This window comes from Dorea sp. 210702-DFI.3.125 (assembly GCF_020560945.1).
Taxonomy (GTDB): domain Bacteria; phylum Bacillota; class Clostridia; order Lachnospirales; family Lachnospiraceae; genus Dorea; species Dorea formicigenerans.
Genome location: NZ_JAJCNF010000013.1, coordinates 1 through 85,961, shown reverse-complemented (window position 1 = coordinate 85,961; position 85,961 = coordinate 1). Strand labels below are relative to the sequence as shown.

The 85,961-nt window shown below is 40.2% G+C and carries 86 protein-coding genes, 1 tRNA gene and 1 pseudogene; 32 read left to right on the top strand and 56 right to left on the bottom strand.

What is annotated here, in order from left to right:
- Nucleotides 1-647, bottom strand: a 647-nt coding sequence (locus tag LI164_RS08175) for a hypothetical protein (RefSeq protein WP_227086983.1), incomplete at its 3' end; no start/stop codon positions are given.
- 29 nt (nucleotides 648-676) lie between these two features.
- Nucleotides 677-1,126 carry a MarR family winged helix-turn-helix transcriptional regulator gene (locus LI164_RS08170; protein ID WP_168934055.1) on the bottom strand — a complete coding sequence of 150 codons (450 nt, stop codon included), beginning with the start codon at nucleotides 1,124-1,126 and terminating at the stop codon, nucleotides 677-679.
- A 234-nt stretch (nucleotides 1,127-1,360) separates the two neighbouring features.
- On the opposite strand from LI164_RS08170, the gene LI164_RS08165 reads away from it, so the two are divergent.
- Together LI164_RS08165 and LI164_RS08160 are read left to right on the top strand one after the other, a co-directional pair.
- Nucleotides 1,361-1,603 (top strand): hypothetical protein, encoded by a 243-nt coding sequence (locus tag LI164_RS08165; RefSeq protein WP_040015651.1) that lies wholly within the window; start codon nucleotides 1,361-1,363, stop codon nucleotides 1,601-1,603.
- Nucleotides 1,604-1,632: 29 nt separating this feature from the next.
- Nucleotides 1,633-2,097, top strand: a complete 465-nt coding sequence (locus tag LI164_RS08160) for a DUF2716 domain-containing protein (protein WP_173793975.1) — start codon at nucleotides 1,633-1,635, stop codon at nucleotides 2,095-2,097.
- A 329-nt stretch (nucleotides 2,098-2,426) separates the two neighbouring features.
- Here LI164_RS08160 and LI164_RS08155 read toward each other — a convergent pair whose 3' ends face one another.
- The 10 genes and pseudogenes from LI164_RS08155 to LI164_RS08110 form a co-directional block, all read right to left on the bottom strand.
- Complete coding sequence (locus LI164_RS08155; RefSeq protein ID WP_005335453.1) at nucleotides 2,427-2,681, bottom strand: UPF0175 family protein; 255 nt, start codon at nucleotides 2,679-2,681, stop codon at nucleotides 2,427-2,429.
- 76 nt (nucleotides 2,682-2,757) lie between these two features.
- Nucleotides 2,758-3,672, bottom strand: a complete 915-nt coding sequence (locus tag LI164_RS08150) for a winged helix-turn-helix transcriptional regulator (protein ID WP_227086982.1) — start codon at nucleotides 3,670-3,672, stop codon at nucleotides 2,758-2,760.
- Between the two features lie 6 nt (nucleotides 3,673-3,678).
- Nucleotides 3,679-3,927, bottom strand: coding sequence for a hypothetical protein (locus LI164_RS08145; RefSeq protein WP_227086981.1), 249 nt, complete (start codon nucleotides 3,925-3,927; stop codon nucleotides 3,679-3,681).
- A gap of 251 nt (nucleotides 3,928-4,178) precedes the next feature.
- Nucleotides 4,179-4,751, bottom strand: coding sequence for a CDP-alcohol phosphatidyltransferase family protein (locus LI164_RS08140; protein ID WP_227086980.1), 573 nt, complete (start codon nucleotides 4,749-4,751; stop codon nucleotides 4,179-4,181).
- Nucleotides 4,741-5,805, bottom strand: a complete 1,065-nt coding sequence (locus LI164_RS08135; RefSeq protein ID WP_227086979.1) for an FUSC family protein — start codon at nucleotides 5,803-5,805, stop codon at nucleotides 4,741-4,743. The genes LI164_RS08140 and LI164_RS08135 overlap by 11 nt, the downstream gene beginning before the upstream one ends.
- 31 nt (nucleotides 5,806-5,836) lie before the next feature.
- Nucleotides 5,837-6,880, bottom strand: coding sequence for a HAMP domain-containing sensor histidine kinase (locus LI164_RS08130; RefSeq protein ID WP_015559634.1), 1,044 nt, complete (start codon nucleotides 6,878-6,880; stop codon nucleotides 5,837-5,839).
- Nucleotides 6,880-7,590 carry a response regulator transcription factor gene (locus LI164_RS08125; RefSeq protein ID WP_003693048.1) on the bottom strand — a complete coding sequence of 237 codons (711 nt, stop codon included), beginning with the start codon at nucleotides 7,588-7,590 and terminating at the stop codon, nucleotides 6,880-6,882. The genes LI164_RS08130 and LI164_RS08125 overlap by 1 nt, the downstream gene beginning before the upstream one ends.
- Entirely contained in the window at nucleotides 7,569-9,002 is a 1,434-nt protein-coding gene (locus tag LI164_RS08120; protein WP_117605994.1) for a phospholipase D family protein, read from the bottom strand. Before LI164_RS08120 ends, LI164_RS08125 begins: the two co-directional genes overlap by 22 nt.
- Before the next feature lie 198 nt (nucleotides 9,003-9,200).
- Nucleotides 9,201-10,760, bottom strand: a complete 1,560-nt coding sequence (gene cls, locus LI164_RS08115) for a cardiolipin synthase (RefSeq protein ID WP_215683865.1) — start codon at nucleotides 10,758-10,760, stop codon at nucleotides 9,201-9,203.
- Nucleotides 10,761-10,795: 35 nt separating this feature from the next.
- A pseudogene (locus LI164_RS08110) lies at nucleotides 10,796-11,238 on the bottom strand (GTP pyrophosphokinase family protein); the annotation flags it as partial.
- Between the two features lie 829 nt (nucleotides 11,239-12,067).
- On the opposite strand from LI164_RS08110, the gene LI164_RS08105 reads away from it, so the two are divergent.
- From LI164_RS08105 to LI164_RS08025, 17 genes are all read left to right on the top strand, one after another.
- Nucleotides 12,068-13,135, top strand: coding sequence for a DNA cytosine methyltransferase (locus LI164_RS08105; protein WP_058965970.1), 1,068 nt, complete (start codon nucleotides 12,068-12,070; stop codon nucleotides 13,133-13,135).
- Between the two features lie 112 nt (nucleotides 13,136-13,247).
- Nucleotides 13,248-13,562, top strand: coding sequence for a YdcP family protein (locus LI164_RS08100; RefSeq protein WP_002578441.1), 315 nt, complete (start codon nucleotides 13,248-13,250; stop codon nucleotides 13,560-13,562).
- Nucleotides 13,563-13,583: 21 nt separating this feature from the next.
- Entirely contained in the window at nucleotides 13,584-13,961 is a 378-nt protein-coding gene (locus LI164_RS08095; RefSeq protein ID WP_058965470.1) for a YdcP family protein, read from the top strand.
- 38 nt (nucleotides 13,962-13,999) lie between these two features.
- Nucleotides 14,000-15,397, top strand: coding sequence for an FtsK/SpoIIIE domain-containing protein (locus LI164_RS08090; RefSeq protein ID WP_058965469.1), 1,398 nt, complete (start codon nucleotides 14,000-14,002; stop codon nucleotides 15,395-15,397).
- A 152-nt stretch (nucleotides 15,398-15,549) separates the two neighbouring features.
- Complete coding sequence (gene mobT / locus LI164_RS08085) at nucleotides 15,550-16,773, top strand: MobT family relaxase (RefSeq protein WP_058965968.1); 1,224 nt, start codon at nucleotides 15,550-15,552, stop codon at nucleotides 16,771-16,773.
- 51 nt (nucleotides 16,774-16,824) lie between these two features.
- The gene (locus LI164_RS08080) at nucleotides 16,825-17,046 is read left to right on the top strand and encodes a hypothetical protein (RefSeq protein WP_002570387.1); all 222 of its coding nucleotides are present in this window, start codon (nucleotides 16,825-16,827) and stop codon (nucleotides 17,044-17,046) included.
- A 120-nt stretch (nucleotides 17,047-17,166) separates the two neighbouring features.
- Nucleotides 17,167-17,664: an antirestriction protein ArdA gene (locus LI164_RS08075; protein ID WP_117555914.1), complete on the top strand. Its 498-nt coding sequence runs from the start codon at nucleotides 17,167-17,169 to the stop codon at nucleotides 17,662-17,664.
- A 90-nt stretch (nucleotides 17,665-17,754) separates the two neighbouring features.
- The gene (locus LI164_RS08070; RefSeq protein WP_005427021.1) at nucleotides 17,755-18,147 is read left to right on the top strand and encodes a conjugal transfer protein; all 393 of its coding nucleotides are present in this window, start codon (nucleotides 17,755-17,757) and stop codon (nucleotides 18,145-18,147) included.
- Nucleotides 18,131-20,584 (top strand): ATP-binding protein, encoded by a 2,454-nt coding sequence (locus tag LI164_RS08065; protein WP_227086985.1) that lies wholly within the window; start codon nucleotides 18,131-18,133, stop codon nucleotides 20,582-20,584. Before LI164_RS08070 ends, LI164_RS08065 begins: the two co-directional genes overlap by 17 nt.
- Entirely contained in the window at nucleotides 20,581-22,911 is a 2,331-nt protein-coding gene (locus LI164_RS08060; protein WP_227086978.1) for a CD3337/EF1877 family mobilome membrane protein, read from the top strand. Before LI164_RS08065 ends, LI164_RS08060 begins: the two co-directional genes overlap by 4 nt.
- The gene (locus LI164_RS08055; RefSeq protein ID WP_227086977.1) at nucleotides 22,908-23,912 is read left to right on the top strand and encodes a lysozyme family protein; all 1,005 of its coding nucleotides are present in this window, start codon (nucleotides 22,908-22,910) and stop codon (nucleotides 23,910-23,912) included. Before LI164_RS08060 ends, LI164_RS08055 begins: the two co-directional genes overlap by 4 nt.
- Before the next feature lie 16 nt (nucleotides 23,913-23,928).
- Nucleotides 23,929-24,837, top strand: a complete 909-nt coding sequence (locus tag LI164_RS08050) for a conjugal transfer protein (protein ID WP_227086976.1) — start codon at nucleotides 23,929-23,931, stop codon at nucleotides 24,835-24,837.
- 201 nt (nucleotides 24,838-25,038) lie between these two features.
- Complete coding sequence (locus tag LI164_RS08045) at nucleotides 25,039-25,860, top strand: MerR family transcriptional regulator (RefSeq protein WP_077715691.1); 822 nt, start codon at nucleotides 25,039-25,041, stop codon at nucleotides 25,858-25,860.
- A 77-nt stretch (nucleotides 25,861-25,937) separates the two neighbouring features.
- Entirely contained in the window at nucleotides 25,938-26,915 is a 978-nt protein-coding gene (locus tag LI164_RS08040) for a serine hydrolase (RefSeq protein ID WP_077715693.1), read from the top strand.
- Nucleotides 26,916-27,065: 150 nt separating this feature from the next.
- A complete protein-coding gene (locus LI164_RS08035) occupies nucleotides 27,066-27,977 on the top strand; it encodes a DUF2268 domain-containing protein (RefSeq protein WP_077715695.1) in 912 nt (303 codons plus the stop codon).
- Nucleotides 27,970-28,737, top strand: a complete 768-nt coding sequence (locus LI164_RS08030; protein ID WP_077715697.1) for a MerR family transcriptional regulator — start codon at nucleotides 27,970-27,972, stop codon at nucleotides 28,735-28,737. Before LI164_RS08035 ends, LI164_RS08030 begins: the two co-directional genes overlap by 8 nt.
- The gene (locus LI164_RS08025; RefSeq protein ID WP_055058897.1) at nucleotides 28,734-28,907 is read left to right on the top strand and encodes a cysteine-rich KTR domain-containing protein; all 174 of its coding nucleotides are present in this window, start codon (nucleotides 28,734-28,736) and stop codon (nucleotides 28,905-28,907) included. The genes LI164_RS08030 and LI164_RS08025 overlap by 4 nt, the downstream gene beginning before the upstream one ends.
- Before the next feature lie 87 nt (nucleotides 28,908-28,994).
- Here LI164_RS08025 and LI164_RS08020 read toward each other — a convergent pair whose 3' ends face one another.
- Nucleotides 28,995-29,351 (bottom strand): helix-turn-helix domain-containing protein, encoded by a 357-nt coding sequence (locus LI164_RS08020; protein ID WP_032547022.1) that lies wholly within the window; start codon nucleotides 29,349-29,351, stop codon nucleotides 28,995-28,997.
- A 597-nt stretch (nucleotides 29,352-29,948) separates the two neighbouring features.
- Here LI164_RS08020 and LI164_RS08015 point away from each other — a divergent pair.
- The 4 genes from LI164_RS08015 to LI164_RS08000 all read left to right on the top strand — a co-directional run bounded on the left by LI164_RS08015 (nucleotide 29,949) and on the right by LI164_RS08000 (nucleotide 32,985).
- On the top strand, nucleotides 29,949-30,368 hold the full coding sequence (locus LI164_RS08015; RefSeq protein WP_227086984.1) for an RNA polymerase sigma factor: 420 nt from the start codon (nucleotides 29,949-29,951) through the stop codon (nucleotides 30,366-30,368).
- On the top strand, nucleotides 30,365-30,604 hold the full coding sequence (locus LI164_RS08010) for a helix-turn-helix domain-containing protein (RefSeq protein ID WP_227086975.1): 240 nt from the start codon (nucleotides 30,365-30,367) through the stop codon (nucleotides 30,602-30,604). The genes LI164_RS08015 and LI164_RS08010 overlap by 4 nt, the downstream gene beginning before the upstream one ends.
- 457 nt (nucleotides 30,605-31,061) lie before the next feature.
- Entirely contained in the window at nucleotides 31,062-31,214 is a 153-nt protein-coding gene (locus LI164_RS08005) for a transposon-encoded TnpW family protein (RefSeq protein ID WP_077715702.1), read from the top strand.
- 94 nt (nucleotides 31,215-31,308) lie between these two features.
- The gene (locus LI164_RS08000) at nucleotides 31,309-32,985 is read left to right on the top strand and encodes a recombinase family protein (protein WP_117467745.1); all 1,677 of its coding nucleotides are present in this window, start codon (nucleotides 31,309-31,311) and stop codon (nucleotides 32,983-32,985) included.
- A 90-nt stretch (nucleotides 32,986-33,075) separates the two neighbouring features.
- Here the strand turns inward: LI164_RS08000 and LI164_RS07995 are convergent.
- Both LI164_RS07995 and LI164_RS07990 read right to left on the bottom strand, forming a co-directional pair.
- Nucleotides 33,076-33,146: transfer RNA gene (locus tag LI164_RS07995), tRNA-Trp, on the bottom strand.
- A gap of 205 nt (nucleotides 33,147-33,351) precedes the next feature.
- Complete coding sequence (locus tag LI164_RS07990) at nucleotides 33,352-34,470, bottom strand: 5-methyltetrahydropteroyltriglutamate--homocysteine S-methyltransferase (RefSeq protein ID WP_005340783.1); 1,119 nt, start codon at nucleotides 34,468-34,470, stop codon at nucleotides 33,352-33,354.
- A 273-nt stretch (nucleotides 34,471-34,743) separates the two neighbouring features.
- On the opposite strand from LI164_RS07990, the gene LI164_RS07985 reads away from it, so the two are divergent.
- Together LI164_RS07985 and LI164_RS07980 are read left to right on the top strand one after the other, a co-directional pair.
- Nucleotides 34,744-34,992, top strand: coding sequence for a hypothetical protein (locus LI164_RS07985; protein WP_005335401.1), 249 nt, complete (start codon nucleotides 34,744-34,746; stop codon nucleotides 34,990-34,992).
- Between the two features lie 28 nt (nucleotides 34,993-35,020).
- Nucleotides 35,021-35,344, top strand: a complete 324-nt coding sequence (locus tag LI164_RS07980; protein ID WP_005335398.1) for a branched-chain amino acid transporter permease — start codon at nucleotides 35,021-35,023, stop codon at nucleotides 35,342-35,344.
- Between the two features lie 5 nt (nucleotides 35,345-35,349).
- On the opposite strand, the gene LI164_RS07975 is transcribed toward LI164_RS07980, so the two are convergent.
- The 3 genes from LI164_RS07975 to LI164_RS07965 form a co-directional block, all read right to left on the bottom strand.
- Nucleotides 35,350-35,607 (bottom strand): hypothetical protein, encoded by a 258-nt coding sequence (locus LI164_RS07975; RefSeq protein ID WP_005335397.1) that lies wholly within the window; start codon nucleotides 35,605-35,607, stop codon nucleotides 35,350-35,352.
- 81 nt (nucleotides 35,608-35,688) lie between these two features.
- Nucleotides 35,689-36,309, bottom strand: a complete 621-nt coding sequence (locus tag LI164_RS07970) for a DUF4317 family protein (RefSeq protein WP_005335392.1) — start codon at nucleotides 36,307-36,309, stop codon at nucleotides 35,689-35,691.
- A 155-nt stretch (nucleotides 36,310-36,464) separates the two neighbouring features.
- Nucleotides 36,465-37,352: a LysR family transcriptional regulator gene (locus LI164_RS07965; RefSeq protein WP_005335390.1), complete on the bottom strand. Its 888-nt coding sequence runs from the start codon at nucleotides 37,350-37,352 to the stop codon at nucleotides 36,465-36,467.
- Nucleotides 37,353-37,499: 147 nt separating this feature from the next.
- On the opposite strand from LI164_RS07965, the gene LI164_RS07960 reads away from it, so the two are divergent.
- Nucleotides 37,500-38,537 carry a YeiH family protein gene (locus tag LI164_RS07960; RefSeq protein WP_005335388.1) on the top strand — a complete coding sequence of 346 codons (1,038 nt, stop codon included), beginning with the start codon at nucleotides 37,500-37,502 and terminating at the stop codon, nucleotides 38,535-38,537.
- A 6-nt stretch (nucleotides 38,538-38,543) separates the two neighbouring features.
- Here the strand turns inward: LI164_RS07960 and LI164_RS07955 are convergent, their stop codons facing one another.
- The 22 genes from LI164_RS07955 to LI164_RS07850 form a co-directional block, all read right to left on the bottom strand.
- Nucleotides 38,544-39,215 carry a TVP38/TMEM64 family protein gene (locus tag LI164_RS07955; RefSeq protein WP_117606008.1) on the bottom strand — a complete coding sequence of 224 codons (672 nt, stop codon included), beginning with the start codon at nucleotides 39,213-39,215 and terminating at the stop codon, nucleotides 38,544-38,546.
- Between the two features lie 169 nt (nucleotides 39,216-39,384).
- The gene (locus LI164_RS07950; protein WP_040015647.1) at nucleotides 39,385-40,386 is read right to left on the bottom strand and encodes an aldo/keto reductase; all 1,002 of its coding nucleotides are present in this window, start codon (nucleotides 40,384-40,386) and stop codon (nucleotides 39,385-39,387) included.
- A gap of 135 nt (nucleotides 40,387-40,521) precedes the next feature.
- Entirely contained in the window at nucleotides 40,522-41,637 is a 1,116-nt protein-coding gene (locus tag LI164_RS07945) for a 5-methyltetrahydropteroyltriglutamate--homocysteine S-methyltransferase (RefSeq protein WP_005335383.1), read from the bottom strand.
- Between the two features lie 94 nt (nucleotides 41,638-41,731).
- On the bottom strand, nucleotides 41,732-42,796 hold the full coding sequence (locus LI164_RS07940; protein WP_005335381.1) for a helix-turn-helix domain-containing protein: 1,065 nt from the start codon (nucleotides 42,794-42,796) through the stop codon (nucleotides 41,732-41,734).
- Nucleotides 42,797-42,967: 171 nt separating this feature from the next.
- Complete coding sequence (locus tag LI164_RS07935) at nucleotides 42,968-43,291, bottom strand: hypothetical protein (protein ID WP_005335380.1); 324 nt, start codon at nucleotides 43,289-43,291, stop codon at nucleotides 42,968-42,970.
- 92 nt (nucleotides 43,292-43,383) lie between these two features.
- Nucleotides 43,384-44,553 carry an AAA family ATPase gene (locus tag LI164_RS07930; RefSeq protein WP_227086974.1) on the bottom strand — a complete coding sequence of 390 codons (1,170 nt, stop codon included), beginning with the start codon at nucleotides 44,551-44,553 and terminating at the stop codon, nucleotides 43,384-43,386.
- Between the two features lie 97 nt (nucleotides 44,554-44,650).
- Complete coding sequence (locus LI164_RS07925; protein ID WP_117606009.1) at nucleotides 44,651-45,157, bottom strand: nitroreductase family protein; 507 nt, start codon at nucleotides 45,155-45,157, stop codon at nucleotides 44,651-44,653.
- A 44-nt stretch (nucleotides 45,158-45,201) separates the two neighbouring features.
- Nucleotides 45,202-46,794, bottom strand: a complete 1,593-nt coding sequence (locus tag LI164_RS07920) for a hypothetical protein (protein ID WP_117682953.1) — start codon at nucleotides 46,792-46,794, stop codon at nucleotides 45,202-45,204.
- Between the two features lie 229 nt (nucleotides 46,795-47,023).
- The gene (locus LI164_RS07915) at nucleotides 47,024-47,998 is read right to left on the bottom strand and encodes a calcium/sodium antiporter (protein WP_117657840.1); all 975 of its coding nucleotides are present in this window, start codon (nucleotides 47,996-47,998) and stop codon (nucleotides 47,024-47,026) included.
- A gap of 71 nt (nucleotides 47,999-48,069) precedes the next feature.
- Complete coding sequence (gene cobA / locus LI164_RS07910) at nucleotides 48,070-49,551, bottom strand: uroporphyrinogen-III C-methyltransferase (protein ID WP_227086973.1); 1,482 nt, start codon at nucleotides 49,549-49,551, stop codon at nucleotides 48,070-48,072.
- A gap of 1 nt (nucleotide 49,552) precedes the next feature.
- Nucleotides 49,553-50,485 (bottom strand): hydroxymethylbilane synthase, encoded by a 933-nt coding sequence (gene hemC / locus LI164_RS07905; RefSeq protein ID WP_117606013.1) that lies wholly within the window; start codon nucleotides 50,483-50,485, stop codon nucleotides 49,553-49,555.
- Nucleotides 50,486-50,487: 2 nt separating this feature from the next.
- Nucleotides 50,488-51,111 carry a bifunctional precorrin-2 dehydrogenase/sirohydrochlorin ferrochelatase gene (locus LI164_RS07900; RefSeq protein WP_227086972.1) on the bottom strand — a complete coding sequence of 208 codons (624 nt, stop codon included), beginning with the start codon at nucleotides 51,109-51,111 and terminating at the stop codon, nucleotides 50,488-50,490.
- The gene (locus LI164_RS07895; RefSeq protein WP_117606014.1) at nucleotides 51,080-51,670 is read right to left on the bottom strand and encodes a biotin transporter BioY; all 591 of its coding nucleotides are present in this window, start codon (nucleotides 51,668-51,670) and stop codon (nucleotides 51,080-51,082) included. The genes LI164_RS07900 and LI164_RS07895 overlap by 32 nt, the downstream gene beginning before the upstream one ends.
- 22 nt (nucleotides 51,671-51,692) lie before the next feature.
- Nucleotides 51,693-52,124, bottom strand: coding sequence for a M67 family metallopeptidase (locus LI164_RS07890; protein ID WP_005335368.1), 432 nt, complete (start codon nucleotides 52,122-52,124; stop codon nucleotides 51,693-51,695).
- A gap of 26 nt (nucleotides 52,125-52,150) precedes the next feature.
- Entirely contained in the window at nucleotides 52,151-52,990 is an 840-nt protein-coding gene (locus LI164_RS07885; RefSeq protein WP_040015646.1) for a molybdopterin-synthase adenylyltransferase MoeB, read from the bottom strand.
- Nucleotides 52,990-53,196, bottom strand: coding sequence for a sulfur carrier protein ThiS (gene thiS, locus LI164_RS07880; RefSeq protein ID WP_040015645.1), 207 nt, complete (start codon nucleotides 53,194-53,196; stop codon nucleotides 52,990-52,992). Before thiS ends, LI164_RS07885 begins: the two co-directional genes overlap by 1 nt.
- A 25-nt stretch (nucleotides 53,197-53,221) precedes the next feature.
- Complete coding sequence (locus LI164_RS07875; RefSeq protein ID WP_117650493.1) at nucleotides 53,222-53,539, bottom strand: co-chaperone YbbN; 318 nt, start codon at nucleotides 53,537-53,539, stop codon at nucleotides 53,222-53,224.
- Between the two features lies 1 nt (nucleotide 53,540).
- Nucleotides 53,541-53,786 carry a sulfurtransferase TusA family protein gene (locus tag LI164_RS07870; RefSeq protein ID WP_005340819.1) on the bottom strand — a complete coding sequence of 82 codons (246 nt, stop codon included), beginning with the start codon at nucleotides 53,784-53,786 and terminating at the stop codon, nucleotides 53,541-53,543.
- Between the two features lie 50 nt (nucleotides 53,787-53,836).
- On the bottom strand, nucleotides 53,837-54,706 hold the full coding sequence (locus LI164_RS07865) for a 4Fe-4S binding protein (protein WP_147567451.1): 870 nt from the start codon (nucleotides 54,704-54,706) through the stop codon (nucleotides 53,837-53,839).
- Nucleotides 54,690-55,109 (bottom strand): PLP-dependent transferase, encoded by a 420-nt coding sequence (locus LI164_RS07860; RefSeq protein ID WP_173790390.1) that lies wholly within the window; start codon nucleotides 55,107-55,109, stop codon nucleotides 54,690-54,692. Before LI164_RS07860 ends, LI164_RS07865 begins: the two co-directional genes overlap by 17 nt.
- Nucleotides 55,110-55,298: 189 nt before the next feature.
- Complete coding sequence (locus LI164_RS07855; protein ID WP_005335357.1) at nucleotides 55,299-55,955, bottom strand: ECF transporter S component; 657 nt, start codon at nucleotides 55,953-55,955, stop codon at nucleotides 55,299-55,301.
- A 125-nt stretch (nucleotides 55,956-56,080) separates the two neighbouring features.
- Nucleotides 56,081-56,713 (bottom strand): hypothetical protein, encoded by a 633-nt coding sequence (locus LI164_RS07850; RefSeq protein ID WP_227086971.1) that lies wholly within the window; start codon nucleotides 56,711-56,713, stop codon nucleotides 56,081-56,083.
- Between the two features lie 374 nt (nucleotides 56,714-57,087).
- Between LI164_RS07850 and coaBC the strand changes: the two genes are divergently transcribed.
- Nucleotides 57,088-58,293: a bifunctional phosphopantothenoylcysteine decarboxylase/phosphopantothenate--cysteine ligase CoaBC gene (gene coaBC / locus LI164_RS07845; protein WP_147567453.1), complete on the top strand. Its 1,206-nt coding sequence runs from the start codon at nucleotides 57,088-57,090 to the stop codon at nucleotides 58,291-58,293.
- Between the two features lie 305 nt (nucleotides 58,294-58,598).
- A complete protein-coding gene (locus tag LI164_RS07840; protein ID WP_147567454.1) occupies nucleotides 58,599-59,360 on the top strand; it encodes an IclR family transcriptional regulator in 762 nt (253 codons plus the stop codon).
- Nucleotides 59,361-59,524: 164 nt separating this feature from the next.
- Here LI164_RS07840 and LI164_RS07835 read toward each other — a convergent pair whose 3' ends face one another.
- Entirely contained in the window at nucleotides 59,525-60,535 is a 1,011-nt protein-coding gene (locus LI164_RS07835) for a LacI family DNA-binding transcriptional regulator (protein ID WP_118000999.1), read from the bottom strand.
- A 30-nt stretch (nucleotides 60,536-60,565) separates the two neighbouring features.
- Nucleotides 60,566-61,972 carry a glucuronate isomerase gene (uxaC, locus tag LI164_RS07830; RefSeq protein WP_022278571.1) on the bottom strand — a complete coding sequence of 469 codons (1,407 nt, stop codon included), beginning with the start codon at nucleotides 61,970-61,972 and terminating at the stop codon, nucleotides 60,566-60,568.
- Between the two features lie 363 nt (nucleotides 61,973-62,335).
- Between uxaC and LI164_RS07825 the strand changes: the two genes are divergently transcribed.
- Together LI164_RS07825 and LI164_RS07820 are read left to right on the top strand one after the other, a co-directional pair.
- Entirely contained in the window at nucleotides 62,336-63,817 is a 1,482-nt protein-coding gene (locus LI164_RS07825; RefSeq protein ID WP_147567455.1) for a UxaA family hydrolase, read from the top strand.
- Nucleotides 63,818-63,858: 41 nt separating this feature from the next.
- On the top strand, nucleotides 63,859-65,346 hold the full coding sequence (locus tag LI164_RS07820) for a tagaturonate reductase (protein WP_005335347.1): 1,488 nt from the start codon (nucleotides 63,859-63,861) through the stop codon (nucleotides 65,344-65,346).
- Nucleotides 65,347-65,945: 599 nt separating this feature from the next.
- Here LI164_RS07820 and LI164_RS07815 read toward each other — a convergent pair.
- From LI164_RS07815 to LI164_RS07755, 13 genes are all read right to left on the bottom strand, one after another.
- Nucleotides 65,946-67,700 carry an IS1182 family transposase gene (locus LI164_RS07815; RefSeq protein WP_005335343.1) on the bottom strand — a complete coding sequence of 585 codons (1,755 nt, stop codon included), beginning with the start codon at nucleotides 67,698-67,700 and terminating at the stop codon, nucleotides 65,946-65,948.
- 302 nt (nucleotides 67,701-68,002) lie between these two features.
- Nucleotides 68,003-68,425, bottom strand: coding sequence for an HIT family protein (locus LI164_RS07810; protein WP_040015641.1), 423 nt, complete (start codon nucleotides 68,423-68,425; stop codon nucleotides 68,003-68,005).
- 144 nt (nucleotides 68,426-68,569) lie between these two features.
- Nucleotides 68,570-69,514, bottom strand: a complete 945-nt coding sequence (locus LI164_RS07805) for an AEC family transporter (RefSeq protein WP_005335329.1) — start codon at nucleotides 69,512-69,514, stop codon at nucleotides 68,570-68,572.
- Nucleotides 69,515-69,601: 87 nt separating this feature from the next.
- Nucleotides 69,602-70,426: an alpha/beta fold hydrolase gene (locus tag LI164_RS07800; protein WP_005335327.1), complete on the bottom strand. Its 825-nt coding sequence runs from the start codon at nucleotides 70,424-70,426 to the stop codon at nucleotides 69,602-69,604.
- A 61-nt stretch (nucleotides 70,427-70,487) separates the two neighbouring features.
- A complete protein-coding gene (locus LI164_RS07795; protein ID WP_040015710.1) occupies nucleotides 70,488-71,600 on the bottom strand; it encodes a Gfo/Idh/MocA family protein in 1,113 nt (370 codons plus the stop codon).
- A gap of 86 nt (nucleotides 71,601-71,686) precedes the next feature.
- Entirely contained in the window at nucleotides 71,687-72,502 is an 816-nt protein-coding gene (locus tag LI164_RS07790; protein WP_040015640.1) for a sugar phosphate isomerase/epimerase, read from the bottom strand.
- Between the two features lie 205 nt (nucleotides 72,503-72,707).
- Complete coding sequence (locus LI164_RS07785) at nucleotides 72,708-73,103, bottom strand: hypothetical protein (RefSeq protein WP_005335321.1); 396 nt, start codon at nucleotides 73,101-73,103, stop codon at nucleotides 72,708-72,710.
- A gap of 46 nt (nucleotides 73,104-73,149) precedes the next feature.
- Nucleotides 73,150-74,076: a transketolase family protein gene (locus LI164_RS07780; protein ID WP_005335320.1), complete on the bottom strand. Its 927-nt coding sequence runs from the start codon at nucleotides 74,074-74,076 to the stop codon at nucleotides 73,150-73,152.
- 4 nt (nucleotides 74,077-74,080) lie between these two features.
- Nucleotides 74,081-74,881, bottom strand: coding sequence for a transketolase (locus LI164_RS07775; RefSeq protein WP_005335319.1), 801 nt, complete (start codon nucleotides 74,879-74,881; stop codon nucleotides 74,081-74,083).
- A gap of 17 nt (nucleotides 74,882-74,898) precedes the next feature.
- Nucleotides 74,899-75,732: a carbohydrate ABC transporter permease gene (locus LI164_RS07770; RefSeq protein ID WP_005335318.1), complete on the bottom strand. Its 834-nt coding sequence runs from the start codon at nucleotides 75,730-75,732 to the stop codon at nucleotides 74,899-74,901.
- 1 nt (nucleotide 75,733) lies between these two features.
- Nucleotides 75,734-76,609, bottom strand: a complete 876-nt coding sequence (locus tag LI164_RS07765) for a carbohydrate ABC transporter permease (protein ID WP_005335317.1) — start codon at nucleotides 76,607-76,609, stop codon at nucleotides 75,734-75,736.
- A gap of 95 nt (nucleotides 76,610-76,704) precedes the next feature.
- Nucleotides 76,705-77,994: a sugar ABC transporter substrate-binding protein gene (locus tag LI164_RS07760; RefSeq protein WP_005335315.1), complete on the bottom strand. Its 1,290-nt coding sequence runs from the start codon at nucleotides 77,992-77,994 to the stop codon at nucleotides 76,705-76,707.
- 305 nt (nucleotides 77,995-78,299) lie between these two features.
- Complete coding sequence (locus LI164_RS07755) at nucleotides 78,300-78,887, bottom strand: TetR/AcrR family transcriptional regulator (protein WP_005335314.1); 588 nt, start codon at nucleotides 78,885-78,887, stop codon at nucleotides 78,300-78,302.
- Between the two features lie 213 nt (nucleotides 78,888-79,100).
- On the opposite strand from LI164_RS07755, the gene LI164_RS07750 reads away from it, so the two are divergent.
- Together LI164_RS07750 and LI164_RS07745 are read left to right on the top strand one after the other, a co-directional pair.
- A complete protein-coding gene (locus LI164_RS07750) occupies nucleotides 79,101-81,635 on the top strand; it encodes a YhgE/Pip domain-containing protein (RefSeq protein WP_040015639.1) in 2,535 nt (844 codons plus the stop codon).
- Between the two features lie 2 nt (nucleotides 81,636-81,637).
- Nucleotides 81,638-83,821, top strand: a complete 2,184-nt coding sequence (locus LI164_RS07745) for a YhgE/Pip domain-containing protein (RefSeq protein ID WP_005335301.1) — start codon at nucleotides 81,638-81,640, stop codon at nucleotides 83,819-83,821.
- Nucleotides 83,822-83,936: 115 nt separating this feature from the next.
- Here LI164_RS07745 and LI164_RS07740 read toward each other — a convergent pair whose 3' ends face one another.
- The gene (locus tag LI164_RS07740) at nucleotides 83,937-85,796 is read right to left on the bottom strand and encodes a glycoside hydrolase family 2 protein (protein ID WP_005335295.1); all 1,860 of its coding nucleotides are present in this window, start codon (nucleotides 85,794-85,796) and stop codon (nucleotides 83,937-83,939) included.
- Nucleotides 85,797-85,961 lie beyond the last annotated feature (165 nt).

The window sequence follows — 85,961 nt, the reverse complement described above, 5'->3', positions numbered from 1 at the left end:
TGAAATATAGAGTTTTCAAGGTACAAGTCCCATTTTGGGTATGGGAAGTCTTTATTACTAAATAAAGTTACCGGAAGATAACAGCCAAAAGAAATAATGATAGCTGCAACCATTCTTGTCATATGATATCCATAAGTATTTCCCGATATGATATACAGGATAATTACTCCTACGCCAGTCACTGCAAAGACTGCATTTCTAATAATAGATAATTTCATATTACCTTCATCCGTACACCAGTTATTCTGTGGAAATATGCATATCACAATTCTGACGATTGCCGATATCCATATGATAGCTTCAATGATGACTGGCATTTTTAATTCTGGGAATGTTAATTTCCAGATATACATCAACATAATATAAAATACTGTCATTGTGATAGACGATACCTGCAATCCAATCCCTAACTGTCTCTTTATTTTATCATTACTTCCATGCACTGCCCGGATAATTCTTGGTACCAGATGAAAAGCATCTCCTCCACAAAGTGTCAATGTCAATATTCCATAAAGAATAAACAACACATTTCCCTTTGAAAATATAAAAAATAAAATTGCTGCAACCAGATCAAAAAGCAAATACGCTGCATCAAATATTGCTTCCATCACATCTGGCATCTGTGGTTTGTAACTGTTCTCTTTCATTATAAATCCTGCTCCTTTTTAATTAAAACTTAGTTTTCATTTGCCTTCTCCTTATGCTCCCTTAAACATTTTTCTGCATTATTACAGATTTTATCAAATACCTTCATACACATATGCTTCTCTTCATCTGTCATTCCACTTAAAACATTTTTCGCAAACTCTTTTTGTGCATTTAATCCTGCTTCCACAATTAGCTCTGCCTTATCCAGCAAAAAAATCTCAATATGCTTTTTATTCTCTTTACTTTGTTTCCTTTCAACAAGCCCTTTGTTTTCCAAGGTTTTCAACGAAGTGGACACATGAGATTTTGTTGATTTTCTAATCTTTACGATTTCTGCTGCAGTATTATTCTGCGGATTATTATGCAAGAACATAAGTATGTCATATTCCATCTGTGTTAACTCATACCGATCACATACCGCGCCTGAAAGCAACTCATAATAACTTATTATTGTTTTATGCTTATCCCAAAAATACATTTTCTCCTCCATATCGTTCTTTTTAGAACGATTATAGAGTGGTATTTATTATTTGTCAACTATTTTTATAAAGTTAGAAAAACCTAAAATGATTTAGATTTTCAAATGACTTGAATATCGTTTCATGATACAATGGTTACAGAAAATGGAATTGTATTAAAAAGAGGGTACATAGATGGATTTTGTCGACAAAGCTTTATCAGAGATTTGCAAATAAAGGAAGAATACGATACGATGAAAAATAACATCAAAAGAAAAGATAATATTAAATCTGTAACATTAGTAATAGATGCCTATGACGATAGGAAATTGGAAATCCCACTTGAGGTGTGGCAAGTTGACATTATCTGCAGAATGCTTGGTCTAAGCGTAGATACAACCAACTTAGACACTTATAGTATGCGAAGTAAAGAACAAGTAGATTCGGATATGAAAATATATTATCATACCTTAAGAAATATACATAATAAAGAATAGAATACTATAACCGTAGGGGGAATGTACTATTGAAAATTATTCCACAAAATACAGAAAATCTCTTATGGAACAAATTATATAATGAATATAAATTCACCCCCAAGATACACGGACAATTTGAATGGATAAAAATTCCTAATGAGAATAAGACATATCACAAAGACACTCCTTGGACAGATGAACAGGAATATCTAATTAATTCTTTTTTGGAAGAGTTGGTAAGCGATGAAGTGTATGCCTTTGATTGGCAACATGACTGTTTTTTATTTTCTCCAAAAGAATATATCCCTTTTGATTATGAATATTATGACACTAACAGAAAATGTAACGTGTATTTTCCTACCTACTATCCGAATGGTGATTATCATTTATTTTTTGACCCCGACTGGAACTATGGAATATTTGGGAATCCTTGGAAAAAAGAAATTATTATAATGGGGAAAATTTTAATAGAAAAATTTGAAAGCAATAAAACGAATTTAAATATTAATTGATTTTTCATTTTAAGAACGATTCCTGTTTGACTACATTGGAATTACCCGGAAAATGAAAAAGCCAGAAGCCTTGAAAATCAAGGTTTCTGACTCTTCAGTCAACAGGGGATGAGAGAATCGAACTCTTTCCCCAGGGTGCTGTAACCCCTGATTTATGGGGCTATACGGCATTCGTTTACTGATTACTACTGATTACTATTTTTTATACCCAAACAACCATGGAAAGGAGGCAGCTTTCCAGATCTCTCTATAAATCCTCAAGATACGAAGTACCAAAATATCTAATCTGCCTGCACAGAATAATCAACGGTGTTGAATTCCCAATTACTTTACGCATTATTCAACTCCTCCAAGAATTCTTTTTCATTATCAAACCGAAAGATCGATATATGATTTCGACCTAAATATTTGATAAATTCTTCTTCTGTCATTCCTGCTATCTGAGAACAATAACCTATGTTGACGCCACTTTGAGTATAATATCTAAGAGCCACCGCTTGTCTTGCAAACTGATTCACCTGCTCATGGCTCATTTTTGTATCATAAAGAACTTCATCCGGTATACTTAATACTATCTGACACATAAATCAGCCCTCCTGCTCTATAAAATTTTCTCTTTTAGTTTATCACAGTTTTTTAACAACTAGCAAAAGCTATATTTTATTTTATAATCCATCTGCCAAAACGTTTACCGCCCTCTCTAACAAGAATTCCTTTCTTCTGTAGTTTAGGTAAAATTCTTTTTACTGTTCCTAATGAAATACCTGTCCTTTGTTGAATTTCTTTTTGTGTGATAGATGGATTTTCTTTTATCAGTTGAACAATCTCCAACTCCTCTTTTGTTTCAAAGTCGCAATCCAAAGTCTCAATTTTATTTTTTGTTCTTTTTAAGTCGCTCTCTAAAGTTGCAATTTTATCATCCAAAGTTTCACTCACTGATTTATTATTAACTCCAAAGTCAAAAGAATACTCCTCATCCAATGGCACAATAATCCGGAACACATCTCCTTCAACAAATTCCGGCTCTTTACCTGAATAGAATTTGCAATACTTAAATAGTTTACGTACCCCAGATCCAAGCTGATCAGCATAACCGATATTTCTAAAAAATGCTGCTATAATCGGATTCTTTGGATTGGGTTCCAGATTATCTACTGTTATAAAACCTTCCTTGGTTGCACGGTTTGCATTTTCCACATACATTCGATCTTTTTCAATCACGAATTTTGCCGTATAGCTGCTTGTAAATTCCCGATGCATCAAGGTATTGCTTACCATTTCTCTTACAATCGTGTTTCTAAGGCTCTTATTTACAGCTCCTTCCAAAAAGAACTTATCCGGCAAATTCTTTCTTCCGAAATCCAGAAGCTGACTATAACTTTCGATTAGATTTGTCTTAATAATTTCCCGATCGTCATAACGATCTACATTGACTTTCCTTACAAGTGCATCTGTCACATAAGTCGGTGCAACATTTAAAATCACATCATCTTTTCCAAGAAGCATAAGTGCTGCAAGATTGAATCCCTCTTCTCCTGTAACAACATCTCTGCCATACAGTCCTGCACTTTTCAATAGTTCCTAATCATCCATTGCTGTCCATGGATGTTGCCCACCCGCATGATTCTGGGCCATAACCCTGATTTTAGGTAACAAATCTAATCTCAAGTCTTCCATTTTGGCATAAGGAAATATCTTCTTCTCCGTGAAAATATTCTGTTTACGTATATACATCTGAGCAATCGCACTTGTTGATGTCACTTTTACATCAGCATCATCTACACGATCATAAATTATTTTCTTAAACCTAAAATGATTTGAACTCATCATACACCTGCTTTCTACGCATTAGTGCACCTAAAAAATACAGCATTTCTTAACTGAACAGTATTTTCAATGCATGAACGCATATGATATACTGTTTTCATCATAAAAAACCTTATCTAAATGACATTGAATGATTTATTTTCTATCTAAAATTTTATTAAACCGACTAAAGACTCCATAGTTTGTGTGTTTGACTTACTGTTTATATCTATCTTCTCCTAAATATTTTTCTAGTCATTGCAATATAAAATTGCTTATACAGTCTCTCCCTTAAGAGTCCTGGTATTCTGGATAATATACAGAGCAACCGATATGACCATCATTATAACGCACAAACCAATCAACAGATCTGATACCATCGGTGTAATGTGGAACCATATAATATGCACCGCTGCAGTTCCATATAATAAAAAGGTTACTATCTTTCCATGCCAGTCTGCACCATGTACTTTTCCTGTCTTTCGTATCACAAGACATCCACTGACTGCCATATACAGCTCCTTACCTGCCATTATTACGATTAAAAGAAGCATATGCGGAAACCGAGTAAACAGACAGATTAACATCGCTGCCTGTGTCAGCTTATCGGCCACCGGATCAAGTATTTTTCCCAAATTACTAATCCTATGGAATCTTCTTGCGATATATCCATCAGCAAGATCCGTAAGACCAGACAGCAATAAGATTTCTCCAGCTAACAGAGGATTTTTCTTTACACAATAGCTCCATATAATTACCGGAATCAAGCAAAGCCGAAAAAAAGAAAGAAGATTAGGAACCGTAATAATTCTATTCAAATTTTCTTCCTGATTCACTTCACTCTGCATGTACGGTCGCCTCACTTTCCTTTTTTTTTGACATAAACCAATAAAATATAACACAAAATGCTAATGCAAACACAACACCAAAAACATTTTGAATCACTCTAAGACTAACCGCTCCTTGTAGTCCATAAGTCTCTGCAGCAATGGCTAAAGCACCAAATGTGTTAAATACTGCCTGCCAGCCATATTGTGCTGAAAGTCCTACACCGATTCCACCAAGAATTCCTATATATGCATAGATTGACGAAGGAAGCAGAAAATATAATACTGTAAAACATATAACACCTGCAATATTTCCGACAATCCTTTTACGGACTCTGTAGTGCATATCTTCCATAAATGGCAAAATCGCGGACATGGCCGCAATACCAGCCCACATTGCACGTGGCATATTACAAAGTTCTGCAATGCAAAGGACAATCGGTACGCATAAAATCTGACATATCTGCCATTTTGTTCTGGAAGAAGTGATATCAAATTCTTGTATCAGATCTTTCAGATTTCTTTTATAAGTTCTGTTTTTATGATTTCGATAAAATACGAAGCAGGTAAGTGCTGCACCTAAAGCCATTCCGACTAATCGCATCTGATAGCTTTTTCCCGTAACATCATAACCATATAGCAGCAGATACCCAAGAACCAATGTAGATTGATTAAACATGAATGGATTATGGCATCCGAACAGAATCAACACAGCCAGTGCCGCAATATTTAACAGCATTCCCAATACCGGTGAAAACTGATTTGCTAAATGCGGACATACAGTCATAATTACAAAGAACAAAGCCAAAAGCATCGTAGATTGTCCGGTGTGGATCCCCAGATCCGCATTCCGAAATACCATAAGGCATAATAAAACTACTACACCCACAATACTATTCTCATTTCCAAATAAGATACTGAAAATAGTAACAAATAAAAAACAAAATGCCATTGTAGCAGCTATCTTCACCAGATATACCCACATATGATATAATTTTTCTTTTAGTGTTTCACTCTTTTTCAACAGGTTTTTAGAACCTGCCTGATTTAACTGCAATTCCTGATAAAATGTCATGTAATTCCTCCTCTATCTGTTTTTCTTAAACTTATATGGCCTCATCTTTCTGTATTGGAAGCTCTACAACAAATCTGCATCCACCATATTCACGGTTTTCTGCTTTGATTGTTCCTCCGGCACTATCTACAATCCGTTTTACAAGTGCAAGACCTAGGCCATTTCCTTCTGCTTTATGAGATCCATCTACCTGATAGAACTTGTCAAATATTCTGGATTTTACATCATCCTCTATTCCTGGTCCTTCATCTTCCAGAATGAACTTAACAGAATCCTGTTCTTGTTTCAGAAACATCGTAATTGTCCCCTTTGAAGGGCTGAACTTAATCGCATTATCCAAAAGATTTATCCAGATATGCATAAAAAGTCCTTCATTCCCAGTATATTTAACTTCCTCCAATTCTACCTGAAAACCAATTTCTTTTTCTGTCCATTTTGTTTCCAATGAAAGAAATGCCTGGCGGATCTGTTCATCCAGACGATATTCTGTTTTTTTCATTGGTATATTCTGATTCTCTAACTTGGATAACAGCAAAATATTACCAACCAATCCGGAAAGTCTTTGGGTGTTAAATAAGATTTTTTCTACATATTCCTCTTGATCCGGAGACAGTTCTTCTCCCTGAAGCAGCATTGTATATCCTTCAATGGCATTAATCGGGGTCTTAAACTCATGAGAAACATTAGATACAAAATCCATCTGCAGCACCTCTGTTGCACGAAGTTCTTTTGTCATAACGTTAAAACTTTGATAAGATTCTCCAACTTCTGCTATACGGCTATTCGTTTCCAAATGCTGTTCAAAATCTCCCCGAGAAACTTCCTTCATTGCTTTACTAAGTCTGGTAATTGGTTCCAGTAACTTTGCATTAATAAAGGAAGTGATCAGCCCTGCAATCAATGTATTGAAAATCAAAAGCCAGCCAAGCACAGGTATGCTGCCCGGCAGATTAAAAAAATGATTCAAAAAAGCAAATAATAAAGCAGATATGACTGTTGAAAATACAAGTGCCAGCCAGATTGCACCAGTCAGACAGGATCGGATCCGCAATCCTTTTTCTTTCTTTTGTTCCATTATTTTTTCACCACCTTGTATCCAATTCCACGCATTGTTACGATTTCAAAATCAGGGTTATCTTTAAAACGCTCTCTGATTCTTCCTATATGTACCTCTATCGTATGTGGGTCTGCCTCCGTCTCGTATCCCCATACTTCATCCATCAACTGTTGTTTTGTAAATGTTCTGCCTGGCGAAGCTGCAAGCTTATATAAAAGCAGGAATTCTTTTTTAGGCAAAACAAGACTTTCCTTATCAGTTGTAACCGTCATTGCATCATAATCAAACTCTGTTGAACCGATCACAATTTTGTGTTCATTCAGTATCTGTGCACGGCGAAGCAGTGCTCCGACTCTTAAAACCATTTCATTCACATTTACCGGTTTTACCATATAATCGTCACTTCCCGAAAGAAATCCCTGGCGCATATCATCAAAGGAACCTTTCGCAGTGATCATAAGCACTGGTATCTGATATCCTGCTGAACGAAGTTCTGACACCAGTTCATAGCCATCCATAACCGGCATCATAATATCAGAAATGATCAGATCAATATATTCCTTATCCAATACTTCTAATGCCTGTGCTCCATCCGATGCACTTTTGACCTGATATCCATTCTTCTCAAGCACTTTTTGGAATAGCTGGCTTAATTCTTTATCATCTTCTACAATCAATATTTGAAACACGTTTTCCTTCCTCCTTATTAAAACAGATACCTTGCCCATCCAAGCAGATGCTGTACCAAAAATATTTTTCTCTGACGTTTCTTTGTTAATTCGATTGGCTCTACATGATATGGATCATTATAAGTTCCGCCTTCTAATATCTGGCGGGACACTTTTTCATATTCCATCATGCCCTCTTCCAACTGTTTATTAATATCTTTACTGCGTATTACAAGCATCAGTTCCGTATCCAGATATGCACTTCTCATGTCCATATTAAAGGAACCGATTACAGACAGATCATCGTCAATCAGAATACTTTTTCCGTGGTAAGAATAGCCGCCTTCATACTCCCAGATATCAATTCCTGTATTTAAAATTCTGTTTCTGTTTCTCGCATAATCAGCAGAACCAAACGGATTTCCATTGTTGGCAACCGAATTGGTCATGATAGAAAAATCCGGAACTCTCTCCGCAATCTCTTTCCATGTATTATACATCATATCATTGCAGATAATATATGGTGTATGAATTTTCACGCGCTCTTTTGCATTTTTCATTAGTTCTCCCAGTTGATACCAGACTACTGGTTCCTTGGGACCTGTGTGGATAGGATTTGACACTAATGCAATCTTTTCTGTCTCAAAAGTTTCGTCCGTGTAATCGGTATCGCAGATTCTTTCCTTATTCTCTTCAAAATATTTCTGATAGCCGTTCTGCAGCTCTAAAACTGCATTCTTTACAGATTTTCTATTTGCCAGTTTTTTATTGTCATGAAAATAACCACTGTCTTCTTGTTCCCATATCGTTTCAAAATACTCTAACAACTGGTTAACTGAATTTTCTTTCTCAGGTTCATCGCAAACCACTAACACGTCTCTGTCATAGTTTTTATGTCCCGGAAAATCACCCAGGAAATAATTGTATGTATTTCTTCCCCCAAGAATATATCTCTTTCCATCTGCAATCAAATATTTATCATGCATTCTACCCATCATTTTCCACGGTTTCAACGGATTGGCCTTATTATACAGTTTAATTTCAACATTCTCATGGGAAGATAATCCATAGAAATACGGATTTCCTTCCATATCAATCCAGCTCTCCATTCCATCTACTAACAGACGAATATGTACACCTCTGTCTGCCGCATCATGCAGTGCTCCTAAAATCAATTTTCCACTTTCATCGGATTGAAATGCAAAAGTAGAAAGAATAATTTCCTTTTTTGCATTCTTGATCAAACGCACTCTTTGTAAAAGCGCTTCTGGATTCTTTTCTATAATTACTGCCCGTTCTGTATTTTCACTGCATTCGTTCCATGACCCATTTTTTGTTTCTTTTTTGGTTGTATTGGACACTTCCGGCTGCTTTTTATATGCAACGCAGATTCCGAGCAATTCATAAAAAGCCACACATAAAAAAATTGCCAGTATAACAAGAAGGATTTTACATATTTTATGCTTTTTCATTGTACATCACCTGATTCCTTTTTATTTCATACTTATACAATACAAAGTCAATCTCAATTTAACCTCAACAAAATTTATTTTTTTCATCCATGCAAAATCTTCTTTGTACAACAGACTGTTAGATATAGCAAAAACGGCCTTTCAAAAACAGTTAACTTCTAAATCAACTGTTTTTTGAAAGGTCGTTTCATCAGATTCTTATAGCAATCCAGCAAATAATCTCATAAATAATTGTCCCAGTCGCAAATATGCACTTCGTCCGGTTTGATATTGGTCTGTCACATCACGACATTCTCCCATCGTTCTTATCAGATCATTTTTTATTTCCACAACTGCCTGACAATCTGCCATAAAACAGCCGTTTTCAAAATGGTGATATAAACTTCGATAATCCAGATTAATTGTTCCACAAGTTGCCATACAGTCATCTGCCACACTCATTTTTGCATGACAGAAACCAGGAGTCCACTCATAAACACGAACACCATGTTTAACTAATCCATGATAAAAAGAACGAGTTATATTATAAATGAATTTTTTATCAGGGATACCAGGTGTGATAATTCTTACGTCTACCCCTCGCTTAGCAGCCAGACATAACGCATGCGTCATTTCATCTGTTATGATTAGATATGGAGTCATAAACCAACAATATTTTTCAGCTTTATTTATCATACTGATATAAACTTCTTCTCCTACTTGCTCATTATCCATAGGGCTGTCTGCATAAGGTTGAACAAACCCAGTTTGCTGTGCCGCATAATCATAGTAGAAAAGGTATTTACTAAAATCAGAATCATTAGCATCCTTATCACTTACTGCATTCCACATTTCCAAAAATGTCACCGTAAGCGACTGAACAGCATCTCCTTCTAAACGAATACCTGTATCTTTCCACTGTCCATACGGGTGTGTGTAATTAAAATATTCGTTTGCTAGATTATATCCACCTGTAAATCCGACTTTTCCATCAATAACTGTTATTTTTCTATGATCACGATTGTTCAAAAACAGATTTAAACCTGGCACAAACGGATTGAATACACGGCAATGAATTCCTATTGCCTCCATCTTTTTCACAAAATCTGTGTTAATAAAGCCAATAGAACCCATATCATCGTAGAATACTCTAACTTCCACACCTGCTTTTACTCGCTCTTCCAGAACATCTTGAATCTTATGCCATGCTTCAGCGTCTTCTATCGCATGATATTCCATAAAGATAAACTTCTGTGCTTTCTCCAAATCCTTAAGCTGTGCCTCTAATCCTTTCACTGCTTCATCAAAATACACAATATCCGTATTCTGATAGATTGGATACTGCGAATTTCTTTGTATGTAACTTGCTATATTTCCTGCTTTCGGAATTGTTTCTTTTATTTTGCTCAAACACTCCTGACTGTCTGGAAGCATTGGTAACAATTTGCTATCAATTTCTGCATATCTCTCACGCATTTTATGTGTGCCACCATTCAAACCAATCAACAAATACAGGCCTACACCCATAATTGGGAAAATTAGAATTAAGATGACCCAAGGCATTTTCATAGAGGATGTCTTATTTGATGCGTACAATCCCAAAACCAAGATCCCACTCAAAATCCTTGTAAATAAATTTATGATTTCTGCATATTCATTCAAGCGTGTTACGATAGTAATAATAAAAATCACTTCCAGAAGAATGCAGATTATGGAAAAACACAGCCGTTTTACCCCATTTTTTGTTTTTGCTTTGCCCTCGAAAGTATCTTGTTTCATATATATTCCACCTTCCTACTTGCTCAGTTTTCTCCCTAAATTTCGTGGAACATACCAATTTTGTCTTTTATTCTCTGCATTTCATTATCTGCTTCAATGATAGCTCTTGCAGAATGAAGTAATTCTTCACTTATCTCATCATAGCCAGGCATTTCTTCAATTCCTTTTTTATAGCGAAGTTGATGTTCCAATGTTGCCCAGAAATCCATACCATTGGTTCGAATCTGTAATTCTACACGCATAGGTGTTTTACCCTTAGCAAAAAATACTGGTATTTCAACAATCATATGATAGCTTCGATAACCATTCGATTTTGGATTTTTATATAATCTTTTATTTCAATAACTTTAATATCATCCTGTTGGGTAATCAAATCTGATATCATATAAATATCGTCAATAAACGCACAAACTATTCGAACGCCTGCTACATCATTGAGATATGTCTGTATATTTTCTGTTGTAAATTCATATCCCATTCCCAAGTGTGATTCAAATGATAACATATCTAAAATTTTCACAGATAAACCATTCATTTTTAGCAACTGCTCATTCATAAGCACACCTTCTCTCATCTGGACTTTTCATTTATGTTACTACAGATATATTGAATTATCAAGACTGCAAATGTGGCGCAAATTCCATGTAAAAACTGTATTGCAGGGAATGATTCGATATGCAAGGTTCGAGAAAAAATATACCTCTATTAATATCTCAAACTTTTTCGGTGATTTTCGAGTTGGAAAAAATATTTTGAAAAAGAGTGAGAAAACTGATGCGCAAAAATGTTTTACTGATGAAGAACGAATTCGCATATGGAACACTTCATATTCAGCGTATTGAGACTAGGGCATTCACTCAAGATACAAGTACTGCCAAAAAGAAAAGTTATATAAACAACCAAAGGTTATTATCAATTTGACATTCAACAAAAAGCTGAGCGAAAAAAACAGATTGAACAGGCAATTAATTATTAGGTGATTACTCTCAAGAATCAAGAAAATAAAAAAGCCTCACAAAGCCCGTGTTAGCAAGGCTTTGATAAGGATGGTAGTAGAAAACCAGTAAAATCAAGGCTTTGCAGACAGCAGGCAGACGGTGCTTTTATAAAAAATGAATATGAAGATGGAAAAAGACGCATTTTGAGATTTGCGTCTTTTTCTATTGGGCTTTCTGCTTTACCTTGAGAAATGAGCAGACAACAGCAAACGCCATTGAATGGACTTCCATTGATGGTGTTTTTTTATTGTCTGGAAAGGAGCAGAAAAATGGAAACAACACATGAAAAAGCAAAACGAAAGGCGGTCTATGTGTGCCCTTAAATTAGGAAGCCTGTTTGACGGAATCGGCGTGTTCCCTCTTGCGGCTTCCCGTAATGGAATTATTCCCGTTTGGGCAAGCGAGATTGAAAAATCCCCGATAGCCATAACCAAACGCCACTTCCCAGACATGGAACATTTAGGGGATATTACAAAGATACACGGAGGAAACATCTCTCCTGTTCACATTATTACATTCGGTTCGCCCTGCCAGAACCTTTCTAAAATCGGAAAGCGTGAGGGACTGGCCGGAAGCAAATCAGGACTGTTTTTTCAGGCTATCAGAATTATAGAAGAAATGAGGTGTGCTACAAATGGGTTATATCCAGTTATCGCTGTTTGGGAAAACGTCATGGGAGCGTTTTCTTCAAATGACCGGATGGATTTTAGAGCCGTGCTGCAATCATTTTCCGATACCGAAATTTCAATGCCTCCTACTGGAGGATGGGCTAACGCCGGTATGGTGCGAGGGGGAAAGACTGACCTGTGCTGGCGGCTCATGGATGCCCAGTATTGGGGAAAGCCCCGGCTTGTTCAGCGAAGAAAAAGAATCTTCCTCGTGGCAGATTTTAGAGGACAGCGTTCCGCAGAAATACTATTTAAGCCCCGCGATATGTTCCCGCTTCCTCCGCCTTGCACAGACTACGGACTGCCCACCGCCGGAGCCAGTCGAATATCTCTTGATAAAACAAGGGGGAAAATACCCGTCATCCGCCCCTTTCAGGAACGGCGTATGCGGAGTGCCGCAAAATCAGGAAATCAGTCTGCTTTCCTCACAAGTTTCGGACGACCAGATGAACCTTTTCCAACTCTGTTGGCAAAAGCAGTCAATATGATTTCATTCTGGTATGAGGGAGAAGAAAAAGACGGAGTTCTCCGAAATTTGACACCCGTAGAGTGTGAGCGTTTGATGGGATTACCGGATGGGTGGACAGCATATGGAAATTTAGGACAGCCCATTAGCGATAATGCACGGTGCAAAGCACTTGGAAACGCAATCGCCCTGCCGTGTGCTGATTACATCATGGCAGGAATAGCAGAAACCATACATGAATAAGAAAGGCGGTCTTGTATGACAGAGAAGAATCGTTCCCCTCCGCTGTCGGATGGAACATCAACAGAAACTATCGAACCAACTATATTATTTCAGAAAGGACAGGTACATCTATATGGAATTAAAATTCGTTATCCCCAACATGGAAAAGACATTCGGCAACTTGGAGTTTGCCGGAGAAGACAAAACAGAACAGAGAAGAATCAACGGACGCATGGCGGTACTCTCCCGAAGCTTCAACCTTTATTCAGACGTACAGAGGGCGGATGATATTGTGGTTATCCTCCCTGCCGAAGCCGGAGAAAAACATTTTGACTTTGAGGAACGTGTGAAGCTCGTCAATCCCCGTATCACCGCAGAGGGCTATAAAATCGGCACAAGGGGCTTTACCAACTACATTTTACACGCTGACGATATGGTAAAAGCATAAGGAAAAGGAGGACATCAGACTATGAGATTAGCAAACGGAATCGTGATTGACAAGGAAGCAACATTCGGGGCATTGAAATTTTCTGCCCTCCGCCGTGAGGTTCACCTCCAGAATGAAGACGGCTCGGTATCAGAAGAAATCAAGGAGCGTACCTATGACTTAAAATCCAGAGGACAGGGGCGTATGATTCAGGTTTCTATCCCTGCCAGCGTGCCGTTAAAGGAGTTCGATTACAACGCAGAGGTGGAGCTTATCAATCCAGTGGCAGATACCGTGGCAACGGCTACCTTTCAGGGAGCAGAGGTGGACTGGTACATCAAAGCAGAGGATATTGTCCTGAAAAAAGGGGCTGCCATGAATCCCCAGACACCGAAGAAAGACGTTCCCCCTGTAAAATAGCAGCTAAATAAGAGAAAAGCGAAAGGAGGATTGTTCCCATGAAGCAGCTTTTCCCCCGTGGAAAACGTATCCGCCCCACGGATAAAGACCTTGTGTTCCATACTGCCCTTGCCGCCCTGTTCCCTGTCTTCCTGCTGGTTGTCCTGCTGTTTCATATCCGGCAAATTGCCGGAACCGACTGGCAGGAAGTGTCCCTCTCCCAGATAGTACAGGATGTAAATATCCCTTACCTGTTATTCAGCATGGGCGTGGCAGGGCTGGTGTGCCTTACAGCAGTTCTTCTGTTCTGGCGATACCGCAGGGATGAAGTAAAGCAACTCATCCACCGCCAAAAGCTGGCAAGGATGGTGTTGGAAAACAAGTGGTATGAATCGGAGCAGAGAAAGGAGGACGCTTTTTTCAAGGACTTGTCTTCCAGCCGTTCCAAGGAAACCATCACTTACTTTCCAAAAATCTATTACCGGATGAAACAGGGTTTGCTCCATATCCGTGTGGAAATCACCTTGGGTAAATATCAGGAACAGCTCTTAAACTTGGAGAAAAAGCTGGAAAGCGGCTTGTACTGTGAGCTGACGGATAAAGAATTAAAGGATTCCTACGTGGAGTACACCCTGCTCTATGATACCATTGGAGGCCGTATCTCCATTGAGGACGTACAGGCAAAGGACGGCAGGCTCCGGCTCATGGAAAATGTCTGGTGGGAGTATGACAAGCTCCCCCATATGCTCATTGCCGGAGGAACCGGCGGCGGAAAGACCTACTTTATCCTGACCCTCATTGAAGCCCTGCTCCGCACCAACGCCGTCCTGTCCGTGTTAGACCCGAAGAACGCCGACCTTGCGGATTTACAGGCGGTTATGCCGGATGTGTACTACAAAAAGGAAGATATGCTCGCCTGCATTGACCGTTTCTATGAAGAAATGATGAAACGCAGCGAAGACATGAAGCTCATGGAGAATTACCGGACAGGGGAAAACTACGCTTACTTGGGGCTTCCTGCAAATTTCCTTATCTTTGATGAATATGTAGCATTTATGGAAATGCTCGGCACAAAGGAAAACGCCGCTGTCCTCAACAAATTAAAGCAAATCGTTATGCTTGGGCGGCAGGCTGGTTTCTTCCTGATTCTCGCCTGCCAGCGTCCGGACGCAAAGTATCTGGGGGACGGAATCCGTGACCAGTTTAATTTCCGTGTAGCTCTGGGGCGGATGTCGGAAATGGGTTATGGAATGATGTTCGGGGAAACCACAAAGGACTTCTTCCTCAAGCAGATAAAAGGGCGTGGCTATGTGGATGTGGGAACCAGCGTTATCTCGGAGTTTTACACGCCCCTTGTCCCAAAAGGACACGATTTCCTCAAAGAAATAAAAAAACTGACAGACAGCAGGCAGGGAGTGCAGGCGGCGTGCGAAGCGAAAGCCGCAGAAACGGACTGACCTGCTGTGGCTGGTGTGCCGCAAGGCACGCCAGCATAAACCCCTCGTATCTAACAGAGGGGTACAAATCGACAGGCAACAACCAAACAACAGGGCAAAATCCCACGGTACACAAGGGATTTTCCCCATATCCGGCGTGTGTCAACAAGGCTCTGAAAGTTGACATACGCTTTTTTAGACAGGAGGGATTTTCACTGAATGAAGAAACATGGGTACGGGACATCAAAGAAAAACGGGAAATTTATGGTATCTCACAACAGAAACTTGCGTTAGCTGCCGGAATCACACGTCCGTACCTGAGCGATATTGAAACGGGCAAGGCTCACCCGTCCGAAGCATTACAGGAAGCCATCACGGAAGCTCTGGAACGCTTCAATCCAGACACTCCCCTTGAAATGCTCTTTGATTATGTGCGGATTCGTTTTCCCACTACGGATGTGAAGCATATCGTGGAAGACGTGCTTCGGCTAAGGCTTCCCTACTTTATCCATGAAGACTACGGCTTCTACTCTTACACAGAACATTACTATCTTGGGGATATTTTCGTTTTGGTATCGCCGGAACTGGAAAAAGGGGTGCTGCTGGAACTGAAAGGGCGTGGCTGCCGCCAGTTTGAAAGCTATCTGCTGGCACAGGAACGGAGCTGGTATGAGTTTTTCATGGACGTTCTCATGGAGGACGGCGTGATGAAGCGGCTTGACCTCGCCATCAATGACAAAACGGGAATCCTGAACATTCCCCATCTGACAGAGAAGTGCCGGAATGAGGAATGTATCTCGGTCTTCCGCAGCTTCAAAAGCTACCGCAGCGGCGAACTGGTACGGCGTGAGGAAAAAGAATGTATGGGGAACACCCTGTATATCGGCTCCCTCCAAAGTGAGGTGTACTTCTGCATTTACGAAAAAGACTATGAGCAGTACAAAAAGCATGATATTCCCATTGAAGACGCAGAGGTAAAGAACCGTTTTGAAATCCGGCTGAAAAATGAGCGTGCCTTTTACGCCATCCGTGACCTGTTAGAACATGACAATCCAGAACGGACAGCCTTTCAAATCATCAACCGTTATGTCCGGTTCGTGGATAGGGACGATACGAAGCCCCGTTCTGACTGGCGTATCAATGAGGAATGGGCGTGGTTCATTGGAGAACACAGAGGAATCCTGAAACTGACAACCAAACCGGAACCCTATTCCTTTGAACGTACCCTGCACTGGCTCTCCCATCAGGTAGCCCCCACGTTAAAGCTGGCTCTCCGTCTGGATAAGATGAACCACACCCAGATTGTCCATGACATCATCACCCATGCAAAGCTGACGGAGAAACACGAAAAAATCCTGAAGCAGCAAGCCGCCGCTGCAAAGGAGGTGGTGCTTTAACGGCGGCAATCTTGGAACCTAAGAACTCTTACAGGAAAGAAAGGAGCTTTTATGAATTTCGGACAGAATCTTTATAACTGGTTTTTATCCAACGCCCAGTCCCTTGTGCTGCTGGCAATCGTGGTGATTGGACTGTACCTCGGATTTAAGAGGGAATTTTCCAAACTTATCGGTTTTCTGGTGGTGTCCCTTGTAGCGGTCGGTCTGGTCTTCAATGCGGACGGTGTAAAGGACATCTTACTGGAACTGTTCAATAAGATTATCGGTGCATAGGAAACCCTTGTTACACTTCCGTTATGGAGCAAGCTCTGATTGCTTCATGGCGGAAGTCCACTAGGGGCTTGGGGAGCGTAACTCCCCAAAAGAAGCATGACAGAGAATGAAGGTGACACTATGGAAGAAATGCGGATTTACATTGCCAACTTAGGCAAATACAATGAGGGCGAACTGGTAGGGGCATGGTTCACGCCGCCTGTGGATTTTGAGGAAGTCAAGGAACGTATCGGCTTGAATGATGAGTATGAGGAATACGCCATCCATGATTATGAGCTGCCCTTTGCGATTGACGAATATACCCCCATTGAGGAAGTCAACCGCCTGTGTGAGATGGTGGAGGACTTACCGGAATATATTCAGGAGGAACTATCGGAGCTGCAATCCTACTTTGGCAGTATCGAAGAACTCTGTGAGCATGAAGACGATATTATCTGCCATTCCGGCTGTGACGATATGGCGGATGTGGCTCGCTGCTATCTGGAAGAAAGCGGACAACTTGGGGAACTTCCGGCACACTTACAAAACTATATCGACTATGCCGCCTATGGGCGTGACATGGAATTGGAGGGAACCTTTGTTGTCACAAACCACGGCGTATATGAAATCTTACGGTAGACCCGTCTGTATCTCTTTCAGGAAATACAGGCGGATTTTTTGATTCAGGGGTGGCTTTTGCTGCCCCATCTTTTAGAAAGGACGGATAACATGAAAAAAATACGAAGCTATACCAGTATCTGGTCGGTGGAAAAGGTACTCTATTCCATCAATGATTTTAAACTGCCATTCCCCATCACGTTCACACAGATGGCGTGGTTCGTGGTGTCGGTGTTTGCGGTTATGCTCTTGGGGAACCTCCCTCCTCTTTCGTTCATTGACGGAGCATTTTTGAAATACTTCGGCGTACCCTTTGCCCTCACTTGGTTCATGTGCCAGAAGACCTTTGACGGGAAGAAGCCTTACGGCTTCCTGAAATCCGTACTGGCATATCTGGTACGCCCGAAACTGACCTATGCAGGAAAGCCCGTGAAGCTGGAAAAGGAATATCCGGCACAACCCATCACGGCAGTAAGGAGTGATATTTATGGCATATCCGATTAAGTATATCGAAAATAACCTTGTATTCAACCATGACGGGGAGTGCTTCGCTTACTATGAGCTGCTTCCCTACAACTATTCTTTTTTAAGCCCTGAACAGAAATATCAGGTACACGATTCGTTCCGGCAGCTTATCGCCCAGAACAGGGACGGGAAGATTCACGCCCTGCAAATCAGCACCGAATCCAGCATACGGGCAGCACAGGAACGCTCCAAACAGGAAGTAACAGGCAAGTTAAAAGATATTGCCTGTGCAAAGATTGACGCACAGACCGAAGCCCTGATTTCCATGATAGGGGAAAATCAGGTGGACTACCGCTTTTTTATCGGCTTCAAGCTGCTTGTCAATGAGCAGGAAGTCACCATGAAGCAGTTTCGCAGGGAAGCAAAGACCGCCGTTTCCGATTTCCTCCATGAAGTCAACCACAAACTCATGGGGGATTTTGTTTCCATGAGCAATGAAGAAATCTGGCGGTTTCAGAAGATGGAAAAGCTGCTGGAAAGTAAAATCTCACGCCGCTTCAAAGTCCGGCGGCTTAACAAGGACGATTTTGGCTATCTGATTGAGCATTTATACGGGCAGACCGGAACCGCCTACGAAGATTATGAGTATTATCTTCCGAAGAAACGGTTTCAGGAGGAAACGCTGGTGAAATACTATGACCTCATCAAACCCACCCGTTGTCTGATAGAGGAAAACCAACGGTATCTGAAAATCGAACAGGAAGACGGGACAGTATATGCCGCCTACTTTACCATCAACAGCATTGTGGGGGAACTGGACTTCCCATCCTCGGAAATCTTTTACTATCAGCAGCAGCAATTCACCTTTCCCATTGATACCTCTATGAATGTGGAGATTGTGACAAACCGGAAAGCCCTCTCCACGGTGCGGAACAAGAAAAAAGAGCTGAAAGATTTGGACAACCACGCATGGCAGAATGACAGTGAAACCAGTACAAACGTGGTGGACGCTTTAGACAGCGTAAATGAGCTGGAATCCACCTTAGACCAGAGCAAGGAATCCATGTATAAGCTGTCCTATGTGGTGCGTGTGACGGCTCCCGACTTGGAGGAACTGAAACGCCGCTGCAATGAGGTGAAAGATTTTTATGACGATTTGAACGTGAAGCTGGTTCGCCCCTTTGGGGATATGCTGGGGCTGCATGGGGAATTTCTCCCTGCCAGCAAACGGTATCTGAACGATTACATCCAGTATGTCACCAGTGACTTCCTTGCTGGTCTTGGCTTCGGGGCAACCCAGATGTTAGGGGAACCGGAGGGCATTTATATCGGGTACAGCCTTGATACAGGAAGAAACGTCTACTTAAAGCCTGCCCTTGCCAGTCAAGGGGTAAAAGGCTCCGTCACCAACGCCCTTGCTGCCGCTTTTGTCGGCTCCCTCGGCGGTGGAAAATCATTCAGCAACAACATGATTGTCTATTATTCCGTATTATTTGGGGCACAGGCTCTCATTGTTGACCCGAAAGCGGAACGGGGACGCTGGAAAGAAACCCTGCCGGAAATCGCCCATGAAATCAATATCGTAAACCTGACCTCAGAGGAACAGAACAGGGGCTTGCTCGACCCCTATGTGATTATGGAGAACCCAAAGGATTCCGAATCACTGGCAATCGACATCCTGACCTTTTTAACAGGCATTTCCAGCCGTGACGGGGAAAAGTTCCCTGTTCTTCGGAAAGCCATCCGTGCAGTAACAAACAGTGAGGAACGGGGGCTTTTCAAAGTGATTGAGGAACTTCGGGCGGAGGGAACCACCATCAGCACCAGCATAGCCGACCATATCGAATCCTTTACGGACTATGACTTTGCACACCTGCTCTTTTCGGATGGGGATGTCACACAGTCCATCAGCCTTGAAAAGCAGCTCAACATCATTCAGGTGGCGGATTTGGTGCTGCCGGATAAGGAAACCTCGTTTGAAGAATACACCACAATGGAACTGCTTTCCGTGGCAATGCTCATTGTAATCAGCACCTTTGCCCTCGACTTCATCCATACAGACCGCAGCGTGTTTAAGATTGTGGATTTGGATGAAGCATGGAGCTTCTTACAGGTGGCACAGGGCAAGACCCTTTCTATGAAGCTGGTTCGTGCCGGACGTGCCATGAACGCAGGCGTTTACTTTGTCACCCAGAACACGGACGATTTGCTGGATGAAAAGCTGAAAAATAATCTGGGCTTGAAGTTTGCGTTCCGTTCCACGGACATCAACGAAATCAAGAAGACCCTCGCCTTTTTCGGGGTGGATTCCGAAGATGAAAACAACCAGAAGCGGCTCCGTGACTTGGAAAACGGGCAGTGCCTTATCAGTGATTTGTACGGGCGTGTGGGAGTGATACAGTTCCATCCTATCTTTGAAGACCTGTTCCATGCCTTTGATACCAGACCGCCCGTAAGAAAAGAGGTGGAGGTATGAAGATAAGAAAGCCCATCCAGCAGGGGACAGCCCTTGTCCCTTGCCGGACAAAGGGAGAAAACTCTTTTAAAAAAATCGGGAGTATAGCAGGAAAAGTGCTTCTGGCACTCCTGCTCATCCTCCTGCTGCTGGCAGTCTTCGGCACAGCCGCCCACGCTGCCGGACTGGTGGATGATACGGTGGACGCTGCCAACGAATACAGCAAATATCCTCTGGACAACTACCAGCTTGATTTTTATGTGGACAGCGGATGGGACTGGCTCCCGTGGAACTGGCTGGACGGTATCGGAAAACAGGTGATGTACGGGCTGTATGCCATCACAAATTTTATCTGGACAATCAGCCTGTACCTTTCCAACGCCACGGGGTATCTGATTCAGGAAGCCTACTCGCTGGACTTTATTTCCTCTACGGCGGATTCTATCGGGAAAAATATGCAGACCCTTGCAGGCGTTACCACAGGCGGCTTGTCCTCGGAGGGATTTTATATCGGGTTCCTGCTGATTCTCATTCTGGTGGTGGGGATTTACGTTGCCTACACAGGACTTATCAAACGGGAAACCACAAAAGCCATCCATGCCGTTGTGAATTTCGTGGTGGTGTTCGTGCTGTCCGCTGCCTTTATCGCTTATGCTCCTGATTATATTGGGAAAATCAATGAATTTTCCGCAGACATCAGCAATGCCAGCCTGACCCTTGGCACAAAGATTGTGCTGCCAAACTCGGAAAGCCAGGGAAAAGACAGCGTGGATTTGATACGGGACAGCCTGTTTTCCATTCAGGTCAAGCAGCCGTGGCTCCTGCTGCAATACGGCAACTCGGATGTGGAAAGCCTTGGGGCTGACCGTGTGGAACGCCTGCTCTCAACCAGTCCAGACGAAAACAACGGGCAGGACAGGGAAGAAATCGTAGTGGAGGAAATCGAAGACAGGGAAAATACCAACCTTACCATCACAAAGACCATCAACCGCTTGGGAACCGTATTCTTCCTGTTTATGTTCAATATCGGTATCTCCGTTTTTGTATTCCTGCTCACGGGGATAATGATTTTTTCACAGGTGCTTTTTATCATCTACGCCATGTTCCTGCCTGTGAGCTTCCTCCTCAGCATGGTTCCCTCTTTTGAGGGGATGTCCAAACGTGCCATTACAAAACTGTTCAATACCATCCTTACCAGAGCCGGAATCACCCTGATTATCACGGTAGCGTTCAGCATTTCCACCATGCTCTACAACCTGTCTGGGGAATATCCGTTCTTCCTGACGGCGTTCTTGCAGATAGTGACCTTTGCCGGAATTTATTTTAAGCTGGGGGATTTGATGGGGATGTTCTCCTTACAGAGCGGCGATTCCCAAAGTATGGGGAGCCGTATCATGCGAAGACCCCGTATGCTCATGCACGCCCATATGCACCGTTTACAGCATAAGTTAGGGCGTTCTGTGGCAGCTCTTGGGGCTGGAACGGCTGCATACCACGCAGGGAAACAAGCTAGCCCAGACCAGAGAAATGCTTCCAACTCCGGTACTTCCAAAAATACACAGGCAGACCACACCCGACCAAACGGACGGGCAGCACCAGAAAAGGAATCTGCATGGAAACGGGCTGGCTCTGCTGTGGGTGCGGTGGCAGATACCAAAGATAAGATAGCCGATACTGCCGGACAGCTTCGGGAGCAGGCAAAGGATTTGCCTGTCAATGCAAAGTACGCCCTTTACCACGGGAAAACACAGGTATCAGAGGGAGTACGGGATTTTACTTCCAGCGTGACCCAGACCCGAACTGCCAGAGCCGAACAGCGGAACGCACAGGCAGAAAGCCGCAGACAGACCATTGCAGAACGCAGGGCGGAACTGGAACAGGCAAAACAGCCGCAACAGACAGCTTCCGAATCCCCCAAAGGGGCGGCTCCCGTCCATGAACGCCCTGTTACTGCAAAGCAGCCGGAAGATTTCCGACATCATGCAGATACCACTCATACAGGAAAACCAGCCATGCAGCCGGTTTCCCCATCCATCAGGGAACGGGGACAGGTTCCTTATGGGGGAACTGTGGCAGAACGGGCTTCGGTTCCGGTAGTAAAGGCAGCTTCCATCCACCATGAACAGATACCGTCTGCAAGGACAGAACGCCAGATACTCCCTCCGGCTTCCCCAGACAAACCAGAGGAAAGACAAAAGGCAAATACGGCTCCTGTGATACCGGAAAGAAAACGGGCTGCCCCTGCGGTAAAAGAATCGAACTTTACCATCCGGCGTACCACCGCCAGAAAGGAGTGGACAAAAACGGTAACAGCGGCTGCCAAACAAAAGAAAGGGGAGAAACCATGAAGTTAAGACACCTTTTCTTTGCCTGTTCCGGCGTGTTCGTGATGATGTTCTCCCTGCTCCTTTTGGTGGTGATTGTCTTCTCGGATGAGGAAGACGGCGGAAGCGGCGGAAACCTTATCTATGGGGGCGTGAGCGTATCACAGGAAGTCCTCGCCCATAAGCCTATGCTGGAAAAGTATGCAAGGGAATATGGCATAGAGGAATACTTAAATGTGCTGCTCGCCATCATTCAGGTGGAATCCGGCGGCACGCTGGAAGACGTTATGCAGTCCTCGGAATCCCTTGGGCTTCCCCCAAACTCCCTTAGCACAGAGGAATCCATCAAACAGGGCTGCAAATATTTCTCGGAACTGCTCGCAGCGGCAGAAACAAAGGGCTGTGACTTAAACAGTGTGATTCAGTCCTACAACTACGGCGGCGGTTTCCTAGACTATGTGGCAGGACGTGGAAAAAAATACACCTTTGAACTGGCAGAAAGCTTCGCAAGGGACAAATCCGGCGGAAAGAAAGTCACCTACACCAACCCTGTTGCGGTAGAGAAAAACGGGGGCTGGCGGTATTCCTACGGGAATATGTTCTATGTCCTCTTGGTATCGCAATACCTGACCGTGGCACAGTTTGATAATGAAACGGTACAGGCTATCATGGACGAAGCCTTAAAGTATGAGGGCTGGACGTATGTGTATGGGGGCGATTCCCCCTCCACTTCCTTTGACTGTTCGGGACTGGTGCAGTGGTGCTATGGCAAGGCAGGAATCGCCCTGCCACGGACAGCACAGGAACAGTACAAAGTGACGCAGCACATCCCCCTGTCCGAAGCAAAAGCAGGGGATTTAGTCTTTTTCCACTCCACCTACAACGCCGGAACCTACATCACCCATGTGGGGCTGTATGTGGGAAATAACCGGATGTACCATGCCGGAAATCCCATTGGTTACGCAGACCTGACAGGCTCCTACTGGCAACAGCACCTTGCCGGAGCCGGACGAATCAAACAATAAGAAAGGATGACCCGATATGATTCAGATTAGAAAAGAGGAAAACCAGAAAAAGCAGAAAGAAAAGAAACTGAAAGTCTACAAAGTCAATACCCATAAAAAAACCGTGATTGCCCTGTGGGTGCTGCTGGCAGTGAGCTTCCTGTTTGCCGTCTATAAGAATTTCACGGCGATAGACATTCATACTGTCCATGAAACCAAAGTAATTGAGGAAACCATCCTCGACACCCACAAGATAGAGAATTTTGTGGAGAATTTCGCAGAAGTCTACTATTCATGGGAACAGTCCGCTGCTTCCATTGATAACCGGACAAATGCTTTAAAAGGCTATCTCACCGGAGAACTGCAAGCCCTGAATGTAGATACTGTCCGAAAAGACATCCCCGTATCGTCTGCCCTGACCGATTTTCAGATATGGGAAATCACAGAAGAAAAGGAGCAGCATTATCAAGTGACCTATACGGTGGAACAGCGTATCACAGCGGGAGAATCCAGTAAAAACGTCCGTTCCGCCTATCAGGTGACGGTCTATGTGGACGGCTCTGGAAACCTGACGATTATCCAGAACCCAACCATCACCAGCGTTCCCGTAAAATCCGGCTATACGCCAAAAGCAGTACAAAGTGACGGTACGGTGGATTCCATCACCACGGAGGACATCAACGAATTTCTCACTACCTTTTTCAAGCTGTACCCTACGGCAACCGCAAAGGAGCTGACCTATTATGTAAATGAGGGTGTGCTGAAACCTGTGGGAAAAGAATATATTTTCTCCGAACTGGTAAATCCGGTCTACAATCGAAGCGGAAATCAGGTGACCGCTTCCCTTGCAGTGAAATATCTGGATAACCAGACCATGACAACACAGGTATCACAGTTTGACCTTGTGCTGGAAAAGAACGGGGAAAACTGGAAGATTGTTGGATAACATTAAATAATAAAGGCTTGTATCTTGCTTTTTAGTGGCATACAAGCCTTTTTATAAAACTAAAAATAGTTGGAAATTTATTTTTTATCGTGTTATTTTATGTGTAAATGGAGGATAGCATATAGAATTATCACATTGACTTTACCCTTACGGCAAGGTGTACTATAAGTGTGGAAGTAGTAAATTGAAAGGATGAGATTTATGTTATCTATTGGTGAATTTTCAAAGATATGTAAAGTTTCTACAAAAACACTTCGTTATTATGATGAAATCGGACTTATAAATCCCAGTAAAATCAATCAAGAGAACGGTTATAGATATTATTCCATTGAGCAATTAGAAACCATGTTATTTGTTAACCGTCTAAAACAATATAATTTTTCTTTGGAAGAAATTAGAGCAATTATTACATCTGAAGAAATACCAAATGAAAAATTATCCATAGAACTTTATAAGAAAAAGGTAGAATTAGAAAAACAAATACAGATATATTCGCAAATTACAGAACGATTAAATGAAGATATAGCGGCTTTGAAACAAGGAAAATCAATTATGTCTTATTTGAATAAGATTGATGTACAACTTGTTGAATTACCGGTTATGTATTTGGTTTCTATTCGTAAAATGGTTTATAAGTTTGAAATGGAAGAACAATACGCTTATTGTTTTAATTCAATATTAAGGAAAATTCAATATGACAAATTAACCGCCACTGCTCCGCCTATGGTACTTTTTCATAGTGATGAGTTTACTCCTTTGGGATTAGATACCGAATTTGCTATTCCAGTAAAGCAATTTGTCACGGGAACAAGAGATTTTTATCCGGGACTATGTTTAAAAACAACTCTACATGGCGGATATTCTAATTTGCCATCTATTTATACGAAACAATGTAAATGGGCAGAACAGAATGGTTATGAAAACAATGGTCCCCTTTATGAAGTTTATATTACTGACCCAACACAAACTTCAAACGAAGATGAATTTATAACTGAAATTTATTATCCAGTAAAAAAGAAATAGGTATACATCAAAGATTAAAATTTTTGTGAATAGAAGTTTCAGATACGATAACGTGAAATGGAGATGAGATTGATACTATGAATAGAAAAGAACTACACGATTTTATTGAAGAAAAACAGCCTAATATCTGTCAAATATCATGCTATAAAGACGGTAAAGAAGTTTATTCTGATGAATGGAATAATTATAAAAAAATAGATACTTGCCATGTTATGTCTGCAACCAAAAGTATCGTAGCACTACTTGTAGGGATAGCACTTGATAAAGGATTTATAAAAAGCACAGACCAACCTGTACTAGATTTCTTCCCTGAATACAAAATTAAAAGAGGAGAAAAAACAATTCAAAAAGTTACAATCAAACATTTACTGACTATGACTGCACCATATAAGTATAAGTACGAACCGTGGACTAAAATTTGTTCAAGTGATGATTGGACGGTTTCAGCTTTAGATTTTCTAGGTGGAAGAAAAGGATTGACTGGACAATTCAAATATTCAACTTTAGGCATACATATACTAACTGGTATTATATCAAAAACGAGTGGTCTGAAAGTCGTGGACTTTGCAAATAAGTTTTTATTTGAACCTATTGGAGTAGAAAAACATATAAATTATTTAGCAGAAACTGCCGAAGAACATAAACATTTTACTATATGTAAAGAACCGCAAAAAAATATATGGTTTTGTGACCCAAAAGGAATAGGTACGGCTGGATATGGTTTATGCTTTTCTGCAATAGATATGGCGAAAATTGGACAACTTTGTTTAGATAAAGGTGTTCATAATGGAAAACAACTTGTATCATCTAAATGGATTGAAGAAATAACAAAACCAAATTATAAATGCGGAGAAGAATTTAGAAATATGTCTTATGGGTATCTTTGGTGGATTGTGAATGAAAATGTATATGCAGCCATAGGAAATAGTGGGAATGTTATATATGTAAATTCATTAGAAAATATAGTGATAGCAGTTACATCATATTTTAAGCCAACCATATTCGACCGTATAGATTTTATACAAAAGTATATTGAGCCGTTTATTTCAATTTAATTCTGAACTGCTGAATCCGGTTTGCACCCGAAGCGGAAATTAGGTAGCATCTTACTTTTCAAGTGAAATATTTGTGATAATTTTAACTTGCCTATTGACTTTAACGTTACGTCATAGTATATGATAAAATCAAAAGGAGGAACTAGAATTATGAAAATATCCGCTATCCGTTCTGACAAAGTTTATTCAAAAATTATGAGTGCACCGTTAGACAAAAAAAATGACATTTATAGATATGAACTTATGAAGCCTTTTGAAAAAAAGTGGGCTTGTTATAGTGTTCCTATGAAAGCTCTAACGCCTAATGGATATGATGTAATTATGGCAAGCGAAATGCTTGGGCATATCGCCCCAACCGCTGTTGACCAGAAGCAACAAAATAATATTAATCTAATTTCTGATAATACACTCTGGGAAAAATGTGAGTTATCCATTCAGCAGTCGTTGAATTGCTTTGTTGAACACGGTGTTAATCTACCCGTTAAAGAATATGCGTTTACAATTTTACTTGCAAATGCTAAGAATCCTTACATTATTTTAAATGATGGTTACTGCGGTGATGGTGGTATTCCAGGATATATTTTTTCTTGGTTACTACCTAATGAATACACTTTATCACATCTTCATGTAGCATTAGCACATGAAACTAATCACAACGTACGATTTCAATTTATTAAATGGAAGAATGACATCACTCTTGGTGAAATGATAGTCAATGAGGGGTTGGCAGAAAACTTTGCAACATTTCTGTATGGTGAAGATAAAGCAGGTCCTTGGGTAACAAAAACTGATATAGAAACCTTAAATGAATATATTAAGCCTATTATTCGGGACGGTTTAAATGTTCAAGGATTAGAAAATCTGAATGCATACCTTTATGGTGATGAAATGGCAGCATTACAAAACTATCCTCAGGTCGGATTACCCTATTGTTCCGGATATGCGTGTGGCTATCACTTGATTAAACACTACTTGCAAAAGACTGGAAAAAACATTGTCGAAGCAACTCTATTACCTGCAAAAGAAATTTTAGATGCTACGGAGGATTTTTGGAATGAATGAAAAAGCTAAAACAGTCCATGAAGTTGCTAAATTAACAGGTATTACTGCTCGAACACTACATTATTATGATGAAATTGGTTTATTAAAACCGTCTATTATAACCGAAGCAAAATACCGTCAGTATACAGACGACGATTTAACTAGGCTTCAGGAAATTTTGTTTTTTAGAGAAGTTGGATTCGCCCTAAAAGAAATTAAGGAACTGCTGGATTCACCTCATTATGTTCGTTCAGAAGCATTAGAGAGTCATGTACTGATTTTGGAAGCTCAGAAAGAACGAATAGAAGCTTTGATTTCACTTGTAAAAGACACAATCAACGGAAATAAAGAAATTAAATTTTCTGCATTTTCAAATGCAAAAATACTTGAGTTACAATCGCAATTTCAAGAAGAAGTATTAGAACAATGGGGAAATACTGAAAGTTTCAGAGAATACAAGACTATGTTTTCTTCCCATTCAAAGCAAATACAAGAGAAAGAAATAGAATCTTTTTATTCAATGGCTCGCAATATTTTTGAAAAACTAGCTATGTATGAAAATAGTCCTGCGGAAAGTCCAGAAGTACAAGCAATAGTACATGAATGGCAACAATATATTTCTGAACACTTTTATGAATGTAATAAACAAATTTTATCTAATTTGGGAGTTCTCTATATTACAGATGAAAGATTTACCACTTTTATAAATAGATTTAGTAGTGGAAATCTTGCAGCTTTTTTTAATGAAGCAATACAAATTTTTTGCAGAGGTTCAGAATGAATATGATGGAGTGGGTTATTTGTCCTATATGCAACAATAAAACAAGGATTAAAATACGAAAAGATACACAGCTAAAAAACTTTCCGTTGTATTGTCCAAAATGTAAAAAAGAAAGTTTGATATGCGTAAATAACTTCAAAATAGAAATTATCAAAGAGCCAGACGCTTAGACGCAGAGCCGATAATTTATAAGTTATTGAAACTTATAGACTATCGGCTCATTTTAGTTTCAGTCCTATTCTGGTAGGCAATAGAAGTTATTTATCTTCCATTTCCTTGTATTTGACAATACCATCAGCAACGCTTTCCATGATAACAAGGTCTGCGTCTGTAAAATTGTCAATTTTACTTTCAAGCTGTCTTCGTCTGCTGCTTTTTACCGGATTATCAGAGGACAAAAAGAACTCATCCACTGATACATTCAGCAGAGATACAAGGTCGTACAGCACCTGTAAACTGGGGTGCTGCCCTTTATTCTCAATATTGGTTAAATAGCGTGGGTCAATTTCAATCATTGCTCCCACCTGTTCACGGGTCAAACCCTGTTTTTTACGGGCTTCTTTTATGGCAAGCCCAAACGCCCTGAAATCATATTTATCTTCTTTTTTACGCATAATACACCACCTCTGTACATTTTACTGTTCCTGTTGTAATAACGACAGGTATAGAAAAACGTATTACATAGTTGTACAGTTCCTATTATGCGTATCAAAGATAAAACTATGCTGCCGAAACGGAAATAAAAAAAACCGTTATTTGGCAGCATACTTTCCCTGCGTCAAAAATCACATCATCTTTTCCAGACGACGGTTTAACAAAAGCCGCCGTCTTTTTTTGCATGAAATATAGATGATTTTTAAAGTCTACTACTTTATACAGACAGCGGCTTACAGGAGGAAGCCGCTATGCAAAATATTTTCTTAAATATATCTACATTCGGTAAACCGTTAAAAAAAGCCATCCACCTACACTAGAAAAGTCTGACCCTCAATATGGTTTTTCAGAATACATAGAAAGAACTATCGAAGCACACAAGCAGAAATATCGTCTGTTTGCGTGCTTTTTTAGTTGGAAGAAAAAGGTTTTAAATTTTTCTTCTCAAAACGCAACTGCACCCCCTGTCCTGTCGGGACTAAGAGCGAAAAGGGGGAAAGAAGCAGAAATTCCTATCAGCTCGCTCCCTTTCAAGGCTGGAAAGGAGGTGAGCAATGATGAAGCCATCTGAATTTCAGACAACCATAGAGAACCAGTTTGATTACATCTGTAAAGTCGCTATGGAGGATGAACGCAAAGACTATCTCAAAGCGTTGTCCAGACAGTGCAAACGGGAAACCCTGTTTTGTGATATGGACGATTACACCGTTAATCTGTTTTCTTCCGAAGACACCTATCCATCCCACTTCCATACTTTTGAAATGGATGGATTTACTGTCCGTATTGAAAACAGCCTGTTAGCAGAAGCATTAGAAAATCTGGATGGAAAGAAACGTGATGTTATCCTGAGATATTATTTTCTTGGATTTGACGATACAGAAATTTCAAAAATTCTGGAAGTTAATCGTTCTACCATCCAGAGAAGAAGACACGCCGGACTGCAATTTATCAAAAAATTTATGGAGGAAGAAGCATGACAGCAAAGCACCCTATGATTCCGTTTCCTGTAATTGTAAGGGCTGCGGACGGTGATATTGAAGCAGTCAACCAGATTGTACGCCATTATAGCGGTTTTATTGCCAGCCGTTCCATGCGTCCCATGAAAGACGAATACGGGAATACCCACATGGTTGTAGATGAAACCCTACGCCGCCGGATGGAAACACGTCTGATTGCAAAGATTTTATCTTTTGAAATCAGGGAACCCACCTAGAAATAATGCTCTCCTGTGGAAGCATGGACAAGCTCATGCTTCCCAGACAGAGCTTGCCAGTCTATTAAAGTGCATTATCACCAGTGCATTTTAACAGGCTGACAAAGCCGGATTGTTCCTTGAAAAAGAAAGCGTCTAATCAACGCAGCATAAAGCAGCCGAATACGTTTCGATAGAAAGAGAGCCGTTGGGCTGGCACGCCGTAACCCACCAAAGGAGGGATGAAAACGGATAGCGATTCCTGCCAGCGTTCCATAAGCAGCTTACCGCAAAAGCTGCCGCCATGACCTTTCCATCGTAATAATGATACTTCCGTACAGCCTTAGTCCGTGTGATGATGTAGCACCGCTGGCAAAGGGTACGGCTGGATGAGAACCATGCAGGGGTGAGATTCCCATGAGCTTTAGCGAAAGCTGTTCGGTTTGCTTCAAAGAAAATAACAGGAGGTTGTTATCTTATGGAAAATACAAAGAATCCTGACCCTGAAATGATACGAGAATACCAGATAGGAAACACCTGCTATGTGGTAAAATCCCGCTCAAAAGAACAGGCGCAGGAAGACGCAGTAACGAAAGTAAAAAGGCTTATCCGCAATGATTTGAAACAATAATTTTAAGATAAAATAAGGCAGACAGGAAACAGAAAATGCGGTACAATAAAGTTGTAAAAGCATTGTCTGTTTGACTGTCGGATAGGAGGTACTTATGTTACAGCAGTCAAACAGCACTATTACTTCCATTTATCCGATGGGAAATCAAACAGAGGAATTAACCGCATTATACTGTCGGCTTTCACAAGACGATAAACAGGAGGGTGATTCAAACAGTATTATTAACCAGAAAAAAATCCTGAAGCGTTATGCAATCGAGCACGGGTATCAGCCTTATGTGTTTTTTGTAGATGATGGATTTTCTGGTACAAACTTCAACAGACCGGATTTTCAAAGAATGATTGCAGAGGTCGAAGCAGGAAGAATCAAACGCGTTATAGTCAAGGATATGTCAAGACTTGGACGTGATTATTTGCAAGTGGGAATGTACACAGAAATTATGTTCCCGAACATGGATGTCCATTTTATTGCTGTCAATGATGGCGTGGATAGTCATGTGGGAGATAATGAATTTACCCCATTTCGTAACATAATCAACGAATGGTACGCAAAGGACACCAGCAAAAAAATACGTGCAGTCAAGCGTTCTAAAGGAATGGCAGGTGAACATATCGGTTCTCACGCTCCTTATGGCTACATGAAGAATCCAGACAATAAAAAGGAATGGCTTATAGATGAAGAAGCCGCCGAAGTAGTTCGGGAAATCTTCCGTTTATGTGTCAATGGTTACGGACCGACACGAATTGCCAATATTCTAACGGAAAGAAAAATTCTTTGCCCTACTTATTATGCGCTAGAGCATGGGGAAAAGCCACGAACCGTTCTTCCACCTGACAAGTATCTGTGGAGCGCAACTGTGGTATCTCATATCTTAGAAAGAATGGACTATTTAGGACATACTGTGAATTTTAAGACCCATGTTAAGTCTTATAAAAATCGCAAAAAAATTGATAACAGTCCTGAACAATGGAAGATTTTTGAGAATACCCATGAAGCAATCATTGACAAGGAAACCTTTGAGATTGTACAGAAAATCCGTTCTGGAAAACGCCGCCCTACCAAAATGGGGGATATGCCTATGTTCTCTGGTTTGCTCTACTGTGCAGATTGCGGAAGCAAAATGACATTTCATAGGCAAATGGCACAGAGTGCAGAGAAACATAATTTTGTATGCAGCAATTACCGACACAATTCAAAATCATGTACTATGCACTATATTCGTAATGTAGTAGTTGAACAAATTGTACTGGAAAACCTGAAAGAAGTTATCCGCTATGTGTCAGATTATGAAGATGAATTTGTTCAGATGGTAATGGACACGGATATGCGGCAAAGAAATAAAGAACTGCTGCAAAAGAAGAAGCGGCTTACAGAAATTCATTCCCGTATTCAGGAGTTGGACAAAATTTTTCAACGGATTTATGAAGACAACATTAGTGGAAAACTTTCAGATGAACGCTTTATGAAACTTTCAAGAGGATATGAGGAAGAACAGCATACTTTGCAGGAAGAACAGACTTCCTTAGAGAAAGAATTACAGAAAGAAGAAAAACAATCTGTGGATGTAAAGCAATTTCTTTCAGTAGTCCGCAAGTACACTAACCTTACAGAACTCACACCAGAAATTGTGCATGAGTTTATCGACAAAATTATTGTCCACGCTCCAGATAAGAGCAGCGGTAAACGCTTACAGGAAATTGAAATTATCTATAACCATATCGGAGTATTCGACCATTCAAAGGTCACTTTGTGGAAAGGAAAAGCGGTATAGTGCACAATATACTATACCGCAAAACCTAAATCTTAAAAACATCCTTACCAAACCCTCACATTTATAGGCTTTGCGAGACCATTCAGTCAACAGGGGATGAGAGAATCGAACTCCCGCCAAAGGTTTTGGAGACCCCTATCATACCACTTGACCAATCCCCTATTTAAGTAAATTGTGTGTCTGTCTCCGTGACACTAGATATTTATACCATATTTATTGGTGGGTTGTCAATAGGTGATTTTAAAAAAAGCTCAAAATTACTTTTAAGGAAATTGCTTTTAATTTCATATTATATAAAAATAACTTCCGGACTGTACGATTTACAACCGGAAGTTACCTGATTTTATTTTACCTTATATCTAACTTTTATCTATCTCCCCAGACTTCTTCTGCAATTTCTTTTACAAGTTTTAATTTTTCCCACTGCTCTTCTTCTGTCAGCTTGTTACCGATTTCGCAAGATGCGAATCCACATTGTGGACTTAAGTACAGGCGATCCAGTGGAACGTATTTCTCTGCTTCATGGATTCTGGCAATGACTTTTCCTTTATCCTCTAACTGTGGTATCTTTGTCGTAATGAGTCCAAGTACGACCTTCTTATCTCCAGATACTTTTGCAAGTGGTGCGAAACCTCCTGATCTCTTGTCATCATACTCCAGATAGTAGGCATTTACATTTTCCTCTCCAAACAGAAGGTCTGCAACAGAATCATATGCACCGGAGCTGAAGAACGTAGAATGATAGTTTCCTCTGCACACATGTGTATTGATTACAAGGTCTTCCGGTGCCTGTGCAACAACCTGGTTATTCAGTTTCAGCAGACGCTTCTTATAATCTTCCAAAGCCTGTCCGTTTCTTCCGGTCAGAGCTGTCGCCATTTTTGCATCTACCATACCGCCCCATACACAATCATCGAACTGAAGATTTCTGCATCCTGCCGCATAAATCTCCTGAACGAATTCTCCATAAGCTTTGATGACATCATCTGCAAATGCTTCTTCTGAGCCATAGATTTTTAAAGTCGTAGCAAGAAGCTGCGCTCCGGTGAAGTAAGCATAGAACTGTCCCGGTGAAGGGATGGTCTGTTTTGCAACTGTATTTTCATCTTCCAATGCTTTTACATATTTAAAATGTTCTACAAACGGGTGATTCTTTACAGAAATCTTTCCTGTCATATAGGTATCATCAATCATGGCTGCTTCTGCGTCAAATGTTGTATTTCCCTCTACTGTCTTCTGATGCTCAATACCTTCAAATCCCCACATAAAGTCAAGATGCCAAGTGGATCTTCTGAACTCTCCGTCTGTGATAACATGGTAGCCAAGTCCCTTGATTTTATTTACTAAATCAACGATACACTCGTCTTCTACTTTTGTCAGATCAGCCTGTGTAATTTTTCCCTCTTCAAAATCTTTTCTTGCATCTTTTAATCTCTGTGGTCTTAAAAAACTTCCTACAAAATCATATCGAAATGGTGTCTTCATAATTATTATCTCCTAAATTTTAATAAACCTATCGTAATTTTAAACTTGTGTTGCGATAGATTTATTGTAATTTATTTCAAATGTTTTGTATAATAGCTAAAAATATCTGTTTGTTATAACTTTAAATTATGGCACTTCTGATCCAGGCAAGACATCTATTCTACGGACTTTCCATGCTGGATAAATATAAGGGAATACTGGGTCGCTTCTGCAACTTTCGGTGGCGTCATCGGTTCTTTACTCCTCATTAATACAGAAGGCATCAGCTTTGTCATGACTGCTATGTTCGTCGTTATCTTCATGGATCAGTGGCTGAAAGAAAAGAATCATACATCTTCATTACTTGGACTTGGAATTTCTTTTCTCTGTCTCCTTGTATTCGGACCGGACTCTTTTATGATTCCGACCATGATTTTGATTATCGTCTCATTGACATTATTACGCAAAAAGCTTGATATCCCGGATCAAAAAAACTACTCGCGACTTCATTTCGACAAATGTGCTTCTGAAAAAATGAAGTAGCAATAAAAAACACAGGAGGTTTGCTAACATGACATTAGCTCAACAAATCATCACTATCGGACTTTGTGTACTTGGTACAATGACTACACGTTTCCTGCCTTTTCTTGTATTTCGTGAAAACCGGGAAACTCCTAAGTTCATTCAATATGTTGGAAAATTTCTTCCATCCGCAGTTTTCGGCATGCTGGTCGTTTACTGTCTGAGAAATGTAAATGTATTGCAAGGTACACATGGAATCCCAGAGTTCATTTCCATTCTCGTTACTGCCGGACTTCATATCTGGAAACGTCAGATGCTGGTATCTATTGCAGGAGGAACCATCTGCTATATATTATTGCTACATTTTTGTTAAAAGACCTATGCATCAAAATCAGCCACAAATTCACCTTCCGGTGTTTTCATTTTCAGGATTCCAAGATTAAAATCCTCTTCTTGAATTGTAATGTGATATTCAAAAACTACGTCATCTTCAAATTTAGACAACAGAATATACTCTCCTTTATCCTTTCCGTCAATCTGATCACAGATATCATCATACACATCTGCTCCGGAAATATTTCTTGGATACCCTGCATCCTTAATTTTTTTCTCAATTGCTTCGTATAATTCGTTCATACATTTTCCTCTCTTTCTTCTATGTGAGGCTATCCCCCCACATTCTTGTCTTTCTTAATTATAGCTTTTTTCTTTTGTTCATCATATTCCAAGCATTTCCAGCAATTCTATATGAGGATGGTTCATGTCAGCCTGATATATATCTATATAATTTAATGCCGCGCTTTCATCCATAAATGCCGGAAACAAAAATCCACACTCGGGTTCTCCCGGTTCATAATCACCACTCACCGGGCAAATCGCGCAGATTAGATATTCATACATTTTCTCGGATTCTCCCTGACGCTCATGATCCGTTCCCTTCACCGGAATATCGTAACGGTCGTGAAACACGTAAACAGCATAATCACCTTTCGATTTATAATTTGCTCCTACAATCTCATAAAATGTCTCCATTAATGCATCATTTTTCAGTCCGCATGCCCGCATTCCCATCAAAAGTTTCCACAAGCTGTCATTTTGCATATTTTCCTGCAAAAATTTGTATTCTTGCAAGTTTTGATTCGTTTCTGCAAACGGAACTTTCTTTGCAATCTGCAAGTTTTTCTCTCGATTCGCCGGACTTAATTTCAAAAATGCAATATTAAATGTCCCGTCAATGCAACCGTCTGAATCCATGTATCCCCCGGCTATCCTTGTCATTGATGTTCGCTTAACTGTCATGCGCCTTGTAAGCGCCAGCATATCTTCTCTGTCTATCATTCTCTTCTTAACAAGCTCCTTACTACTTTTACAATCAGCTTTTCAATCATTAATAATATTATAATGGGCGATGAATATTATGGCAAATACTGTTGCTGATTTATTACTATTTATTTAGCATTAATTTAGATTTACCTTATTTATGTATTTGAATTTTATTTAGAAATGGACAGCTCCTTACATATTTCTACATATTTATCCGTATAAATACTGTCTTTTTCCCAGATAAAATCAAAATCATGCTGCATTTTAAAATCCGAAAGCTTTATTTCTTTCAACACTCCCGACTCTAATTCATCCGCGACTGCAATCTTATACATAAATGAAATTCCACAATCCCGTTTTAACAGACCTATAATCGTGTGCATATTTTCCACTTCTATACAACGCTCAAAGTCAGGAATTTCCATTCCTCGTGCCAAAAGCAACTCTTCCAGTATATTCCTTGTCCCCGAGCCACTCTCCCGTACAATCAAACGTTCGTTTTTCAGATCATTCATAGTCTTTGGATTCTTTTTCAGAAATGTATGGGAAACCTTGCAGACCCCAATGTAATCTTCTGTACTATAATTCATGTGTCCGTAACGATCTTTCGGATAATTTCCTTCCACTAAAGCAAGATTAATCTTCCCTTCATCTAATAACGAAAGCAACTGTGACGTATTCCCAAAATGAATATGTAAATTCATATCTGGATGTTGATTCATAAAATCCGCAATCCTGTCAACAACTGCATATTCTCCAATCGTCATTGTAACTCCGATAGATAATAATTCGATATCTCCACTGACACTTTTCATTTCTTCAAAAATTGAGAGCTGATCATTTTTCATAGTCATCAGACGCTTTTTAAGTACCTTTCCGGTCTGGGTAATATACAATTGTTTATTGTGATACAAGAATAACTGGGTATTATATTCGTTTTCAAGGAAACGAATATGTTGCGAAACAGCCGGTTGTGTAATATTTAATCTCTTTGCTGCCTCTGTAAAATTCATGGTTTCACACACTGTGAGAAAGGTGTTCGTCCTAAAATCTAACATAGTATTTTCCTCTTTTGGTTTGCTATTTTATCAATAAGGATTTCTTATATTTCAATAATATTATATAATTTTTTATTATTGTTTTCCAGTGTTATAATCAATTAGAAAAATGAAAATTATTAAATTTAAACGAGAGGTAAAAAAATTATGGATTTTATCAAAAAGAACTTATCTGGTATTTTGGTTTGTTTTATAATTGCTGTACCTGCCTGGCTTCTTGGAAAAGCTTTTCCGGTCATCGGCGGTCCGGTCATTGCAATTCTCGCCGGAATGCTCATCACATTGATTTGGACAGATAAAGGGAAAGCAGAAGCCGGCATTAAATGGACTTCCAAAATTATTCTCCAGACTGCTGTCGTACTATTAGGATTCGGAATGAACCTCGGTGTAATCATGAAGACCGGGAAACAATCACTGCCAATTATTATCTGTACGATCAGTACTTCCCTAATCATTGCATGGTTACTTCACAGAATTATCAATGTTCCGTCCAACACTGCGATTCTGGTTGGTGTTGGTTCTTCCATCTGTGGAGGTTCTGCTATCGCAGCTACTGCTCCGGTTATTGACGCCGACGATACGGAAGTTGCCCAGGCCATTTCCGTTATCTTTTTCTTCAACGTCATTGCTGCTGTACTATTCCCTGTACTTGGACACGTCCTCGGCTTTGACACAACGAGCGGTTCTTCCTTCGGACTGTTCGCCGGAACAGCAATTAACGACACTTCTTCTGTAACCGCAGCTGCATCCACCTGGGACAGCATGTGGAATCTTGGAAATGAAACATTGAATAATGCTGTTACCGTTAAGCTGACTCGTACACTTGCAATCATTCCAATTACACTTGTATTGTCTCTGATCCACGCAAAATCCGCATCTGTAAATGGTGAAAAAGCAGGAAATTTTAGCATAAAGAGAGCATTTCCGATGTTTATTTTATACTTCATCATTGCAGCAATTATCACTACTGCATGTATGAGTATGGGAATTAGTGCTGATGTATTCGCACCGCTGAAAGAACTGTCCAAATTCTTCATCATTATGGCCATGGCTGCCATTGGTCTGAACAGTAATGTTATAAAATTAATAAAATCTGGCGGAAAGCCACTTCTTCTCGGTGCTTCCTGCTGGATTGGAATTACCATTGTCAGTCTGACTATGCAACATATTATGCACCTTTGGTAATTTTGTTTAGACATTTTTTTGTTTCTTTGTAAATAATATTTTTAACATTATTGAAACTATAGATACTAGAAGTCTACAAAAAGCTACTAAAACAAATTCTATTGAGAACGGATTATTTAGCTTTTCTCCTAATAAGGTCGTCGTCACAATGCTAAGTAATGAACCACTGATTCCTGCCACAAGATAAATCAGATAATTCACATCACATGCACCAAAATACAAGCTGACAATATCCCCTGGCAGGAACCCAACGATTCTCGTTATAAAGCAAGTAAAAAATGTATTTTGTTTTTGATATTCTGATAACTTCTTTGCCTTCGGATATTTCTGAAATATTTCTTCTGTAATCTGTTTTCCACTACATTTTCCAAGACAATACGGAATTGTAATGGAGACAGACAGACCAACTGTACTAATGAACACAGCTGCCACCGGCGAAAACAATATTCCACTGGCAAGATATAAAATAGAAAGCGGCAGAACTATCGTCAAGCTCTTTAATCCAAATAATAGAATCAGCATTATCACTGCGAGCGCCACATTTTTCGGTGTATATTTTACAATTGTATCAACGGATAATGGTTCCCCTGATATTTTCACGATCAAAACAAGTATCACCGCTATCGCTAGAATTGCCATAACCGGAATAAATTTTTTCCACTTATCTCTCTGATTCATAATCATCACTCCACATTTCATTCTATACTATTTATTGTATGAACGCTGTTTGCTTATTTACTTTTATCTTACCTCCATTTCTTCCCAGAAAAAATAGACAAAACCGAAGCTTTGTCTATCAATCTCTTCACTTATAAATTATCGTTTCTGTCCACACCTGACTTGCTAATTATTTTGCGTGCACAAGACTCAATGCATCAATTTTTTTCAGCTCTTCATCTGTAAAAGGTGCACTTTCAAGAACCTTCAGATTATCGAGAATCTGCTCTGGTTTTGATGCTCCTACCAGAACACTTGTCACTATGCCATCTTTTAATACCCAGTTCAATGCCATCTGCGCCAGGCTTTCACCTCTCTCTTTGGCAATTTCATTTAAACCACGGATACTTGTGATTTTTTCTTCTGTCAACTGACTTGCCTTAAGGAATCGTCCATCTGTTGCAATACGGCTGTCTGACGGAATTCCGTTCAGATAGCGGTTTGTTAATGTTCCCTGTGCCAGTGGGCTGAATGCAATGATTCCTTTTCCAGACTCTACTGCCGCTTCTTTCAATCCATTTTTTTCGATTGTGCGGTCGAAAATAGAATAGCGGTTCTGATTAATTATAAATGGACAATGCAGCTCTTTCAGAATTGTAGCTGCCTTCTCCATATGTACTCCATCATAATTAGAAATCCCAACATACAGTGCTTTTCCGCTTCGGACAATCTGCGCCAGTGTTTCCATTGTTTCCTCTAATGGAGTTTCCGGATCCATACGGTGATGATAGAAGATATCGACATACTCCAGTCCCATTCTTTTCAGACTCTGATCCAGACTTGCTGTTAGATATTTTTTACTTCCCCAGTTTCCATAAGGACCATCCCACATATCAAAACCGGCTTTTGTACTTATCAACATCTCATCGCGATAAACTCCGAGATCCTCTTTTAGGATTCTCCCAAAATTAATCTCTGCACTTCCCGGCTCCGGGCCATAGTTATTGGCAAGGTCAAAGTGTGTGATCCCGTGATCAAATGCTGTAAAGCACATTGCTTTCATATTATCATAATCACCATTTGATCCAAAGTTATGCCAAAGTCCCAACGAAACTTTTGGTAATAATAACCCACTTTTCCCACATCGATTATACTGCATAGTTTCATATCGTTTTTCGTCTGCCTGGTACATCATTTATCTCTCCTTCATATATGTATTTAAACTCCTTTGTTATTATATTATCATTTCTGCTAAATAAAAGCTATATTTTAGAACAAATAATAAGCCTGAGCGAACCACTATTAAATGGCCGATCAGTCTTATTATTTATCTCCAGACTTCTTCTGCTATTTCTTTTACAAGAGCTAATTTTTTCCACTGCTCTTCTTCTGTCAGCTTATTTCCAATCTCGCAGGAGGCAAATCCGCACTGTGGGCTTAAACACAGACGGTCTAATGGAATGTATTTTGCTGCCTGATGAATTCTAGCAATGACTTTTTCCTTATCTTCTAACTCTGGTTTCTTTGTTGTAATCAGACCAAGAACGACTTTCTTATCCGGAGATACTTTTGCAAGTGGTGCAAATCCACCGGATCTTTCATCGTCATACTCAAGAAGGAGCGCGTCTACATTTTCCTGCGCAAATACATAATCCGCAACGGAATCATATGGGCCACTTGTGAAGAATGTGGAATGATAATTACCTCTGCAAATATGTGAAGTAATGATCATATCTTCTGGTTTTCCTTCCAATGCAAGATTGTTGACTTTCAGAAGTTGTGCCTTTACTTCTTCAATGTCCACTCCCAGTGCTCTGTATCTGAGTTTTGCCGCATCTCCGACAATGGCTCCCCATGTGCAGTCATCAAGCTGAAGATTTCGGCAGCCAGCCTCGTAAAACTGTGTGATAACTTCTTGATAAGCCTTTCCGATGTCCTGAATCAATTTCTCATCATTCTTATAGAATTTTCTTGTCCGGTCAATATTCTGTGGCACAATCATCTGCTGATATGTCTGTGCCGGTGCCGGAATTGTATATTTTGCAACTGTATTTTTATCTTCAAACTGTTTGAGAAATTTGAAATATTCTACAAACGGGTGTGCTTTCGCTTTAATTTTTCCTACAAGATAAGTTGCTTCAAGGTCAGCAACTTCTCCGTTAAACTGAACTCCGCCACCTTCTGCCTCATGTTCAACGCCTTCAAATCCCCACATAAAATCCAGGTGCCAGAATTTTCTGCGGAACTCTCCATCTGTGATTGCATGAAAACCTGCCGCTTTCTGCTTCGTTACAATATCACGGACACATTCATCTGTAATATCGTTTAATTCTTTTTCTGTAATTTTACCTTCACTGAAATCCTTCTTAGCCTGTTTTAGTTTTTCCGGTCTCAGGAAACTTCCTACAAAATCATATCGAAATGGTGTCTTTAATATACTCATATCTTATCCTCCGTCTTCTTTCATCTGATGAGGATAGTCTACCAGTTATTATTCATTGTGTAAAATTTCCTTTTTTATTGGTTTGATATAACTTTTAGTTATGGTTTGCAAGTTTATATTCCTTCTCCGGAACACCTTCGGATTTGATAAGATACCCTTCTGCTTCATCAAAACGAATGGTGTACTGATATTCACTCTCTCTGCCTTCTTTTTCAGCATCATCATCAGAATAATATGTTAGCCGGATATGATAAGTATTCTTTCCTTCTCGCCATGATTCATCACCGATCAGCCAGTCGTTTTCAAGATTTTTATCCTTTTTCAGTAATGTCTCAGCATATTGCTGTGCCCCGCTCCAGATTCCCATATTCCGGCGCTGTCCCTGCATGGTATTCTGATACTGCCAGAGTGTAGCAAACATAATAGCTGCCATAATTCCTGTAAAAAGAACCGTTTTATACTTCTTTTCTTTTTTCTGTCTTTGCCGACGGACACACCGGATTGTTCCAACCATCATCATCGCAATCATGAACAGATACCACAATGTCCAGAAAATCTGTTCTGTTCGTTCTATTCCACCCGGAATCCACTCTGCAATACGGTCACCCCAGATATAATTAACCAGTGATACCAATATTCCAATAGACAAAATCGATGCCACACCGTAAATTCTCCGGCTTTCTTCATCATCAATATTCTGAAAAAAATACCACAGAGAAACAAACACAGCTGCTGAGAGTCCGCCGAGCACAAGACCGCCTCCAAGACTGGCAATTTTTGTTGCCCATGCTAATGCACCCACACCAATCACCAGAATTCCGGCAATGATATTAGCGTTCTTATCCTGCTTTTTCAGTTGCTTTGAAATGTCATCTGCATTTTGAAGCATCTCAGCTACCTCCTTCTGGGTATACTGAGTTTCTGTCGTATCCATATCACCTGTCGGTTTCTTTTTTTCAGAACGCATCAATTCCAGTACCGAAATTCCAAGTACCTGTGCCAGTGGTTCTAATGTCTGGATATCCGGAAATCCAAGTCCACGCTCCCACCGGCTGATTGCTTTATCCGTCACATGAATCTTTTCTGCAAGCTCCGCCTGCGTCATTTTTTTCTCTTTTCTTATCCCGGCAATGAACTGCCCGAACTGTTTCGCCTCCACGTCTTGTCACTTCCTCCTGCTGTTCCCGCTCCGCTATTTTAAGGTGTGCAAAGCGTTTTTACAGTCTCAGCATAGGGGAAAACAGGCTGTTTTGTCAATCTACGAATCCTTTACTTCCCATTTTGCAACTATTATATTCACACAAATGAACATATCAGGAAATAAATATCTTTACGAGCAAACCCAATCTTCTAAATGTTCCAATATTTCTTCATCGTAAGGGGAATTGATTGTATGAATACATCCGGCAGAAATATTATGAATGACACATTCTGCCCATTCCCCTTCTTTTATTTCAAAAAATAAGTCCTTGCCCTTTTTCCACTTCTTCCAATCTCTATACATGTCAATAATCTCACGTTGTTCAAAAGTGTGGTCATTCATTGGAATCGTAATAGTATCCCCAACTCTTATGACTTCTCCCTTTTCTGCAGTAATCCCTATAAGAGTAATATTTTCATCATATCCTGATGCTGAAGCGCTTGTAAAAATCATTCAATTCACCTTAAATCCTATTCTCTGATGATTTTTAATAAAGGATCTGGCTTTCGCCAGACCCTCATCATTTTATTCACTCTATAACTCTTCTACTTTACAAGAGTGTTCTTTTGTTTCTTTATCATAACTAATTCCCACTTCAAGACTTCCATGAGTTCTTTATTCGGAATAAAAACCATTCCATTGTCATATGTTAAAAGTCCATATACAACCATTGCTGAATAAATCTCTTCTTTTGTCTTTAATTCCTGTGCTGTGGCTGCATACTCCTGTATACCGGACGGTATCCTTTCTCCGGCAAACATCAGCGTAAGATCATTCTGAATCTGATCCACATTATACTGAATGTAAGTAAAAATGGAATCATACTTTCCGGAACTGACCCAGTAATTCGACAATTGATTATCTGTCAATGCACACACAACCGAACGTGGATTATATAACCGTTCTCCTGCTGCTGTATGATACCCGTCATACCATTCTCTTAGACTTTCTCTGGTAATCTGTGGCTTTTTTGTTTTCTCTAAATAGCGCTGATACAGCATATCCACTTCTTCATCAGAAAATCCAAAATATTCACTGAACCGTACTCTTGTTGCCATATTATATTCTAAAAACATATTCAATTCGGAGCCGTCCGAATATTTTGCGATTGGAAGCACACCTGTCATATATGCCAGTTCTACATAGCTTTGTCCTTTTAGCAATAACTTTAAAAAAAGCAGATAATCTTTTTTATCTTTTTCTGTTATAAAAGAACTATGAAAAACTGCGTCCCATTCATCAATAACAAAAATAAATTTATGTCCTGTCTGATTAAAAACCAAAGATAATATATCCCAGACAGCCGCATTATTTTCAATAACAAGTTCTGGATATGCCTCCTGTATATCTCTGACAAGTCCGTTCTGTACCCGGTCTATATATTCCTGATAGTTTTGACATTCTCTGGGCATCTCACTGAAATCAATATAAATCACATCATGCTTTCCTGCCTGTTCTTTATATCCGGCATACTCTGCTATATGAAGATGCTCAAATAAAGATGGCTCACCTGTATTTTCAAAAAAAGCAGCAATCATATTTGCCATAACTGTTTTTCCAAAACGTCTAGGGCGGGTAATGCAAAAGAAACGCTGTTCCTGTTGGAGTGCCGGGATTAATTCTTCAAGTATTTCTGATTTATCAACAAAATACGTCCCATTCATAACCGTTTTAAATTTATCATATGGTTCTTTATTATTTAAAAATTGTCCCATTCTTTACAGCCCTCCTTTATACTGATAATGTAAGTATATCCTTTTTTTCGTAATGATGCAAGAAATGTTTCTAACTGAGGATTGTACATATTTCACCTTATTCCTCCGGTGCCATAAAATGTATTCTCTCCGGATCGAATCTGTCCTGCTGTGGTCTTTCCTCTGCCGGATATCCCATCGCAAATAAGGAAAATACTTTTACATTTTCCGGAAGATCCAGCATCTTGTGTACAAGTTCCATTCTCTCTTCAATCGGAGCTATTCCGATCCAGACTCCGCCAAGTCCGATTTCATCTGTCTCCAGCCAGATATTCTGCTGTGCAATAGAAAGGTCTATCTCTGCATAAGACGGTGCAACTAATCCTTCTGTCCGATATACTGGTACAATTACGACCGGTGCCCCTGCTGCACATTTGGAATATGGGGTTGCAGTAGACAATTCCTGTATCTTCTCTTTATCTGTCACTACATAGAACTCCCATGGCTGCTGGTTGCACGCACTCGGCGCCTGCATCCCGGCTTTTAAAACCTGCACGATTTTTTCTTTCTCTATCGGTCTGTCCTCGAATTTTCTAACACTGATTCTGTGAAAAATACTACTCATCATTCTAATCTCCTTCTTTTCTATTATCTTTTATCCTCTCACACTTACCATGTTGTCTTGTGTTCATCTGTCACTTCCAGTGTATCAGGATTTACCAGATAAAAATCAACTAACTGTGTATCATATGTTCCACCCGGATACTTTTTCTCCAGAACATACTCATCACAGTATGTTCCATTGTCATCTGTCTTTTCTCTATTATAATACAGACCGTATTCGACACTTACCTGATTTCCGTCTTTCGTCTCCTGCCCTGTACTGACAATAACATACGTCTCTCCTTTTGCGTTACTGCCGTAAGTGAATTCCGGATTTTCTAATGCATTTGTCTCAATCAGATAATTATAGACTGCCTGCATTCCATTTCTCATTCTTAACCATTCATCACTTTCATATGGTTCTGTATTATCCTGTGAATCACTATTTCCTGTATCAGAATCTGCACTTTCTGCATCGTTGTCTGTCTGGTCATTATTTTCTGTATTGTCCGGATCGGAAGCGTCTGGCTGTTCATTTGTAAATGTATCATCTTTTGTCGGTACATATATTTTTTTCATAATAAATGGATTATTCGTTACATACTCTGCTGTATAAGCATTATAACCCATATTACTCCAGCTGACTTCCAGATAGGTGTATCCATTTTCTTTTCTCGTGACGGTTTCCTTATCATCCAGTCCCAGAAATACATCCAGAAAATTAATAAATAGCAATATCAGCCCTGCAATTGCAATTACTGCACATATGATAAATTTCACAACTTTTTGGATCCATACAGGCGATGTAATATTCAGGTGTCTGTGCAGCCAGATAATTCCCAAAATTAACATTACAAACAGTCCCATATTTACCACTATAAGCGAAATTGCAGAAAATACATATCGAATTTCATATCCTGCACCCCGGTTAATTCCATATGCAGTTCCTAAGAACCAAAATGTGTATGCCAGGAAGATCGTAACTACGAAAGCAAGACCTGGGTATTCTTTTTTGACAGGTTTAATTTGTTCCAGACACGCTGTCATCTGCTCCAGATCATTCATCTGAATCCAGTTTTCCACCAATTCGGAAGCCGGGTAATTTCCTGTATCATCTTTGATGCCTGTATACCGTATCTTTGCTTTTTCTGTTTCCTCTTCATTGTCTTCAAAAGAAGCTATAATGATTCTTAAGAAATAAATTAGTTTCATTTCTTTCGCTTTACATTTTTCGATATGCATTGCATCTAATGCCTGTGTTGCTTGTTCATACTGCTTCATCTTGACAAGAATAATTGCATTATTCAGAAGCGCCTGATTTGCCAGAATTGGATTTTTCCAGTATTTGTGATGGTACAGATACAGGTTAAAGTCATGTCGTTCTTCCAGAGACATTTTACATGCGTGCTTTCTGACATAAGACGCATAGCATATGGTAAAACCCCAGGAAAAAACCAAAATTGCCAGTAACCAGCACAAAAATCCATTTATTTCCAGCAAATCATAACGAAACTCCAGATATGCTGCTATAAAAAGAATTACGAAGCTCACTATCATAATCAGCCATCGGATATAGCTGTTCTTTTTCGCCTTTCTTCTCCCCACTTCATTCCAACTGTACTCATCTTCTTTAAAATCATGTACATGATAAATATTCATACATTTTCACTCCTCTTTACAATCATAAATTCTGCCTGCTCTACAACACGATTTTTCAATCACAGCTCTATCTGTAAAAAATATTATTCTTTCTGTACTTTCTGTATGCTTTCTAGTTTATAGAGAAAATATCCCAGACATTCACACATCTGAGACATCTGCCATTCATTTATTCTGTTAACCTTTTAATCCTGCTTGATTCTTCTCTTTGCAACTTTACCTGCAAGTTTTATCGCATGCATATATATACCATATATACTGCATACATGCATAACATAGCAATGCCTTCTTTTCGGTTAATGACTTTTGAAGTCCACGCAAATACAAGAACTGCACTACTCATTATGATCAGTATAAGAGTGTCCACAATATTGTCCATCAGAAATCCTACCGGACTGATTGCTGCTGCAATTCCAAGCACAAGTAAAATGTTAAAAATGTTAGAACCTATTACATTTCCAAGCGCCATATCAACTTCGTTCTTTCTCGCTGCAACAATGGAGGTCACAAGCTCTGGAAGACTTGTTCCAAGTGCAACGATTGTAAGTCCGATCAGTGTCTGGCTAAGTCCGAATGACAATGCAATATCCGATGCACTGTTAACAACAAAATCACCTCCGAATTTAATTGCGATCATCCCTCCAACAATAAAGAGTATGCTTTTCCACATTGGAATAATTCTGATTTCATCTTCTACATACTCTCCGGATTCTTTCATCAGCTCGTCCTCTTTGTGCACTGCTCTTGCTTTCTTTACGGAATTGATCATCCAGACAAGATAACCTGCGAAAAGAATTAAAAAGACCATTCCATCGATATGTCCCAACTTCATTCCCACATATCCCAGTGCAATCAACAAAACTGAACAGATAATCGATAATGGAAATTCTTTTACAAGCGTATCTTTTTTTATTGTAAGCGGGGCAAATAAAGCACATGCTCCACATACGACCATAAGATTAAAAATGTTCGATCCGACAACATTGCTGACCGCAAGTGTATTATTCCCGGCAAGTGATGCTGTTACACTGACCGCACATTCCGGAAGGCTCGTTCCCATTGCTACAATTGTCATACCGATAATCATGGAAGGGATGTAGAGTCGTTTTGCCACTGATGAACTTCCTTCTACGAAATAATCTGCTCCTTTCATCAAAAGTGCAAATCCTATAACAAGAATGATGATTGATTTTACAAGTTCCATTCATCTGTCTCCTTCATCTTAATTTATTTTGGCTACCATTATACCTCAATTGTATGAAAGAAACAACCGACTTATTTTTTTGTTATCAAAGAAACAACTGACTCATAAGTACTTTCTTCCGACTCGCAAATATTCACTACATTCTTTTTCTTAAGTGCTTCTGTCGTCTTTTTTCCAATAGAATAAGCTCGTTCTACCATTATCTCCTCTGTCAGCATCTGAAAAAAACGTTCCACATTGGACGCACTTGTAAATACAGCTTCTGAAATAACTGTATCTGCAGGCTTTAATATATAATCTTGCTCTGATACATTTACATTTTCATATGCATCTGTTTTTATGACATGGCAAAATTTCTGAAGTTCTCTCTCCAAGTCTTCGGAGGCCTCTTTTGCAGAAAATATACAGACTTTCGTCTGGTCACTGATCTGTTTTTTTAAAGCTTTGGCAAGTCCGGCTCCTGTCTGCTCATCTGGAACTAAATCTGCTTTTATCTGATAGTTCTTTAACTCCTGCTCTGTTGCTTTTCCTACAACTCCAAAACGAATTTTTGCAAGGCATCGGATATCTGTGTCATTGAATTTCATATTATAGAAAAAAGCCCTGACACCATTTCTGCTTGTAAAGAGAATCCAGTCGGAGCTGCTAATTTCTTTTTCAAAATCTGAAATTGGGATTGGTAGAATCTTTCCAACCATGATTGTATCAACATCTGCTCCGAGCTGTTGCAAATCTGTAATCAGCTTATTGAAATGTGTTCGTTCTCCCATAGCTTCAATATATGGTACGGTTATTTTTCTCCCAAATAATGGACGTTTTTCAAAAAAATCCAATTGGTCATTCAGTGAAACAACATTCCCCACAACAATGATTGCCGGAGATTCCAGTTTTGCACATTTTACTTTATATCCGATACTCTCCAATGTTCCGATACATTTTTTCTGCGTAGCCAGTGTTCCGTTGGATATCACTGCTGCCGGAGTATCCGGTCTTCTTCCAGCTCTTATCAGTTCTTCTGCAATATGTTCTACATGTGCAAGTCCCATCAGAAATACACAAGTCATGGATTCATCGGTAAGCAGCGTATAATCAATCTGCGCTTCTTCATCTTTTTTGCTGTGAGCTGTAATGACCTGAAACCCTTTTGCAATCCCTCTGTGCGTAATTGGAATTCCTGCGTCTGCCAATGCTGCTACGACAGAACTAACTCCTGGTACGACTTCTATATCAATCTTTTTTTTCCGAAGATATAATGCTTCTTCACCGCCTCTTCCAAAGACGTAGGGATCACCACCTTTTAGCCGTACGACCAAACTGTATTCTCTGGATTTTTTATATAATAATTCATTGATCGCATCTTGCTTCATGATATGCTTGTGATTTTCTTTTCCTACATAAATGCACTCACAGCCATGCTTTGCCATTCCAAGCAGTTCCGGCGATGCAAGTCTGTCATAGATGATACAGTCTGCCTCTTCTATATATTTTTTCCCTTTTATCGTGAGCAGACCGGTATCTCCTGCCCCTGCTCCAACTAATATAACTTTACCCATTTTATTCTTCATGACTTAATTGTATTTGAATTTTTTCTACTGCTTCTCTGGCAATCTGTCTGCAGATTTCATCTATCTGTGATGAATCTTCTATTTTATTTAAAACTGCAGATTCCACCTTTGTATATACCAGTTTTTTCCCATCCTCCGTTCCAAACATTGCTCTTAATATTAGTTTTTCATCCTGTATCTTGCAATATGCTCCTACCGGAAGATGACAGCTTCCTCCAATTTGTTTCAAAAATTGTCTTTCTGCTTTTACACATATATCTGTTTCCTGATCAGACAATCTATTTAGTTTTCTGATTAATTGTATATTATCTGCTTTTACTTCCAGAGCAAGTGTCCCCTGGGCCGGGGCCGGAATCATCTGATCCGGCTCAAGATAGCAGGTAATCTCTTGCTCTCTTCCTAGTCTGTTAATACCTGCTGCGGCAAGTACAATTCCATCCATCTCTTCTTCCTGCATTTTTCGAATCCTTGTATCTACATTTCCACGGATCCCAACTATGTTAAGATCAGGGCGGATTTTCAGAAGCTGATACTTTCTACGCTTGCTTCCCGTTCCGATCACAGCTCCTTTCGGAAGGTCGTCCACAGACACTGCCTCTCTCAAGATCAGAACATCTCTTGGATCTTCCCGCTTCCATGCCTTTGCAAATATTAATCCATCTGCCGTTGTATCTGGCATGTCTTTCATAGAGTGTACTGCAAGATGAATCTTCTCTTCCAAAAGTTCTTCCTCAATTTCTTTTACAAATATGCCCTTTGATCCAATCTGGTCAAGCCGGCTTTTCTGATCCATATCTCCGGTCGTTTTTATGATTACTACATCAAATTCATCTTCCGGAAATGCACTTTTTAATTTTTCAATAACCTGCTTTGTCTGGGCAAGCGCCAGCTTTGATCCTCTTGTTCCTACCCGGTATCTCATATCTACTCCTGTGGCAATTCTCCATTTTCAATGGCTGTATTTACTATTTCTTTAAATATTTCTTTTCGTTTTTCTTCTGTGTCATACTTTTCTATCACACGCTTTCTGATCTTCCCCATATATTCATTCAATTCTCCAAGAAATGGTGTCAGGATCTCCTTTTCCTGACTTTTTAAATATTGTGCCAGCACAGGGCTGTTTCCACCACTCGAAAATGCTGCAATAAGATTTTTTTCTTTTATATATGAAGAAAAGATAAAGCTGCAGTCCTCTTTCTGGTCCACAGCATTTACCATAATTCCTTTTGAATTACAGATTCCCACAATATGGTGATTCAATTCTTTATCATCTGTTGCAGCGATCACCATAAACATATTATCACAATCTGCATCTTCAAAACACTTTTTTTGTAATTCTAATTGATTACTTTTTTTTGCAATTTCATAGATTTTATCGCAGATATTCTCTCCAACTACAACCACTCTGGCTTCAAAATCCAGAAGTACTTTTACTTTCCGGTATGCCACCATCCCTCCGCCGACCACCAGGCACAGCTGATCCTTCAAGTTCACAAACATAGGAAAATACGCCATATTACACCACTTTCCGATCCATACTATACTCATGCATCATCCCAAGAAATACTGGACGGAGCTTTAAAGAAAATGCTGTCGCCAATACACATAATATAAAATCCGGTGCAATCGTAATCAGACAATATTCCACAACTACAACGCTCCAACTCACAGGAGTTGCTGCATAAAAATTATTTATACAATAAAAGTAAATTGCTCCAATCGTATAATAAGTCACCAGTCCCGCAACTGATGCCATTAAGAACATTCCCTTATGATTTTTTCCTACTTTTTCTGTAATAGTACCAATGACAAATGCTGCCAGTATAAAACCAAGTAAGAATCCAAACCCTGGTCTGAAAATGTATGCAGGTCCACCTCCTGCAGCAAATACCGGAACTCCGACAAGTCCAATGCTAAGATACACGATCACACTTACCGTTGCAAGTTTTGCACCAAGCAGAAAACCTGCCATCAACACAAAAAACCATTGAAATGTAAAGTGCATGGTGTACATTGGCAATGGTATATCAACTTTTATAAATGCACCGATTGCGATCAAAGCTGCAAACAGTGCACAGGTTGTCAATTCTTTCGTTTTTAATTTCATTTTTTATTCCTTTTTACTATACTTAGAAATAATATTCATCTGAATAAATTCGCAAATCCTCTTTTTCCACCTGACCATTTTCTATATGGAAAGAATTCAACACTGGATTTTCTGCCATAAATGATATGATCATATAGCTGGCATTGGAATCAAATGCAAGTTTGATATCCTCCTGCGACGGTCTGGACGGACTGGATGGATGTGAATGCCAGTTACCAAGTGGTTTTAATCCATTCGCCCTCATATCTTTGATTGCTGACAGTTGTTCTTTCGGATCCAGTGTAAAATGATCCTCTGCATGATCAACATTTGTCAGGTAATAAACTTTTTCAATTAAACGACCATTTTCATCTTCGCTTCCTGCGATCAGTCCGCAGGCTTCTTCTGGAAGATGCCCGGTTGCATACCGGGCAATCTCATCAAGAAGTGTATATTTCATTCTTATAATTGCCATACTTATACCTCTTCACTGATTACAAATTACTCTTCTTTTCTTGGTGCATCAAATCTGCCTGCTGTCTCCTCACATACTTCCTGTTCGTAATCAATCGGCTCAAGAATTGTCGGGTGATCTCCGCACACTGCACAGTTATGAGTATCTTTTGGAAGCTTAATTTTATGAAATTCCATCGTCAGAGCGTCAAAAGTAAGCAGCGCACCTGTCAATAAATCTCCAACTCCCAGCAAATATTTGATTGCTTCCATAGCTTGAAGGGAACCAATGACTCCACCCATAGCTCCAATGACACCTGCCTGCTTGCAGGTTGGAACTGCATCCTTCGGTGGTGGATTTTTAAATACACATCTGTAACATGGTCCTTCTCCCGGAACATATGTCATAAGCTGACCTTTAAAGCGGATAATTCCTGCATGTGAAAATGGTTTTTTCTCCAGTACACATGCATCGTTAATCAAGAATTTTGCCGGAAAATTATCTGTTCCGTCAATAATAAAATCATAATCCCGGATCAGTTCTCTGATATTCGTAGAATCCACGAACATGCGGTATGTATTGACTGTAACGTCCGGATTCATGGCATTCATTGTCTCTTTTGCCGATCTGACCTTTGCTTTTCCTACATCTGCTGTTGTATGGATAATCTGTCTCTGAAGATTGGACAGATCAACTTCGTCTGCATCTACAATTCCGATTGTTCCAACTCCTGCTGCTGCAAGGTACATAGCTGCCGGAGCTCCAAGACCACCGGCTCCAATAATCAGAACTTTCCCTTTCAGCAACTTCTTCTGACCTTTTGCGCCTACTTCTTTTAGAATAATATGGCGGGAATAACGTTCAATCTGTTCATCTGTCATTGCCATTAACATCCACCTCCCATGAAATAAAGAAATTCTACAACGTCTCCTTCTTTTAATACGGTTGTCTCTTTCTCATCTGAAGGAACAAACTCTTCATTAATAGATACCGTTATATACTCTGGCATCTCTACATTTTCCTGCGCGATTAACTCCGGTAATGTCAGATTATCCTTTACTTCTTTCTTTTCTCCTGAAACTACAATTATCATAATGCCTTCCTCCTGACCCATATTATTACAGTAAAGCTTCCACCCAGGTCTTAAGCTCTGCCAGAGTGTGTGCTCCTATTTTTCGATCTAATACTTCTGCATTTTTTACAAAGAGAAGGGTTGGATTCGCTGCTATCTGATATTCTTTTGCCAGCTCTTTATCAAAATTGGTATTCACCTTATATACATATAACTTTCCTTCATAATCATCTTCTACATCTCCCAATGCCGGTGCAAGCTTTTTACATGCTATGCAGGAATCAGAATAAAAATCTACGATGACCGGAAGATCACTCTTTAAAACTTTCTCTTCAAAATCATCCTTGTTGATCCGTACTGCCATATTATTCTTCTACCTTTCTGACATACAGTGTATAAGTTCCGTCCGCATTATCCTCAAGCTTTAAGATTTTATGTCCTTCTTCTTTCATACTTCTTGGAACATTCTGAACAGGCTCTCCGTCATTCATTCGAATTGCAAGGACTTCACCATCATCCAGCTCTTCAATTGCTACTTTAGCTTTTACAAATGTGAGTGGGCAAACCTTATCTGTAATATCTACCTGGTCGTCAAATTGTATTTCTGCCATGCTCTTTCTCTCCTTTTCGATTCTTATCGCCATTTTGTTTGTTAGTACACCTATCTACCTTCGTAAGCAGCCTGAACCTCTTTTTTGAATTCTTCCTTTCCGACTCTCTCAAGTGTCAGTCGGAAACGCTCACCTGCATTTGCATGCTTTTCAAAAAATGAAATAGCCGCATCTGTGACTCTGAAAAGAGTTTCTTTATCACGGATGATCGGAACAATCTGTTCACCTTTATAAATCTTATTTCCAAATAATCCACCAAAGGAAACGATATACCCCGGCTCTCCGCCCCACGCATCTGTTGGACAGCTCTTTACACATCGTGCACAGTTATTACATTTTTCTCTATCGATGACAATTTTTCCATCTTCCATGCGAAGTGCTCCTTCGCGACAGGCTTTTACACACACACCACATTGGATACAGTTATCATGATTGCACTCAACTGTCATGCCTCCTTTGATTCCAACATCGTTCTCCTCTGCTTTCAGGCAGTTGTTCTGGCAGCCTGTAACACCAAATTTGAATTTATGAGGAAGTTCTCTTCCAAAATATCTTGCATCTAATTCCTTTGCCAGTGTATAAGTATCAATGCAGCCACTTGGACAGATAGCTGCGCCCTGACAGGCTGTGATCGTACGGACTCTCGGTCCACAGACACCTGTTCCAACTCCACCTTTTGCAAGCTCTTCTTTTACTTCATTGATATCTTCTACTTTTATAAATGGAATCTCAATTCCCTGTCTGGAAGTCATATGCACATATCCATGTCCATACTTTTCAGCCACCTCTGCAACTGTCTTTATATTTTCAGCAGTCAGATTTCCTCCCACAACTGCAAGTCTTAAGGAAAAACATCCTTTCTGCTTTTGTCTCATAAATCCACCTTTTTTTAATGCAGCATAATCAACCTTTTCTGCCATTTTCATTCTCCTCCTGTACCTTGTTCCTGATTAGTCTCTGATTTTTGAGCGTCTTTGTATCTCCTATGTTGGAAATGATATACGGGATTGTAAGACTGTCAATAAATTTAAATGCCTTTTCTTTACTTCCTACGCGAAGTGTAAGAATTGCGCCATATCCATGTTCAAACTGTTCTTTTGTAACATGATGCCAGGAACTACTTTCCAGTCCCGGATAATTTACTATTATATCAGAATAATTCTCTGCAATCCAGTGTGCAAGTTCCAGTGCATTTTGGCACTCACGTTCCATTCTAAGTCCAAGTGTTTCAATACCGATCAGATTCAGATATGCATTGACCGGAGAAAGGCATGCCCCTGTATTTCTAAAAATCCCATTCCGAAGTTTTGCTACAAAAGCCATCGGTCCATTTTTGTTGTAATTCCAAAATTGTCCTGTCCTCTTTTTTAATTTTTTTGTGCAATATTTTGAATATCCCTTCCTGTAATACCATCACAGACCATTCCCAGATTCGTAATTCTAACAATATTGAAAATTATACAAACGCCCCACGGAAATTACCGTGGGGCGTATTAGTGCTTATTTATGTGTTTATTTTGCTGTCTGTGCGTCAATAAATGAAAAATTCATTCTTTTTAATACCTGGATCAGCACTTTTCCGATTGCAAGCACCAGTACCGCTGCTGCAATTGCTTCCGGAATACCAGATGCTGTAACAGTTCCCATAACAAGTCCCCATACAGCGCTTATTGCTACATCCTTTGCCTGTGCATACTGCTGTGCAAATAACAGATAAATACTTCCCATAACTGTGATCGTATTCACCATAGATCCGACGAATCCAACGATTGGAAGTGCAATGATCTGATTCACTTTCAGTTTGTTAAAGAGAATCCATAACCATCCGGCTGCGATTCCAATCAACATACGGCATCCTACAGAAATCCAGATTGCCTTGATTGCTCCCGGAATTCCAGTAGTGCTCATGAACGGAGAAAATGCAAAAGACAAAAGGGTTGGTGCCATTGTGTTGCTCACCAGTGAACATACACCAAACACAAATCCAAGAATTGCCCCTGCTGACGGTCCCAACAGAATTGCTCCGATGATTACCGGGATGTGTACGGTTGTCGCCTTAATAATTGGAAGCTGGATCATTCCAAGCGGTGTGTTCGCCAGAAGAATGACAATTGCTGCCATAAGTGCAACACTGACCATCCACTGAGTGTCGTGTTTTTTTGTTTTCATTATTCAATTACCTCCTTGTTATCATTCCTGCCATGCAGGATACAATACAATTACCGAGTAATTATAACATCTGTTCTACTATAGATACAAGTATTAAATTAAGTACATTTCTTTTCAAGAAGAATCTATACATCATAGTCGGCAATACAGGAAGACAATGTCTTGATGACCGTATCAATATCATCCGGTGTCTCCTCTTCTCCAATCCACTCAACTGTACAGGCAAACACATCGCCGTCTGATAATTCTACCCAAACACGATAACCACTCAACTCTTCCATATTATAGGAAAAATAATTCCACATTTTCCCATTGTATTCACTGCTCTGTGTATCCATTTCCGGAATCGTGTCATCAGAATTTGCGGTATACAGATATTGTACTTCTTCCTTCATATCACTTTCTACAGTGGAAACATCTGTATTCCTAAGAGTCATCACATATTGCAGACTGCTGCCATCTACATTTCCAATACGTTCAAATGCTCTTGCCGTGTCCGAAGAAAAGTCTGTCTCAGAACACCCTTTTGGTGCAGATACTTTTATAGTCCATACATCGTCCTCCGAAGATAACTCGTACATCTTATTGTCTGCCTCTTTCGTCTGAGTATCACTTTTATCATTATCTTTAGAATTGTCTGCATTCTGGCTTTGTTCCGTCTTCGCATCTGCCTGATTATCATCCTTTTCTTTATTGCCACACGCTGCGCTAGAAACACTTAACGTTAATATCATCAAAAATACCGCTGCTTTTTTCATATTCTTTTCTCCTCTCTCTAATTCAAGAATGCCTGATATTCCAGAACTGTTTCACTAATTTTAACATTTTCGCAAAAAAAAGTCATCCCTTTATGTCTCCTCATCTTGCAAGAGACTGCCAAACACGCTATAGTTGAAATATAAAGATGCCAGGGTCAAAAGGTCTAAATCCACATGAGCTTGCTCATAAGTGGATGAAAGACCTTGGGATCCGCCCCAATATGAGCCTAAAAGTGGGATGACAATCCCACGATATGCGAATAATTGGGAGGATTGTGGGAGTGCAAAGCACGGAACAATCCGTAGGCATCATAGTTGGGGCTTTTGCCCCCAACATCAATATAAATCATACAAAGAGAAAGAGGTTTATTTCTATGATGTTAAAAGATAAAACCATTCTATTAGGTGTTACCGGTGGGATTGCTGCATATAAAAGTGCCATGCTTGCCAGCCGTCTTGTAAAGACCGGTGCCTGTGTTCATGTTATTATGACCCAGAATGCCACTAATTTTATTAATCCAATCACATTTGAAACGTTGACGCGCAATAAATGTATTGTAGATACTTTCGACCGCAATTTTGAATTCAAAGTAGAACACGTTGCTCTTGCTCAGAAAGCAGACGTCATCATGGTTGCTCCGGCAACTGCAAATGTAATTGCAAAACTTGCACACGGACTGGCTGATGATATGCTCACTACAACTATTCTCGCAAGCAAAGCTCCTAAGATTATTGCTCCTGCCATGAATACAGGAATGTATGAGAATCCTGTCACTCAGGACAATCTAAAGCTTCTTGAAAAATATGGCATGGAGGTCATCACTCCGGCAAATGGCTGGCTTGCCTGTGGTGATGTCGGTGCCGGAAAGATGCCGGAACCAGAAGATTTATTCGAATATATTTTAAAATGTATAGCATGTAAAAAAGACTTGCGTGGGAAAAAGGTTCTGGTCACCGCCGGTCCTACTCAGGAGGCAATCGATCCGGTGCGTTATATCACCAATCATTCCTCCGGGAAAATGGGCTACAGCCTCGCGAAAGCGTGTATGCTTCGCGGTGCAGATGTAACTTTAGTCACAGGTAAAACTGCTCTTACTCCACCGCCATTTATAACGACCGTCCCTGTCATCTCTGCTAAAGATATGTACGAAGAGGTTACTGCAAGAAGTGCCGGTATGGACATGATCTTCAAAGCTGCCGCTGTTGCTGATTACCGGCCAGTCCACATAGCTGATGAGAAAATCAAAAAATCGGATTCTTCCACTTCCATTGAGCTGGAACGTACAGATGATATTTTAAAATATCTTGGAGAACATAAAACTCCCGGTCAATTCCTCTGCGGCTTCTCTATGGAAACGGAAAATATGCTGGAGAATTCCAGAAAGAAGCTGAAAAAAAAGAACCTTGACATGGTTGTTGCAAATAATCTGAAAGTTGCCGGAGCTGGATTTGAGACGGACACCAATATTGTCACAATGATTACAGATACAGAAGTCCTGGAACTTCCAATTATGAATAAAGAAGAGGTTGCATTCCACATTATCGACCAGATTTTATCTATGCAGAACACTGACAGATAACAACCCATGAAGACAATTTAAGCAGTCTTATTTTGAATAAATAGCATTCTTGAAAGTGAACAGGCAGTCCAAAAGGACTGCCTGTTCTGATGATGATATATAATTACTTATGGGGTTATATGTTTGGTTTCACATTATGAAATCTATTTTCATATCGTGAACCTTTCTTTACTTTGAATTATACACGAACTCATAAAAAAGTCAAGTTTTTTTTGCTCTTTCTTCTATATCATGCTACAATAGATGACAGACAGTGAGGAACTCTGTTATCCCACTGTAAATAGTTTTATCTAAGGAGTATAACATTGAGTGAGAAAAATCCAATCCAGGTCTCTGACCGAATTTTCCGGACTATTGAACTGCTTGCCAAATCCGGACCTTCCGGTCTTCTTGATATCAGTAATGAACTGGAATTAAATAAAAGTACTGTCCATCGCATTTTAAATTCCTTAATTTGCATGGACTATGTAAAACAAGATCCGGATACTTCCAAGTACAGTCTTACCTTTAAGATCTGCAGTCTTTCTAATCAGGTTCTTTCACATAACAGTCTCATTGATATTGCAAGACCTTACATTCAGGATCTTGCTGAACAGACCGGCGAAACTGTTCATCTCGTACAGATGGAAGGAATCAACGCTGTATATATCGATAAAGTAGAAGCACCACATAATTCTGTTCGTATGGTATCTATGGTCGGAAAAACAATCCCTCTTTACTGTTCCGGTGTCGGTAAGGCAATTCTTGCTGATATGGATGATGACCAGATCCGTCAGATTTGGGAACAGAGCGAATTACACACTTATACAGCCAATACCGTTACTAACTACAATACCTTTTTAGAGGTCATCGGTGCAATTCGTAACAACGGATATTCCATGGATAATGAGGAGATGGAAATCGGAGTCCGGTGCATTGCTGTATCCCTTGGCTGTGTACACCACAAATTGCCATATGCTATCAGCATCTCTGCTCCAAAGGACCGCATGAAAGATAAGCAAATTACCCAATATAAAAAGCTTCTATTAAATACTAAGAAGCAGTTACTGGCTGAATTGGGACAGTAACCTTTTAATTGAACAGAGCGAATTATCAATAGATTTTTATCATGAATCATTGTAGAGAATAAGAAATGCCAGATAACGATATATTTCCTAGAATCGTTATCTGGCAATTATTTTATTTCTTTTTAATTTAAAAACTTTCTTAATTAATTTTTAAGTTTCATGCTTTAAAAATCTGTCGTACATCTCTTTTTGATTTCACATACAACTTCATTCTGCGGTGGCACATCAGTATCTCCCTGCAGAACCCGTAACATATAATCTACAGTGTCATTACACATCTTCTCCAGATGATTGTCCACAGAAGTTAATTCCGGTTCACAGCCTACCGAAAGCTGCGAATTATTATATCCTGCAATTTCAATATCATCTGGTACTTTAAGTCCTTTCACATTCGCATACTTAAGTGCTCCAATCGCGAGTCCGTCATCCGTTGCAACAACACTGTCAAACTCCAGATTCTTATGTGAAAGAAGCATATCCCTGACATGATGAATCCTGTTCTTTGTATAGAACTTTAATTCTCCGCGAATCGGATATCCGGCATCGCGAAGAGCGGCCTCATACCCCGCCATCTTCTTCGATGCGCTGTATGAATAGGAATCACACAAGAATAAGATTTTCTTCTTTCCCCGACGGATAAATCCACTCGTCACATCATATGTTGCCTTAAAATCATCACAAAAAGAACAGTAGATATTCTTTCCTTCTACGAATCCATTGATCAGAAATACCGGTGTCTGCTTTGCAGCTTCTTTTATGTATTCCACATCTTCCGGGTGTCTTTCCCGACCTGCGTAAGTAGAACTTACCAGAATAAGCGCATCAATCCGCTTCGACAGTAACATTTTCGTATGTGCCTCTTTCGCTTCCAGGTCATAACCACTGCATCCCAAAATACAGTCATATTCATACTGATGCAGACGTTCTTCAAGGAATGCCACTGCCTGTGCAATAAATGCATCCGATATATCCGGGCACAAAATCCCGATGGTCTTCATAGAATCCAGTCCAAGTCCCCTTGCAAACACATTTGGCGTATAGCCACACTGTTCCATCACATCAAGAACCTTTCTTCTGGTCTTCTCACTGACCTTTGTACTTCCATTTACCACTCTTGAAACAGTCGCAATGGACACTCCCGATAATTTTGCGACATCATAAATGTTCACTGCCATATGCAAAAACTCCTACTACGCTTCTAATTCCTATACGTCAAATTTAAAGTACTCCACTGCATTGTTGTAAGAAATTCCCTTTACAATTTTCTCCAGTGTCTTGTAATCATCCGGATACTCTCCGTTATCTACCCATCCTCCAATCAGCTCGCAAAGGATACGTCTGAAATACTCATGACGTGTGTAAGATAAGAAACTTCTGGAATCTGTAAGCATTCCTACAAAGTTACTTAAAATACCAAGGTTTGCAAGTGATGTCATCTGAGCTGTCATTCCGACTTTGTGATCATTGAACCACCATGCACTACCCTGCTGGATTCTTCCAACGGTCTTCTCATTCTGGAAGCATCCGATGATTGTTCCGATAGACTCATTGTCGTTCGGATTCAGAGAGTACAGAATTGTCTTAGGAAGTGCATCTGTATCAGACAATGCATTTAACATATCTGCCATTTCTGAAGATGGTGCATAGTTATTGATGCAGTCATATCCTGTATCTGGTCCAAGCTGTTTATAACGTACTACATTATTGTCACGTTTGCATCCATAATGAAGCTGCATTACCCAGTCACGTTTATTATACTCTTTTCCAACTGCAAGAATAAAGGCTGTCTTTGCTTTCAGTTCCTCTTCTTTTGTGATTTCTCCACCTGCAAGACGTTTGCTGTAGATTGCCTCGATTTCTTCCTCGGAAGCCGGTGCGTACATTACATACTCAAGAGCATGATCTGATACAGAGCAGCCTCTCTCCTGGAAATAGTCCATACGTTTTACAAGCGCCTCGATCAGAGTCTTGAAGCTCTTTACTTCAATTCCACTAACTTCACTTAACTTTTTAAGATAATCAAGATACTCTGGTTTCTCCAGATTCATAGCCTTATCTGGTCTCCATGCCGGAAGTACCTTTACATCAAATGTATCGTCTTTTGCAAGTTTCTCATGATATTCAAGAGTGTCAATCGGATCATCTGTTGTACAGATTAATTTTACATTTGACTTTTTAATGATATTTCTTACGGTCATATCATCCTGTGCAAGCTTCTCATTGCAAAGATTCCATACTTCCTCTGCTGTCTCACCGTTTAAGTATCCTTCATATCCGAAGTATCTCTTTAACTCCAGATGACTCCAGTGATACAGTGGATTACCGATCAGTTTTTCAAGAGTCTCAGCCCATTTCTGGAATTTTTCACGATCTGTAGCATCACCTGTGATATATTTCTCATCTACACCATTGGAACGCATCTGACGCCACTTGTAGTGATCTCCTCCGAGCCATACCTGTGTGATATTTTCAAACTTTCTATCTTCACAGATCTCCTGTGGGTTAATATGGCAATGATAATCTACAATCGGCATGTTCTCTGCATAATCATGATAAAGTTTTTTTGCCGCATCACTTGTTAATAGAAAATCCTCGTCCATAAATTTCTTCATTTTTCTTTCCTCCTGTGTTCTATGCTTGCATCGTCTATATTGTAAACGCTTACATTTATTACATTTTACCCCAACTGCACATATGAAATCAATGGTTTTTAAGCAATCTTTTCGACAAATTTGTTATCTTGTTTTTGTGCATTTTTCCAAAAATGCTTTTTGGGCAAAATTGATTTGTCATTTTTATTGACCTAAACATCAAAATGATGTATGTTTAGTGTAAGCGCTTACACGTTTATTTTATAACAAATTCAGATGTCGAAGACATTTCTTTCATCGTGAGTTCATGATGATTAGAATTTTTAATGTCTCCTTCATCATTTACTAGTACTAACATCATTTTTTAAGAGAAAGGATTTTATCATGAAAGAATTTATCAAAATTCACCAGAATGATAACGTTGCAGTTGCACTTACTCCTTTATCTGCAAATCGTACATTAGATGTGGACGGTACAGAGGTTACTCTCCGTGAGGACATTCCCCAGGGACACAAGTTTGCTCTGACTGATATTCCTGCTGATGCTCAGGTTATCAAGTATGGCTGTCCAATCGGTATTGCAAAGGAGAACATCAGCTGCGGAAGCTGGATTCACACACATAATATTCGGACTGGACTTGGAGATCTGCTTACTTACACCTATGATCGTTCTGTTACAGAACTTACCCCGACAGCTCCTCGCACTTTCAGAGGATACCGCAGATCGAACGGAAAAGTCGGCATCCGTAATGAAATCTGGATTATTCCGACTGTAGGCTGTGTAAATAACGTTGCTACTGCGATCGAACGCAAGGCTCAGAAGTATGTACAGGGATCTGTAGAAGGAATTTTTGCATTCCCACATCCTTATGGATGCTCCCAGATGGGAGATGATCAGGAGAATACCCGTAAGATTCTGTCTGATCTGATCAATCATCCGAATGCCGGCGGTGTCCTTGTTCTTGGACTCGGCTGCGAGAACAGTAATATTGATGTACTGAAGAATTACATCGGCGACTATGATCCGAAACGTGTCCGTTTCCTTGTTGCTCAGGAAAGTGAAGATGAGATTGCTGATGCACTTAACATTCTCGAAGATCTGTCCGCTTATGTTGGAAGCTTTGAACGTGAAGACATTGACTGCAGCGAACTGGTCATTGGTATGAAATGCGGTGGCTCTGACGGACTTTCCGGTATCACAGCCAACCCGGTCGTAGGAGCATTTTCCGATCTTCTTATCTCCAAAGGCGGAAGTACTGTTCTTACAGAAGTACCTGAGATGTTCGGTGCTGAGACTCAGCTAATGAACCGTTGTGAAGACGAAGTATTATTTGAAAAGACAGTTGATCTGATTAATAACTTTAAACAATATTTCCAGAGTCACAATCAGACAATTTATGAAAACCCGTCTCCTGGAAATAAAAAAGGTGGTATCTCCACTCTTGAGGACAAGTCTCTTGGCTGTACTCAGAAATCCGGAAGCGCTCCGGTCATGGACGTACTGTCTTATGCAGAACAGGTTAAGACAAAAGGTCTGAATCTCTTAAGTGCTCCTGGAAATGACTTGGTTGCTTCTACTGCACTGGCTGCTTCCGGTGCACACATTGTACTGTTTACTACAGGTCGTGGAACACCGTTCGCATGTCCTGTACCAACTATGAAGATTTCTACCAATTCTTCATTAAATAACAGAAAACAGAATTGGATCGACTTTAACTGTGGAACCCTGGTAGAAGGGGATACTCTTCCTGAACTGGCAGAAAAACTGTTCGATGAAGTTATCGCAGTTGCTTCCGGTAAAGAAGTAAAATCCGAAATCGCCGGATTCCACGATATGGCAATCTTTAAACAGGGTGTAACATTGTAAAAATCATATCTCATTAATTTAAGAAAGGAAGAAACTCAATCATGGAAACATTAAATTACGAAGTTCTTAAGAAATCAGGTTATAACGGATATATCAAAGAATCCGCACCAGAGAAAGTTATGCAGTTCGGAGAAGGAAACTTCCTTCGTGCATTTGTAGATTATTTCTTTGACTGTGCAAATGAAAAAGCTGACTGGAACGGAAAAGTTGTATTAGTTCAGCCAATCGCACAGGGACTTACAAAACTCATCAACGACCAGGAAGGACTTTACACACTGTACCTTCGCGGAAGTGAAAAAGGGGAGAAAGTTGACTTAAAACGTGTCATCTCTTCTGTAAGCAGATGTATCAATCCATATGATGATTTCGACGCAGTTCTTGAGCTTGCCAAGAGTGACGACCTTGAGTATATCGTATCCAACACAACAGAAGCCGGTATCGTACACGAGTCAGAAAGCAAATTTGACCAGTGTCCTCCAATCAGCTTCCCTGCCAAACTGACACGTGTACTTTATGAGCGTTACAAAGCAGGTAAAGATGGAGTTGTAGTTTTAAGCTGTGAGCTGATCGACAACAATGGTAAAGAACTCCAGAAATGTGTCAACGAGTACATTGATGACTGGGGACTTGAAGAAGAATTCAAAACATGGATCAATGAGAAGAACACATTCTGTTCTACACTGGTAGACCGTATCGTTCCAGGACGTGTACGTGATGCAGAAGAAGTTAAGAAAATGGAAGAAGCAAATGGATATCACGATGAATTGATTGATGTCGGCGAGATCTTTGGTGTATGGATCATCGAAGGACCTGCAGGTCTTGAAGATAAGCTTCCATTCAAGAAAGCCGGTTTAAATGTACATGTTGTAGAGGATGTTACTCCATACAAGAAGAGAAAAGTTCGTATCCTGAACGGTGCTCATACAGGTTTCGTTCTTGGTGCTTACCTGTCTGGGCAGGATATCGTTCGTGACTGCATGCACAACGAAACGATCAAAGGCTTCATGAACAAAATGCTTTACGATGAGATTATCCCTACGCTTCCACTGGACAAACAGGATCTGCTTGACTTTGCAGCAGCTGTATCAGACAGATTTAACAACCCATTTGTAAATCATGAGCTTATGAGCATTTCTCTGAACTCAACATCTAAGTGGAAAGCTCGTAACATGCCTTCATTCCTTGAGTATATCAACGAAAAAGGTGAGATTCCTACTTGCCTGGCAATGAGCCTTGCAGCTTACATTGCATTCTACTCAAATGATATTCAGAGACGTGAAGATGCAGCTTTGGTATGCAAGAGACCAAAAGGAAATGAGTACAAAGTACAGGACGATGCATGGGCACTTGACTTCTACTATGCACACAAAGATGACAGTGCAGAAGAACTCGTAAAAGCTGTACTTTCCAACAAAGATATGTGGGATCAGGATCTGACAGAAATCAAAGGACTGGAAGAACTGATCGTTGCTGATCTTAAGAAGATCCGTGAAGAAGGTGCAGAAGCAGCTTACGCTTCCTGCCTGTAAAATAAATATAGCTGTAACTAATAATTTTAGGCGATAACTTTATATAGTTATTCCCCCTGAAGAAATGGACTGTCGGGAAATAGATAGTTCCAAAGCAGGGAGGGTATGACTCACAACGAGTCATACCCTCCCTGAAATGTATCTAAAAAAAGAAAAAAGATGGCTAACGACAACCATCTTTCTCTCCGTTACATGTTATAATGTAACTATGCTAACAAGTAATCATTATAAGGATTTTTTTGAGTTTGGGCAACAGAAAATTAACTTTAGTTTCTTCGAATTGAGTTTACCCGACGACGATCCCGTCTATACCCTAAAAAAAGTGAGGATTTAGATTTTTCTGGCCTGTTGGCCTGTTGGCCAATTGTTCAGATAAGGGATTTTTGCGGTCAAAAATAAATTTCATCTTTCATAGAAAAAAGGATGGGGCTGTCGGTTAATACCGATTTTTAGCCCCTGACATGCAGGGAAGAGACAATCCCAGAAAATTCGGACTTTTTTAAGACCTGAATTCTCCAACGGCTTGTCTCTTCCCTTTTGTAATCCTTATTTCAGGGGGCAAAATCCCCTTGGCCGGATTTTTTGAAGCATTCCATCAGCTAAGCTGTTTTCTGCCCTTTTTTCCCTTCGTATTTCTCAATTTCATGATGTAAAAAACGATGGTATTTCATGAGATTTCTGCCTATCGCATACAGCATGAATTCTTTATACACTTTTTCCGCTGAACGGTAATTAAATCGCCGGAATTTTTCGTTCTCTTTGATATCTCCAAAATGCCCTTCTGTCTGGATCGACCGTGTCTGACGTTTCAGGATTCCTTCTTCACTCTGGATATTCGCATTAGATTCTTCCTTTAGTTCTTCCCACCGTTCATTGATCTTCATGACTTTATTCCGGTCTGGGTTCTTTTCCTCATTGTATTTATAAAGACATTTGGATTTATGCTCGCAGCCGCTACAGTCCGCACACCCGTACACCTCCACTGTCTGGGTGTAGCCATCCTGCTCTTTGCTTTCCGTCCGGATATAGCGAAGTTCCCTTCCATCACGGCAGATGTAATAATGCTCATTCTCAAAAACCTCGTATGTCATGTTGTAATACTTCCCAATGTCCTCTTTGTAGGCCCGTGTCTTCCGCTTTTCATGATCCTGAAGCTTGATGAAGCTTTTGATTTCATTCTCTTTCAGATACAGCAGGTTCTTCTCACTGCAGTAGCCGCTGTCGGCAGTCACTGCCTCCAGTGTATCGCCAAACGCATTCCGGTGCTTTTCTAAAACCGGAATCAGCGTATTATAGTCTGTCCGGTCATTGCTCACATATCCGTGGATAATGAAGTAGTTCTCTACTGCGATCTGGACATTGTACGCCGGTTTTAACTGACCGTTCAGCATATGGTCCTCTTTCATCCGCATGAACGTTGCTTCCAGGTCTGTTTTGGAATAGCTGTTGCGGTCTTTCCCCATGATCTCAAAACATTCCTTATATTCCATCAGGCGGCTTCCGCATTCTTCCAGTTCCTCGTAAAGCTTCTGGATTTCCGGCTTATGCTTTCCTTTCCCATAAACGAACCCAATCCCTTCTCCTTCGGCTATCCGTATCAGGTTCTTCTGCAGCTTCAGGATCTCAAGCGGGGAGCAATGATCAATCTCAATGACGGTGTTATTGGAGATCTTCTTATGTTTTGTAAGTTTCCGGTTCCTGTTTTCTTCGATGACCTTCCTGACTTTATCCATTCCTTCAATCACAAACATCCGGGCATCCCCCAGGTCGTATTTAGGCCCATACCCGTTCTCGTGCAGAAACGTATTATACTTTTCATAAAGGGCATCTATAGTGTCCAGCAGGCCGGCAAGATGATAGTTGAGGCTGCCCCGCCAGACGAACGTATATCTGTTTGCGTTTGCTTCGATCTTTGTCCCATCGATGTAGAGTTCTTTCGGTGTGATAAGCCCTTCCTTCTCCAGGCGACGCATGAACTGGTAATTCAGTTCATCCAGGACTTCTCCCGTCAGCTTTTTCCCTTTAAAATCGTAAAAAGTATCCCTTTGGGGTTTCTGCCCTTTGGTCAGCCAGATAAAAGCAAGATCTCTCTGGCATAAATCTACAATACGGTCAACAGCCCTGACTCCTCGCATGTTAGCGTAGGTAACAACAGCATACAGCATGATTGGGTTATACCCGGTTCTTCCCTTATTCGAATAACAGGCCAGCAGGCCCGAAAAATCTAATTCCTCCATCACTTTTTTCAGGGTATAGACAGGATCGTCGTCGGGTAAACTCAATTCGAAGAAACTGAAGTTAATTTTCTGTTGCCCAATTTCAAAAAAGTCGTTATAATAATCTTGTTTTTGCATAGTTCCATTATAACATGGAACGGAGAGAAAGATGGTTGTCGTTAGCCATCTTTTTCTCTTTTTGAGAAATAAATTCAGGGGCAGACAAGACTCATACGAGTCATGTCTGCCCCTGTTTAGAACTGTCTATTTACCGACAGCCCCATCCTTTTAATTACTACTGCGGATGCCGAAATGTGGTATTAACCGACATCCCCTTTCACTTTATGATTATACAGTTTTCCCAACAGTTCTTCCTCATTGGGAAACCTTGCGGATATTAATTATCCAAGATACTTAGAGAATCATTTACACACACTTTTCTAAACCAGCTCAGCCTTAATCTTTTCAATCATCTCAGCATATTCTTCATCACTTAAGAATTTCTTTCCCGGATTCATTTCGAATGTGCCACCCCACTCATACTCATCTGTGTATTTTGGTACAAGATGGAAATGCAGATGATGTCCTGTATCTCCATATGCACCATAGTTCACTTTTGCAGGTTTGAAGATTTTGTGGATTGCCTCAGATACCTTTGCAATCTCCTCTAAGTATGCTGCTCTCTCCTGCGGTGTCAGCTCAAGAATCTCACTGACATGTTTCTTATGAGCAACTACAACTCTTCCTGGATGGCTCTGCTCTTTAAAAAGATATACTTTAGAATTCTCAAGTTCGCAAATCTTAATTCCAAACTTTGCCAATAATTCTCCCTCTACACAATATGCACAATTCTGATCTACCATTTTAATTTCTCCTTTCATGTCGTATTAGAAATATTTTTGTTTCTAATACAATCAAATCATTGCTCTTTTTATTTAATATTTTTAAGCTCTCCTATATACATAAAAGCTTTCACCTTATGTATTCTAAATGCCTGATCTCATTACTTACATGCAAAGCATCACCACAAGCGGTATTGTTACCAGACTTGCCAGTGTAATAATAAATACACCCTGTGCCGCATAATCAGCTTCTGTTGAACCGAAGCTTTCTGCCATAATCGGAATACTCGCCATACTCGGAAGTGCAATAATCAGCGTCCAAATATTTCTCGCAAGATCATTCACGCCAAGCCACGTCATCACACGAAATATGACAACCGGCATAACTATCAGCTTAATGATTATGACAAATACAACTGGCCATGCTTTCTTTAATGATCCTGATTCCATCAGTGCAATCGTTCCTCCGATATACAAAAGTGCCAGTGGCTTTGCACAGCTTCCTATTGTATCAAAGCTTCGAAGAATCAGTAAATCTGATGGCACTTTCAAAATCATCAACGCCAGCCCGATCAATACTCCTACTATAACAGGATTAGACAGCTTCTTTATGATCAGCTTCAAGGATAATTCCTGTCCTCCTTCTGATTTAGAAGTGAGCAATACTCCTTCTGTCCAGAGGAACAGATTATCTATTACAACGCAGAAAGAAAATGCTACTACTGCAACCGGATCAAATATCTCTTTTACAAGAGGCAGCCCAAAGAACGCCATATTTCCGAAAAGACATTGGGCAGTAAAGATTTTTCTTTTATCTCCCCGGAAATGTAATAACGTTCCTGTAAGGAATCCAGCTCCTGTAAGCAGCGGATATGTAATCAGTGCATAGGGAATTACAGATTTTGCAATATCCCATGCATTTTCCTCCTGCACTGCTGACGGAAATACTGCAATCAGCATCAATGGACAGATAACGCCCATAAGCAGACTGCTTAACCCATGAATGACTTCGGCTTTCAAAAGCCCTAATTTTGCTCCTATAAATCCACATCCGAGAATGACAAAAAACATAATCATTTGACTAATCAACGTATTCATATCTATAGACATTATTTTGTTTTCCCCATTCTCTCATTTCAATTTTATATCCATGATATGAAACTCTAATTCAATTCATGGTCTACATTATATATTTTTTTAATTTGTATGTTTCATCAAAAATCCCACTACAACACTGTCATATGGCTCAGGATATTCCCACTGATGTACATGTCCGCCTTCCGGTGCAAGATAGAATTCTGCCTGTGAAATTCCATGTACTAATTCCATGGTCTTCTCTATATTCATGAACAAATCCTTCGCCCCTGCAGCAATCAGTACCGGCATTTTAAGCTCATGCAGCCTGCCTGCTGTATTGTGGCTGAGGCATGCCCCACACTGTGCCTTATAGGCATACACCGGCATTGGATAAGGGTACGCTGCATCTTCTTCAATAGATTTCTCAATCTTCTCTGGGTGATGTATCTGCGTGTATTGGCCATAGGTCATCCAAAGATTCAACTGCTTTAATACTGCCGGATCTGTATCTTCTTTCAGCTCACAGATTAGATTTAAAGCCTTTTTAAATGCCGGACTTACACTTGCAAATGTACTTGTCAAAATCAGACTCAGAACTCTGTCCGGAACTTTCAGTGCCACCTGCTGTGCAATGGCGCCTCCCATAGAGACACCCATAACATGGGCTTTTTTGATATCTAATGTATCCATGATACCGATGATATCGTCTGCCATCTGCTCTGTTGTATAACTCTCTGCTTCCGGTTTGTCGCTTAATCCTGCTCCTCTGTTATCCGGAACAATACACCAAAACCATTTACTTAATAGCTCATAGTTATGCTTCCATTTATCTCCCGGTGCTCCAAGTCCCATAATCATAATAATAGGGACACCGCTTCCAAATGTCTGTACATGAAATTTCAATCCATTTACATGGACATCCATACATTCTTTTTTCTGATTCATTTTATGAACCTGCACTTTCTGCTTTTTCTACTCTTAACCGACCTTTGAATATTCCTTTTGGCTAGTCGCGCTCCTTACGTGGTGTCTTGCCATCATAAATGTACATCTTACGGCTGTCGCACTCTGGAAGATCCTTTCTCATGCGGTCAAATACCGGTTCATAGTCCAGATCCTGAATCGGCAGGTCTACACGCACATTGTTCAGTGCTGACAGGCACATTCCTTCCAGAATTTCATATCCGTGATATGCTGTATCAATGTTGCAGCTGTGAACTTTTGAATCATCCTCCATCCACTCTGCAAACTCTGTATAGTAAGGTGTCTGAATCGGAATCTGCTGATGGTTTCTCCAGCCTGGATCCTTTCCTTCTATCAGACGACCATTTGTAGCCTTTGTGCATGCTCCCCAGAACCCGTCTGTCTCAGCATATACATAACCTTCTTTACCATAAACAGTCAGACGATTATCACTGCTTCCATATTCCGGTGGGTTGTGAGCCTCTGCAAGATATCCACACTCTACATAAGCATGTACTCCATTTTCCAGTTCCATAGTACCAAGCAGGTAATCTGGTGCCGGATGGTTATCATCCAGACAAATCGGACCGTGTACATGTCCACATACCCATTTTGCACGATGTCCACCATTCGCCCAGAGAATATAGTCTACATAGTGTGTTCCAAGCTGGCTGAACCAGGCTTGACACTCTACATGTATCTTTGTGATCTCGCCAATTTCGCCGTCCTCAATACGTTTCTTTAGTGTCTGCATCTGGGACAGATATTTCTGCTGATGACAAACAACTGCTTTGATTCCGTTATCATGGCACAACTTTACAATTTTCTTTGCCTCCTGAAGACTCTCAGCCATCGGTTTTTCAAAGGAAATTCCTTTTACACCGTATTTTACTGCCAGTTGAATGACAGAAAGCCGGAGATCTGGATATGTAACAAATACAAATATTTCCGGTCTTGTCTCCTTTAACATCTCTTCTGCATCCGTAAAAAGTGGTACATCGTCCAGATGGTATTCCTCAGCAACTGCTTTCATCTTAGGCTCATCAATATCGCAAAGGCCTACTACTTTATAATAATCTGGATTTTCCAGAAGCCCGTGAAGATGAATCTTACCACGGACTCCGAGACCCATTACCGCAACTGTATGCATACTCATAGTCTCTTTTCCTCCTGAGAAAAAACTTTTTTGTATCTTTACTGAAATATCTCTTCTTCCAGCAAAGTCTGCTTCTGTCTGATTGCTTACCTGTGAATCTGCCGGCACATATATTTTCCGTCCTCAGCAACAACCCCGTCACTGTCTGTCTCTGCACGCGGGCTTTCATCTTCCACCATAATCCAGCCAAGGTATCCTGTCTCTGCCAGATATTTGATAATTGCAGGATAGTCAATTTTTCCTTCTCCCATAACAGCCCATTCATTCTGAGCAATACGGTCTTTAAAATGTACGTGGCGGATCAGATCTCTGTGTGCTTTCATCTGTTCAATTGCACTCATACCACCATTCTCAATATGTCCTACATCCGGAGCCCAGCCAATAGCAGTCGGCTGAATCAACTCAAACATGGCTTCATAATCTTCTTCTGTACGAAACAACGAATTCTTTGCACTGTTCGGATGGAAACAACATACGATTCCTGCCTCTGCTGCCTCAGCCGCTACAGATGCCATGCAGTTGATCAGACATTTTCTTCTTTCTGCCAATGCTTCACCTTCTCCTCTAGGTACATTTCCTGCATGATGACTCAGCATAATCTTGGCATTTGGAAAATGTTTCACGAATTCAATTGCTTCACGGCTTAACGCTGCTTCTTCCGCAGTCTCCTCCATGCCATTCCAATCCTGATGAAGAACAAGTGCCGCAAATTCCATGTTATATTTCTCAAGCTGTTTTTTCACACCTTCCGGGTCATGGAACCATGTTCCAAGCATGTCAATTTCGCACTCAATGCTCTGAAATCCTGCCTCTGCTGCCACTTTAAGCATTCTCGGCAACTGACCAAAATGCTTTCCCATCTTCCATGGATAGGACTGACAGCCAAATTTTAAATTGTACACTTCTTCCGACCTCCTTTATAATTTTCTATAAATATCCGCATCAAGCTTATTGTATAAAATACCGATAAATGCATAAATATTCTCATTTATTGCAAAATTGTCTGGATTTTTTTACAAAAAAGGCTCTCAACACATAATCTCGCATAATTATGTCGTAGAGAGCCTGTTTTATTGTCGCGATGCAGCTAATGCATTACGTAAGATACTATACTAAAGCTTTGATAGCAGCAATCTGATCTTCCTTCAGATCTAAAATATCGCTGTTGTCCATGGATGTGTTGGAGTCCTCAATCAGGATCATCTTTGTATCCTTGCATGTTACTGTGTTATGCCACAGTGTAGCTGGGATATTGTAAACCTTGTTTGGCTCCATCTTAACTGCCTTGATATCAAGACCGCCTTCTACTTCATTTGCATAGATCAGTGTGCAAGATCCGGCAACAAGTACGAAAAGCTCATCAGTCTTGTTGTGACGCTCCAGATTGTTGATTCCTGTGATGTCGTTAGCTGGTTTCCAGTTTTTGATACCAACTGTCCATTTCTCGTTCTCGAATACTCTCTGCATTCCTTCCCCGTCAAATGAATAATTTAAAATTTCCATGATTCTTATCTCCCTTTTATATAATAAAATGAATTTGATCAGATTCTTATGCTAATGTTGCTTTGCATTTTTCAACGATGTTCTCAGCTGTAAGTCCATAAGCTGCAAACAGTTCATCTGGTTTACCGGATTTTCCGAATTTATCCTGGATACCAACTCTTTCGAATTTAGCTCCGTCATGTCCTGCAAGGACTTCTGCTACAGCAGATCCAAGTCCACCAATCACAGAATGCTCCTCAGCTGTTACGATACCTTTGCACTTCTCGTTCATAGCAAGGATTGTCTCAGCATCGATAGGTTTTACTGTGTGCATATTAACAACTGCTGCAGAAATTCCTTCTGCCTCAAGCATCTCAGCTGCTTTTAATGCGATTGGTACCATAAGTCCCATTGTGATGATGCAAACATCGTTACCATCTTTTAAGATGTTAGCTTTTCCCGGGATAAATGGTGTATCCTCTGTTGTGATATCCTCACAAACAGGTCTTGCAACACGGATGTAAACTGGTCCGTCAATCTCTGCTGCTGCAAATACAGCTTTCTCCATCTCTGTAGGATCACATGGTACAAAAATTGTCATGTTCGGCATCTCTCTCATAAGAGCAACATCCTCGATAGACTGATGACTTCCTCCATCCTCTCCTACTGAAAGTCCTGAATGAGATAATCCAAATTTAACATTTGTGTTTGTGTATGCAATAGAGTTACGAATGATCTCATAAGCTCTTCCTGTTCCGAAAAGAGCAAATGTGCTTGCAAATGGAATGTATCCTGTATGAGCAAATCCAGCTGCCATACCCATCATATTACACTCTGCAATTCCTGCGTTAAAGAAACGATCTGGAAATGCCTCAGCAAATGTAGCTGACATTGTTGCATGTGCAAGGTCTGCATCTAATGCAACGATCTTATCGTTCTTCTGTCCTAATTTAACTAATGCTTCTCCGTAAGCAACTCTTAATGATTTTCCCATCTTCTTACGCCTCCAATTCTTTCATAGCTGTCTCGAACTCTTCTGGTTTCAACGGTCTTCCGTGCCATCCTACCTGATTCTCCATGAAGGATACACCTTTACCTTTGATTGTGTGGCAGCAAATGAATTTTGGCTTACCAGATACTGGAGCCTCAATTGCTTTGTCAATTTCTTCGATGTTATGTCCATCTACTTCAAAGCATTCGAAACCGAAGGCTTTAAACTTCTCAACGATGTTTCCAAGTCCCATAACCTGATCGTTAGTTCCATCAATCTGAAGTCCGTTATAGTCAAGTAAAACGCAAAGGTTATCAAGTTTGTAATGAGCTGCTGCCATAGCTGCCTCCCATACAATACCTTCCTGACACTCGCCATCACCAACTACTGCATATACTTTGTAGTCGGCTTTTGCATGCTTAGCTGCAAGAGCAAGTCCTGTTGCCAGAGACATTCCCTGTCCAAGAGATCCTGTGTTCATATCAACACCTGGAGTCTTGTTGCAGTCCGGATGTCCCTGAAGATGGCTGTCAATCTGACGAAGGTGTGCCAGATCCTCTTTCGGGAAATATCCCAGATCTGCCAGGATTGCATATAATGTAGGGCAAGCATGTCCCTTACTTAATACGAGACGGTCTCTGTCTGCTTTCTTAGGATCCTTAGGATCAAGATTCTTCATCTCATCATAGTAGAGAGCCATAAGAATCTCAACACATGATAATGATCCGCCCGGATGACCTGACTGGCAGGCAAATAAACTCTTCAATATCTCTTGGCGCAATTCCTTTGCTTTTTTCTCGTAATTCATTTTTCTTCCTCCTTATATTAACCTTTAACAGCTCCTGCTGTTAATCCCTCAACTAATCTCTTCTGTGCAAAGAAGAACATGATACATACTGGAATGATTGTAATAATTCCACCTGCTGTTAACAGACCCCAGTCAACTCCAAGCTGACCGATCAGACTCTTCAGTGCTACAGGTATTGTTCTTGTCGCATTGTTCGTAAACATTACCGCAAATGTATACTCGTTCCATGATGTCATGAAGATATATACACCGGTGGCAACAAGGCAAGGACCTAATATAGGTAAAATGATCTTGAAAAATGCCATCCTTCTATTACATCCATCAACCAATGCTGCTTCTTCAAGTGATAGTGGCAAGTCGTTAAAAAATCCATTCAGCAACCATACAGAAAATGGAAGTGTGAACGTTGTATATGCGAGTACAAGAGCCCATGGAGTATAAAGTAACCCCAGATTTCTCATTATAGAGTATAATGGGATTAAAAGCAATACCGTAGGGAACATATTATTGCTTAAAAACAATGCCATCATCGCTCTACGTCCTGCAAATCTGTATCTTGAAAACGCATATGATGCTAATGTTGATGCTGTCAGAGAAACAACTGTTGTTACTGCCGCAACAATAAAGCTATTCTTCATGGCAGCCAGGAAATTTACTGTTGTAGTAAACAGTTTCGTGTAGTTCTCCCATTGAACTTGTCTTGGCCAGTATGTAACTGCTCCGTATAACTCTGTGTCCGGTTTTATAGATGTAATAAATGTCCAATAAAACGGGAACAGGATGAAAAGTAATATTACGATCAGTGGGAGATATACTGTTAAAAATCTCTTTAAGAATGATTCCCTCTTCATACTACTTATCCTCCTCTCTAAATGTAAAGATCAAATACGGAACTGCAACCAGGCAAAGTACAAGTGCAAGCAAGATTGCCATTGCTGATGAGTATCCTAAGTTCAATGCCTGAGCTTTATTAAACACATATACACTCAGTGTCTGTGTTGCATAAGCCGGTCCACCTTCCGTCATGTTGAAGATAACATCGACTGAGTTTGCAACCCAGATAATTCTCAGAAGTCCTGTGATAAAGATTGTATTCTTAATACTTGGAATTGTAATCTTAAATAACTTCTGGAATCCTGTCGCGCCATCCATGTCGGCTGCTTCATAAAGTTCTCCTGGAATTCCCTGCAGTCCTGCAAGAATCATCAGTGCAAAGAATGGAATTCCCTGCCAGATAATCGTTACTACAACTGCTGGAAATGCTGTATTCGTCTGTGCTAAAAATGGTATGCTCTTATTAATTATGTGTAATTTCTGAAGAATGTCATTGAGTACACCATAGTTACCGTCATACATCCATCTCCACATAAGACCGATCAAAATACCAGGTGTGACCCATGGAATCAGGCTGACTGCACGGACAACACCGCGGCCTCTGAACTTCTTGTTAAGAAGCAACGCCAGTATAAAACCAAATACAAACTGAAATCCAACGCCAAATACCACCCAGAGAATCGTCTTCCAAAGTGCTTTCCAGAACAGCGCATCTTTAAATGCCGCGATGTAATTTGCAAGTCCGACAAACGCAATGTCATTCGGTCTTCTCAAATCATAACTCTGGAAACTCATTCCAATCGCATTAATAACCGGAATGAATACTACGCACAAAATGATAATCAGAGCAGGTGCTACCAATAAATATGGATAGATACTTTTCTTTTTTACCATCGTGTTCTTTCCCTTTCAATCATACTGCCCTGCCAGTTGCCTGACAAGGCAGTTCCATAAATCAATTATTATCTAGTTGTTACAAAATCTAGTTTCTACTCGTTAAGAGCTTTGTCCAGCTTATCCATACACTCTTTAGCTGTAATCTCGCCTGTCAGAGCCTGAGAAATTGTTGCCGGCCAATTACTGATCCACTCAGTTGTTGTATCTTTTACCGGAACTGTACCCGCAATATCGACACCTTCCATAGATACTTTCATGAATTTGTCATTCTGGAAGTAATCTTCCTGCTGAACAGTCTGGCTTACTGGAACCTGTCCTGTTCCTTCACACCACATTTCCTGTCCTTCTTCTGTTGCAAGATATTTCATCCACTCAAATGCTGCTGCTTTGTTCTCGCAAGAATCGAACATTACAGTCTCTGTATCTCCCATGGATGTCCACTGTCCTTTTCCTTTTGGAATGATGAATGCATCAACATCATCACCAAGTTCTTCTACCATACCTTTAGAAGATCCAATATGATGTATGAACATAGCTGTCTTTCCAGACTTGAAGTTAGCAACTGTCTCGTTGAATCCATCGTTCGTAGCTGACTCCGGAACATATCCGTTCTTATACAGATCGATGAAGTCCTGCATACCCTGTACAGATGCATCAGATGTCAGATCATCAAAGCTTCCACCTTCACCATAGATGAAACTTCCCCATGGCTCCTGTCCACCGGAAGCACCACGCATACCAAATCCGTATACGTCTGTCTTTCCATCACCATTTGTATCCATTGTACATTTCTTAATGTCTTCAAGGAACTCATCGTATGTCTTAGGTGTCTCTGTGATACCAGCCTCTTTGAAGATTGATGGTCTGTAGTATACATAGAGTACCTGAATGTTCCATGGCATCAGATAGAGTGAATCGTCAGATCCGCCTGCCTTTTTCATTACGTCGTAGATGTTGTCAGAAATGTCATCTTTCTTATCCCATGCATCAACATAAGGTGTTAAGTCTGCAAGCAGGTTATTGTTTGTGAACATCGGTGTTGCGGAAAGCTTAAAGGTTGCTACATCCGGTGCTCCACCACCCATAGCTGCGTTGAACAGTGTGTTGGAATATCCTCCACCATCCCAAGGAACTTCTTCACCTTCAACAGTGATTCCGTACTTATTCTCCTCGTTGAACTTCTTGATGATGTCCTGCATCAGGGAAGAATAATCTGTGTTATCTGCCCAATACTGGAACTTGATTGTGCACTCTTTGATATCATCGGTTGACTGAGCTTCTTCTTTTTTGTCTGAGCTTCCGCTATTGGATTTAGATCCGCAAGCTGTCATTCCGAGTACCATAGCTGCTGTCAGTAATACTGCTAATAACCTCTTTTTCATTGCTTGTCCTCACTTTCTATATTTTGTTGTAACTAGGATCTCTGACTGATAACCTGTGCTTTCCTGATCCCTTGTTTCAGCCATCTTCCTAACGCAACGAAGAACTTTTCGAACTGAAATGCTTTACGAATTGTAAACGCTTACATTTTAATTTTAAAAAAAATCGTAAGGCATTTACCGTCCTTGTAAGCTCTTACATTTGATAATTCAATTATATCCTTTTGACACTTTCCCGTCAATAAAAGAATGTACCAAAATAGGGAAAGCTCTTTTGTTACATTTCACTAAGAGTGCATTGTATACTCCTACACTTCCTCACGAGTTTCACAAAAAGCACGCATAGAACTGACCACCATTCGATAGATAAAATCTGCTGCGAACTCTGGTGTACAGGACTTTTTATCGGCAAGCCAGGTCTTTACAAATCCAAGACAGCCATTCAGGCAATATGCATAAAAGTAATCCATCTGATCACTTTTTTCCGGAAACATCTGCTCTAACACTTCCCTGCTGTTTCTTGCCAGAATAACTTCCACTTTCTGAATAAATCGTATATCTCCGTAAGGTCCGACCAAAGCAGAAACAATCTCTCGATTGTTGTCTAACACTTGAAATATGTCCTGAAGAAAATAAAATCCATTATCCTCTCGCTTTTCAATTGGATGCTCTCTGATCGCACGTTCCATCTCCTCTGCCAGATCATTCTCAATCTCATACAACAGCCCAGATATATCTGGATAATGCAAATAAAAAGTAGATCTGTTAATATCTACCTGATCTACCAATTCTTTTACTGTAATCTCACCTACACTTTTCTCCTTCATAAGCATGGCGAGCCCATTTCTAAGCTGGGTCTTTGTCTTGCGGACCCGGCGGTCTGTCTTCTTCTGCATATGTTTCCTGCTCTTTCTTTCATTATAATGTTAAATTTTTATAACATATTGATATAATGCAACATTTTTAATATTTTCTGTCTATTAATCAGCACTTTTTAACCTTTTAACGGTTGTAAATCACTTTCTTCCTTAATATAATACTTTTTGATAAGATAATCAACATCGTATCTATTACTAGAAAAATATTTACACAAAAGGAGCATTTTACTTATGAGGAACGCATTTCGGATTTTCCGCCGGGACATGAAACGTCTGCTTCGCAGTCCTGCTGCCGTGCTGGTCATGATCGGCGTATGTATTATCCCCTCTCTGTATGCCTGGTTCAATATTGCAGCCAATATTGACCCATACAGCAACACCTCCGGCATTAAAGTAGCCGTTGCCAATAACGACAAAGATGCAACAAGCAATGATCTTACAATCAATGCCGGGAATGAAATTATTAAAAATTTAAAAGAAAATGATCAACTCGGATGGACTTTTACGAATGAAGAAAATGCTGTTGAAGGAGTCAAATCCGGAAAATATTACGCGGCAATCGTAATTCCGGAAGATTTTAGCAGTTCTCTTCTGAGTATCCTCTCCGGCAAGATGGAGACTCCGAAACTGGATTATTATCTTAATGAAAAAATCAATGCAATTGCACCAAAAATCACAGACAGTGGTGCCAGCACAATCCAGCTTCAAATCAACAATACCTTTTCATCCATTGCATCTGAATCGGTTTCAAATGTATTAAAGCAGTCTGTTACTGACCTGGCCGGTACTATCGATACTGTCAATTCTGATCTTGTGTCAATGCTTGACAAAGTAAATGATAATATTGCCGAGTACCAAAAGATTCTGGATTCCTTCAATTCCAGTGTCGGTGGTACACAGACTTTGATCGATAACGCAAAAAGTGCCACATCTGCTTTAGGCGACGCAGCAACTTCCGGTGCAAATGCACTTTCCGATGCAGACAGCGTATTAAAGGAGACACGAACAGCTACCGGAGGCTTCACTTCCGCATTATCCCAGTCTATTTCAAATGGTCTGAGTATTATTGAACAGGCTTATGGCCAGGCTTCCAGTGGAATTAGTGATCTCGGTAAAAAAGCCGAAGCAATTAACGGTGATGTAACAAACGCCTTAGCCTATGCCAATAAGATTAATACTACAAATGCATCAGTCATTGCAACACTGCAGCAGCTTGCTTCACAATTACCGGCACAGTCCGATACAATCAACTCTGCTCTCGCAAAACTTTCCGAGCAGAACCAGAGCAATCAACAGTTGATCAGCAGCCTGACTGCCGGAAACGATGGTATTAGCAACGCACTTTCCACAACAACCAATACACTTTCACAGTTGGAAACAATCAACAAAGCAAACTTAAGTGGTATTCAGAGTCTTCGTACCTCTCTTGATGAGAACGTATTTCCACAGTTAAATCAGACTATGGATATTTTTTCCAGTCTGACAGGTGAACTGAACGGAATACTGAACGGTGTACCTGCTACCACTGAGCAGTTAAACAGTATTCTGACACAGCTTGGCACAAGCCTCACAGAACTGAACAACGTACTGAATGGAACACAGTCCTCTCTGAATGCCGTAATCAACCGACTGGACAACGTCCGTACCGACATCAATGCGATTACAAGTTCTGAGACATTCCAGAAGCTTACCTCTTTAGAAGGCATTGATTCCGATACGATTGCTGAATTCGTATCATCTCCAGTAAATGTGAATACAGAAACTTACTATTCTGTTAAAAACTACGGTTCTTCCATGACACCATTCTATTCGAACCTGGCAATCTGGGTTGGAGGAATCGTCCTGATTGCTATCTTCAAAATGGAAGTGGACCGTGACAGATCCATGCGTTCTTACAGTGCCACAAATATGTATTTTGGGCGCTGGCTTTTATACATGCTGCTAGGTCTTGTCCAGGGACTGATCGTATGTGTCGGAGATGTATTTCTTCCAGGCGTTCAGTGCCGTCACCCATTTGCGCTGGTACTGACCGGGCTTGTATGCTCCTTTGTATATGTCAACATTATTTATGCTCTGTCACTGACATTTAAGCATATTGGAAAAGCGTTATGTGTAATCTTTGTCATTCTTCAGATTCCAGGATCTTCCGGAACCTATCCGATTGAAATGACACCGGTATTTTTCCAGAAAATACACCCGCTTCTTCCATTCACTTATGGAGTTGCTGCTATGCGTGAAGCAATTGCAGGCATGTATGGAAGTGTTTATATCCACAACCTTTTAATCTTGCTCTGCTACGTTCCGATTGCACTTTTAATCGGACTGGGAATAAGACCTCTTCTGGCAGGACTGAACCGCCTGTTCGACCTGAAGCTGTCTGAAACAGAATTTATGGTCTGCGAAGAACCAGATGATCAATTAAGCAGGAGCGCTCAGTTGTCTATGCTTTTAAAAGCCTCTCTTTCACAAGACGACTTACGTACACAGACCGCTGAGAAAGCTCAGAATTTTGAACAGAATTATCGGAAAATGATTCGCTATGGTTTCCTTGCGATCATTATTATTCCGTTGATCTTCCTGATACTGATGTTCAGTCTGGAATCGAAAATTGTATTTTTGGTTCTTTGGATCATATCTATCATCGCCATCGCAACATGGCTTATTATTGTAGAATTCATTCACACAAGACTCGCCGAGCAACAACAGCTGGCTGGTATGTCTTTTGATGAGATGGTGAAAAAATTCCGTGGAAAGGAGGATGAATAATCATGAAAAATATTCTTCGCATTTTTAAGTATGATTTAAAGAAGATCCATAAAAATGTCATTGCCATGATCGTTATTATGGGAATCACTGTTATTCCGACTCTTTACGCGTGGTTCAATATCGCTGCGAGCTGGGATCCATACGGAAATACAGGAAACTTAAAAGTTGCTGTAGCAAGCTCTGATGAAGGTTATAGTGGTGAACTTCTCTCAGTAAACCTTAACCTTGGAGATCAGGTTCTTACAACTCTTAGAGGTAACTCGCAGCTTGACTGGACATTTACAAGTGCTAAGAAAGCGAAAGAAGGAGTAAAATCCGGAAAATATTATGCGGCAATCGTAATCCCAAAAGATTTCAGTAAAGACATGATGAGTATTTTCACATCCAATGTAACACATCCTGAAATCAAATATTATATCAATGAAAAGGAAAACGCAATTGCCCCGAAAGTCACCGTAAAAGGCGCAAATGCCGTACAGCAGCAAATTAATGATACATTTGTACAGACGGTATCCCAGACCGCATTAGAAGCCTTTCAGCTTGTTAATAACGTTGCTGACGAGACCGATGATCAGACAATCGCCGACAACCTCTCAGCCGCACTGGCGCAGATTTCAACAGACTTATCCTCTGCTGCCGGCACTGTACAGGCATTTTCCGATATGGCAAATTCTGCGGCAATTATGTTGAATACCACTACAGAATTCTTAAGTCAGTCCGGTTCCGGTACAAAAGCCAGTGTAAATGCTCTGGGCGTGGCTGGAAATGGTATTGATTCCCTGAATTCAGCTTTAACAGGAACAACCGATTCCATCAACCAGGCACTTTCACAGAGCGCTTCCTTCTACAGTGCGGTATCCACCTGTGTCGGAAATGCACTGGATTCCTATAATTCAGACGCACAGGCTTGTGCAAATGCACTGAATGCCGTAAGTGGACGTGTGCAGAATCTGATAGATGGTTACCAGTCACTGGAAAACTCGCTGAGCCAAATTGCTGACTCTATTACTGAGCCAAATTTAAAAGGTATGCTTATGCAGGCAATCGGCAATATTCAGAAAGCGAAAGCTTCTCAAGAAGCAATCCGTGATGCCATTAACGATGCAGCTACTGGTATTACTTCCGCAACTGCAAATGCAACCGAATTAAAGAACAATATTGACGGCTTGATCGCCCAGAGTAATTCTTCAATCAGTACTGTGAAAAAAGATTATGAAAACAATGTTAAGGGTAGTCTGGATGATCTGGCAAATGATCTGACTAGCACAGGCAGCTCTATTACTTCACTGCTTGGACAGTTAGATAACAGTCTGAAAGACATTTCCGGGGTGACAGGCTCTGCAGCCGGAAATCTCACAGAGGTACAGAAAGCTTTATCAGATTCCGCTTCTCTTTTAAATGAAGCATCCGGTAAAATGTCTAATGCAGCAACTGCAATGCTATCTTCCGATGACAACGGCATTCAATTACTGACCAGCCTTCTCTCTGAGGATCCGGAGGCAATTGGTTCATTCCTTGCATCACCGGTCAAGCTTAATGAAACACATATTTACCCTATCGAGAACTATGGATCTGCTATGGCTCCATTCTACTCAACACTCGCGATTTGGGTCGGCGCAGTTGTAATGGCTGCCATGTTAAAAGTAAATGTTTCAGACAACTTAAAGCACAAATTGAATAATCCGAAAGAACACCAGTTATATATTGGACGCATTCTTCTTCTCCTTTGTATAGGATTTTTACAGAGCGCATTGATCTGTCTTGGCGATCTTTATTTCCTGGGCATCCAATGTGAACATCCTGTATTATTTGTACTGGCAGGATGCTTTAGCAGTCTTGTATATGTAAACATTATTTACGCTTTGACTGTTTCCTTTGGAGATATCGGTAAAGCAATCGCAGTTGTGCTGATGGTCATGCAGGTAGCCGGAAGTGGTGGAACTTTCCCAATTCAGTGTGCGCCGGAATTTTTCCGGAAAGTATATCCTTTACTTCCATTTGTACACAGCATGAACGCTATGCGTGAATGTATCGCCGGTTTCTATGGCATGAACTACTGGATTGAACTTGGAAAACTGGCACTCTTCCTGATTCCGGCATTGTTGCTCGGTCTGATCCTCAGGAAACCAGTCATCAAGTTAAATGATGCATTTACAGAAAAATTGGAAAGTACACATCTGATTTAAAATACACAAAATACTCCAGTAAATTCGTTTCGAAATGCACATAAGGCATTTATAGATAGAAAAACCCCTCTGAAATATTTCATCTTAAAGATGGATATATTCCAGAGGGATTTCTTTATCTTACATCTGATACGTCATTTTCGAGTTTATTTATTTTCCGATCATATGTATAAATTCCATTAATCTCATCTTCGATATCACTCCACTGCGTATATACACAGCCACACAGCCCTTTCTCTTTTAAATGTATCACCTTATCCTCAAGTTGTTCATATGCCTTTTTGTACTTTGAAACAGTCTTATAACTTCCATAACCATATTTTTTCTCCGATGCTACGTGTCCTTCCACTCCAAATGTAAAACCACCATATTCGCTTAATACCGCTGCACGGATTTTTTCCGGTTTTACTTTTAATGGAAAGAAATAGTTATGTACACTCTGAAAATCTCCCGTTCCCTGATCAAACCAGCCGCTTGCTGAATCAATCATACTCCCAGGATCCAGATTTCTTACCATATCTGTAATTTTCTTCGTTTCAAATTGTCCCCAGCCTTCATTGAAAATTACCCAGGTACATATACTCGGATGGTTCTTTAGCAACTTAATAGTTTCTTTCACTTCACGAACAAATTCATTTCTTCCGTCTTGATTCTGACGAGACAGAAGTCTGGAATGATTGTCTTTCATTGTTAATCCCGGCCATGACATCACATTTGCAAGATATGTTACAAACCAATGATGATACCTTTCACCACCATTGACCATGTCCTGCCATACAATCATGCCTAAACGGTCACAATGATAATACCATCGCTCCGGTTCAATCTTAATATGTTTTCTTACCATATTAAATCCCATTCGCTTCATTTCGCAAATATCAAAGATTAATGCTTCATCTGAAGGTCCCGTATACAAACCGTCTGGCCAATACCCTTGATCTAATACACCTTTTTGAAAATGTTCCTTTCCATTTAAATACATACGCGGAATATTATGTCTATCATTCTTTATCTCGAATCTTCGTATTGCAAAATAACTTTCTACTTCATCTACACATACATTTCCAGGTCTGTATCCTTGCATCTTGACATGCATATAATAAAGATATGGCTTCTCACAATTCCAGCATTTCGGATTTGGTATCTCCACTTCAATCCATGAATTCGTCTTACCTTGTACTGTCATCATTACTTCCGGCAGCCTCTGTAAAAATGATTCTGTTTCCGTCAAATTACTTCCAGAATCTGAATAAATCTCAGGAAAACGAATCTCAATTTCCACTGGAATTTTTTCATTAATTTTGTTGGATTCGACATATATTTCTATTTTTACAGTCTCTAAACAGCCTTCTGATCTTTCTTTCTCAACATATTTCTTAATCCTTGTATCTATATGTTTTACCCATTTGTCTGATACTTCCTCCAGCCAAACACTCTGCCAGATTCCACTCTGGGCCGTATAAAACATCCCGCCACTCTCCAGCTTTTGCTTCCCTCTGGCATGATAAGAAGTGTCAGAATCGTCCTGAACCATAACAACAAGCTCATTCTTCCCCTCACATATATAGTCTGTAATATCAGCAGAAAATGGAAGGTATCCTCCTATGTGCTCTGTCACCAGGGTATCATTCACAAAAACTTTACACATCTGATCTACCGCTCCAAAATGTAACAGCATATGCCTTCTTTCAGTCTTTACATTCCATCTTTCGGACAAAATTTCTTTTCTATACCAAAGATACTCCTCAGGCTTCAGCTGCCTGGCTACACCTGATAGTATACATTCCGGTGAAAATGGCACTAAAATCTTACCACCATACTCTACAGGTCTTTCGCTGTTTTCCGTAAATGTATATTCCCACTCTCCATTTAATATCGTATAATCTGTATTCCTGATTAAAATAGGACGTGGATACTCCTGTAAAATATGCTCCGAATCCAATCTCTCTCCCCATCTGGTATATAACTGCTTCATTACTTTCTCCTATTCTACTACAAAAACACGTCCAAAAGATTACTCTTTCAGACGTGCCTCTCATTCCAGGTTAATGTTTATTTTATATAAAATATGTACCTTCAAAACTACATATAAGAAACTTTTTAACATCTTACCTATCCACCTTACTTGGTTATGCCCTCG

Bases quoted from the DNA above. Each gene is read 5' to 3' on its own strand.
- LI164_RS08070 (WP_005427021.1), top strand. From the start codon at position 17,755: ATGAAAAAAATACGAAGCTATACCAGTATCTGGTCGGTGGAAAAGGTA.
- LI164_RS08120 (WP_117605994.1), bottom strand. From the start codon at position 9,002: ATGAAAAAGCATAAAATATGTAAAATCCTTCTTGTTATACTGGCAATT.
- LI164_RS07765 (WP_005335317.1), bottom strand. From the start codon at position 76,609: ATGGTAAAAAAGAAAAGTATCTATCCATATTTATTGGTAGCACCTGCT.
- LI164_RS08170 (WP_168934055.1), bottom strand. From the start codon at position 1,126: ATGTATTTTTGGGATAAGCATAAAACAATAATAAGTTATTATGAGTTG.
- LI164_RS08055 (WP_227086977.1), top strand. From the start codon at position 22,908: ATGAAGTTAAGACACCTTTTCTTTGCCTGTTCCGGCGTGTTCGTGATG.
- LI164_RS07970 (WP_005335392.1), bottom strand. From the start codon at position 36,309: ATGATAGACAGAGAAGATATGCTGGCGCTTACAAGGCGCATGACAGTT.
- LI164_RS08060 (WP_227086978.1), top strand. From the start codon at position 20,581: ATGAAGATAAGAAAGCCCATCCAGCAGGGGACAGCCCTTGTCCCTTGC.
- LI164_RS07875 (WP_117650493.1), bottom strand. From the start codon at position 53,539: ATGGCAGTACGGATCAACAAGGATGATTTTGAAGAGAAAGTTTTAAAG.
- LI164_RS07955 (WP_117606008.1), bottom strand. From the start codon at position 39,215: ATGAATCAGAGAGATAAGTGGAAAAAATTTATTCCGGTTATGGCAATT.
- LI164_RS07815 (WP_005335343.1), bottom strand. From the start codon at position 67,700: ATGCAAAAACAAGATTATTATAACGACTTTTTTGAAATTGGGCAACAG.
- LI164_RS07885 (WP_040015646.1), bottom strand. From the start codon at position 52,990: ATGGCAATGACAGATGAACAGATTGAACGTTATTCCCGCCATATTATT.
- LI164_RS07850 (WP_227086971.1), bottom strand. From the start codon at position 56,713: ATGAAAAAAGCAGCGGTATTTTTGATGATATTAACGTTAAGTGTTTCT.
- LI164_RS07860 (WP_173790390.1), bottom strand. From the start codon at position 55,109: ATGGCTTTTGTAGCAAAACTTCGGAATGGGATTTTTAGAAATACAGGG.
- LI164_RS08095 (WP_058965470.1), top strand. From the start codon at position 13,584: ATGAGATTAGCAAACGGAATCGTGATTGACAAGGAAGCAACATTCGGG.
- LI164_RS07855 (WP_005335357.1), bottom strand. From the start codon at position 55,955: ATGAAAACAAAAAAACACGACACTCAGTGGATGGTCAGTGTTGCACTT.
- LI164_RS07950 (WP_040015647.1), bottom strand. From the start codon at position 40,386: ATGTACCAGGCAGACGAAAAACGATATGAAACTATGCAGTATAATCGA.
- LI164_RS07900 (WP_227086972.1), bottom strand. From the start codon at position 51,111: ATGAGTATAGTATGGATCGGAAAGTGGTGTAATATGGCGTATTTTCCT.
- coaBC (WP_147567453.1), top strand. From the start codon at position 57,088: ATGATGTTAAAAGATAAAACCATTCTATTAGGTGTTACCGGTGGGATT.
- cobA (WP_227086973.1), bottom strand. From the start codon at position 49,551: ATGGGTAAAGTTATATTAGTTGGAGCAGGGGCAGGAGATACCGGTCTG.
- LI164_RS07925 (WP_117606009.1), bottom strand. From the start codon at position 45,157: ATGAGTAGTATTTTTCACAGAATCAGTGTTAGAAAATTCGAGGACAGA.
- LI164_RS08135 (WP_227086979.1), bottom strand. From the start codon at position 5,805: ATGACATTTTATCAGGAATTGCAGTTAAATCAGGCAGGTTCTAAAAAC.
- LI164_RS08100 (WP_002578441.1), top strand. From the start codon at position 13,248: ATGGAATTAAAATTCGTTATCCCCAACATGGAAAAGACATTCGGCAAC.
- LI164_RS07805 (WP_005335329.1), bottom strand. From the start codon at position 69,514: ATGTCTATAGATATGAATACGTTGATTAGTCAAATGATTATGTTTTTT.
- LI164_RS08030 (WP_077715697.1), top strand. From the start codon at position 27,970: ATGAATGAAAAAGCTAAAACAGTCCATGAAGTTGCTAAATTAACAGGT.
- LI164_RS07750 (WP_040015639.1), top strand. From the start codon at position 79,101: ATGAGGAACGCATTTCGGATTTTCCGCCGGGACATGAAACGTCTGCTT.
- LI164_RS08105 (WP_058965970.1), top strand. From the start codon at position 12,068: ATGTGTGCCCTTAAATTAGGAAGCCTGTTTGACGGAATCGGCGTGTTC.
- LI164_RS08090 (WP_058965469.1), top strand. From the start codon at position 14,000: ATGAAGCAGCTTTTCCCCCGTGGAAAACGTATCCGCCCCACGGATAAA.
- LI164_RS08130 (WP_015559634.1), bottom strand. From the start codon at position 6,880: ATGGAACAAAAGAAAGAAAAAGGATTGCGGATCCGATCCTGTCTGACT.
- LI164_RS07825 (WP_147567455.1), top strand. From the start codon at position 62,336: ATGAAAGAATTTATCAAAATTCACCAGAATGATAACGTTGCAGTTGCA.
- LI164_RS07890 (WP_005335368.1), bottom strand. From the start codon at position 52,124: ATGGCAATTATAAGAATGAAATATACACTTCTTGATGAGATTGCCCGG.
- LI164_RS08015 (WP_227086984.1), top strand. From the start codon at position 29,949: ATGAAGCCATCTGAATTTCAGACAACCATAGAGAACCAGTTTGATTAC.
- LI164_RS08155 (WP_005335453.1), bottom strand. From the start codon at position 2,681: ATGTGTCAGATAGTATTAAGTATACCGGATGAAGTTCTTTATGATACA.
- hemC (WP_117606013.1), bottom strand. From the start codon at position 50,485: ATGAGATACCGGGTAGGAACAAGAGGATCAAAGCTGGCGCTTGCCCAG.
- LI164_RS07760 (WP_005335315.1), bottom strand. From the start codon at position 77,994: ATGAAAAAGAGGTTATTAGCAGTATTACTGACAGCAGCTATGGTACTC.
- LI164_RS07835 (WP_118000999.1), bottom strand. From the start codon at position 60,535: ATGGCAGTGAACATTTATGATGTCGCAAAATTATCGGGAGTGTCCATT.
- LI164_RS07920 (WP_117682953.1), bottom strand. From the start codon at position 46,794: ATGAATATTTATCATGTACATGATTTTAAAGAAGATGAGTACAGTTGG.
- LI164_RS08140 (WP_227086980.1), bottom strand. From the start codon at position 4,751: ATGCAGAGTGAAGTGAATCAGGAAGAAAATTTGAATAGAATTATTACG.
- LI164_RS07780 (WP_005335320.1), bottom strand. From the start codon at position 74,076: ATGGGAAAATCATTAAGAGTTGCTTACGGAGAAGCATTAGTTAAATTA.
- uxaC (WP_022278571.1), bottom strand. From the start codon at position 61,972: ATGAAGAAATTTATGGACGAGGATTTTCTATTAACAAGTGATGCGGCA.
- LI164_RS07945 (WP_005335383.1), bottom strand. From the start codon at position 41,637: ATGAGTATATTAAAGACACCATTTCGATATGATTTTGTAGGAAGTTTC.
- LI164_RS07770 (WP_005335318.1), bottom strand. From the start codon at position 75,732: ATGAAGAGGGAATCATTCTTAAAGAGATTTTTAACAGTATATCTCCCA.
- LI164_RS08035 (WP_077715695.1), top strand. From the start codon at position 27,066: ATGAAAATATCCGCTATCCGTTCTGACAAAGTTTATTCAAAAATTATG.
- LI164_RS08005 (WP_077715702.1), top strand. From the start codon at position 31,062: ATGGAAAATACAAAGAATCCTGACCCTGAAATGATACGAGAATACCAG.
- LI164_RS07990 (WP_005340783.1), bottom strand. From the start codon at position 34,470: ATGAAGACACCATTTCGATATGATTTTGTAGGAAGTTTTTTAAGACCA.
- LI164_RS07960 (WP_005335388.1), top strand. From the start codon at position 37,500: ATGGATTTTATCAAAAAGAACTTATCTGGTATTTTGGTTTGTTTTATA.
- LI164_RS08020 (WP_032547022.1), bottom strand. From the start codon at position 29,351: ATGCGTAAAAAAGAAGATAAATATGATTTCAGGGCGTTTGGGCTTGCC.
- LI164_RS08145 (WP_227086981.1), bottom strand. From the start codon at position 3,927: ATGATGAGTTCAAATCATTTTAGGTTTAAGAAAATAATTTATGATCGT.
- LI164_RS07820 (WP_005335347.1), top strand. From the start codon at position 63,859: ATGGAAACATTAAATTACGAAGTTCTTAAGAAATCAGGTTATAACGGA.
- LI164_RS08080 (WP_002570387.1), top strand. From the start codon at position 16,825: ATGAATTTCGGACAGAATCTTTATAACTGGTTTTTATCCAACGCCCAG.
- LI164_RS08125 (WP_003693048.1), bottom strand. From the start codon at position 7,590: ATGGGCAAGGTATCTGTTTTAATAAGGAGGAAGGAAAACGTGTTTCAA.
- LI164_RS08025 (WP_055058897.1), top strand. From the start codon at position 28,734: ATGAATATGATGGAGTGGGTTATTTGTCCTATATGCAACAATAAAACA.
- LI164_RS07740 (WP_005335295.1), bottom strand. From the start codon at position 85,796: ATGAAGCAGTTATATACCAGATGGGGAGAGAGATTGGATTCGGAGCAT.
- LI164_RS07965 (WP_005335390.1), bottom strand. From the start codon at position 37,352: ATGTTAGATTTTAGGACGAACACCTTTCTCACAGTGTGTGAAACCATG.
- thiS (WP_040015645.1), bottom strand. From the start codon at position 53,196: ATGATAATTGTAGTTTCAGGAGAAAAGAAAGAAGTAAAGGATAATCTG.
- LI164_RS07980 (WP_005335398.1), top strand. From the start codon at position 35,021: ATGACATTAGCTCAACAAATCATCACTATCGGACTTTGTGTACTTGGT.
- LI164_RS07895 (WP_117606014.1), bottom strand. From the start codon at position 51,670: ATGAAATTAAAAACGAAAGAATTGACAACCTGTGCACTGTTTGCAGCT.
- LI164_RS07745 (WP_005335301.1), top strand. From the start codon at position 81,638: ATGAAAAATATTCTTCGCATTTTTAAGTATGATTTAAAGAAGATCCAT.
- LI164_RS08040 (WP_077715693.1), top strand. From the start codon at position 25,938: ATGAATAGAAAAGAACTACACGATTTTATTGAAGAAAAACAGCCTAAT.
- LI164_RS07810 (WP_040015641.1), bottom strand. From the start codon at position 68,425: ATGGTAGATCAGAATTGTGCATATTGTGTAGAGGGAGAATTATTGGCA.
- LI164_RS08000 (WP_117467745.1), top strand. From the start codon at position 31,309: ATGTTACAGCAGTCAAACAGCACTATTACTTCCATTTATCCGATGGGA.
- LI164_RS07785 (WP_005335321.1), bottom strand. From the start codon at position 73,103: ATGGAAATTTTAAATTATTCATTTGACGGGGAAGGAATGCAGAGAGTA.
- LI164_RS08075 (WP_117555914.1), top strand. From the start codon at position 17,167: ATGGAAGAAATGCGGATTTACATTGCCAACTTAGGCAAATACAATGAG.
- LI164_RS07865 (WP_147567451.1), bottom strand. From the start codon at position 54,706: ATGGCAGAAAAGGTTGATTATGCTGCATTAAAAAAAGGTGGATTTATG.
- LI164_RS08065 (WP_227086985.1), top strand. From the start codon at position 18,131: ATGGCATATCCGATTAAGTATATCGAAAATAACCTTGTATTCAACCAT.
- LI164_RS07930 (WP_227086974.1), bottom strand. From the start codon at position 44,553: ATGGGACAATTTTTAAATAATAAAGAACCATATGATAAATTTAAAACG.
- LI164_RS07975 (WP_005335397.1), bottom strand. From the start codon at position 35,607: ATGAACGAATTATACGAAGCAATTGAGAAAAAAATTAAGGATGCAGGG.
- LI164_RS07775 (WP_005335319.1), bottom strand. From the start codon at position 74,881: ATGAATTACGAGAAAAAAGCAAAGGAATTGCGCCAAGAGATATTGAAG.
- LI164_RS07915 (WP_117657840.1), bottom strand. From the start codon at position 47,998: ATGGAACTTGTAAAATCAATCATCATTCTTGTTATAGGATTTGCACTT.
- LI164_RS07870 (WP_005340819.1), bottom strand. From the start codon at position 53,786: ATGGCAGAAATACAATTTGACGACCAGGTAGATATTACAGATAAGGTT.
- LI164_RS08165 (WP_040015651.1), top strand. From the start codon at position 1,361: ATGAAAAATAACATCAAAAGAAAAGATAATATTAAATCTGTAACATTA.
- cls (WP_215683865.1), bottom strand. From the start codon at position 10,760: ATGAAACAAGATACTTTCGAGGGCAAAGCAAAAACAAAAAATGGGGTA.
- LI164_RS08010 (WP_227086975.1), top strand. From the start codon at position 30,365: ATGACAGCAAAGCACCCTATGATTCCGTTTCCTGTAATTGTAAGGGCT.
- LI164_RS08050 (WP_227086976.1), top strand. From the start codon at position 23,929: ATGATTCAGATTAGAAAAGAGGAAAACCAGAAAAAGCAGAAAGAAAAG.
- LI164_RS07800 (WP_005335327.1), bottom strand. From the start codon at position 70,426: ATGAATCAGAAAAAAGAATGTATGGATGTCCATGTAAATGGATTGAAA.
- LI164_RS07755 (WP_005335314.1), bottom strand. From the start codon at position 78,887: ATGCAGAAGAAGACAGACCGCCGGGTCCGCAAGACAAAGACCCAGCTT.
- LI164_RS08045 (WP_077715691.1), top strand. From the start codon at position 25,039: ATGTTATCTATTGGTGAATTTTCAAAGATATGTAAAGTTTCTACAAAA.
- LI164_RS07935 (WP_005335380.1), bottom strand. From the start codon at position 43,291: ATGATTTTTACAAGCGCTTCAGCATCAGGATATGATGAAAATATTACT.
- LI164_RS07795 (WP_040015710.1), bottom strand. From the start codon at position 71,600: ATGAGTATGCATACAGTTGCGGTAATGGGTCTCGGAGTCCGTGGTAAG.
- LI164_RS07985 (WP_005335401.1), top strand. From the start codon at position 34,744: ATGACTGCTATGTTCGTCGTTATCTTCATGGATCAGTGGCTGAAAGAA.